94 protein-coding genes and 2 pseudogenes (1 of these 96 running past the window's edge) are annotated in these 115,343 nt (G+C 60.9%); 36 read left to right on the top strand and 60 right to left on the bottom strand.

The window, feature by feature from the left end; translation table 11 throughout:
* From CWE01_RS18275 to CWE01_RS18260, 4 genes are all read left to right on the top strand, one after another.
* Window positions 1-283, top strand: the final stretch of a protein-coding gene (locus CWE01_RS18275; RefSeq protein ID WP_100941940.1) for an anthranilate synthase family protein. It extends 1,661 nt beyond the left edge of the window; 283 of the gene's 1,944 nt are visible here — the last part of the coding sequence; the start codon falls outside the window, past its left edge; the stop codon is at window positions 281-283.
* Between the two features lie 58 nt (window positions 284-341).
* Window positions 342-1,808, top strand: a complete 1,467-nt coding sequence (locus CWE01_RS18270) for an MFS transporter (RefSeq protein ID WP_100941939.1) — start codon at window positions 342-344, stop codon at window positions 1,806-1,808.
* 63 nt (window positions 1,809-1,871) lie between these two features.
* Window positions 1,872-5,336 carry a carboxylic acid reductase gene (gene car, locus CWE01_RS18265; protein ID WP_177410493.1) on the top strand — a complete coding sequence of 1,155 codons (3,465 nt, stop codon included), beginning with the start codon at window positions 1,872-1,874 and terminating at the stop codon, window positions 5,334-5,336.
* Between the two features lie 150 nt (window positions 5,337-5,486).
* On the top strand, window positions 5,487-6,569 hold the full coding sequence (locus tag CWE01_RS18260) for a 3-deoxy-7-phosphoheptulonate synthase (protein WP_100941938.1): 1,083 nt from the start codon (window positions 5,487-5,489) through the stop codon (window positions 6,567-6,569).
* 40 nt (window positions 6,570-6,609) lie between these two features.
* Here CWE01_RS18260 and CWE01_RS18255 read toward each other — a convergent pair whose 3' ends face one another.
* The 6 genes from CWE01_RS18255 to CWE01_RS18230 all read right to left on the bottom strand — a co-directional run bounded on the left by CWE01_RS18255 (window position 6,610) and on the right by CWE01_RS18230 (window position 12,680).
* A complete protein-coding gene (locus CWE01_RS18255; protein WP_100941937.1) occupies window positions 6,610-7,485 on the bottom strand; it encodes a DNA/RNA non-specific endonuclease in 876 nt (291 codons plus the stop codon).
* A gap of 73 nt (window positions 7,486-7,558) precedes the next feature.
* The gene (locus tag CWE01_RS18250; RefSeq protein WP_100941936.1) at window positions 7,559-8,401 is read right to left on the bottom strand and encodes an ABC transporter permease; all 843 of its coding nucleotides are present in this window, start codon (window positions 8,399-8,401) and stop codon (window positions 7,559-7,561) included.
* Window positions 8,402-8,408: 7 nt separating this feature from the next.
* The gene (locus CWE01_RS18245) at window positions 8,409-9,281 is read right to left on the bottom strand and encodes an ABC transporter permease (protein ID WP_100941935.1); all 873 of its coding nucleotides are present in this window, start codon (window positions 9,279-9,281) and stop codon (window positions 8,409-8,411) included.
* Between the two features lie 10 nt (window positions 9,282-9,291).
* Entirely contained in the window at window positions 9,292-10,404 is a 1,113-nt protein-coding gene (locus CWE01_RS18240) for an ABC transporter substrate-binding protein (protein ID WP_100941934.1), read from the bottom strand.
* A 92-nt stretch (window positions 10,405-10,496) separates the two neighbouring features.
* A complete protein-coding gene (locus CWE01_RS18235; RefSeq protein ID WP_100941933.1) occupies window positions 10,497-11,588 on the bottom strand; it encodes an ABC transporter ATP-binding protein in 1,092 nt (363 codons plus the stop codon).
* Window positions 11,589-11,774: 186 nt separating this feature from the next.
* Window positions 11,775-12,680 (bottom strand): LysR substrate-binding domain-containing protein, encoded by a 906-nt coding sequence (locus tag CWE01_RS18230; protein ID WP_100941932.1) that lies wholly within the window; start codon window positions 12,678-12,680, stop codon window positions 11,775-11,777.
* A gap of 191 nt (window positions 12,681-12,871) precedes the next feature.
* On the opposite strand from CWE01_RS18230, the gene CWE01_RS18225 reads away from it, so the two are divergent.
* The 4 genes from CWE01_RS18225 to CWE01_RS18210 all read left to right on the top strand — a co-directional run bounded on the left by CWE01_RS18225 (window position 12,872) and on the right by CWE01_RS18210 (window position 18,025).
* Window positions 12,872-14,476, top strand: a complete 1,605-nt coding sequence (locus CWE01_RS18225) for a 5-guanidino-2-oxopentanoate decarboxylase (RefSeq protein WP_100941931.1) — start codon at window positions 12,872-12,874, stop codon at window positions 14,474-14,476.
* A gap of 102 nt (window positions 14,477-14,578) precedes the next feature.
* A complete protein-coding gene (locus CWE01_RS18220; protein ID WP_100941930.1) occupies window positions 14,579-16,324 on the top strand; it encodes an amidohydrolase in 1,746 nt (581 codons plus the stop codon).
* The gene (locus CWE01_RS18215) at window positions 16,324-17,268 is read left to right on the top strand and encodes a GTP-binding protein (protein ID WP_100941929.1); all 945 of its coding nucleotides are present in this window, start codon (window positions 16,324-16,326) and stop codon (window positions 17,266-17,268) included. The genes CWE01_RS18220 and CWE01_RS18215 overlap by 1 nt, the downstream gene beginning before the upstream one ends.
* 1 nt (window position 17,269) lies before the next feature.
* Window positions 17,270-18,025, top strand: a complete 756-nt coding sequence (locus tag CWE01_RS18210) for a class II aldolase/adducin family protein (RefSeq protein WP_100941928.1) — start codon at window positions 17,270-17,272, stop codon at window positions 18,023-18,025.
* A gap of 10 nt (window positions 18,026-18,035) precedes the next feature.
* Here the strand turns inward: CWE01_RS18210 and CWE01_RS18205 are convergent, their stop codons facing one another.
* Complete coding sequence (locus CWE01_RS18205) at window positions 18,036-18,581, bottom strand: DUF4123 domain-containing protein (RefSeq protein ID WP_100941927.1); 546 nt, start codon at window positions 18,579-18,581, stop codon at window positions 18,036-18,038.
* A complete protein-coding gene (locus tag CWE01_RS18200; protein ID WP_100941926.1) occupies window positions 18,578-19,180 on the bottom strand; it encodes a hypothetical protein in 603 nt (200 codons plus the stop codon). Before CWE01_RS18200 ends, CWE01_RS18205 begins: the two co-directional genes overlap by 4 nt.
* A gap of 397 nt (window positions 19,181-19,577) precedes the next feature.
* On the opposite strand from CWE01_RS18200, the gene CWE01_RS18195 reads away from it, so the two are divergent.
* The 4 genes from CWE01_RS18195 (at window position 19,578) to poxB (ending at window position 26,722) form a co-directional block, all read left to right on the top strand.
* Window positions 19,578-21,503, top strand: coding sequence for an IucA/IucC family siderophore biosynthesis protein (locus CWE01_RS18195; RefSeq protein WP_100941925.1), 1,926 nt, complete (start codon window positions 19,578-19,580; stop codon window positions 21,501-21,503).
* Window positions 21,493-22,722, top strand: coding sequence for an MFS transporter (locus CWE01_RS18190; RefSeq protein ID WP_100941924.1), 1,230 nt, complete (start codon window positions 21,493-21,495; stop codon window positions 22,720-22,722). The genes CWE01_RS18195 and CWE01_RS18190 overlap by 11 nt, the downstream gene beginning before the upstream one ends.
* Window positions 22,719-24,839, top strand: a complete 2,121-nt coding sequence (locus tag CWE01_RS18185; RefSeq protein WP_100941923.1) for a TonB-dependent receptor — start codon at window positions 22,719-22,721, stop codon at window positions 24,837-24,839. Before CWE01_RS18190 ends, CWE01_RS18185 begins: the two co-directional genes overlap by 4 nt.
* A gap of 158 nt (window positions 24,840-24,997) precedes the next feature.
* Window positions 24,998-26,722, top strand: a complete 1,725-nt coding sequence (poxB, locus tag CWE01_RS18180) for a ubiquinone-dependent pyruvate dehydrogenase (RefSeq protein ID WP_100941922.1) — start codon at window positions 24,998-25,000, stop codon at window positions 26,720-26,722.
* 9 nt (window positions 26,723-26,731) lie between these two features.
* Here the strand turns inward: poxB and CWE01_RS18175 are convergent, their stop codons facing one another.
* The gene (locus tag CWE01_RS18175; protein ID WP_100941921.1) at window positions 26,732-27,574 is read right to left on the bottom strand and encodes a LysR family transcriptional regulator; all 843 of its coding nucleotides are present in this window, start codon (window positions 27,572-27,574) and stop codon (window positions 26,732-26,734) included.
* 101 nt (window positions 27,575-27,675) lie between these two features.
* Here CWE01_RS18175 and CWE01_RS18170 point away from each other — a divergent pair, with 101 nt between their 5' ends.
* The 3 genes from CWE01_RS18170 (at window position 27,676) to CWE01_RS18160 (ending at window position 31,862) form a co-directional block, all read left to right on the top strand.
* Window positions 27,676-28,305, top strand: coding sequence for an FMN-dependent NADH-azoreductase (locus tag CWE01_RS18170; RefSeq protein WP_100941920.1), 630 nt, complete (start codon window positions 27,676-27,678; stop codon window positions 28,303-28,305).
* 343 nt (window positions 28,306-28,648) lie between these two features.
* Window positions 28,649-30,070: an amino acid permease gene (locus CWE01_RS18165; protein ID WP_100941919.1), complete on the top strand. Its 1,422-nt coding sequence runs from the start codon at window positions 28,649-28,651 to the stop codon at window positions 30,068-30,070.
* A 172-nt stretch (window positions 30,071-30,242) separates the two neighbouring features.
* Window positions 30,243-31,862, top strand: a complete 1,620-nt coding sequence (locus CWE01_RS18160) for a methyl-accepting chemotaxis protein (RefSeq protein WP_100941918.1) — start codon at window positions 30,243-30,245, stop codon at window positions 31,860-31,862.
* A 71-nt stretch (window positions 31,863-31,933) separates the two neighbouring features.
* Here the strand turns inward: CWE01_RS18160 and CWE01_RS18155 are convergent, their stop codons facing one another.
* The 10 genes from CWE01_RS18155 to CWE01_RS18110 all read right to left on the bottom strand — a co-directional run bounded on the left by CWE01_RS18155 (window position 31,934) and on the right by CWE01_RS18110 (window position 42,180).
* A complete protein-coding gene (locus CWE01_RS18155) occupies window positions 31,934-32,737 on the bottom strand; it encodes an IclR family transcriptional regulator (RefSeq protein WP_100941917.1) in 804 nt (267 codons plus the stop codon).
* Between the two features lie 87 nt (window positions 32,738-32,824).
* Window positions 32,825-33,922, bottom strand: a complete 1,098-nt coding sequence (locus CWE01_RS18150) for an aldose epimerase family protein (protein WP_100941916.1) — start codon at window positions 33,920-33,922, stop codon at window positions 32,825-32,827.
* Window positions 33,923-33,932: 10 nt separating this feature from the next.
* Window positions 33,933-34,898 carry an L-arabinose ABC transporter permease AraH gene (araH, locus tag CWE01_RS18145; RefSeq protein WP_100941915.1) on the bottom strand — a complete coding sequence of 322 codons (966 nt, stop codon included), beginning with the start codon at window positions 34,896-34,898 and terminating at the stop codon, window positions 33,933-33,935.
* 18 nt (window positions 34,899-34,916) lie between these two features.
* Complete coding sequence (araG, locus tag CWE01_RS18140; protein ID WP_100941914.1) at window positions 34,917-36,431, bottom strand: L-arabinose ABC transporter ATP-binding protein AraG; 1,515 nt, start codon at window positions 36,429-36,431, stop codon at window positions 34,917-34,919.
* A gap of 86 nt (window positions 36,432-36,517) precedes the next feature.
* The gene (locus CWE01_RS18135) at window positions 36,518-37,519 is read right to left on the bottom strand and encodes a substrate-binding domain-containing protein (protein WP_100941913.1); all 1,002 of its coding nucleotides are present in this window, start codon (window positions 37,517-37,519) and stop codon (window positions 36,518-36,520) included.
* Window positions 37,520-37,589: 70 nt separating this feature from the next.
* Window positions 37,590-38,408, bottom strand: coding sequence for an SDR family oxidoreductase (locus CWE01_RS18130; protein WP_100941912.1), 819 nt, complete (start codon window positions 38,406-38,408; stop codon window positions 37,590-37,592).
* A 26-nt stretch (window positions 38,409-38,434) separates the two neighbouring features.
* On the bottom strand, window positions 38,435-39,325 hold the full coding sequence (locus CWE01_RS18125) for an SMP-30/gluconolactonase/LRE family protein (protein ID WP_100941911.1): 891 nt from the start codon (window positions 39,323-39,325) through the stop codon (window positions 38,435-38,437).
* Window positions 39,326-39,353: 28 nt separating this feature from the next.
* Window positions 39,354-40,502, bottom strand: coding sequence for a galactonate dehydratase (gene dgoD / locus CWE01_RS18120; RefSeq protein WP_100941910.1), 1,149 nt, complete (start codon window positions 40,500-40,502; stop codon window positions 39,354-39,356).
* Window positions 40,503-40,550: 48 nt separating this feature from the next.
* The gene (locus CWE01_RS18115) at window positions 40,551-41,171 is read right to left on the bottom strand and encodes a 2-dehydro-3-deoxy-6-phosphogalactonate aldolase (RefSeq protein ID WP_100941909.1); all 621 of its coding nucleotides are present in this window, start codon (window positions 41,169-41,171) and stop codon (window positions 40,551-40,553) included.
* A 31-nt stretch (window positions 41,172-41,202) separates the two neighbouring features.
* Window positions 41,203-42,180 carry a 2-dehydro-3-deoxygalactonokinase gene (locus CWE01_RS18110; RefSeq protein ID WP_100941908.1) on the bottom strand — a complete coding sequence of 326 codons (978 nt, stop codon included), beginning with the start codon at window positions 42,178-42,180 and terminating at the stop codon, window positions 41,203-41,205.
* 219 nt (window positions 42,181-42,399) lie between these two features.
* Here CWE01_RS18110 and CWE01_RS18105 point away from each other — a divergent pair, with 219 nt between their 5' ends.
* The gene (locus tag CWE01_RS18105; RefSeq protein ID WP_100941907.1) at window positions 42,400-42,903 is read left to right on the top strand and encodes a DUF2878 domain-containing protein; all 504 of its coding nucleotides are present in this window, start codon (window positions 42,400-42,402) and stop codon (window positions 42,901-42,903) included.
* 1 nt (window position 42,904) lies between these two features.
* On the opposite strand, the pseudogene CWE01_RS18100 reads toward CWE01_RS18105, so the two are convergent.
* From CWE01_RS18100 to CWE01_RS18085, 4 genes and pseudogenes are all read right to left on the bottom strand, one after another.
* Window positions 42,905-43,087 (bottom strand): annotated as a pseudogene (locus tag CWE01_RS18100) (DUF3833 family protein); the annotation flags it as partial.
* A gap of 231 nt (window positions 43,088-43,318) precedes the next feature.
* Entirely contained in the window at window positions 43,319-44,317 is a 999-nt protein-coding gene (locus CWE01_RS18095) for a LacI family DNA-binding transcriptional regulator (RefSeq protein ID WP_100941906.1), read from the bottom strand.
* Window positions 44,318-44,422: 105 nt separating this feature from the next.
* Window positions 44,423-45,898 carry a glycoside hydrolase family 32 protein gene (locus CWE01_RS18090; protein ID WP_100941905.1) on the bottom strand — a complete coding sequence of 492 codons (1,476 nt, stop codon included), beginning with the start codon at window positions 45,896-45,898 and terminating at the stop codon, window positions 44,423-44,425.
* 13 nt (window positions 45,899-45,911) lie between these two features.
* Entirely contained in the window at window positions 45,912-47,204 is a 1,293-nt protein-coding gene (locus tag CWE01_RS18085; protein WP_100941904.1) for an MFS transporter, read from the bottom strand.
* Between the two features lie 247 nt (window positions 47,205-47,451).
* Between CWE01_RS18085 and CWE01_RS18080 the strand changes: the two genes are divergently transcribed.
* Together CWE01_RS18080 and CWE01_RS18075 are read left to right on the top strand one after the other, a co-directional pair.
* Window positions 47,452-49,044 carry a carbohydrate porin gene (locus CWE01_RS18080; protein ID WP_100941903.1) on the top strand — a complete coding sequence of 531 codons (1,593 nt, stop codon included), beginning with the start codon at window positions 47,452-47,454 and terminating at the stop codon, window positions 49,042-49,044.
* Window positions 49,045-49,300: 256 nt separating this feature from the next.
* Window positions 49,301-50,221, top strand: a complete 921-nt coding sequence (locus CWE01_RS18075; protein ID WP_256346759.1) for an aldo/keto reductase family oxidoreductase — start codon at window positions 49,301-49,303, stop codon at window positions 50,219-50,221.
* A gap of 10 nt (window positions 50,222-50,231) precedes the next feature.
* Here CWE01_RS18075 and CWE01_RS18070 read toward each other — a convergent pair whose 3' ends face one another.
* Entirely contained in the window at window positions 50,232-51,662 is a 1,431-nt protein-coding gene (locus tag CWE01_RS18070) for a CoA transferase (protein ID WP_100941901.1), read from the bottom strand.
* 103 nt (window positions 51,663-51,765) lie between these two features.
* Between CWE01_RS18070 and CWE01_RS18065 the strand changes: the two genes are divergently transcribed.
* The gene (locus tag CWE01_RS18065) at window positions 51,766-52,962 is read left to right on the top strand and encodes a citrate synthase family protein (RefSeq protein WP_100941900.1); all 1,197 of its coding nucleotides are present in this window, start codon (window positions 51,766-51,768) and stop codon (window positions 52,960-52,962) included.
* A 33-nt stretch (window positions 52,963-52,995) separates the two neighbouring features.
* Here CWE01_RS18065 and fhuB read toward each other — a convergent pair whose 3' ends face one another.
* From fhuB to CWE01_RS18040, 5 genes are read right to left on the bottom strand one after another with little or no spacing between them, the layout of a single operon-like run.
* Entirely contained in the window at window positions 52,996-54,999 is a 2,004-nt protein-coding gene (fhuB, locus tag CWE01_RS18060; RefSeq protein ID WP_256579378.1) for a Fe(3+)-hydroxamate ABC transporter permease FhuB, read from the bottom strand.
* A complete protein-coding gene (locus CWE01_RS18055; RefSeq protein ID WP_100941899.1) occupies window positions 54,992-55,933 on the bottom strand; it encodes an ABC transporter substrate-binding protein in 942 nt (313 codons plus the stop codon). The genes fhuB and CWE01_RS18055 overlap by 8 nt, the downstream gene beginning before the upstream one ends.
* Window positions 55,930-56,697 carry an ATP-binding cassette domain-containing protein gene (locus tag CWE01_RS18050; RefSeq protein ID WP_371917148.1) on the bottom strand — a complete coding sequence of 256 codons (768 nt, stop codon included), beginning with the start codon at window positions 56,695-56,697 and terminating at the stop codon, window positions 55,930-55,932. The genes CWE01_RS18055 and CWE01_RS18050 overlap by 4 nt, the downstream gene beginning before the upstream one ends.
* Window positions 56,698-56,753: 56 nt before the next feature.
* Window positions 56,754-58,466, bottom strand: a complete 1,713-nt coding sequence (locus tag CWE01_RS18045) for a cyclic peptide export ABC transporter (RefSeq protein ID WP_100941897.1) — start codon at window positions 58,464-58,466, stop codon at window positions 56,754-56,756.
* A 6-nt stretch (window positions 58,467-58,472) separates the two neighbouring features.
* Complete coding sequence (locus CWE01_RS18040; protein WP_256579377.1) at window positions 58,473-60,554, bottom strand: TonB-dependent siderophore receptor; 2,082 nt, start codon at window positions 60,552-60,554, stop codon at window positions 58,473-58,475.
* A 239-nt stretch (window positions 60,555-60,793) separates the two neighbouring features.
* Here CWE01_RS18040 and CWE01_RS18035 point away from each other — a divergent pair, with 239 nt between their 5' ends.
* The 3 genes from CWE01_RS18035 (at window position 60,794) to CWE01_RS18025 (ending at window position 63,198) form a co-directional block, all read left to right on the top strand.
* Window positions 60,794-61,600 (top strand): helix-turn-helix domain-containing protein, encoded by an 807-nt coding sequence (locus tag CWE01_RS18035; protein WP_100941895.1) that lies wholly within the window; start codon window positions 60,794-60,796, stop codon window positions 61,598-61,600.
* 294 nt (window positions 61,601-61,894) lie between these two features.
* On the top strand, window positions 61,895-62,335 hold the full coding sequence (gene aroQ / locus CWE01_RS18030; RefSeq protein ID WP_100941894.1) for a type II 3-dehydroquinate dehydratase: 441 nt from the start codon (window positions 61,895-61,897) through the stop codon (window positions 62,333-62,335).
* 5 nt (window positions 62,336-62,340) lie between these two features.
* Entirely contained in the window at window positions 62,341-63,198 is an 858-nt protein-coding gene (locus tag CWE01_RS18025) for a shikimate dehydrogenase (protein ID WP_100941893.1), read from the top strand.
* A gap of 66 nt (window positions 63,199-63,264) precedes the next feature.
* Here CWE01_RS18025 and CWE01_RS18020 read toward each other — a convergent pair whose 3' ends face one another.
* Both CWE01_RS18020 and quiC read right to left on the bottom strand, forming a co-directional pair.
* Window positions 63,265-63,942, bottom strand: a complete 678-nt coding sequence (locus CWE01_RS18020; protein WP_100941892.1) for a TetR family transcriptional regulator — start codon at window positions 63,940-63,942, stop codon at window positions 63,265-63,267.
* Window positions 63,943-64,009: 67 nt separating this feature from the next.
* Complete coding sequence (gene quiC, locus CWE01_RS18015; RefSeq protein ID WP_100941891.1) at window positions 64,010-65,917, bottom strand: 3-dehydroshikimate dehydratase QuiC; 1,908 nt, start codon at window positions 65,915-65,917, stop codon at window positions 64,010-64,012.
* A 333-nt stretch (window positions 65,918-66,250) separates the two neighbouring features.
* On the opposite strand from quiC, the gene CWE01_RS18010 reads away from it, so the two are divergent.
* Both CWE01_RS18010 and CWE01_RS18005 read left to right on the top strand, forming a co-directional pair.
* Entirely contained in the window at window positions 66,251-67,579 is a 1,329-nt protein-coding gene (locus CWE01_RS18010) for an MFS transporter (protein ID WP_100941890.1), read from the top strand.
* Between the two features lie 134 nt (window positions 67,580-67,713).
* On the top strand, window positions 67,714-68,964 hold the full coding sequence (locus tag CWE01_RS18005) for an OprD family porin (RefSeq protein WP_100941889.1): 1,251 nt from the start codon (window positions 67,714-67,716) through the stop codon (window positions 68,962-68,964).
* 172 nt (window positions 68,965-69,136) lie between these two features.
* Here the strand turns inward: CWE01_RS18005 and CWE01_RS18000 are convergent, their stop codons facing one another.
* Window positions 69,137-70,006, bottom strand: a complete 870-nt coding sequence (locus CWE01_RS18000; protein WP_100941888.1) for a helix-turn-helix domain-containing protein — start codon at window positions 70,004-70,006, stop codon at window positions 69,137-69,139.
* Window positions 70,007-70,160: 154 nt separating this feature from the next.
* Between CWE01_RS18000 and pobA the strand changes: the two genes are divergently transcribed.
* Together pobA and CWE01_RS33895 are read left to right on the top strand one after the other, a co-directional pair.
* Complete coding sequence (pobA, locus tag CWE01_RS17995) at window positions 70,161-71,345, top strand: 4-hydroxybenzoate 3-monooxygenase (protein ID WP_100941887.1); 1,185 nt, start codon at window positions 70,161-70,163, stop codon at window positions 71,343-71,345.
* 62 nt (window positions 71,346-71,407) lie between these two features.
* Window positions 71,408-71,500: pseudogene (locus CWE01_RS33895) on the top strand (SMP-30/gluconolactonase/LRE family protein); the annotation flags it as partial.
* 80 nt (window positions 71,501-71,580) lie between these two features.
* Here the strand turns inward: CWE01_RS33895 and CWE01_RS17985 are convergent.
* Complete coding sequence (locus tag CWE01_RS17985; protein ID WP_100942005.1) at window positions 71,581-72,516, bottom strand: LysR family transcriptional regulator; 936 nt, start codon at window positions 72,514-72,516, stop codon at window positions 71,581-71,583.
* A 117-nt stretch (window positions 72,517-72,633) separates the two neighbouring features.
* On the opposite strand from CWE01_RS17985, the gene CWE01_RS17980 reads away from it, so the two are divergent.
* Window positions 72,634-73,233 carry an NADPH-dependent F420 reductase gene (locus CWE01_RS17980; protein WP_100942004.1) on the top strand — a complete coding sequence of 200 codons (600 nt, stop codon included), beginning with the start codon at window positions 72,634-72,636 and terminating at the stop codon, window positions 73,231-73,233.
* Between the two features lie 126 nt (window positions 73,234-73,359).
* On the opposite strand, the gene CWE01_RS17975 is transcribed toward CWE01_RS17980, so the two are convergent.
* The 6 genes from CWE01_RS17975 to CWE01_RS17950 form a co-directional block, all read right to left on the bottom strand.
* Entirely contained in the window at window positions 73,360-75,768 is a 2,409-nt protein-coding gene (locus tag CWE01_RS17975; protein WP_100941886.1) for an RND family transporter, read from the bottom strand.
* Between the two features lie 52 nt (window positions 75,769-75,820).
* Window positions 75,821-76,924, bottom strand: coding sequence for a YCF48-related protein (locus CWE01_RS17970; RefSeq protein ID WP_100941885.1), 1,104 nt, complete (start codon window positions 76,922-76,924; stop codon window positions 75,821-75,823).
* 69 nt (window positions 76,925-76,993) lie between these two features.
* The gene (locus tag CWE01_RS17965; RefSeq protein ID WP_100941884.1) at window positions 76,994-78,355 is read right to left on the bottom strand and encodes a DUF1329 domain-containing protein; all 1,362 of its coding nucleotides are present in this window, start codon (window positions 78,353-78,355) and stop codon (window positions 76,994-76,996) included.
* Between the two features lie 15 nt (window positions 78,356-78,370).
* Window positions 78,371-80,020, bottom strand: coding sequence for a DUF1302 domain-containing protein (locus CWE01_RS17960; RefSeq protein WP_100941883.1), 1,650 nt, complete (start codon window positions 80,018-80,020; stop codon window positions 78,371-78,373).
* A gap of 101 nt (window positions 80,021-80,121) precedes the next feature.
* Window positions 80,122-80,889: a coniferyl-alcohol dehydrogenase gene (locus CWE01_RS17955; RefSeq protein WP_100941882.1), complete on the bottom strand. Its 768-nt coding sequence runs from the start codon at window positions 80,887-80,889 to the stop codon at window positions 80,122-80,124.
* Between the two features lie 63 nt (window positions 80,890-80,952).
* Window positions 80,953-82,428 (bottom strand): benzaldehyde dehydrogenase, encoded by a 1,476-nt coding sequence (locus tag CWE01_RS17950; protein WP_100941881.1) that lies wholly within the window; start codon window positions 82,426-82,428, stop codon window positions 80,953-80,955.
* Window positions 82,429-82,720: 292 nt separating this feature from the next.
* Here CWE01_RS17950 and CWE01_RS17945 point away from each other — a divergent pair, with 292 nt between their 5' ends.
* On the top strand, window positions 82,721-84,493 hold the full coding sequence (locus CWE01_RS17945; protein ID WP_100941880.1) for a sigma-54-dependent Fis family transcriptional regulator: 1,773 nt from the start codon (window positions 82,721-82,723) through the stop codon (window positions 84,491-84,493).
* A gap of 188 nt (window positions 84,494-84,681) precedes the next feature.
* Window positions 84,682-85,293, top strand: a complete 612-nt coding sequence (locus CWE01_RS17940) for a TetR/AcrR family transcriptional regulator (RefSeq protein WP_100941879.1) — start codon at window positions 84,682-84,684, stop codon at window positions 85,291-85,293.
* 25 nt (window positions 85,294-85,318) lie between these two features.
* On the opposite strand, the gene CWE01_RS17935 is transcribed toward CWE01_RS17940, so the two are convergent.
* From CWE01_RS17935 to CWE01_RS17925, 3 genes are all read right to left on the bottom strand, one after another.
* On the bottom strand, window positions 85,319-86,422 hold the full coding sequence (locus CWE01_RS17935; RefSeq protein ID WP_100941878.1) for a polyamine ABC transporter substrate-binding protein: 1,104 nt from the start codon (window positions 86,420-86,422) through the stop codon (window positions 85,319-85,321).
* Window positions 86,423-86,461: 39 nt separating this feature from the next.
* Window positions 86,462-87,799 (bottom strand): alginate export family protein, encoded by a 1,338-nt coding sequence (locus CWE01_RS17930; protein ID WP_100941877.1) that lies wholly within the window; start codon window positions 87,797-87,799, stop codon window positions 86,462-86,464.
* A gap of 120 nt (window positions 87,800-87,919) precedes the next feature.
* Entirely contained in the window at window positions 87,920-89,182 is a 1,263-nt protein-coding gene (locus CWE01_RS17925; RefSeq protein ID WP_100941876.1) for a serine hydrolase, read from the bottom strand.
* 244 nt (window positions 89,183-89,426) lie between these two features.
* Here CWE01_RS17925 and CWE01_RS17920 point away from each other — a divergent pair, with 244 nt between their 5' ends.
* Both CWE01_RS17920 and CWE01_RS17915 read left to right on the top strand, forming a co-directional pair.
* Window positions 89,427-90,470: an aromatic ring-hydroxylating dioxygenase subunit alpha gene (locus CWE01_RS17920; protein ID WP_100941875.1), complete on the top strand. Its 1,044-nt coding sequence runs from the start codon at window positions 89,427-89,429 to the stop codon at window positions 90,468-90,470.
* Window positions 90,467-91,417, top strand: coding sequence for a PDR/VanB family oxidoreductase (locus tag CWE01_RS17915; protein WP_100941874.1), 951 nt, complete (start codon window positions 90,467-90,469; stop codon window positions 91,415-91,417). The genes CWE01_RS17920 and CWE01_RS17915 overlap by 4 nt, the downstream gene beginning before the upstream one ends.
* Here the strand turns inward: CWE01_RS17915 and CWE01_RS17910 are convergent, their stop codons facing one another.
* The 11 genes from CWE01_RS17910 to CWE01_RS17860 form a co-directional block, all read right to left on the bottom strand.
* Window positions 91,418-92,251 carry a phosphodiesterase gene (locus CWE01_RS17910; RefSeq protein WP_100941873.1) on the bottom strand — a complete coding sequence of 278 codons (834 nt, stop codon included), beginning with the start codon at window positions 92,249-92,251 and terminating at the stop codon, window positions 91,418-91,420.
* Between the two features lie 15 nt (window positions 92,252-92,266).
* The gene (locus CWE01_RS17905) at window positions 92,267-93,298 is read right to left on the bottom strand and encodes an ABC transporter ATP-binding protein (RefSeq protein WP_100941872.1); all 1,032 of its coding nucleotides are present in this window, start codon (window positions 93,296-93,298) and stop codon (window positions 92,267-92,269) included.
* On the bottom strand, window positions 93,295-94,089 hold the full coding sequence (locus CWE01_RS17900; protein ID WP_100941871.1) for an ABC transporter permease: 795 nt from the start codon (window positions 94,087-94,089) through the stop codon (window positions 93,295-93,297). The genes CWE01_RS17905 and CWE01_RS17900 overlap by 4 nt, the downstream gene beginning before the upstream one ends.
* The gene (locus CWE01_RS17895; RefSeq protein ID WP_100942003.1) at window positions 94,086-94,952 is read right to left on the bottom strand and encodes an iron ABC transporter permease; all 867 of its coding nucleotides are present in this window, start codon (window positions 94,950-94,952) and stop codon (window positions 94,086-94,088) included. Before CWE01_RS17895 ends, CWE01_RS17900 begins: the two co-directional genes overlap by 4 nt.
* Before the next feature lie 3 nt (window positions 94,953-94,955).
* Window positions 94,956-95,960 (bottom strand): ABC transporter substrate-binding protein, encoded by a 1,005-nt coding sequence (locus CWE01_RS17890; RefSeq protein ID WP_100941870.1) that lies wholly within the window; start codon window positions 95,958-95,960, stop codon window positions 94,956-94,958.
* The gene (locus CWE01_RS17885; protein ID WP_100941869.1) at window positions 95,944-96,963 is read right to left on the bottom strand and encodes a LacI family DNA-binding transcriptional regulator; all 1,020 of its coding nucleotides are present in this window, start codon (window positions 96,961-96,963) and stop codon (window positions 95,944-95,946) included. Before CWE01_RS17885 ends, CWE01_RS17890 begins: the two co-directional genes overlap by 17 nt.
* A gap of 164 nt (window positions 96,964-97,127) precedes the next feature.
* Window positions 97,128-97,838, bottom strand: a complete 711-nt coding sequence (locus tag CWE01_RS17880) for a GntR family transcriptional regulator (RefSeq protein WP_100941868.1) — start codon at window positions 97,836-97,838, stop codon at window positions 97,128-97,130.
* A 111-nt stretch (window positions 97,839-97,949) separates the two neighbouring features.
* Complete coding sequence (locus CWE01_RS17875) at window positions 97,950-99,191, bottom strand: thiolase family protein (protein WP_100941867.1); 1,242 nt, start codon at window positions 99,189-99,191, stop codon at window positions 97,950-97,952.
* Entirely contained in the window at window positions 99,188-101,071 is a 1,884-nt protein-coding gene (locus CWE01_RS17870; protein WP_100941866.1) for a feruloyl-CoA synthase, read from the bottom strand. Before CWE01_RS17870 ends, CWE01_RS17875 begins: the two co-directional genes overlap by 4 nt.
* Window positions 101,072-101,084: 13 nt before the next feature.
* Window positions 101,085-102,533, bottom strand: a complete 1,449-nt coding sequence (locus CWE01_RS17865) for an aldehyde dehydrogenase (RefSeq protein WP_100941865.1) — start codon at window positions 102,531-102,533, stop codon at window positions 101,085-101,087.
* Window positions 102,534-102,624: 91 nt separating this feature from the next.
* A complete protein-coding gene (locus CWE01_RS17860; protein WP_100941864.1) occupies window positions 102,625-103,455 on the bottom strand; it encodes a p-hydroxycinnamoyl CoA hydratase/lyase in 831 nt (276 codons plus the stop codon).
* 211 nt (window positions 103,456-103,666) lie between these two features.
* On the opposite strand from CWE01_RS17860, the gene CWE01_RS17855 reads away from it, so the two are divergent.
* Window positions 103,667-104,155, top strand: a complete 489-nt coding sequence (locus CWE01_RS17855) for a MarR family winged helix-turn-helix transcriptional regulator (protein WP_100941863.1) — start codon at window positions 103,667-103,669, stop codon at window positions 104,153-104,155.
* 69 nt (window positions 104,156-104,224) lie between these two features.
* Here the strand turns inward: CWE01_RS17855 and pcaC are convergent, their stop codons facing one another.
* The 6 genes from pcaC to pcaQ all read right to left on the bottom strand — a co-directional run bounded on the left by pcaC (window position 104,225) and on the right by pcaQ (window position 109,834).
* On the bottom strand, window positions 104,225-104,611 hold the full coding sequence (pcaC, locus tag CWE01_RS17850) for a 4-carboxymuconolactone decarboxylase (RefSeq protein WP_100941862.1): 387 nt from the start codon (window positions 104,609-104,611) through the stop codon (window positions 104,225-104,227).
* 14 nt (window positions 104,612-104,625) lie between these two features.
* Window positions 104,626-105,987 carry a 3-carboxy-cis,cis-muconate cycloisomerase gene (locus CWE01_RS17845; protein WP_100941861.1) on the bottom strand — a complete coding sequence of 454 codons (1,362 nt, stop codon included), beginning with the start codon at window positions 105,985-105,987 and terminating at the stop codon, window positions 104,626-104,628.
* A 39-nt stretch (window positions 105,988-106,026) separates the two neighbouring features.
* Window positions 106,027-107,376 carry an MFS transporter gene (locus CWE01_RS17840; RefSeq protein WP_100941860.1) on the bottom strand — a complete coding sequence of 450 codons (1,350 nt, stop codon included), beginning with the start codon at window positions 107,374-107,376 and terminating at the stop codon, window positions 106,027-106,029.
* Between the two features lie 78 nt (window positions 107,377-107,454).
* Complete coding sequence (pcaG, locus tag CWE01_RS17835) at window positions 107,455-108,057, bottom strand: protocatechuate 3,4-dioxygenase subunit alpha (protein WP_100941859.1); 603 nt, start codon at window positions 108,055-108,057, stop codon at window positions 107,455-107,457.
* Between the two features lie 12 nt (window positions 108,058-108,069).
* Window positions 108,070-108,789, bottom strand: a complete 720-nt coding sequence (gene pcaH, locus CWE01_RS17830) for a protocatechuate 3,4-dioxygenase subunit beta (RefSeq protein ID WP_100941858.1) — start codon at window positions 108,787-108,789, stop codon at window positions 108,070-108,072.
* Window positions 108,790-108,904: 115 nt separating this feature from the next.
* Window positions 108,905-109,834 (bottom strand): pca operon transcription factor PcaQ, encoded by a 930-nt coding sequence (gene pcaQ / locus CWE01_RS17825; RefSeq protein ID WP_100941857.1) that lies wholly within the window; start codon window positions 109,832-109,834, stop codon window positions 108,905-108,907.
* 158 nt (window positions 109,835-109,992) lie between these two features.
* Between pcaQ and CWE01_RS17820 the strand changes: the two genes are divergently transcribed.
* From CWE01_RS17820 to radC, 4 genes are all read left to right on the top strand, one after another.
* Window positions 109,993-111,294 (top strand): NRAMP family divalent metal transporter, encoded by a 1,302-nt coding sequence (locus CWE01_RS17820; protein WP_100941856.1) that lies wholly within the window; start codon window positions 109,993-109,995, stop codon window positions 111,292-111,294.
* A 79-nt stretch (window positions 111,295-111,373) separates the two neighbouring features.
* A complete protein-coding gene (locus tag CWE01_RS17815) occupies window positions 111,374-111,961 on the top strand; it encodes a LysR family transcriptional regulator (protein ID WP_218274288.1) in 588 nt (195 codons plus the stop codon).
* A gap of 551 nt (window positions 111,962-112,512) precedes the next feature.
* On the top strand, window positions 112,513-113,076 hold the full coding sequence (locus CWE01_RS17810) for a DUF3577 domain-containing protein (protein WP_157815243.1): 564 nt from the start codon (window positions 112,513-112,515) through the stop codon (window positions 113,074-113,076).
* Window positions 113,077-113,179: 103 nt separating this feature from the next.
* Entirely contained in the window at window positions 113,180-113,674 is a 495-nt protein-coding gene (gene radC, locus CWE01_RS17805; RefSeq protein WP_100941854.1) for a DNA repair protein RadC, read from the top strand.
* Window positions 113,675-114,321: 647 nt separating this feature from the next.
* Here the strand turns inward: radC and CWE01_RS17795 are convergent.
* Entirely contained in the window at window positions 114,322-114,516 is a 195-nt protein-coding gene (locus CWE01_RS17795; RefSeq protein WP_100942002.1) for a hypothetical protein, read from the bottom strand.
* Window positions 114,517-115,343 lie beyond the last annotated feature (827 nt).

Raw genomic sequence — 115,343 nt, 5'->3', positions numbered from 1 at the left:
GGTACAACGCAAGGACATGCCCAACCAGGGGACTCAAAAAGAAATCGACCTGTTTGGGCAACCTGAACGGGTGGGATTTTACAACACCTTTGCCGCCATGATGAATGACTCGACATTACGATACGACGGCGTGACCCTGGAAGTCAGTCGCGATCCCCACTCCGGCGAAGTGCATGCACTGCGCGGGCCTTTATTTGCATCGTTTCAATTCCACCCTGAATCCATACTCACCCAAAACGGAGCACAACTACTCGGCACGGTGATTGGCAACCTGCTGAAATAACAAACACCCGCAGCATTTAACTTCTCTTTTCAAGCACACAACTAAAGGTCATTTCATTATGCACCAAGCTACTATCGCTCAGCCTGCGAACAGGCAAGCATGGTTAGGATTACTGACTGTTCTGGGACTGGTTGCACTCGTCGCCATGGACGGTTCAGTGCTGTATCTGGCCATGCCAAGAATCACTTCCTCCCTGGTGCCCAGTGCCGACCAGGCGCTATGGATTCTGGATATCTATGGGTTCGTCGTGGGCTCCCTGCTCGTGGCGTTCGGCAATATTGGCGATCGTTACGGAAGATTGAAACTTGTCATGGTGGGGGCCATGATTTTCGGTGGAGCCTCCATTGGTGCTGCCTTCTCGACAACACCCGAAAGTCTGATCGCGTTCAGGGCGCTCATGGGATTGGGTGGGGCAACACTGCTGCCTTCAGGGCTGGCCATCGTCAGCAATCTCTTCCCCGATCCCAAGCAACGGGCACAAGCCATTGGCATATTTGCAGCCACTTTTGCCGGTGGGTTTGCGGTCGGACCACTAATCGGCGGTGTTCTGCTCAATAACTACACGTGGGGATCCGTCTTTCTTATCAACGTGCCAGTGGTCGTCATTTTCATGCTGTTCGCGCCACATTTGTTGCGTGAAGTGCATGCTCCGACCAGCGGAAAAATCGACGGACTGAGTCTGGGACTGTCATTTATCGGCATCCTGCTTTTCACTTACTCACTGAAAACCGCCGCGGCTTATGGTATTTCCCCGAGTCAAATGGCAATCGGTGCGGTTGGGATCATTGGGCTCTTTTGGTTCGTCAATAGACAGCGTCACCTCAAACATCCCCTGCTGGATGTCAGCCTCTTCAAAGACCGAATTTTTACCATTGCGATTCTGACAGGCCTGTTGTCGCTGGTGGTTTGGTCGGCCGCCGGGTACCTCGCCGGGGTCTACATTCAGTCAGTACTGGGTTTTGACGTTTTCACCACCGCCTTGTTAATGATACCTGGGGCTCTCGTCCTCACGGCAACCTGCATCTGGACGAGCAAAATTGTCGAGCGCATCGGAAGAAAGTGGGCACTGGTCGCTACACACTTCCTGATCAGCGCCGGGATGCTGTTGCTGTTCATGACAACCACCAGTCAAGGTGCGGGATATTTCGTTGCATCGACCATCGTCGCCGGAGTTGGCTATGGCCTGTCCTTCAGCCTGGTCGCGGAAATCGCCGTCTCCGCAGTCCCCCCTGAACGAGCGGGTGCAGCGGCCTCTATTGCAGAGACCAGTAACGAAATCGGCAATGCCCTGGGTATTTCCATCCTCGGCTCGCTCGCGGCCTTGTGGTTCCGCCTGTCGGGCCCCGATGTGGCCGGCACGCTGAACGAAACACTCGATCAGTCGGGTCTTGCCGCGGAAACGATCGCTCAGGCTCAACAAGCCTTCTTGTCTGGAATGCACCTGGCGGTGGCGGTGGCAGGCCTGCTGACATTGGCCGTAGGACTTCTCGCGGTCTACTGGTTGCCGAAGACACTTCCCGAATAACTCCAGGGCCGGATTATTCAATTATCAAAGTACTACCTGCCAATTTTAATCAAGGAACGTATTATGGGCTTGGCAAAAATCGTCGCTGATACAATGAGCAAGTATGCTGATCGTCCGGCTATCGGGGAGCGTGACCGAAAACTTCGGACTGATGAATCCGGCAAGACAGTCTCGGTCCAATGGCTACCTCAGTACAGCACGATTACTTATCAGGAGCTTTGGGCCCGAACGGGGCACCTGGCGTCAGCACTGCACCATCATACGGCTGCGCCTTTAGAGGCAGGTAGTACCGTTGCATTTCTGGCCTTTACCAGTGGCGACTATGCGCTGCTGGACCTTGCCTGTATTCGCCTGGGGGTCATCGCCGTCCCGCTTCAAACAGGATCGTCGGCTGCCCAGATAGACTCGATTCTTCAAGAGACCCAGCCGTTGATATTGGCGGTGAGCGTTGATTATCTCGACATTGCGCTCAAGGCATCTCTGAAGACCCCCTCTATTCAACGGATCTTGCTGCTGGACTATATACCCGAAGTCTCCGAGCACGCCGCGAAGCGTGAGCATGCACTGACGGCCCTGGCCGCTCACTCAAGTGCGGTCTTGATCGAGGATTTGAAACATCTTTTGCAAGTAGGCGCTTCATTGCCCGAAGTCCCCTTGTATGAGAGCGCGTCTGCCGACGATGAACTGTCCATGCTGATTTACACTTCTGGCAGTACCGGCGCCCCCAAAGGTGCCATGTACACTCAGAAACTGGCATCTGGCATGTGGGGCGGCTCTTGGTCGACGATTTTTTCCGAAGAGCGAGCTATCACCTTCCACTACATGCCGATGAGCCATGTGGCCGGTCACTCGTCGCTTAAAAGCACGCTTGCCAGAGGTGGAACCTGTTACTTCACCGCCATGAGCAACCTTTCAACCCTGCTCGAAGACATCTCGTTGGTTCGCCCCACGGAATTATCCCTGGTGCCGCGGATATGCGAGATGATCTATCAAAAATACCAGGGCGCACTCGTTAGAAACAAAGCCGTCCAGGGTGATGCTGTGGCCTTGGCGATTCTCGAGACGATGCGTACTCACGACCTAGGCGGCCAGGTCAGTTGGGCAAGTTGCAGCTCTGCACCGTTGTCCAATGAGCTGAAGGTCTTCACCGAGGCCTTGCTGAATATTCCGCTGCACAATGTCTACGGTTCGACAGAAGCGGGAGCCATCTGGATCGACAACGAACTGCTCTCCCCGCCGGTCGAAGACTATAAGATCATTGATGTCCCGGAACTGGGTTATTACAGAACCGACTCGCCCTTCCCCCGTGGCGAGCTGCTTCTGAAAACTCAATCGATTATCCCGGGCTATTACAAACGACCCGAGCTGGCCGCTGAGCTATTCGATGAACACGGATACTACAAAACCGGGGACATCGTGGCGGAAACGGGCCACAAACGACTGGTTTATGTAGACCGTCGCAAGAACGTCATAAAGCTTTCCCAAGGGGAATTCGTTGCAACCGCTCAATTGGAGACCCTGTTCTCAGCAATAGCGGATATCCAGAATATTTTCGTACATGGACGTAGCGAGTGGTCGCACCTCCTCGCCGTCGTCGTTCCCTCAGATCGCCTTATAAAACGCTTCGAAGGCAAACCCGAACAGATCAAATCGTTTCTCGGCGAAGCCATACGAGGCCTGGCAAAAGAATCACAGCTGCGCAGCTATGAGATTCCCAGGGACTTCCTGATCGACAGCGAGCCCTTTACTCAAGCCAATGGCCTGCTCTCTGACCATGGAAAACCGTTGTGGCCGCGGTTACGAGAAAAGTACGCACAGCCGCTTGAAGAATTGAATGATCAACTCATGGCCAATGAGCGGGATAAACTCCATGATCTCCATGATCGGGTAAACCAACAGCCCGTGATTGAAACACTCAAGCAAGCTGTGCGCAGCCTGGTCGGCGCCTCCGCTGAGGAAATAAATCCCCAGGCTCAATTCAGAGATATGGGGGGAGACTCGCTATCGGCGGTCAGTCTCTCCTCGATTCTTTCCCAAGCTTACGGGATCAGCGTTCCGGTCGATCTGTTGATCAGTCCGGCCTACGACCTTCAGCACGTCGCGGACTATATTGAACGTACGCTGCAATCGGGCCTCGTGCGCCCATCGGCGGCCTCCATTCACGGCGCCGAGACGAAGACCTTCCACGCGAAAGATCTGTCACTGGAAAAATTCATCAGCTCGGATGTCCTGCAAAATGCCCATGGACTGCAAGCCTCTGTAAGATCGCCCAAGACGATCTTGTTGACGGGATCGACCGGATACCTGGGCAAGTTCCTGGCCCTTCAGTTGCTGGAAGCGTTCGGCGAAACGGATGGCAAGCTCATCTGCATCGTACGAGGAAAGGATACGACTGCTGCGGCCAAACGACTGCATGAGTCGTTTGGTAGCCTGAGCTCGCCGATTTTCCGAAAGGTACAGTCGCTCTCCACACTCCATCTGGAAGTTTTGGCCGGAGACATCGGAGAACCTGCGCTAGGCCTGGACCAGGAAGCCTGGGAGCGGTTGGGTCGGGAAGTCGATCTTATCGTCCATGCCGGGGCATTGGTGAACCACGTTCTTCCCTATAGCAGCTTGTTCGACGCCAATGTCACCGGCACAGGGGAAATCATCAGCCTGGCGCTCACCCACCATCTGAAACCGGTGGTGTTTCTATCCAGCATCGCAGTCGCCTCCTTGTTGAGTGATCCCGCTACCCTGGACGAGGACTCTGACATCCGTGTATCAGCCGCCTCGCTTGAGGTGGAAGACACTTATGCGGCTGGCTACGGCCTGAGTAAATGGGCGAGCGAGGTCATGCTCAGAGAAGCTCATACGCGCTACGGATTACCCGTCACCACGTTCCGCTCAAGCATGATTCTGGCGCATAGCCAATACCCCGGACAGCTCAATATCCCCGATATGTTCACTCGCCTGCTGCTGAGTATCGGACTTACGGGCATTGCTCCCTTGTCTTTTTATCAGCCGCCAGGCCAGGAGGGTGGGCAACCCCATTACGATGGTTTGCCTGTCGACTTCACCGCCTCGGCGATTCTGAAAATCGGGGTTCGACAGTCTTTTGCAGACTATAGATCCTTTAATCTGGTGAATCCGCATGACGACGGTATTTCACTGGATAGTTTTATCGACTGGATGATTGAGCAAGGTATCAAAATAAAGAAAATTGATAACTATTCGGATTGGTTCAGCCGATTTGAAACAGCGTTGAGAGGTCTACCTGAACGGCTGAAACAACACTCCTCACTCACGCTGATTCATGGTGTCAGCCAGCCCGCCGAGATCGTCAGTGGCTCAAATATTGTGTCCACGCGTTTTCAAGAAGCCGTCAAAGCCGTGGGCTCCGATAATGAAACATTCGAAATCCCTCATCTTTCGGAATCTCTTATTCGTAAATACATTGCTGACTTGCAGATACACGGTCTTCTGGAAAAAAAACAGCGCCCTTCCCTTCATCGCCGGTCCACAGCCGCACTGGAACTGCAGCCATGAATATTCCGGGGGTTATAAAGCAACCTTAACGGACTAAACCTGTAAGTCTTACTCACCGCGTATTGAAACACTCCCCACTCTCGACATTATCCGACAGCCGTCCTGGAAAAACCTGGGCGGCACCACTTCGCTCAGGATCAGGCAACCGATATGAACTCTCATTCCGTCGTTTCACCCGTATCCCTATCTGTACAGCCATCTCTCCAAGGGCAACTTCCCAGTTCGCTGACACTTAAGCAAAAACTTCCGCTCAGCGCTGCTGTCATGCGTCAGGTTCAGGAAAACCGAAAAGCGATACGAGCCATCTTGAATGGCGAAGACCAGAGGTTGCTGGTGATCGTCGGCCCCTGCTCACTTCACCATGCCGATTCCGCACTTGAGTTTGCTGAAAAGCTTTCGGTATTGGCTCAGTCCGTTAGCGATGAAATATGTTTGGTCATGCGAACCTATGTGGAAAAACCACGTACTACGGTTGGCTGGAAAGGCTTGGCCTATGACCCTTGGCTCAACGGTAGCAACGATGTGCATACCGGCCTGGACGTTTCAAGGAGCCTGCTGCGTGAGATCGTGGCCAGGGGCTTGCCGATTGCCAACGAACTCCTGCAACCCATCGCAGCGGGTTACTTTGATGATTTGCTGAGCTGGGCTGCGATCGGAGCACGCACCACCGAATCGCAAATCCATCGCGAACTGGTAAGTGGGCTGGACTTGCCGGTTGGATTCAAAAACAGCACTGATGGCAGCATCTCAATCGCCTGTGACGCCATGCGGGCTTCAGCCCACCCACATACCCATTTTGGCGTGAACGGCAACGGGCACTCGGCCGTACTTCGAACGGATGGCAATCCTGACACCCATCTGGTTCTGAGAGGCGGTGCTTCAGGTCCCAACTTTGATCGACTGAGTATCGCCGACGCCAAGTCGGCCATGAACAAAGCCTCCCTTCCCTCGCGAATTTTGGTCGACTGCAGCCACGCCAACAGCAATAAAAGCCACAGTCGCCAGCCCGAAGTTTTTACCAACGTCCTGGAGCAACGCCTTGAGGGTGAATATGCGCTCAAGGGTATGATGCTGGAGAGCCATCTTTACGAGGGCTCACAAACACTAGGTGAATCCATGCGTTACGGAGTTTCAGTGACTGACTCATGCCTGGGATGGGACGATACCGAAGCCCTTTTGACCCGTGCGGCAACGGCGTTGGCGAGGGCCAAACCGTTGATGAAAGTCGGCTAACCCCGGCTTCAAAGCACTCCGAAAAACAGACGCCCGCCCCTCAAGAACGAACCACCGAGCCCGAAACCGGCAGATTGTCCAGCAGCTTGAGCCCGGTGGTTTTCACGAACGTCTCATAGTCCATCGGCTTCTCGATGCGGGTTTCCGCATTTGGTAGCACATAGGCCCAGGCTCGCCTGGACGACACGTCATAGACCAGCTTGAACAGGCGCGTGGGCACCCAGACCTGGTCATCACCAATGGTCCCATGGCCCTCGTCGAAGATCGGACCGGTAAAGACAAACACATTGCCCTCGGCCCGCGCCGCGAACTTTCTGACATCGGCCTCGACCTTGCTCCAGATCTTGCGGTTATTGGTCGGGTCCTGCGGGACCATGTTCGACAGCGCAAAGGACTGCGCCATGGCATTCGGATTCGGCGCATCGGCCGCCGGCGCCTGGTGGCCACGATCCACGGCCGGATGTTGGGCCCGGTAGTCGCTCAGTTCGGCTCGCGCACCTTTGGGAATGCGCGGATCCGGGTAGAACTGATTGGTACGCTCCTCCCCTTTCGCATTCTGTAGCTGGGCCGCGCTCAGGCGCTCCACCACCACGAGCGGGGTCTTGCTGGTTTGCGAGTACAGCACCGCAAAGCTGTCGGAACACAGGGCCATGGGTTTCATCGTCGCCGGCACACTGGCGGTGCTGATCGGCCTGGCGCCCGGGAACAGGTCGGCACAGCTGTCGAATGAAGCCTGCTGCTGTTGGTTCGAATACAGGTCAATCGCCGCGCCCTGGCTGATGGAGCCTGAGCGGTGCCCTTGTCTCTCGTGCTGGCTGGGTGGATCGATAAGGTCCAGCAGGTTGCGCGCTTGTGCGGCGTCGGCAGAAAACAACACAAGGGCGGACAGCCCCACTGCGATATGGCGTAGGTTCATGCTTGGATTCTTTGAATTGGAGTGCGGGGATACAGATGACAAAGCCCTCTGGACGAGGGCTTGGAGGGGCGTTTTACGCGTTATGAGCGGAAATTGCCAGCCGCGCGCGCTGACGCTTGTCAGCCAGGTGCTGAACCACCAGCCGGCCAATCAACACCAGCAGTGTCAGGGTAATCAGCAGGACCGAAATGGCCGCGACACTCGGGTCGACGTTATCGCGCAAGCCGCTCCAGATCCTTTTCGGCAGCGTGTCGACATTGACGCTGGTGATAAACAGCGTCACCGCCACCTCCTCCCACGACAAGGCAAAGCCCAGCAGCGCGGTGGAAGCCAACCCCAGTTTCAGGTTCGGCAGGATCACCATGAAGGTGGTCTGCATCAGGCTGGCACCGAGGTTGCGCGACGCCAGTTCGATGCGCCGATCAATCTGGCTGAGGGCAACCAGCATGGTCACCACCCCGTAGGGCACCACCATGATCACATGGGCAATCACCACACCGGTCAGGGTGTCGTAGCCGATACCCGGTGCGTAGCGACCGAGCTTGGTTTCCATGAAGTACAACACCAGGGCTGAAATCACCGGTGGAATGGCCATCGGCAACAGCACCAGGCCCATCAACGCCGTGGCCAGGCGTGAACGCATATACCAGATGCCGAGGCTGAAACTGGCCGCCAGCAACGTGGCGATCACGCTGGTGGCCAAGGCGATGATCAGGCTCTGGCTGATGGCATTGAACCAGTCCGGATTGCTGACCAGGGCTTCATAGTGCCGCAGGGACCAGTTGCCCTCCGGCATCGACAGGAAGCGTTTGCTGGTGAAGGAGACGGGAATCACCGTCAGCAGCGGGAACAACATGAAGGCCATGGCGACCACGGCCAGCAACCGGGTACTCAGGCTTGTGCGATGGGTATTCATAGTGATCTCAGCCTACCAGTCGGTTCACACGGGTCATTTTCAGCAGCACCCAGATCAACGCGCTGACCAGGATCAGCAGCACCACGCTGAGGGCCGCGCCCAGGCCCCAGTTGCTGGTCTGGAACATCTGCAGGAACACGTACTCGGCGATCATCACCGTTTGCCCGCCACCCAGCAGCACCGGGGTGATGAAGAACCCCAGGCAGAACACGAAGACCATGATGAAGGCACCCAGCATGCCCGGCAGGGTCTGCGGCAGCAGCACTTGCCAGAAGGTGCGCAAGGCACCCGCCCCCAGGCCCCGCGAAGCCATGAGGATGCGCGCGTCCAGCTGGCGCATGCTCGACAGCAACGGGAACACCGCGTACGGAATCATCACGTGGAGCATGCCGATCACCACGCCGATTTCATTGCGGCTCAACTGCAACGGGTGATCGATCAGGCCCAGGGCCAACAGGCTTTCATTGAGCACACCGTTGCTGCGCAGGGCGATCAACCAGCCGAAGGCCCGGACCAGCACGGAAATCCAGAACGGGATGAAGATGCAGATCTCCACCACCCGCTGCCAGAACGGCGGGCTGAACACCCAGCAATACGCCAGCAGGTAGCCGATCAACAAGGCCAGGCAACTGACGGTCAGGCACAGGCGCAAGGTGCGCCAGAGCATGTCGTGGATCGCCGGGTCAGTGGCAATGCGCTGATACTGCTCGATACCCGGCGTCGGCAGGGAGAAGCTCCAACCGACTACGCCGAGAAACGGCAGCACGTAGAAAATCAGCAGCAACACCGGCAGCGGAAACAGCAGCAAGCCGCGCTCCAGGCCCGGCGAACTGAACCGGGCCTTTGGCTTGCTCAGGGTTGAGGTGAGGGTCGTCGTCATGGTCGATGGCTCACTTGGACAACCGCGTCAGGTACTCTTCCAAGGCTTTCGAGTAGTGGTCGGCATACCACTGGGCGTTGAGGGCGATCTGTTTTTTCAGGTTCGCCACGGAACCACAGTTGGCTTCCAGTTGCTGGGCCGACATCAGTTTTTCGGTAGCGCTGTTCGACGGCCCGTTACCCAGCAATTCAAAGAGCTTGAGCTGGCCTTCAGGCTGCAACGCGTGCTGGATGAATTGCATGGCCGGTTGCGTGCCGCCCGGGTTGCCCTGCAAGACCGCCCAACTGCTGGAGTTGATAAAGCCGTTATCGAAGCTCCAGCGCACGCGGTTATCGGTGTCCTCGGCCAGCAGCTTGGCGCGGGTATGCCAGATCGCCCCCACCGAGACTTCGCCATCGACCATCAGTTGCTGGCTCTCGGCGCCCGAACTCCAGAACGACAGCACATGGGGTTTGATCTCGTCGATCTTGGCCAGCGCCCGGGCGACGTCCAATGGGTAGAGTTGATCAGCCGGTACGCCATCCGCCAGCAACGCCGCTTCGAGCATGCCGTTCATCCATTTGTACAGCGTGCGCTTGCCGGGGAATTTCTTGACGTCCCAGAAATCGGCCCAGGTCTTCGGCCCGTTATCGCCGAATTTTGCGCTGTCCCAGGCCATCACATAACTGAACTGGTAGCTGGCAATGCCGAAATCGGAAGACAGTGCCGGGGCCACCTGGTCGCGCTGGATCACCTTGTAATCCAGCGGTTGCAGGATCTTTTCGCGGCCCAGGACAATGGCGCTGTAGCTCTCGACATCGACCACGTCCCAGCTCGGTTGGCCGCTGGCCAGTTGCGAACGAATGGCTCCCTCGGTCGGGCCGGCGCCGTCGATACGCACTTGAATGCCGGTGTTCTTGGTAAAGGTATCGGTCCAGGCCGAGCGGAAGGCGTTCAGCGCATCGCCGCCCCAGTTGACCACCACCAGCGGCTTGCCGGCCGACCAGCTGATACCGCTGCGCAGTGCCAGCGGCACCGCCGCCAGCAGGCCCATGGCCTGGACGAAGGTGCGACGGTTGATCTGGCCGCCACGGGCTTTTTCGATAAGCACTTCAATACAGTCGCGTTGATGATCCTGGCTCATGGGCAAGTCCTCTATCGGCGGATGTCGCGGCGGACACCGGCCTGTTTTTGTTGTCATTGGGAGAGAGCTTTGTGACGCGTTGTCTTGCGGGGTCAGGCCTGTAGCAGAAAGCTTTGCTGCACCGGCCAGCTCAACCAGACCGGCGCCCCGCTGGGCATCAGTGCGCCAGGGTGGTTACCGGGTACGGACAGGTTGATCGGCAAGGTGTCGCCGCCGACCTTGAGCGCCAGGTGGGTGCTGGAGCCCTGGTAGACCTTGTCGGTGAGTTGCGCAGGCATCACGTTGTAGCCTTCCCGGGTCGGGCATTCGCTGTGCAACTCCATGTGCTCCGGACGCACGGCCAGGACGATGGGGTCCTTGCTCAACGCCGACGGGGCCTGGGCGTGCAACACGCTATTGCCGCAGCGGCCGCTGGCGGTCAGGCCGTTGCGGCTCATGTCGGCCAGCGGGAACAGGTTCATCTTGCCGAGGAACTCGGCGACGAAGCGGCTCTCGGGGTGGTTGTAGATGTTTTCCGGGGTATCGACCTGGGTCAGGCGACCATGGTTGAAAATCGCGATACGCGATGACAGGGCCAAGGCTTCGTTCTGGTCGTGGGTGACGAAGACGAAACTGGTACCGACCTGGCGATGGATGCGCTGCAACTCGGTTTGCAGCTGTTCGCGCAGGTTCTTGTCGAGGGCCGACAGCGGCTCATCAAGCAACAGCAGTTCCGGCTCGAAGACCAGCGCCCGGGCAATCGCCACCCGCTGTTGCTGACCACCGGACAACTCGGACGGCTTCTTGTGCATGTGCGCGCCGAGGCCGACCACTTCAAGAATATGCTTGACCCGGCGCTGGCGCTCCTCGGCGGCGACTTTGCGGATACGCAACGGATAGGCCACGTTGTCCGCGACACTCATGTGCGGGAACAGCGCATAGCCCTGGAACACCATGCCGTAGTTTCGCTTCTCGGCAGAGCGCTTGATGATGTCGACGCCTTGTTCCATCAGCTTGCCCGAAGTCGGGCTGAGAAAACCGGCGAGGATCATCAGCAAGGTGGTCTTGCCGGAGCCGGAGGGACCCAGGAGGGTGAGGAATTCGCCTTGGCGAACATCAAGATCGACGTTATCCAACGCAGCGAAACGACCGTAATACTGGCTGATACCTTGTGCGCTGAGCTGAACCGCTGAACGGCTGGACACTATGGAGTTCCTCTTTTTATTAGCCCATATGCGTACGAGGACGGATGTGAATCCGACATGGGCCTTGGGCTTATTATTGTTAAAAGTTTCGCTACATCAATAGAATTATTTTGCCCGCATTGGTTACTTTTATTGAACAGTTCCCTGGGGTTTTCCATCATCCTCCCCGTCCCGCGCCCTGCCCTTCTAGAGCGTGTCCTGCCAGGCCTGGTGGGATGACTGAAGCTGGGTCTTGACCCAGTTGCTGAAGGCCTGGACCACCAGGCGCTCGGCCTTTTGCGGGTCGGCGGCCAGGTAATAACCACGGTGCAGGTCGATGGTGATATCGAACGGACGCACCAGCAAACCCTTGGACAAGGCATCGCCGCTGATCAGGTTATCGCCAATCGCGATGCCCTGGCCGGCGATGCAGGCGGACTGCGCACAGTGCGCATCGGAGAACAGGATGCCGCTCAGGGCGTTGACGCCCGAGGCACCGGCGGCCGTCAGCCAGACACGCCAATCCGAATAGTCGGTCATGTGCAGCAACGGGTAAGCGCTGAGTTCCTGCGGGTGTTTCAGGCCGCTCAGGGCGTTGATCAGGCGCGGGCTGCAGACCGGGAAAAAGCGCAACGCAACGATTTCCTCGACCACCATTTCCGGCCAGTCGCCAATGCCATAGGCAATGAACAGATCGGCGCCGGGATTGCTGATGTCATCCGGTGTGCGGGGGGAAATCAGCTGCAATTGCACCTGCGGGTATTGGCGCAGGAACGCCCCGATGTGGTGACACAGCCAGTAGGTGGCGAACCCCGGCGCGCAGCTGACACACAAACGCCCGGAGATCTCCTGGTCGTCGACCAACTGACCGGCATCCAGCAGGTTCAACAGAATCCCGTGCACTTCACGGGCATAACGTTCGCCCTGGTAGGTCAGGCCGATGCCCCGGCCAATCCGCTCCGTCAGCGCGAAGCCCACGCACTCCTCCAGCTTGCTGATCTGGTGGCTGATGGCGCTGCGGGTCAGGTTCAGTTCCCTGGCCGCGACCGACACGCTGCCCAGGCGGGCCACCGCGTCCAGGGCACGAAGAGCTGTCATCGAGGGAAAGCGCATAAATCATTCCACTGCAGTCCGAAGTGACGCCTATGGTGACTTAAATCGAACAGTCAGGCCAAAAAAATTCGATTGTTGTATCGGTTGATTCACCAATACTAGGTAAACAAGTCGTCCGGCAGGATGGGCCGGTGAACAGATTCCGTTTGCCTGGCTCACCAAGGCTGGCTCCATTATCAAAGAGGTGCTGCATGACCAGTTGTGCCCAGGCGCTCGTTCAGTTGCTTGAAGGCTATGGGGTTGAAACCGTCTTCGGCATTCCCGGCGTCCACACCGTCGAGCTGTATCGGGGCTTGCACGGCAGCCGCCTGAAGCACGTCAGCCCACGCCATGAACAGGGTGCCGGATTCATGGCCGACGGTTATGCCCGCGCCAGCGGCAAGCCCGGGGTCTGCTTCATCATCACCGGCCCAGGGATGACCAATATCCTCACCGCCATGGCCCAGGCCTATGCGGACTCGGTGCCGATGCTGGTCATCTCCACCTGCAACCGCCGTGAACATCTGCGCCTGGGCCATGGTCACCTGCATGAGCTGCCCGACCAACGCGCGCTGGTCGCGGGGGTCTGTGGGTTCAGCCATACGTTGCAGCACCCGGGCCAATTGCCGGAAGTGCTGGCGCGGGCCTTTGGCCTGTTTGGTTGTAGCCGGCCGCGGCCCGTGCATATCGAGATTCCCCTGGATGTGCTGGAAATGCCCGCTACCGGTCTCGACTTGCGTCCGCGCGCCTTGCCCGCCGCCGCTGCTCCGGCCAACGTGGCCATAGAAGCCGCCGTGGCCTTGCTCGACAAGGCCCGCCGCCCACTGATCCTGGCCGGTGGCGGCGCCCGGCGAGCCAGCCAGGCCCTGACCTTGCTCGCCGAACATTTGCAGGCACCGGTGGCACTGACCACCAATGCCCGAGGTTTGCTGGCGCCCGAACATCCCTTGCTGCTCGATGGCGTGCAGTCCTCCGGCCACGGTCGCGAGCTGATCGCCGAGGCCGATGTGGTACTGGCCGTCGGCACCGAACTGGGAGAAACCGATTATGACTTTTTCGGCTTGGGGCCTTTGGCGTTCAAGGCACCGCTGATTCGCCTGGACATCGATCCGCTGCAGATACTCGGGGTACAACCGGCTGAGGTTGGCCTGCTGGGGGACGCCGAGCAAGGCCTCCGTGCCCTGCTCTCGCACCTGCCACAACGCCAGGCCGATCAGACCTGGGCGAGTGAACGGGTGGCGCGGGTCAATGCGCTCGAGCGTAACGGCTGGAACCAGAAACAGTGTCGCTTGCAGCAGGTGCTCGACACCGTGCGTGATGCCTTGCCACAGCCGCTGATCGTCGGTGACTCGACCCAACCGGTGTATCAGGGCGCCCTGGGTTATCGGGCCCCCACGCCCAACAGCTGGTTCAACGCCGGCAGCGGCTACGGCACCCTCGGCTACGCATTGCCGGCCGCCATCGGCGCCAAGCTCGCACAACCGTTGCGTCCGGTGGTGGCCCTGGTCGGGGATGGCGGCCTGCAGTTCTCCAGCGCCGAACTGATCGCCGCCAGGGAGGCTGGCGCAGGCATCATCCTGCTGCTCTGGAACAACCACAGTTATGCCGAAATTCGCGACTACATGGAGGCGCGAACGGTGCCGTTGGTGGGTGTCGACATTCTCACCCCGGACTTCGCCGCCCTGGCCCGCAGTTGCCATGTTGCCCATCACCTGGTGCGCAATCTGGACAGTTTGCGCGAGCTGCTTGGCCAACGGGATGACCCTCACGAACCGCTGATGATCGAACTGGACGCCGCGGCTTTTCTGGCGACTTGAACGGCGCGGCATCGCACCGCCCACACAATAAAAATTTCAAATTCCCGGGGTGCCGCACGCCCGGTAGACCTTTCTATCTCCCTGAACTCAAAGGTGGCTTACATGGCCGAGTCCGACAACTTCACCTCTACCCATTCCGCGCAAGGGACCTACGCTGATCTGATCCTCGGTAATGGCCGCATCTATACCCAGGATCCGACGAACCCCTGGGCCGAGGCCGTGGCGATTCGCGACGGCAAGTTGATCGGAGTCGCCAGCCTCGACGAGCTCCAGGCCTTCAAGGGCCCGAACACCGTGGTGCATGACCTGCAAGGCGCGTTCTGCATGCCGGGCCTGCACGATATGCACACCCACCCCGACCTGGCGTTGGCCCCGCGCTACAGCGACGACCTGGATGTCGGCATCGAAGACCCGACGCCCGAACAACTGCGCGAAAGCATTCTCGCCTATGCCGACACCCACCCCGGCGACGGCTGGATCTACGGGCAATACTGGGTCCGCTACACCTTCCGCGAAGCCGGGTTGACCCCGGGCCGGGCCTGGCTCGACAGCGTGATGCCGGACCGCCCCGTGGCGCTGCTCGACCGCATGTGGGGCACCATGATGGTCAACTCCAAGGCCCTGGAGCTGGCGGGCATCGATCGTCATACCGCCGACCCGCGCAACGGCTACCTGGAGCGCGATGAACTGACCGGCGAACCCAACGGCCTGATGATCGACGGCGCCTACGCCATGATCCACGCCGCCATGCCGCCGACCCCGGTCAGCGTGTTGCGTCGCGCCTATCGCGATGGCGTGCATTTCCAGAGCTCCCGTGGCGTGACCGCGAGCAAATATGTGCACGTCTGCGAGCAACGCCTGCAAGCCTTGAAAGAGCTGGATGACAGAGGTGAATTGACGGTTCGCATCGAAGCGGCGATCAGTTGGCAGGACGATATTTTCCCGGTACGTCGGCGCTGGGAATTGCTCAGCGGTGAACGGCACTACTACCGCAGCGCACGCCTGAGTGCGAACTCGGTCAAGTTCCACTTCGACGGCACGGTCGAGCCCAAATCCTCGTACCTGCTGACGCCCTGGGGGCAAGAATCGAACTGGCGCGGCAAGCTCAACCTGACCCCGGAACACATCACCGAGATGGTGGTGGACATGGACAGCAAGGGGATCCGGGTGATCGCCCACTGCACCGGCGACGGCGCTTCCGATGTGTTCCTCGATGCCGTGGCCGAGGCCCGCCGGCGCAACGGTTTCAGTGGTGTGCGTCACCAGTGCGCCCATAGCACCCTGCTCCACCCCGGCAACCTGCCGCGCTTCAAGGCACTGGAGGTCATCGCCGAATTCTCGCCGGCGGCCTGGTACCCGACCCCCTTCGCCAGCGGCGCCCGCTCCGGCTACGGCCAGGAGCGACTCAAACGCATCTACGACTTCAAGGGCGTACTCGAAGCCGGCGGCACCGCGGTGATGGGGACTGACTGGCCGGTGGCCTCGATTGATCCGTGGCTGGCGCTGGAAACCATGGTCACCCGGCAGAATCCCTGGAATGACGATCCGACCTGCTTCGGTGAGCCGATCAGCCTTGAACAGGCGTTGAGCGTGATCACGCTCAACGGCGCCATCGCCATGGGCCTGGAGCACAGCACCGGCAGCCTGGAGGTCGGCAAATCGGCGGACCTGATCGTTATCGACCGCGACCTGTTCGCCGAACCCGCGCGCAACTACATCCATCGCACCCACGTGCTGCTGACCTTTGTCCAGGGCCAGTTGGTCTACGACCGCCACTCCACCCTGGCGGCGGCGGGACTCAAAGCCGTCTGGCAAGGCGAACCACCGGTACTGGAGGGCAAGGCGTAATGGACAGCTCACGAATCGCCGTCACCGTCGTTTCAGGCTTCCTGGGAGCGGGGAAAACCACCTTGCTCAATCGCATGGTGCTCCGGGCGCAAGGCGTCCGGCTGGCGGCAATCGTCAATGATTTCGGGGAACTGAACATCGATGCCGCCATCGTTTCCGAAGTCACCGACACGGTGGTCAGCCTGCAGAACGGCTGCATCTGCTGCACCGTACAGGAAGACCTGCTGGCGCAACTGACGAGCCTGGCGCACATGCAGCCCAGGCTTGAACGCATCGTCATCGAGTGCAGTGGCGTGTCCGATCCGCAGCGCATCGTGCAAACCCTGGCCTACCCGCAACTGCGCAGCCAGATGCAACTGGACATGGTGATCACCGTGGTCGACGCCACCCGTCACCTGCAACTGGAGGGTGAGTACGCGCGGCTGGCCAGGGCCCAGATCGCCGCAGCCGACTTGCTGCTGCTGAACAAGACCGACCTGGTCGATGAACAGCAATTGCAGGCGCTGCACGGCACCCTGGGGGCCAGGACCCGGGTGCATGCCAGTGTGCACGCGCAGTTGCCCGATGCGCTGTGGCTGGATTCGCAACCGGACCTGTCATCACGGGCGTTGAAACCGCTGACGCCGGTCTCGACGGATGATCACAGCGAGATGTTCAGCAGTTGGTTATGGCAAAGCACGGCGGCACTGGATATCGAACGTCTGCGGAGTTGGTTGCGGGCACTGCCCAGCGAGATCTTCCGGGTCAAGGGGCTGGTGGTACTGGAGGGCATACGCAAGGCGCACTGGTTGCAGCATGTCGGTACCCGCAGTCAATTGATGCCCTCCGCGGAGGAGGCTGAAACCGCTGCCACACGGCTGGTGCTGATCGCGGGCCGTGGTTTCGACGGCTGGGATGAACTGGGGAAAGGCTTGCAAGCCTGCACAGTGAAAGAGGAAGCCTGAGATGAATGCAACGGAACACGCCTTGCGCGAAGAACTGGCGGCCTGTTATCGCCTGGTTGCGCACTTTCGCATGACCGATCTGATCTTTACCCATATTTCGGTGCGCCTGCCCGGACCGAAGCATCACTTCCTGATCAACCCCTACGGGCTGATGTTCGAGGAAATAACCGCGTCCAATCTGGTCAAGATCGACCTCGATGGCCGCGCCGTGGAGCCGTCGCCGTATCCGGTCAATCCCGCCGGCTTCGTGATTCACAGCGCCATTCACGGCGCCCGTGAAGACGCCCGCTGCGTGCTGCACACCCACACCCGATCCGGTTGCGCGGTCGCGGCGTTGAAGTGTGGCTTGTTGCCGGTGAATCAGATTTCCATGGAGTTCTACGGACGGGTCGCCTACCACGATTATGAAGGCGTGGCCCTGGACCTGAGCGAACAGCAACGCCTGGTCCAGGACCTGGGCGACAAGCCGGTGCTGATGCTGCGCAACCATGGTTTGCTGACGGTCGGCGAGACCGTGAGCCAGGCGTTCCTGCGCATGTACTACCTGGAAAAAGCCTGCGAAATCCAATTGGCCGCGCAGGCCGCCGGTGAGCTGGTATTACCGCCGGCTGCGGTCTGTGAACACACCGAGCGCCAGTTCAACGACCCCGAACGAGCGCTGGATGAAGGCCAACTGAACGATCCGGACGCCCTGCAATTGGCTTGGGCCGCGCTGTTGCGGATGCTTGAACGTGTGGCACCGGGTTATCGGGATTGATGCACGGACTTTATTGCGCACCAGGCACGATCCGCAGGGTTCGATCCTCCAGATCGAACAGGTTCCAGCGCGCGCCTTCATCCGATTCGACCAGCAGACGGTTCAATGGCCCGAGAAATTTCATGAACTCTTCATCGGTGCAAGTGGGCAGGAAGACCGACAAAACCCGTGGATCGTAATACCGAAACATCAGCAGTTTTTTATCTTCGGTTCGCACGCGAAGGAATTTCTTCAGATGTAAACGTATGGCGAGCATCGGCAATGCCGCCGGGGCAAAGATGAATATCCCCCAAGCACGGCCCCACCCTCGCGCCAGCAATTCCCGGGTTGAAGGCGACGTGGGCGTCAGTTGGACAAGGTAAGGAGCCGCCGCCTCAAGACTCGCTGTCAGCGGGCCCGAATACAGGCACGAGAACTGGAGCCCGCTGAGTCGAAGCCATTTCAATATCTCGGGATCACGTGCCCCGTCGAGTACGCAATAGACAGCATCACCTGGCGAGTCTTCTGCGTTTGGCCATAGCAGCGTCATCAGCGAGTCGAGCGCGGTTGAATTCATTCTGTCCCCCCCGCGGCCAGACGCGCAGCTTTATTGCGTTCACATATTTCACAGAAAGGCGTTGCGCTCTTGGCGGCTGCCACCAGTGTCGCCGCCTGGTCATTTTGCACAGCCTGGGTGTTTTTTTGTTGTTCGGATTGAGCGGGAGGTGGCGAGACAGGTACCGGGGTATCCGTTTCTACACTGGGCTTTTTCGCTGGACGACGAACCGCGGGGCTTGCGGCTGGAGTAGCCATCCGCGCCACCGCTTCCGACTCCGGTACCCGGGTACGCGCCATGGGGACGTAGGGATAAACGTAGGCGCACAAATGCCCGCTCTGGAGGTTGCGGGAAAACTGTCTCAGAACTTCCGCGTCGGGTAAGCGGTGGTTATGCGCCAGCTGGCCGGAAAGCAGGGAGCGCACACGATGCATCTCTCCAGCCCCCTGGAAATATCGACGAACAAAACGCTCCACCTGCCACGCCTCACCCAGGTCCATTTTCACCGCGCGCTGGTCGTAGGTCCGGTTGCCCGTCCTCGAATCGAACGGGTCAGGAGCAAACCCGGCCCTGTCGCCAATCTCGACGCGGTCCAGCCCATCGAAAAAACATAACCGCATAGGCTGCTGGCCCTTAAACGGGATAAAGCGTCATTTGTAGCATAAGTGGCCAGGTGTGCGACCCGGTAAACCATTTGTCTGCGCCGACGCCTGGGCAGCCTGCTGGACATCCAGGAAGCCGAACGTCAGCACAAAACCCACCGTAAGAACAGTCCTTGTTTTGTGTAGGAGATCTTTACATTCCTCCCAATGAGCGGGTTCGAGATGCCACCAAAAAACCCTTCAGCGCCTTAAAATACAAGGGCTAGAGCGGTTTCAAGACCTCCTGGAAATGGCCGTATTTCCTGGGGCAATGTAAATTCAAAGATACAAATAGCAATGATTATCATTGGTTTTAGTGTTTTAACTCGTTATCCTCCGCGTGCTTTCAATCAAGGCCAAGTACAAGGAGTCAGACTTGAAAAATGGATACAGCAAGAAACCGCAGGCCCTGCTGAGTCGCTGGAGCGAAGCGCTCGGCACCCCTCTTTTCCAAGCCAACCACATCACTCTCGACGCTCTGGTCAACACCCTCGCACCCGCCGCCGAACGCAGTTTCCAGCGTTTGATCCAGGCGTTGTTCCGCGAAGGTCTGCTGGATGCCGGCGCGCTCGAATACGACGAGCACCCTCGATGCTGGCTGACACTGGCCGACCAAACCCGCCTGTGCTTCGACCATCTGCTGCCCGGGCGCATGAGCAGTTGGGACCTGCGGGGCGATATCACCGCCTACGGCGATGATCATCCACCGCACAAGATCCAGTTCCCCTCGGAACTGCTGGCCCTGCTCAACCATGGCCTCGAGTCGCCTGCCGACGCCGAGGTGCTGCGCCGCCTCAACGAAGAACTCGACGACAGTTTCGCCAACGACACCCTGTGCCTGGCCTTCCACGAGCGCTGGACACTCCAGTTGCATGAGTCCATGGACCCGGTGCATGACGACAATCTGCTGGGTTGGCTCAAGGATGAGCCGAGCGTTGCCAACCCCACCTCCCTGCTTGAACAGTGGGGCACGCTGGGCCATCCATGGCACCCCAACTACAAGACCAAACTGGGCCTGAGCACGGATCAGGTCATCGATTTCTCACCGGAATTCGAAGCCCGTTTCCCGGTGATGCTCTGCGCCTTGCACCACCAGTTTGCCCATGTCGAATCATTGGCCGGCACAGTGGATTACTGGCAGTGGTGGCAAGCCCACTTCCCCCAGGCCGCACAGCAGTTGACCGCGGAATTGACCCGTCAGGGCCTTGAAGCCAGCGACTACCTGCCGCTGCCCGCCCATCCCTGGCAGGCACGCCAGGAGTTGCCGCAGACCTTCGCCAACGAAATCGGCGACCGCCTGCTGGTCCTGACCGATATCGTCGCCTTCACCGCCCTCCCGACCATGTCGTTCCGCACCGTATTGCCCGAAGGCCGCCGTGACGCGCCGATGGTCAAGCTGCCGGTGTCACTGCGCCTGACCAGCGTGCAGCGCACCGTCTCGCCACGTTCGGCGCGCATGGGCCCGCGCATCAGCCATTTGATGCAAACCATCCTGGCCCGCGAACCCGGGATCCGGAACATTCTTGGCATCGTTCCCGAACGTCTCGGCGTGCATTTCAAGCCGCAACCGGCAGACGACGAACGTTCCCGCCACCTGGCCGTGCTGTACCGGGACAACCCGCTGAGCCAGTTGCAGCCGGGCGAAATGGCCATTCCGGTCGGCAGTCTGTTTGCCATCGACCAGCACGGCCAACCGCTGTTGAGGCAGTGGGTACGCCTGGCCAAGGGCACGGACGATAGCGCCGCCATGCAATCGTTCTTCCACGACTACGCGTCGATTGCGGTCCCTGCCCTGCTTGGCATGTACCTGCGCTACGGCGTCGCGTTCGAGGCTCACCAGCAGAACAGCTTCATGATCATGGCCGCGGACGGACAGTTGAGCCGCCTGTTGCTGCGTGACTTCGGCGATATCCGCATCGACCGCAAGACCTTGCACGCACAGGGCCTGGACATCGAACTGCATGATCCGAAGATGACCCTGTATGACGACGCCGGCTTCGTGCGCGACAAGCTGCTGCATACGGTCTTCATGTGTCATCTGGGCGAACTGGTGTTGCTCAGCGCCCGCCACTTCGACATTCCCCAGGCCCTGCTCTGGAATGACCTGGCCACCCAGGTCAGCCAGTGCTTCGACGACTTGCGCGAGCAGGTCGAACCGCAGCGCTGGGCGACCGAGCGCCAGGCCCTGCTGGAACAGGACTGGCCCGCCAAGTCGTTCATGCGCATGCGCCTGCTTGAAAGTCACGCCGATATCGTCGGACGTCTGCGCAACCCGCTGAGCGTCAACGCCGATGGCAGCTAACGACACGGCACTGCGGTTGCTGGTCGGGATTCAGCTGGTGTCCATGGGGGCCATGGAAATGAGCGGTCCCTTCTGGCCCTTGCAGATCCAGAAACTGCTCGGCACCGCCAATGCCCAGTACACCGGCCTGCTCTCTTCGCTGGTGTACGCCGGGCCGATGATGGCGGCGATGATCCTGACGCCCCTGTGGGGGCGGCTGGGCGACCGGACCGGGCACAAGCCGATGATCATTCGCGCGTTGCTGGCGCTGGCGGTCTGCCAGGCGCTGGCCGCGATCACCTTCGATCCTTGGCTGCTGGTGGGCATCCGGGTGGTGCAAGGTGCGCTGGCCGGCTTCATTGCCGCAGCCCAGGCCTACGCACTGGCCTGCTGCGGAGACGGCGGACGCGGGCAGATTCTCGCCCGTTTGCAATCGGCCACCGCGGTCGGCTCGCTGGCAGGGCCGGTGCTGGGCGGCTGGCTGATGGATGTCTCGGGGTTTGCATTGCTGTGCTACAGCGCCACCGCGATTTGCCTGTTGTGTGCGGCGATCAGTCTGTTTTTGCCCAGCGACACCCAACGGGTGCCGGCCAAGCAAAAACCGGCGCACGCGGCGCTGCCCAAGGGTTGGCTGGGGGCCATGCTCGGGGTCATCGTGCTGATCCAGGCCGCCAAGATGATGCCGCAACCTTTTTATGCCTTGTACGTGGCAGACGTCCTGCATGCGCCCGGATGGCTGATCGGCGCCAGTTATGCCGCCAGCGCCGCCACTCTTGCCTTGTCCGCACCGCTGTGGGGTCGACTGTTCGACCGCCATCAGCCCGCGCACACCTTGCGTGTCATCGAATGGGTCGCCTGGGCCTGTGCCTTGACCCTGGCCTTTACCGCCGTGGCCAGCGAATGGATGGGTTTCCTGGCCAGCCGACTGCTGTGGGGCGTGTGGCAAGGCGCGCTGCTGCCCGTCGCCTACACCTTGATCGCCAACACCGTTGCTCCCAGCCAGCAAGGCTTTGCCCTGGGCCTGGGCAACAGCGCCGCCAAAGCCGGCGCGTTGTGCGGAGTTTTGATGGGGGGCATCGGCATGGGGATCGTCGGGGTGGCCCACAGCTTCTGGCTGGTCGCCCTCACCTACGCCGTTGCCGCGCTGGGTATCCGCGCCATCCGATCATTTTCACGAACGCCGGAAACCAGCGTTTTATCGACCCACACTTCTGCGAATCAAACAAAGAAAGAGCCATGAAAAAAATACAACTTTCCATCCTGCTGCCCCTTATCGGCTCGCTGAGCGCGCCGGCCTGGGCCGATCAGAGCGAGTCCGCCCAGGCAGCGCCCGGCACCCTGCAACTGCAGGAAATGGTGGTGTCCGCCACCCGTAGCGAAACCAGCATCGCCTCGATTCCAGGTTCCGTGCAGGTGATCAACGAAGAGCAGATCCGCCAGCAGACCGGCGCCGGACGGCGGGTCGCGGATATCCTCGGCCAACTGGTGCCGGGCATTTCTCCTCCCACCGGCGGCATGAGCAACTTTGGCCAGACCTTGCGTGGGCGCAACACGCTGATCCTGATCGACGGGGTGTCCCAGAACGCAACGCGGGACAACTTTCGCCAGCTCAACAGCATCGCCCCGGAAAGCATCGAGCGCATCGAGGTGGTCTCCGGCGCCAGCAGCGTCTACGGCGCCGGCGCGTCGGGCGGCATCATCAACATCATCACCAAGCGCAACAAGGGTGAAGAGCTGGCGTTCAGCAGCAAGATCGGCATGACCACCGGCAACAACCTCAATAACAAGGGCTTCTCCTACGACGCCTTCCAGAGCGCAACCGGGCGCAAGGACGCGCTGGACTGGTACGTGTCGGCCAACACCGTGCAGCGCAACGACCAGTTCGACGGCAACGGCAACCGCATTCCCCAGGACACGTCCCAGGGCAGCAATATGGACACCAGCACCTACGACCTGCAAGGTCGTTTCGGCTACGCGCTGGATGCCGACAAGAAGATCAGCCTGTCGCTGCAGGACTACAAGGACCAGCAGGACACCGACTACACCAAGGACCCGCGCATCACCAGCCAAGCCGTCGCGGTAAAAGGCCTGAGGCTGGATGACCAGCCGTACACCCATAACCAGGCGGTCAACCTCAACTACACCGACAAGGATTTCTACGGTCAGGGTCTGCAGGTCGAAAGCTACTGGCGGCGCGCCGATGCACTGTTTTTCCCGGACTTGTCACGGGGCCTGGCCGGAATTTCCGACAACAACAGCATCCAGGATGTCTACGGCCTGCGGGCAGCGATCGAAAGCAAGATGCCGGATATCGGCCCGGCCACCGGCACACTGGTCTGGGGCGCCGACTACGATCACGAAACCTCGCGCCAGCGCGGCGATCAGTACACCGTCAATGGGCTGACCTACACCAAGACCGGCACCACCTTTGAAATGGGCCCGGACACCGTGACCGCCACCAAGGCCATTTTCGGCCAGCTGTCCTACGACGTCGGCGACTGGACCCTGCGTGGCGGCGTGCGTCGCGAATGGATCGAAAGCGAGATCGCCGACAGCATCGCCTATGGCGAAATCGTCCAGACCGGCAATCGTGCGACGCTGCCCGGCGGCACCCTGAATTACAACGACACCCTGTACAACCTCGGCGCGGTCTATCACCTGAACGAAAACCAGGACGTGTTCGTCAACTTCAGCCAGGGCTTTTCCCTGCCGGATATCCAGCGTTTCCTGCGTGACGTCAGCAGTACCTACAACATCCATGACCTCAACGCCCAGGCCATCAAGGTCAACAGCTATGAACTGGGCTGGCGTGGCAACTGGGACAAATGGCAGGCCAGCGTCACGGCGTACGAAAACACCTCGGATGTCACCCAGTTCTATGACGCCAACAACCGCGTACTGCGCCTGATCAACCAGAAGGAACGCGTGCGCGGCGTGGAAACCAGCCTGAGCTACAACGTCACGGATCAATGGTCGGTGGGCGGCACCTACGCTTACGCCAAGGGCGAGACCGATCAGAACGGCAAATGGATCGACCTGCCGGCCACACGCATTTCCCCGGCCAAGACCACCGCCTTCGTCGGTTATGAGCACGGCGACTACAACCTGCGTCTGCAAGGCATGCGCCTGTCGGACTATGACGCGGCCTTCAACGACAACAACGGTCGCGACATCAAGGGCTACACGCTGTTCGACCTGCTGGGCTCGGTGGCGTTGCCGGTGGGTCGCCTGGAGGGCGGCGTCTACAACCTGGCCAACCGCAACTACCAGAACATGTTCGCCCAGGCCAACGCCCGTGCGCCTTATCCGAATGCCGAAGGCCGGACCTTGAGCGTGAGTTACGCGGTCGATTGGTAAAACCCGCCCGTGAAGGCGTCAGTCCCTGGCCTTCGCTGGGACTGACGCAGCGCCTTCCCATAAGTAATTCTTCACATTCAGGGGGGAGCATTCCCCGCCATGGAACTGTCCTCTAGTGATCGGCAACTTTTTACCCTCACTGACGACTGGAGTTCTTCATGGCGAAAATCACCCTGGCCCAGCAATTGGCGACCACCCTTGAGCAGGCGGGCATCAAACGCATCTGGGGCCTGACCGGCGACAGTCTCAACGGCCTGACCGACGCCCTGCGTACCATGGACAGTATCGAGTGGATGCATGTGCGCCACGAAGAGGTCGCGGCCTTCGCCGCCGGCGCCGAAGCCGCGGCCACCGGCGAACTGACGGTGTGTGCCGGCAGCTGCGGACCGGGCAACCTGCACTTGATCAATGGCCTGTTCGACTGCCATCGCAACCATGTGCCGGTCCTGGCCATCGCCGCCCAGATCCCCTCCTCCGAAATTGGCCTGAACTACTTCCAGGAAACCCATCCCCAGGAACTGTTCAAGGAATGCAGCCACTTTATCGAGCTGGTGACCAATCCCGCGCAGATGCCCCAGGTGCTGCACCGCGCCATGCGTTCGGCGATCCTCAACCGTGGCGTCGCGGTGGTGGTGATTCCGGGGGATGTGTCACTGCTGGAAGTGGAAGACAGCTTCAAGCCATGGCCGGCGCTGCTGGCGCCGCGCACCTTGCCGGCGGAACAGGACCTGCAACGCCTGACCGATATCCTCGAACACAGTAAATCCGTGACCCTGCTGTGCGGCAGCGGCTGTGCCGGCGCCCACGACGACGTCCTGGCCCTGGCCGACGCCCTCGGTGCGCCCGTGGTCCACGCCCTGCGGGGCAAGGAGCATGTGGAGTGGGACAACCCCTTCGATGTCGGCATGACCGGCCTGATCGGCTTCAGTTCCGGTTACCACGCAATGCTCAACTGCGACACGCTGATCATGCTCGGCACCGACTTCCCGTATCGGCAGTTCTACCCCACCGACGCGAAGATCATCCAGGTCGACCGTAATCCGCAGGCGTTGGGCCGGCGTGTCACACTGGACCTGGGGATCGCCGCTGACGTCAGCGAAACCATCCAGGCCCTGTTGCCACGCCTGACCCGCAAGACCGACCGCAGCTTTCTCGAAACCTCCCTCAAGCATTACGAGAAAGCACGCCAGGGCCTCGACGACCTGGCACAACCCTCGAAGGCTGGCCGGCCGATTCACCCGCAATACGTCACCCGCCTGCTCAGTGAACTGGCCGACGACGATGCGATCTTCACCGCCGACGTCGGCTCGCCCACCGTCTGGGCCGCGCGCTACCTGAAGATGAATGGCAAACGCCGACTGATCGGTTCGTTCAATCACGGCTCCATGGCCAACGCCATGCCCCAGGCCATCGGTGCGCAGGCGGCCTTTCCCGGGCGCCAGGTGATTTCCCTGTCCGGCGATGGCGGTTTCAGCATGCTGATGGGCGACTTCATTTCCCTGGCGCAGTTGAAGCTGCCGGTGAAAGTCATCGTCTACGACAACGCCTCCCTGGGCTTCGTTGCCATGGAGATGAAAGCCTCCGGCTACCTGGACACCGGCACCGAGCTGAAAAACCCGGACTTCGCCGCCATGTCCAACGCCATGGGCATCCTCGGTATTCGTGTCGAGCAATCCGAAGACCTGGAACCGGCCCTGCGCCGTGCCCTGGCCCATGACGGCCCGGTGCTGGTGGACGTGGTCACCGCCACCCAGGAACTGGTCATGCCGCCGAGCATCAAGCTGGAACAGGCCAAGGGTTTCAGCCTGTATATGCTCAAGGCGGTAATGAGCGGACGCGGTGATGAGGTGATCGAATTGGCGCGGACCAACTGGTTGCGCTGATCCGGTCATTCAGTGACGACGGGTGGCACCGTAGCGGACGATCACCCGGGTAATGGCCTCGATAATCAGCGGATCCGCCTCCGGGGCGCTGAATAAACGGAACTCGGCATCGGGCAGCGGCGGCAAGCCATGTTCGGCGCCGAGGACCGTCAACCCCTGGGACACCTGGCTGCGGGTCATCGGCGCGATGGCAAAGCCGGCCAGGGCCGCGGCCTGCAACGCGGCATAGCTGGTACACAGCATGGCCGTGCGCTGGGGGATTCCGGCCTGGGCCAGCGCCTCCCGGTAAGGACAAGGTTCCGGGAACAGCGCCAGGGGCAAGGGTGTCGGCAAGATGCCGAGGGGTTGTGCCGACCAGGCCCAGACCAAGGGTTCCTGCCATAGCGCCAGGCCGGGCTCGCTGGACTCACACAACGAACCGACCACCACATCCAGTTCGCCCTGCTTCATCAGGGTCAGCAACGAGCCGGGAATGCTGACCTGCACGTTGAGCTGCATGCCCGGATAGTCGGCGGCGAAGGCCTGCAACTCACGCAGCAGACGGGCCTCGGCAAACTCTTCCGAGACACCGATACGCAAACTCCCTTGAAACGCCGAACGGGTCAACTCGGCCCAGGCATCCCGATTGAGCGCCAGAATGCCCCGGGCATAGGCCATCAGCCGTTCGCCATCGGCCGTCAGTTGTTGGGAGCGGGTGGTGCGGGTAAGCAGCGGTTTGCCCACCTGCTCTTCCAGGCGCCGCAAATGGCCGCTGACGGCCGACTGGGTCAGGTGCAGACGGGCCGCGGCGCGACTGAAGCCGCCTTCATCCACCACTGCAACGAAGGTCTTGAGCAACAAGGCATCGAACATATGCTGATACGTGATCAATCAGGCCATAAAACACGATTTATATTTCAAGCAGCGCTATGTTGCAATGCTTGGGTCTTCTTTCCCCTTTCCTGAGGCCCGCCATGACCGTCCTTCTGCACATCGAATGCTCCCCACGCAAACAGCGCTCCGCCTCCCTGGAAATCGCCCGCCAGTTCATTGCCCGCTATCAGCGCAACGCACCAGAGACCGAGGTCGTCACCCTGGACCTGTGGAACCTGGACCTGCCGGAATTTGACGGGCCAGTGATGGACGCCAAATACGCCGGCCTGAGCGGCACCCCATTGACCGGGGAACAGGAGGCCGCCTGGACAGTCCTGAAAGATCTTGCGGCTCACTTGCATCAGGCTGATGTACTGGTGTTCTCCGTTCCGCTGTGGAACTTCGCCGTGCCCTACAAGCTCAAGCACTTTATCGACGTGGTCTCGCAGAAAGACGTGCTGTTTGAATTCAGCCCGGAACACGGCCTGCGGGGTTTGCTGCACAACAAGACCGCCGTGAACGTGTACGCACGAGGCATGGACTTTTCCGAACCGGCCACGCAACCGATGGACTTCCAGAAACCTTATATGGAAGCCTGGTTGGGCTTTATTGGTGTGACCGACGTGCATTCGCTCTATGTAGAGAAAACCATTCTCGGGCCTGACGTCGATTTGGCCTCTCGCCAGACCACCACCGGAGAGGCCCTGGCGCTGGCTGACCGACTGGCCTGATCGCACGTAAAAACAGACCCAGCCGAAACGGCTGGGATCGTGACGCAGCAGAATCATCCCGCAATAATCGGCATCACGTCTTACTTGATAAAGCGTATAACACCCGCTAAAGCATCTCCATCCAAGTACAACTTTCCGATACTTATCTCTTAAATCAACCACTTATACAGTGAAAAAGCCTGTAGTCCGCTTTTTATACTGCGCGTCCCGCTGATCTCGCAGGCTTTGCCCTGCAAGACCGGTCGCCCCACAAGGTCGACCCGGTTGAGCGAGTACGGGCTATCCGTCGGTACTTCCAACGCTCGGTGGCTCATATCCAATAACAAGATGAGGTTGTATTTCTATGCGCGCAGACAACCATCTGCCCAACGGGGGGACTGCCCAAGGCGGACCGCTCAAACGTGAACTGGGCGAACGACATATTCGTTTGATGGCCCTTGGCGCCTGTATCGGTGTCGGACTGTTCCTCGGTTCGGCCAAGGCCATTCAAATGGCCGGTCCGGCCATCATGCTGTCCTACATCATCGGCGGTCTGGCGATTCTGGTGATCATGCGCGCCCTGGGCGAAATGGCGGTGCACAACCCCGTCGCCGGCTCGTTCAGCCGTTATGCACAAGATTACCTGGGCCCGCTGGCGGGATTTCTGACCGGCTGGAACTACTGGTTCCTGTGGCTGGTGACCTGCGTGGCGGAAATCACCGCGGTGGCGGTGTACATGGGCGTCTGGTTCCCCGATGTGCCGCGCTGGACCTGGGCCCTCGCCGCCCTGGTCAGCATGGGCACGGTCAACCTGATCGCGGTGAAAGCCTTCGGTGAATTCGAGTTCTGGTTCGCCCTGATCAAGATCGTCACCATCATCGCGATGGTGGTGGGCGGGATCGGTGTGATCGCTTTTGGTTTCGGTAACAATGGCGTGGCGCTGGGCATTTCCAACCTGTGGAACCATGGCGGCTTCATGCCGAATGGCATCACCGGCGTGCTGATGTCGCTGCAAATGGTGATGTTCGCCTACCTGGGCGTGGAAATGATCGGCCTGACCGCCGGAGAAGCACGCAACCCGGAGAAAACCATTCCCCAGGCGATCGGCTCGGTGTTCTGGCGCATCCTGCTGTTCTACGTCGGGGCCTTGTTTGTCATCCTGTCGATCTACCCCTGGGGCGAGATCGGTACCCAGGGCAGCCCCTTTGTCATGACCTTCGAACGGCTTGGCATCAAGACCGCCGCCGGCGTCATCAACTTCGTGGTGATCACCGCCGCGTTGTCGTCCTGCAACGGCGGTATCTTCAGCACCGGGCGCATGCTCTACAGCCTGGCACAGAACGGCCAGGCGCCGAAGGTTTTCGCCAGGACCGCCAGCAACGGTGTGCCGCGCAATGCACTGCTGTTGTCCATCGCCGCGTTGTTGCTGGGCGTGCTGCTGAACTACCTGGTGCCGGAAAAGGTGTTTGTCTGGGTCACCTCGATTGCCACCTTTGGTGCGATCTGGACCTGGGTCATGATCCTGCTGGCCCAGCTCAGGTTTCGCAAAGGCCTGAGCGCAGCGGAACGTGCCGGCCTGAAATACCGCATGTGGTTGTACCCGGTCAGTTCCTATCTGGCGTTGGCGTTCCTGGTGCTGGTGGTCGGGCTGATGGCCTACTTCCCGGATACCCGCGTAGCGCTTTACATCGGACCCGCGTTCCTGGTGCTGCTGACGGTGCTGTTCCATGTCTTCAAGCTGCAACCGGTCAATACCGCCCAAGGTGCGGTGCGTTTGACCTCTTGATTGTGATGATCGCACTGCTGCTGACCCACGCGCGGCAGCAGTGCGCACTGGCGACTGCCCATTGAGCACTGACGCATACCTCGGTTATTTCCGACTTCCTCGCCCCAGCAGCCCCCACCTGGACTAGCCTCTTGGACAGGTCAAGCATTTTCCTGGAAACGAGGAAGCCCGTATGCACCTTAGAAATCTCAATGTAGCCCCGCGCTCGGCGCTGTTTTTCGCCTTGATCATCGCCTTGGTTTTTATCCTCGGCGCAGTCGCGGTGGTGCAGATGGGCGGTCTGCGGGACTCGGAAAAAGATGTCGAAGCCAATTGGATGCCCAGCGTCCGACAAACGGCATTGATGAGTCTAGGGGTGATGCGCCTGAGACTTGAAGTCCAGCGCAGCATTGCTGACCCCGAAGCTCTTCAAAAGACCGCTGAAGCCTTCCCGGGCTTCCGAAAGGCTTTCATGGAGGCGGTGGCCAATTATGAGCCTCTCGTTGCGAGCGACCAGGAGCGCGCGCTTTATCTGAAGGTAAAGGCATCCGCCGAGGCGTACTCCAGGCAGTTGGATAGTCTCGAACCGCTCATGAAACGCGCTGACTTGCCCGCGATAGCCAGCCTGAATGTGACAAGCATCCGGCCTATCACCACCTTGATGGAGGGGCAGATCAAAGACCTGACCGACATCAATAACGAGGGCGCGGCACTGGCGGGGAGAAATGCAGCCAATCTCTACTCCACAGGGCTTTGGCTCGTTGTCGGTCTGATTGCAGGTGTAGTGATTCTGACCGTTGGGTTGGCCATAGTCCTGACCCGAAGCATCACGTCGCCTATCAGCGATGCCTTGTCCGTCGCCGAGCGTATCGCCGGTAGTGACCTCTCAAAGGAAGTACGGGTGAGCGGAACCGATGAAGCCGGACGGCTGTTAAAAGCCCTTGCTCAGATGCAGGAAAACCTTCGCAACACCATCGTGCAGATCTCCGAGTCATCCACGCAACTGGCCTCGGCCGCCGAGGAGATGACAGCGGTCACCGAGGAGTCCAGTCGAGGCCTGGTTTCACAGAACGACGAAGTCAATCAAGCCGCTACGGCCGTCACCGAGATGAGTGCCGCGGTTGATGAGGTCGCGCGTAACGCAGAGTCCGCTTCCGAAGAGTCCAGGCGCACCCAGGGCTTTACCGAGGTTGGCCTGAAGCGAGTGGCGCAGACATTGAAATCCATTCAGAAGCTGAGCGGCAATGTTGAAAACACCAGTGAGCAGATTCAAGGTCTGTCGAATCAGGCCCAGGGCATCAATAAAGTCGTCGAAGTGATTCGGGCAATCGCCGAACAGACCAACCTCCTGGCGTTGAACGCCGCTATTGAAGCAGCACGAGCCGGTGAACAGGGACGTGGTTTTGCGGTGGTTGCCGACGAGGTCAGGGCTTTGGCCCACCGAACCCAGCAATCGACCCAGGAGATCGAGCAGATGATCGCGGCGATCCAGAGCGATTCGGAGCACGCCGTGGAAGCCATGAATACCAGCAAGGAATTGGCGAGCGAATCCCTTGGCGTGGCTCAGGAAGCGAGCAGCTCCCTGGATCAGATCGCCAGCGCCATGGTTCAGATCAATGAACGTAACCTGTTGATCGCGACCGCTTCTGAAGAGCAGGCCCACGTTGCCCGCGAGGTCGATCGTAACCTGGTCAGTATCCGCGAGCTTGCCGCACAGAGTTCCGCAGGCGCCAGCCAAACGGCCAGTGCCTGCAATGAGATGTCAAAACTGGCGGTCAATCTCAATCAGTTGGTGAATCGCTTCGTGGTGTGAAAGCTTTTATCGTACTGAAGATCCGCTTGAGGCCCGTCATAGGCGACTTCTGCAAGACGGGCACGGACGACTCAGGACTTGGCGCCCAACTCCGCGGAAATCCGTGCGGCAGCGCTTTTGATCTGCGGAATCAACTCGGCCATTTTCTCCAGCGGCATATAGGGCACCGTACTGGCGATACTGATGCCGGCAATGATTTTCCGGCTGGCATCGCGTATGGGCGCGGCCACGCAACGGATCGACGGTTCATTGTCTTCCAGGTCGAAGGCATACCCCCCTGCCACATACTCCTGCATGCGCGCGCGGAACTGCTCCCAGGTCTGTTCCACATGCTGGGGCCACAGGGCGTTCTTGCCGCCCACCGGCAGGCTGACCTGATACAGGCGCTGCCATTCCTGCGGAGAACAATCGAGCATCAGCGCCTTGCCGATCCCGGTTCGCGCCAGCGGCATGCGATGGCCGACCCGCGAACGCATTTCCGGACCATTGCGCCCCGGATTCTTGTGCAGGTACAGCACGTCATCGTCTTCACGGATGGCCAGGTGGATGGTGTCGCCGGTCAGCGCCGACAACTCATCCAGGAACGGCGTGGCCAGGGTCACCAGTGGCAGGGCTTCGCGGGCCTGGAAACCCAGTTCGATCAGCTTCGGCCCCAACAGATAGCCAACTTGCGGCACCACCCGCAGATAACGCTCGTCCACCAGGCAACTGGCCAGGCGATGGGTGGTGCTGCGCGTGGTCCCAATCAGCCGGGCAATCTCCTTGAGATCGCGGGCGCCGTTGGCCACCGCCTGCACCACGCCCAAGCCCCGGAGCAGCGTCTGGGTGCCGGTGGGTGCGGAGTCCTTGGCGTTTTTCAGGGTGTCGTCCAGCATATGCGGCCTTATGAAAGGGTCTACGAAAACGAAGGCCATTATGGCCGTTCACTTGCCCGCCTGCATGTCACTTTTCAGGCCTTCAGCTCACTGCGCCGAGAAGCGGATCAAGGTGGTCTGCCGATAGACCTCCCCCGCCTCGATCCAGGCCCGCGGAAAACCGGGTTGGTTGATGCCATCGGGACAGTTCTGGGCCTCCAGGGCAAAACCGGCCCAACGCGGATAAGGCTTGCCCGCCTTGCCCTGAGCGCTGCCGTCGAAGGCATTGCTGGTATAGAACTGCACCCCCGGCTCGGTGGTGTGCAACTGCAATCTGCGACCGCTTTTCGGATCGTGGATCTCGACGGCCAATCGGCTCAAATCACCCTCGGCATCCAGCATCCAGTGATGATTGAAGCCCTGCTGCGCGGCACCGCTGATGCGCAATTGCGGATGCTCATCGGTGATGTGCCGGCCAATCGGCGTGGCCTGGCGAAAGTCCATCGGCGTACCGGCCACAGGTGCTATCTCACCGCTGGGTATCAGTTGCTCCGTCACCGGCAGGTAATGGCTGGCGTGCAGCGTCGCCACCTGCGAAAGGATATCGCCGTTACCCGCACCGGCCAGGTTGAAGTAGGCATGCTGGGTCAGGTTGACCGCCGTCGGTGCATCGCTGACCGCCTGATACTCGACACGCAACTGGTTGTCATTGTCGAGGCTGTAGATGACCTCGGTCCGCAGGTTACCGGGAAAACCCATCTCGCCGTCGGCGGACAGGCAACTGAGCCTCACCCCGACCCAATCGCTGCCCTGGACGGGCTGCGCCTCCCAGACCTTCTTGTCGAAACCGTCAGGACCGCCATGCAAGGCATTGGCGCCGTCATTGAGCGGTACCTGATAAAGCCGCCCCGACAACTCGAACCGGCCTCCCGCCAGCCGATTGGCATAACGCCCGATCAACGCGCCCAGGTACAACCGGTGATGCCGCTGGTAGCCCGCGAGATCGTCGAAGCCCAGCACCACATCCTCGTAATGCCCGTTTCTGTCCGCCACCAGCAGCGCCTGGAGAATACCGCCGTAGGTCAGCACACTGGCCTGCATGCCGTGACGGTTGCCCAGCACATACTTGTGCACCGGCGTACCGTCATCCAGATGACCGAAGAGACTTTCCCGGCAGGTCAACTCCAGCACTGGCGTACTGTTCATCGGCGCGCCCTCAGCGTTGCTTGAGACGGTCGATGATCACCGCCCCGAGAAGAATCGAACCGCGAATGACATATTGGTAAAAGGTGTCGATATTCTTCAGGTTCATCGCGTTCTCGATGATCGCCAGAATCAGCACGCCAGCAATCACATGGCGGATCAGCCCGATCCCGCCGCTCAGGGAAACCCCGCCGAGCACACAGGCGGAAATCACTGTCAGCTCGAAACCCTGGCCGATCATCGGCTGGCCCGAGGTCATGCGCGAAGCCAGGATCACCCCGGCCAGCGCGCCGATCAGCCCATGCACGGCGAAGATGATGATCTTGGTCCGGTCCACATTCACCCCGGCCAGCAGCGCCGCTTCCGGGTTGCCGCCGATGGCCATGGTGTTGCGGCCATAGGTGGTGTAGTTGAGCAGCCAGCCGAAGAACACGAAGCACAGCACGGTGATCAGGATCGGCACCGGCACGCCGAACAGCTGGCCGTTGCCGAAGACGAAGAAGCCTTCGTTCATCACCCCGACGGCCTTGCCGTTGGAGAAGATATAGGCCAGCCCGCGCACGATCTGCATGGTTGCCAGGGTGGTGATCAGCGCGTTGACCCGCAGCTTGGCGATCACGATACCGTTGATCAGGCCCACGCACAGCCCCATGGCCAGTGCCGCCGAGACCCCGAAAAACACGCTGTCGGTATCACGAATGACAATACCGGCCACCACTCCCGCACAGGCGATCACCGAGCCGACCGAGAGGTCGAAGTGCCCCGAGGCCAGGCAGAACAACATGGTGCAGGCGGCAATCCCCGTGGTGGAAATCGCCAGGCCCAGGCCGCGCATGTTCAGGGAGGACATGAAGTTATCGATAAACAGCGCGCAGAGCACAAAGATCCCGATGGCCGCGAGCAGCATGACCCAATCGTCGAAGAACTTGCGCTGATTGAAGCCGAGCCAGAATGCGTGTGTATTTTTGACCTGTGACATAGACACCTCAATAGGTTTTCAGTCCCGCGAACGCGGGAGCGCCAGTTGCAACAAACTGGCTTCGTCGGCTTCGCTGCGTAACCGTTCACCGGTAATCGCGCCTTCGCTCATGACCAGGATGCGATCGGAAATGCCCATGACCTCCATCAGGTCGCTGGACACCACGATCACCGCGATCCCCTGCTCGGCGAGGTTGTAGATGATCTTGTAGATCTCGGCCTTGGCACCGATGTCGATGCCGCGAGTCGGCTCATCGAGCAGCAGCACTTTCATCGGCATCGACAGCCAGCGGCCCAGAATCGCCTTCTGCTGGTTACCGCCGGACAGGTAGAGGATCGGTTGGCTGGCCGAAGGCGTACGGATGTTCAGCGCGGCGATTTGCGCTTGGGCATTGTCCCGCTCCCAGGCACCGCGGATCAGCCAGCCGAAGCCTGCGTGATGAGTGCGGGCGCTGATATTGATGTTCTCCGCGACACTGGCACGGGGCACGATGCCTTCCTTCTTGCGATCCTCCGGACACAGCAGCACACCCGCCGCGATGGCATCGCGTGGCGATTTGAACGCCACCGCCTGCTCATGCAGCACCAGGCGCCCGGCCTTGCTGCGGGACAGGCCGGCCAACAACCGCAACAGTTCGGTGCGCCCGGCACCGACCAGGCCGAACAGCCCGAGGATCTCGCCCTTGTTCACACTGAAGCTCGCCGGCTCCAGCACACCGGGCCCGAGCAGGCCCTCGACCCGCAAGGCCTGGCCGCCTTGCGGGCGAGGACGGTAGTCGTAGATATCCTTGATGTCGCGCCCGACCATGCTGCTTACCAGCCGGTCAATGCTCAGCTGCTGCATGTCCTCGAAGGTGCAGACAAAACGTCCGTCCTTGAACACCGTCACCGCATCGCAGATGCGGAACACCTCTTCCATGCGATGGGAGACATACAGAATCACCCGCCCCTCATCCCGCAGCCGGGCAATGATCACCATCAGCCGCTCGATCTCCCGCGCCGACAGGCTGCTGGTGGGCTCATCGAAGGCAATCACATGGGCATTACGCGACATGGCCTTGGCGATCTCGATCATTTGCCGCTGGCCCAGGGACAGGCTGCCCAACCGCGCATTGGGATCAATCTCGTCGGCCAGCCCCTTGAGCAGCTCGCGGGCGCGCCGCACCATCGCCCGGCGATTGACGATGCCCAGGCGCGAAGGCATGTGCCCCAGCAGCAGGTTTTCGGCCACGGTCATTTCCGGCACCAGATGCAGCTCCTGGTGGATCACCGCGACGCCATGGGCAATGCTGTCGGCCGCCGACTTGAAGCTCATGACCTGCTCGCCAATCTGCAGGTTGCCGCTGTTGGGCGTATAGAACCCGCCGAGGATCTTCAACAGGGTCGACTTGCCGGCGCCGTTCTCGCCCATCAGCGCATGCACGCTGCCGGGCCGGGCCTCGAAGCTGATCTGCGCCAGCGCCCGTACCCCGGGGAATTCCTTGCCGATACCGTTGAAGCGCAGGCTAGCGGCCGCCTTCGATTGTTCCAACATAGCCTATCTCCCGCACCGGGCCGCGCGCTGCGCAACCCACAGGGTGGACGTCAGGCGCAAGGTCCATCCCTTGCACCGGCGGAGTGTCATTTCCACAGCCCGATCTTGGTCAGCTCTTGCTGGAAGTTGGCGCGGGTAATCAAGGTCACGTTGTCCAGGGCGGTGTACTTGGCCGGCTCCTTGCCGGTGCTGACCCAGGTAAACATCTGGCTGGCGGTTTCATAACCCGAGGTATCGGGGCTCAGCAGCATCGAACCGTAGAAGCCGCTGTCGGTCTTTTTCAGCTCGCCGATGGCGTCGGTGCCGTTGATGCCGACACCGATCACATTCGCCGCCTTGAAGCCGGCGCTTTCGGTGGCTCGCACACCGCCCAGCACGGCACTGTCGTTCATGCCGCCAACGATCAGGTTCTTCGCCGCACTCGGCAGCTTGACCAGCGCCGAATTGGTGGAGTCCATGCTGCCAGGGACGTCGAGGGTTTTCTGCGCCGTGAAGAGGATATGGTCCGCCGGCAAGCCCGCGGCCTTGAGTGCGTCCACCGAGCCGTCGGTGCGCTTCTTGCCGGTGTCCAGTTCGTCGAAGGTGTTGATCACCGCGTAAGTGGCGTTCCAATCCCAGCCGCGCTTCTTGGCTTCATCGGCCATCGCCAAGCCTTGCTTCTGACCGATCTTGAACGCCGCCAGGCCGACATAAGGCACGTCTTCCATAGGCTTGCCGTGGGCATCGACAAAGCGGTCATCGACGGCCAGGACCTTGAGGTCGTTGAGCTTGGCCTTGGCCATGATCGCCGGGCCCAGCGAGGTGTCCGGCGGGCAGATGACAAAACCCTTGGCGCCGCTGGCGGCCAGGGTATCGATGGCCGCCAGGGTCTTCTCGCCATCGGGCACGGCGATCTTGATCACCGTGAAGCCCTTGTCCTTGCCGGCCTTTTCGGCAAAGGCCCACTCGGTCTGGAACCAGGGTTCCTCGGCCTGCTTGACCAGAAAGCCGATCTTCACTTCTTCGGCCGAGACCCAACCGCTGAAACTGCTGGCGGCAACCAGCGCCGCGGCGCAGGTCAGAGAGCGGATGTTGCGCTGAATAAACATAAGTAACCCTCTTGTTGTTATTGGTTCGTTACGTACGGAAAAACTGTCCGGCCCGGCGGCCGGCTGGGTATTACTCGTGGTAAAGCACCGAACGGCCGCCATCGATCATCAGGCAGGTGGCGTTGATGAACGGCGCTTCGTCGGTCGCCAGGAACAGCGCCGTCATCGCCACCTCGACCGGCTGGCCGATACGGCGTGGCGGGTGCAGGTCGAAGGCCCGTTGCCGTTCGGCGTGGGGGTCGTCGAAGCCGTTCCAGTAGTCGACATTGAGCTGGGTTTCGATATAGCCCGGGGCAATGGCGTTGACCCGAATCCCCTTGGGCGCGTACTCGATACCCAGCGCCCGCGTCAGCCCGAGCAGGCCATGCTTGGCCACCGGGTAGGGAAAGCAGCCCGGAATGATGTGGCTGGAATGGGTGGAGGCGATGTTGATGATGTTGCCGATGCCCTGCTCGATCATGTGCGGCAACACGGTGCGGCAACCGAACCAGGCGCCGTCCAGGTCGATGGCGAAGCAACGGCGCCAATCCTCGTCGCTCATCTCCAGCGGGTCGCGAAACACATTCACGCCGGCACAGTTGACCAGTACATCGACGCGCCCGAACTTCTCGATGGCCAGGTCCACCAGGGAGCGACATTGCTCCTTGGAGGTAATGTCCACGGCCTGGGCATGAACCTCGGCGCCACGTTCACGCCAGCGAGCCGCCACACGTTCGACTTTCTCACCCTGGATATCGCCGATCACCAGCCGTGCCTGTTGGGCCTGGAAGCAGGCGACAATCGCCTCGCCGATCCCCTGGGCCGCGCCGGTCACCACCACCACTTTGTCTTTCAGCCGGTCGCCGTAGGTGGGCTCCGGAACCGCGGGTAAAGACAGCGCTTCAGCCATTTCAAATGCTCCTGCAAGTAAGATGTTCAGCCCGAAAAACGTTGGCAGGCCAAGCCTTTCACGCCAACGTCGGCCATCAATAACGCGCCGTCCATGGCCCCCTCTGTCCCTTCCCCGCTGCTCGCCGGTCGGGCGCTGGTGACGTAAAGCGTGGCCAGATCGACCCCGCCAAACACACAGCTGGTGGGGTACTCGACGGGTAATTCGATCACCCGGTCGAGCGTGCCGTCGGGGGCATAGCGGATCAGGCAATGACCGCCCCAGCGGGCGTTCCAGACGTAGCCCTGGCTGTCCATGGCCGAACCGTCCGGCACACCGCGGCTGGACGCTTGCGCCCAGGTGCTGCGCGCGCCCAGGGAACCATCGGCCTCTATGGCATAACGATAGAGTTGGCCATCAAGGCTGTCGGCGCAGTAGAGCTGGCTGCCCGTGGCGTCCCAGAGCAAGGTGTTGACGATGCCCTGCCCCTCCAGCAACGGGGTGACGCGAGCATCCGGGTCAACCCGGAACAAACCGCCCGAACGCCGGGTGATCGGCAGGTCGCTGCCATCGGCGGCCAGATTGTTTTGCATGCTGCCCAGCCACAGTCGCCCCTGCGCATCGCAACGGGCCTCGTTCGCGCGGTTGCCGCTCACCGGGTCGGCCACGCAGAACAGGGCCAGGGCCGGATGCTGCGACGGCGAGTCGAGGTCAAGGCGATAGACGCCACTGGCCAGGGTCACCAAGGCATCACCACGCTCGCACGGAATAAAGGCCGACACGGCTTCGGGCAACTGCCACTGCTGGTACCGCCCGCCACTCAGGCGGCAGGCCAGCCGAGCGGCGATATCCACCCAGTACAAGGTCTGGGTCGGGCCGTCCCAGAACGGGCCTTCCGCCAACATGAAGCGCTGTTCGCTTACCGGCTTCCATTGCATGATTGATCCTCCTGTCTGATCCATGGCCTTACCACTCGGCAAAGCTGCCGTCGGCATGACGCCAGATCGGGTTGCGCCAGCGGTGACCGATGGCCGCGCGTTCGATGACGTACTCCTCGTTGATCTCGATACCCAGGCCCGGACCGTTGGGGATCTTCACAAAGCCCTTGTCGTAGTCGAACACCCGCGGATCCTTGACGTAATCCAGCAGGTCGTTGCTTTCGTTGTAATGGATGCCCAGGCTCTGTTCCTGGATAAACGCGTTGTAGCAAACCGCGTCCAGTTGCAGGCACGCCGCCAACGCGATCGGCCCCAACGGGCAATGCAGCGCCAAAGCCACGTCATAGGCTTCGGCCATGTTGGCGATCTTGCGGGTTTCGGTGATGCCACCGGCATGGGAGGCATCCGGCTGGATGATGTCGACATAACCCTCGCTGAGTACCCGTTTGAAATCCCAGCGGGAAAACAGACGCTCGCCCAGGGCAATCGGCGTACTGGTCAACGGCGCCAGTTCTTTAAGGGCTTCGTAGTTTTCGCTGAGCACCGGCTCTTCGATAAACATCAATTTGTAGGCATCGAGTTCCTTCATCAGCACCTTGGCCATGGGTTTGTGGACCCGGCCATGGAAGTCCACGCCGATCCCCACATTCGGCCCTACCGCATCGCGTACGGCAGCGACGTTGGCCAACGCCAGGTCGACTTTCTCGAAGCTGTCGACGAACTGCAGTTCTTCAGTGCCGTTCATTTTGACGGCGGTGAAACCTCGCTCGACGGCTTCCCGGGCAGCCCGGGCGGTGTCGGCCGGACGGTCGCCGCCGATCCACGAGTAGACCCGGATCTTGTCGCGAACCTGCCCGCCCAGCAGATCGCTGACCGAGACGCCGAGCGCCTTGCCCTTGATGTCCCAGAGCGCCTGGTCGATCCCGGCCAGGGCGCTCATGTGCACCGCGCCGCCACGGTAGAAACCGCCGCGATAGAGCACGGTCCAGATGTCTTCGATATTGCGCGGGTCCTTGCCGATCAGATAGTCCGACAGCTCATCCACGGCCGCCGCAACGGTGTGGGCCCGGCCTTCGACCACGGGCTCGCCCCAGCCGGTCACGCCCTCGTCGGTTTCGACCTTGAGGAACAACCAGCGCGGTGGAACGATAAAGGTCGTCAGTTTGGTAATTTTCATCGTGTTGTCTCTCTTGTTCAGAGGCAGCGCCCACGGCGCCGGAAAGTCTTAACGCAATGCGTTCCAGGCCTGCACATAAGCCTTGGCACGGACCGCCACTTCGTCAGGTGTCAGGCCCGGTTTGAACAGTCCGGACCCGAGGCCGAAACCGCTGACGCCCGCCTCGACAAACACCCGCATGTTGTCCGGTGTGATCCCGCCGACCGGGATCAGCAAGGTTCCTGCCGGCAGCACCGCCAACCAGGCCTTGACCACCGCCGGTCCCATTTGCTCCGCCGGGAACATCTTCAGGACATCGGCGCCTTCGGCCAGGGCGGCAAAGGCTTCGGTCGGCGTGGCGACACCCGGCGACAGGTACAGGCCTGCCGCCTTGGCGGCGCGCAAGACCTTGGGGTCACTGTGGGGCATGACGATCACCTGCCCGCCGGCCGCCTTCACGTGCCCGACCTGTTCCGCGGTCAGCACCGTACCGGCGCCGATCAGGCAATCGGCAGGCAACAGGCTGCGCAGGATGCGAATGCTTTCGTAGGGTTCAGGCGAATTGAGGGGCACTTCCATGACGCGAAAACCAGCCTGGTACAACACCTCGCCGATGGCGGCCGCCTCTTGTGGGCGCAGGCCGCGAAGGATCGCGATCAGCCCGTTTTTCGCCAGTGCTTGCTTGAGCATGTCAGACCTCCTGGTAGTTGAACGCAGACGCTCAGCCGAGCAGCCCGGCCGCTTCGGCCAGGTGCCATAAACCGCGCTCGGTGGCCTGTTCGGCCAGGCTCACCGGAGCAAAGCCGCAGGCATCGAGCGCCCGGCTGTAGCGGGCACAGAGTTGGGAGTTGCCGATAAGAATGATCGAAGGCAAGTCGCTGCTGTTGCGTCGACGGCGCTGCACGTCGGCGAGGGCCGCGAGTTCATGACCGATCAACAGGCCCGACAGATAGTCGACTTGTTCGGTGGCACTCAGTTCGCCGGTCAGGCCAAGGCTGCGGGCACTGAACAAGGTCGAAAGCGGGCCGATCTCGCCGTCAGTGGACAACGCCACCTGCACGCCGCGATCAAACGCCTGGCCATCAAAAGCCGCGCCGCGTTGTTGAGTACGGCCCAGGATGCTGTGTTCGCTGAGGATGGCGAACAGTTCGCCGGTCATGAAGGTATCGAAATGCACGATGCAGCCATCGGCCACTTCGACCCATTTCGAATGGCTGCCCGGCAAGCCGATCAGCAGATTGTCGCCCGCATCCGCTGGCAGGCTTTGCAGGACGCCGAGGACCTGGGTCTCTTCGCCGCGCATCACATTCGGCAACGGTGAACGCTGGATCACCCCGGGCACGATATGCACCTCGACGCCGCGCAGGCTGCGCAAGACTTTCAAGGAGGTGCCGAGGTTGGCGACATTCGCCGGGGTGTCGCAGTAGGCGGCTTCGCGCCAGCCCTGGGCGCTGCCGACCATGCCACAGGCAATCACTGGCAGCTCGGGCTGCGCCTCGAGCCAGTCACCGCAGGCATCGTCGAACGCCAGTTCGAAACCATCGGTGCACATCTGGCCGGCGATCATCCGCGGCCCACTGGGCAACTGCATGATCCCCGACGACAGCGAACGCTGTTCGAGCACCTGGCCGCCAGCAGCAAGTTTGTAAGCCCGAAGAGAGGTGGTTCCCCAATCGAGCGCGATCAATTGCGCCTGCATCGCTTCACCTGAATTTATTTTTGGACAGTGAGTGCGTAGAGCTGATGGGGCGACTATAGACCCTGGCCTTAGGAAATCTCAATATATATTTATACATCCCATATATAGGGATTAGACAATCAATTAAACGAACTCGCCTTGCGTCGGCTAGGGGGGTTTAATAAATCGTGCTATTCAATTGTTATTTTATTTAATCGAGGGCAAACCCTTGGTATCGGCGTGAACAGGCGGGGCCGACCGTTGCTGAACGCCGGGCTGTTCCAGCTCGGCTGGTTCGCGTGCGTGCTGAGTGCGCAACGTCCGTGGCTGCTTTTGATTGCAATCGCCTGCCTGGCCGTACACCTGCTGTGGATCGCCGATAACCGCAACGAGTGGCGCACGCTGTTGCGAGTGGCGGCCTGTGGCTGGGCCCTGGACAGCGCCCTGCTGCACCTGGGGCTGTTTGAGTTCCCCGGCACCAAGGTGCTGCTGCCTCTGTGGCTGGCAGTGCTTTGGCTCCTGTTCGCCAGCACCTTGCATTACAGTCTGAACTGGACGGCGCGCCCCTGGTGGCTGGCCAGCCTGCTGGGGGCGTGTGGCGGCCCCCTGTCCTATCTGGGTGGCGCCAAACTGGCAGACATTGGCCTGCCACTGGGTCTATGGCCCAGCCTGGTGCTACTCGCCTTGATATGGGCGCCGCTGCTGCCGGCACTGCACCGGCTGGCCGGACGACGCCCCGACTGACTCACGGCTGCTTGCGGAAGAACAACGTCACCTGCCCCACCTCCAGGCCGAACTTGCTCATCAACGATCGGTTGGCCATGGTGTGTTCGTCCAGCAGGTACATCCAGTCATCCAGGTGAACCTCATAAACCTTGCCGTCCACCGGCAGGTTCAGTAAATAACGCCAGTGCAGGGTATTAGAGCTACACCAAGCTTTACGAGGCCGACAAAAAGTTCGCCTGAGGCTTTCTGACGGATTGATAGCCCAGGTCCAATAACCACTCTAGCCTGACAGAGGCCCTCGCTTGCGAGGGCCTTTTTTCATTGCAACGATCAAGCCTTGCCCAGCAGGTTGTAACTCTGGTCGGCACTGGCGGTGGACTGCAGGAGCCATGACGCAAGCGCGTGAAACATGCCCGCGCCATGATGAGTGTCATCACCAGGACTCACGCTCGACGAGCGGGCACGCAACCCTGTGAGTGGCTGGGTCGTCCCGGCCTTGAATCACATGCTCGGCGGCACGACGCCCCATCTCGTAGTACGGCAGTTGCACGGTACTCAGCGGCGGATAGAACAACTCGGCCACCCCGATCATGTTGTCGTAGCCAAGGACCGCCACATCCTCCGGAATACGCAGGCCACGGCTGAGCAGGTATTGATAGGCGACCAGCGCAATGCGGTCGTTGCCACAGATAAGCAGGTCAAACGCCGGCTTGCCCTCCGGGCCGCGCAATTGCTGCTCCAGCGCGACCATGGTTTCCTGATAGGCATCGTCGGTCGACAGGTTGTATTGGGGAATATCGTCCACCGACAGGCGGACCTCGGCGAGGGCGCGAACCAACCCGCGCTGACGCCACTCCCAGGCCAGGCTGCTTTGCGGCAGGCTGATGCACAGCGGACGCCGGTAGCCGCGTTTCAAGGCGTTTTTTACCGCCTGATACTGACCCTCTTCATCGTCCGGTATGTAGCATGCAACGCCGGCTTGCGAACTGATGCAGTTGCTCAGCACCAGAGGCAGGCTGCGCAGTACCCGGGGGATTTCGACCGTGCGTAACTGCATGGCGCTGAAGATGATTCCGTCGGGTTGATGCGACAGCATCAGATCGATGGTTTGCTGGTTCGGCGGCGCTTCGAAGACGTTGAGGATGAAAACGTTCCAGCCGTTTTCCCGTGCCGTGCGCTCCATTGAAAGGAGCATTTCCACGGCGAAGGGGGTTGTCGCGGTATCCAGCGCGAAGACGCCAATGGTCTTGCCACTGGAGTGACCGCCACGGATCTTGCGCGCTGAAAGGCTGGGGACATAACCCAGGGTCTCAATCGCTTGACGAACCTTCGCCAGGGTTTCCTGGTTCAGTTTTTCCGGGGTGTTGAGTGCCCTGGAAACGGTCATGAAGGAAACCCCCGCCAGCCGTGCGACATCTTTAACTGAAGCCATTCGCGGGTGCCATCGATTGTCTGGCCGGGCATCATGTCATGCCTGGCAAATGCATAACAACACCATGACCGGAGGCCGACGGCACGAATGGCGCATCCGCTGTCATCAGAGCTGCAGATCGGCGAGACTCCAGACAGCCGTCTCCCCGAACCGCCCCGTCCCATTGACCGCGAATGCACTGACGGCGAGGCTGTCGGGCCGTGGATAAATCCGGCTGGTAAGGCTATAGGTGCCGTCGTCGACGAACACCTCGATGGACGAACGATCAAGAAAGACCCGCAGGGCGATCTGCTGCTGCCCTGGCGCCACCGGTACGCTACGAACACCGCTTACGCCGGCGCCCGAGCATTGCCTGTCGAGCACCAAACGTCGGGCCATGGCATCGAAGTACAGCAAGGTGCGTTCTTGCTGGTCTTCACTGCAGCGCAGCGCCAGGCCAAAGCGCTCGGCGGTGCTACCCGCAAGGTCCAGTTCGAGTTCGAACTCCAGCAGTGCACCACGCACATCGAGTGGGCAACTGCGTGATTCGATCACGCCGATCCGCAGCGTTCGTCTGTCTTGCCGTAGCGCCTTCAGCTCTCGGGCCGGACGCATGCGCAACCGCTCACCGTCGCGGCTCAACTCACGCGGCAACGAAAGCGCGCCACACCAGTGTTGCGCCTGGCTCGGCATCGGGCTGTCCCACATATCCATCCACGCCCAAAGCAAACGTCGCCCGTCTGGCGCCAGCAGTGTCTGCGCCGCATAAAAATCGTGGCCGTGGTCGAGCTCGTACAGCTTGCCGCACTCGCTCAAATGCCCGCGGTCATCCAATTGGCCCAGCCGGTAGCTGTTCTGGAACTTGTTCCAGTTATCGTAGCCGCTGGGTTTCAAACCTTGCGGCGAATAGAGAAAGACGTCGCATCCCCCGAGCTCGAACAGGTCCGGACATTCCCACATGTAGCCGTCCGACTCGCGAGCACCTTTCAGGGCGCAGCCCAGGTATTGCCAGTGGCGCAGGTCTTCGGAGCGATAGAGCAGCAGTTGCGGGTCGTCTCCCTGGCGCGCCCCCAGAGCCATCCACCATTGCTCGCCTTGCCGCCAGACCTTGGGGTCGCGGAAATGCATGATGTCCGGATCCGGTGCCGTCTCGATCACTGGCCCGTGTTTCGTGAACACGAGGCCATCTGAGCTGCTGGCCAGGCATTGGACCTGGCGGATGTGCTGGTCATCACCCGGAGCACCCAACCAGGTGTGCCCGGTGTAGATCAGATAAAGCCTGTCATCCATGACCACCGCCGACCCTGAAAAACACCCGTCCCGATCGTAGCTATCACTGGGCGCCAAGGCGATGGGCAAATGCTCCCAATGCACCAGGTCGCTGCTCTTGGAATGCCCCCAGTACATCGGGCCCCAGTGCGCAGAGTATGGGTGATGCTGGTAAAACACATGGTATTCACCGCGAAAATGGACCAGCCCGTTCGGATCGTTCATCCATCCCGCCCGAGGCGACAGGTGATAGCCGAGGCGATAGTCATCGCCGCGTTCGGGTATTGTTCTTTCGATGGCGCGATGCGCTTCATCCAGCAGTGCAGCGTGCATGGCTTGATCCTTACTAGGGTTCGTAACGAGTGGCGGATTGAACAATGGCCGGAAGCTCCAGCGGTTCGGCAACCTTGGCGGGAGAAGAGGTGCCGGCAGGATCGGTGCGCAACAAGGTCCATGACAGCAGCAGGCAACCGCCGACCAGGCCAGCCATCAGCACGTAAACGCTCGAGAAACCGACATGGTCGTAGCCGTAGCCCACCAGCGGCGAAAGCAGCATCGCGGTCAATTGCTGGGCGAACTGGAATCCCACCAGGTAGATCGAGGCGGACAGGCGCGAATCGAAATTGAGCGATATGTACTTGAATACCGAAACCAGGAGGATGGGCACTTCCAACGCGTGCAACATCTTGCAGGCGGCGATGCTCCAGGCCTGCGTTGCCAGCCCGGAGCCCAGAATCCGGACGAACATGATGCTGCCCGCCAGAATCAGTCCGTACTTGGCGCCTGTACGGCTGACCACCCATGGCGCGAACAACATCAATACCGCCTCAAGCAGCACCTGCGATGAATTCAGGTAGCCATAAGCACGGGTCCCCTCCTCCGGGGTTGGGAAGAAAGAGGAGAAATACACCGGAAACTGTTGTTCGTAGATCATGTAGATCCCGCACACACCGGTCAGGTACAAGCTGAATGCCCAAAAACGCGGCAGTCTCAGTAACTTCCAGAGATCGTGCACGCGCACGGGCTTCGCTGCCCCTTCACCGAATTGCACGCCGGGTTGACTGAAGCGGCTCAAATCCAGCCTGGAGAGGATCAACAGGAACGCCACGCCGGCAGCGCTGCTCAGGTAAAACGCGATGTCCGGGTCAATGTTGAAGACCACGCCAACCACACCCGTCGCGCTCGCCCAGCCCAGCGAACCCCACATTCTGGTAGTCCCGAATTCAAGGTCCGCATGGCGCGACAACCGCTCCGTGTAGGACTCGATCACGCCCACGCCCGCGAGCATGGCCAAGGCCAGAAAAGCCGCGCCGACCACAGCCCCCAGCACCACGTTCTGAGCCAGCAGATGGGCATATACGTAAATCGCAAACGGGGCCGCCGCGCAGAGCTGGATGCCAATCCACACCAGCAGTTTTTTCGACAGGCCAAGCCGATCCTGCAGCGCGCCATAGAACGGTTGAATCAGCAGCGCCGCAATGGCATTGGCCGCGAAAACAAAACCGATTTCCGTGCCATCCAGGCCGATGACTCGATGCAGCCAGATCGAGAACAGCGAGTAGCTGGATGACCATGAGAAGAAGAAAAAATACAGCAAACCACTGATGAGCCAGTACTCGCGTTTCACTGGAATTGGCATGGAACAGTCCTCTTGTTTTTATTTTAGTTAACGTTAACATCGCAACACATTACGCGTCCTGGACGGGTTCATTGTCAAGTGGGTTGAGTGCAACTGCCGGTGATATCCCGTTGAGCAAGCGGGGCAGAAGTTGCGCTGCCGGTAGTTCCAGCGGGCCCTTGCGATCACGCAGCAATGCCCGTTCGACCAGGGCAGGAACTCGTTTGAAAGGTGTGTAGTGCCCCAATACAAAAACAAGAGGGTTAACATGCGTCATACGCCGCTTCTGGGTATCTTTGCCCTGCTTTTTTCAACCACCAACCTGCTGGCCGAACCGGCCTTCACCGTCGAGGAACGTCTCGCCCAGCTGGAGGCCAGGACCGCCACCGCCGAGAAGCGGGCAGCGGCGGCTGAAACCGATGTTGTCCAGTTGCACAGGGAGGTCGAGCGCCTCAAGAGTCAGCTCGCCGTCAATGCCTCGGCGCCCACGGCAGTCCAATTGCCTCTGGGCGAGAGAGTCGCCCAGATTGAAACACGCCAGCAGTCCATGGAGCAGCGCACCTCCACCCTCGCCTCTTCGGTGAATTCGATCCAGGACGTCACGCAAGGCTTCTCCTTCAGCGCGTATGCGCGTTCCGGAATGATGACCGATGGCGGCGGCGCCGGTCGGGGCGGTCCCAACATCACCCCCGCCGGATCGATTGGCGGGTCGGTTGGGCGGCTCGGCAATGAGGTGGATACCTACGCAGAGGCGAAATTCTCGAAGCAAAGCCAAGCCGACAACGGCACGCGCGCCAAGTACCTGTTCGAGATCGCGGACGGCGTGGAAACCCCCAACGATTGGACCGCGGCGCAAAGCTCGCTCAATGTGCGCCAGTCCTATGCCGAACTCAGCCACCTGGTGTCATTCCAGAACACGCCCATGCTGCGCGACGCGACCTTATGGGCCGGCAAGCGCTTTGACCGAGACAATTACGACATCCATTGGCTTGACCGGGGCATCGTGTTCCTGGCCGGGACCGGTGGCGGGATCTACGACGTACGCCTTGCCAATGACTGGCGCATCAATGCCTCCCTGATGAGCCGCTCCTACGGTGATTTCGGGACAGAGGAAAACAAGGACATCAGGAGCTATGTCGCGACCCTCAACCAATTTTTCGATGATGGCCGCTGGCAGCTCATGCTCAATGGCATTGCATCAAGCCAGAACGACGCCAGGCTGACGGCCGGCGGCACTCGGCTGAACGCGTCGGGGTTCAGCCCTGCCGAAAGCGGCTCCCATGGTCTGTTCGCCTACCATCGACCAGATTTTTTCGGTCGTGAAGGCTATTTCAAAGCCGCGTTGCTGTACGGCAAAGGACTGGGAGCGGAGGTCAGCAACATTGGCGCCGATGGCGACTTGCTTGAGCAGGCTCAGACGTTGCGGCTGGCACTCTATGGCCATACTCGCCTGAATGACGATTGGCGTATCGCACCGACCCTGATTGCCGAACATAGCCAGGATCGCTATGTCCCCGGCGACGACTATCGCTACTTGACCCTCAACGTGCGATTGGCCAATGAACTGAGCCGCAACTTCGAAATGCAATATGAACTGAGCTGGCAGACGATGGACCTGGATGCACGTGGCTATGCCGGCCGCCATACAGCCGACGGCGACTATTGGAAATTCACCTTGGCGCCCACCTTCAAGCTGCAAACCGGCGACTTCTTCACGCGCCCTGAATTGCGCCTGTTCGCCACCTATATGAACTGGTCCAGGAACCTCGATAACTTCAGCTCAACCGATGATTTCGGCCAGAAGGGCTTCAGGTCTGGAGGCGTCTGGCAACTGGGGGTGCAAATGGAAACCTGGTTCTAGCGCCGGCACAGAGACACCGCGGATACATTGGTCATCGAGGCGGGACCACAGACCGTTGACACCCAAGAGAGGCAAATCGCCGTACCACGCTACGCCGAGGACTGCCCTGCAACCCTCGACAAGGGCATGTCCTTCGACGGCGAAATCGGCGCTTGCTCCAACGAGGCATTTCATTCACGGTACTGCGCCATGCTGCCAAACGATGAGCTGTCAGTTGCAGTTCTCACCGTGTGCCCCAAAGAACAAGGACCTATGAATGAACATCTCATCACGAGTATCCCTCACCCCCCAAGGGCCGGAGTTTTCACGCATCGTCTTTGGCATGTGGCGTTTGAGCGAATGGTCCCTGTCGGTCCATGAACGCCAGCAACTGATTGAAGCCGCGCTCGAACTCGGGGTGACGAGCTTCGATCACGCGGACATCTACGGCAACTACCAGTCCGAAGCCTTGTTTGGTGAAGCGCTCGCCGCCGCACCGCATTTGCGCGAACACCTGCAACTGGTCAGCAAGTGTGGAATCAAGTTGGTGTCGGCCCGGCGGCCGGAGCACCGACTCAAGACCTATGACAACAGTTTCGAGCACATTGTCGCCTCGGCCGAGAACTCACTGCGTGCCCTGCATACCGACTACCTGGATGGGCTGCTGATCCACCGTCCTGATCCGTTGATGGATGCGGATGAAGTGGCACGCGCCTTCAAGGCGTTGCACCAGGAGGGGAAAGTCAGAAACTTCGGTGTCTCGAACTTTACCCCCTCCCAGTTCTCCCTGCTCCAGGACCGGATGGTCGCCAATGGTCTTTCACTGGTGACCAATCAGGTCGAGTGTTCACTGCTGCAACTGGCCCCTCTCTATGACGGGACCTTCGACCAGGCTCAACAGCTCAAGTGCGCCCCCATGCTCTGGTCGCCGCTCGGTGGCGGGCGTATTTTTACCGATTCAGACCCTGTGGCCAGGCGAGTCAGGGAAACCCTGGCACACATAGGAGAGCAACTGGGAGCGTCTGCCACCACGGTCCTGATGGCCTGGTTGTTGGCACTGCCCAGCCGGCCGTTGCTGATCTCGGGATCGAGGCGCATCGAGGTGCTGCGTGAATCGGTAGACGCCTGCCAACTGAAGCTGACGAAAGATCACTGGTTCGAACTTCTGAGCTCGGCACAGGGCCACGAGGTTCCATAGAGACCGGATATCAACGCTTACCTGTCGACTGCCACTCTGCGTCAACCGACCCCAGCTCGCCCGCTGGGTGGTCCCAATACATGGGCGTCCCGTCGACCGACGCTGGCGCCTTGATGCGTTGCGCGGGGCCCCACGACGTGTGCTCGATCTGCGCGGCCAGGTCGTCCGGGTGTTCCGGTTGCATTGGGACACCCCCCTCTTGCACACCGGCATGGGCAATCAACAACTGCGCCGTCCTCGCCAGCGATGCCCGGGCGACGCAACCCGCCCCCGTCGTAAGCCGCTCGGTCAATCCGCGGATCACGGCGGCGGCCATCAGGTAGCCGGTTCCGTGATCGATCCCCTGCCCCGGCAACGGCACCGGACGATCGCTGCGTGCCATGCGCATGCCGGCGTCGGCAATGCCGCTGCTCATCTGCACCAGGCTGTCGAAGCCGCGTCGCTCACACCACGGCCCGCTCCAGCCATAGGCATCGAGCGATACATCGACCAGCGCCGGGTTCAACTGGCGACGGCGTTCAACGCCCAAGCCGAGACGGGCCAAGGCATCGGGCCGGTAACCGTGAACCAGCACATCGGCTTCGCCCAGCAGACGCTCGAACGTAGCGCGGTCGAAGGCATTGCGCAGATCGAGGCGCGCGCAGCGCTTGCCCAGGACAACTTCCGGCACCAGACCCGGCTCCTCCCAGCCGTACGGATCGATGCGCAGCACCTCGGCGCCAAATCCGGCCAGGAAGCGGGTGGCAACGGGGCCCGCCAGAACCCGCGTGAGATCGAGCACACGTACGCCTCGCAACGGCCGGTCTGCCGGAACCGGCCATTTCGCTCTCGCAACCCTGGCGCTCAGCGCGTGGTGCAGCAGCGGCTCGTCCCGGACCGCTTGTCCCTGGGGATGATCGGCCCACTCCTGCAAGGTATGCATGGCCGCCACGCAGCCATTGCGTTCGACGATGGCCATCTCAAGCGCACTGGCACTCCAGCCCGAGACGGCGCGCGCAACGGTATCCCGCTCGCCAGCCACACCGAGCACCGCCAGCGCTGCGTTCCGGTGATGAGGGGCGTTGGTGTGCAGCCGGATCCAGCCGTCAGCCGCCCGGTAATCTCCTGCGACCGGGTCCCATGGAGAAGGCAGCGCCCAGCCTTGCGGGCGAAGCGAAGTGCCGAACCAGAAGGACGCGAGGCGCCGGTCGACCGTGACGGACGGCAGCTTGCCCGAAGTGACGGAGAGCAGTTCAGCGATGGCCAGGCTTGCCGCACCGATGGCCGCCGCCGCGAAGTCCGTGTAGGCAAAGGCACAGGGCAGCGAGCCGTTTCCGGTCACGGCAAGATGAGCCAGATGCTCCGGGTTCCCGCCGACCGCCTGCCAGAACGCCTGCAGATAACCCGCGAAAGGACTCGACGCCGTCGAATCTGGCGCCTGAGTTGAGTCGTCGTTGAACATGATGAGGCTCCGCTGTGGGTTCGATTTGCGAAATATCTGCCGCTCCTTTTTAATCGTCAATATTGATTAAATTAATCAACCAATCACCGCCGGAGACGCGTTGATGCCGAACTATCTTTCCTCCGCCGAAGCCGCCCAGCGGCTCGGGGTCTCGCGACAGACGCTCTATGCCTACGTGAGCCGTGGCCTGCTGCACGCGGAAACCGGGGACAGTCATCGTGAGAGCCGCTATCTCGCCACGGATGTCGAACGCCTGGCGGAGCAGCGCACTCGGGGCCGCAAGCCGAAAGAGCTGGCGAAAGCCACGCTCAACTGGGGCCTGCCCGTACTCGAATCGGCCATTACGCTGATCGATGATGGCCAACTGTTCTATCGCGGCGAGAACGCCCTGGAGCTCGCGGCGTCGGCCTCCGTGGAAGAGGTGGCCGCGCTCCTTTGGCAATGCGATGCGAAAACGGCGTTCGGAGCGCCTGCACCAGGACTTGCGCAAACGCTGCCAGCGCTGATGGCCCACTATCGTGGCCGCCGCGCCGAAGAGGTATTGCTGCCCCTTTTCACCGTCGCCAGCGACGATGCCGCCACCGCGCTCTGGCAGACATCCGCCGAACGCCGCGCAGAAGGTTGCGGCGCCATCGTCCGATTGCTGACGGCCTGCCTGCTGGACTCGACACCGGACAGCTCGCCGATCCACGAACAATGCGCCCGGGCCTGGGGCGTCGACGAAGACGGCGCGGACCTGATCAGGATGGCGCTGGTGCTGTGCGCGGACCATGAGCTGAACGCCTCGAGTTTTACCGCCCGTTGTATCGCGTCAACGGGGGCCAGCCTGCGCGCCGGTGTGGTCGGTGGCCTTGCCGCCTTGACGGGCGGCCGCCATGGCGCCACCACCGCGAGAGGCGAGGCGCTGTGGGATGAGCTTGGCGATGACGATATCGCCAAAAAGATGCGTGAGCGGCTGGCAAGAGGCGACGATCTTCCCGGCTTTGGACATCACCTCTACCCCAATGGGGATGTGCGCGCGGCAGCGCTGCTCGCCCGGATCCTGCCGCACCACCCTCAGTGGCAGGCCATCATTGACCTGGCGTTTACACTGGTGGGCCAGCGCCCTTCTGTCGATTTCGCGCTGGTGGCCGTCCGCCGACACCTGAAGCTTCCTATTGGCGCCGCGTTCGGTCTCTTTGCGCTGGGCCGGTCGATTGGCTGGATCGCCCACGGCCTGGAACAACGCGGCAGCGAGAACCTGATCAGGCCAAGGGCGGCCTACACCGGCCCTCGCCCCCACAATCCCGGACGGAGCTGATTCGCCGCAGCAGATAGCCGCTGACCTGACGCCTCAGGACTTGCGCCGATACAGCATCAACAGCACCAGATAAGGCCCACCAAGCAAGGTCGCCACCAAGCCGGCCGGCATCTGCTCGGGAAATACCCACTGCCGCCCCAGCCATTCCGAGACGACCATCAGCACCGCGCCGAACGCCGATGCCACCCAGAGCTGTTGCAGCGGCTGGCGGGCACCGGCAAAACGGGCGATATGGGGGGCCAGTAAGCCAACGAAGGACAGCGGCCCCACCAGCAGGGTCGCCATGGTCGTGAGCACCCCGGCGAACAACAGGATCAGCAGTCGCGCACGGGCAACCGGTACGCCGACACTCGCCGCCGAGCCCTCCCCCAATGAGAACGCTTCAAGCCAGCGCGTGAACAAGGGCGCCAGGCAAAGGCCCAGCATCATCACCGCCGCGCTCACCCAGGCCAGTGCCGGGGGAAGGTAGTAGATCGAGCCGGTGACCAGCTGGAGCATCAGCTCCGCACGGGGATCGCCGCTGGCCAGGGTCGCGCTGACCATCGCCTGGAACCAGGCACTGACCGCCACGCCCACCAGCAGCAGGCGTTGCGGATTGAAAGCGCCACGGCCCAACCACAGCAGCGCCCCGAGCGCCGCCAGCGACCCCGCCAGACAGGCGCCGAACAGCACGGTCGGCGATGGCTGGCTCATGGCGAAGACCACCACGACAATGCCCAAGGCCCCTCCCGAACTGACCCCGAGCAAATCCGGGCTGGCCATCGGGTTGGCGGTCGCCCGTTGCAGCAAGGTGCCGGCCAGCGCGAGCAGGCCGCCGGCGGTGGCGGCGATCACCGTATGGGGCAGTTGCCAGAACAGCAAGGCGCTGACCTGGGCCGCCGTGGCAATCCGCCAACCGTCCAGGCTGCGCGAGACCATGAAGGACAGGAACAGACCGAGGAGCAACAGCGCAGCCAGCCCCCAACGGCGGCTAGGCGCGAAACCCGTACTGTTCGGCCAGTTCGGTTTCCATTGAGTGGCAAGACCGTTGCGCAGGCGTGGCAGCATCAGGATCAACAGCGGCACGCCGAGCAACGAGGTGACGGTGCCGGTCGGAATCAGATGGGCCGAGAGCGGCGCCGTATTCGACAACACCAGGACAATCTGGTCGGTCGCCGACAACATGGCCGCGCCGATGCACGTCGACCCGACCAGTCGCTGGTACAAGGTTCGCGCCCCAAGCAGACGCGCCAACGCCGGGGCGGCGAGACCAAGAAAGCCGATCACGCCGACCTGTGCCACCACCAACGCCGTCAATACGACCGCCACCAGCAAGGCGATCAAGCGTGTCCGCTCGACCTTCGCCCCCAGGCTGCGCGCGGTACTTTCACCACTGTCGAGCAGCACCAGCGGTCGCCGCACCAGCCATACCGTCAGCATGCAGGCCGCCAACCCGGCGGCCAGATGGCTGCTGGGTTGCCAGCCCGCCTGCTCCAGCGAGCCACCACCCCAGATCTGCAACCCCAGCAACAGGTCGTAGTGAATCAAGGCCATCGCCAGGCTGATCGCACCGCAGTAGAGATTGACCACCATGCCCGAGAGGATCACCGCCATCGGCGACAGCTTCTGCGGCCAGGCCAGGGTCAGCACCACCAGCACTGCCAGGGCGCCACCGCCCAGGGCCACCAGTTCACGACCGCCCGGCAAGCCACTGGGCACATAAAGCGTGTAGAACGCCAAGGCCAGATAAGCCCCGGGAAAAATCCCCAGGGTCATGGGCTCGGCCAACGGGTTGCGCAGCACCTGTTGCACCAGCGTGCCGGCCAGGCCCAGCGCCGCGCCACAGAGCAGTGCCATGGCGACACGCGGCAGCAGCGACTCATGCACCAGCACCTGACGCACATCATCACGATCCGGGGCCAATAGCGCGGACAGCCAGGAGCTGCCCGCCAACAGTGCATTCACCTGGAACAGCGCCAACACGGCCGCCAGGGCAAACAGCCCGACCACCAGCAACAGGCCGCCACGCGGGGCAAAAGACAGACGAAAACTAGACAATACCGGGCTCCCGCTGGGCCGTTTGAAACAACGCCGTCTCCACCGCACGGGCAAAGCGTTGCATGGAGGACAATCCGCCATAGGGGGCGATCACTGGCAGCAGCGCCACTCGCCGTTCGCGCACGCAAGGCATGGCCTGCCACACCGGACTGCGCTGCAAGGCCGCCCGTACACTCGGGGCCACCGACCCCATCAGCAGCAGGTTGGCCCCGGGCACCTGGGCGATGCGCTGCAGCGGTACCAGGGCGGAGCCCGCCGAGTTGGTCACCCACTGCCCCGCCGCGCCGTCGACCGGATGCGTCGCATTGTTCACCCCGATTTTCTGCAACACCGCATCGAACAGGCTGCCGGCGCCATAGACCCGCAAGTGATGTTCATCGATCGCATCGGCAACGAAGGTCGGTGCCGTGGCAAGCCCCGGCTGCGCCGACAGATGCTCGCGCACCGCCGCGAAGCACTGCTCGGTCGCCGTGATCAAGGCCTGCGCGCGTTCCGGGCAGTCGAGCACCCGAGCCATCTGCCGCGTGTCCTCCTGCAAGGCCGGATAAGGCTGTTCGGCGCCCATGTAAGCCCCGAGCGTGACCGTCGGCGCCAGGCGCGCCAACAAGGGTTGCAGGCTGGCGTGCCCGGGCGTCAGGATCAGCAGGTCGGGCGCCAGTTGCTGGAGCACCTCGAAGTTGGGCTGGTACAGCAGCCCGATATCGATCACCCCCTCGGGCAGCGGCGGCTCGACAATGGTTTTCGTGTACCACTCCGGCAGAGACATGGCGACGGGCGAGTGCCCCAGTGCCAGCAGCGTTTCGGTCAGTTCCCAACTCATGGAAACAATCCTTGACGGCGCGGCGGGCGAAGCCCACGAAGCGGCCATCCAGAATGCCGGCGGCGCACTGGCCATCAGTTGCAGGATGCGCCGGCGACTGAACAGCCTACTCATCGTGGAAAACCTATCAGGCGCCCGCTGGCCGGGTCGGTCACCACGCCCATCGGCACGCCATAGACGTGTTCGAGGTGGTTCTCCTGGAGCATGTCGCCGGCCTTGATCTGCAACTGCAAACGGCCCTCACGCAGGGCGATGACCTCGTCGCAGAAGCGCGCCGCCATGTTCACGTCGTGCAGGATGATCACCGCGCCCATGCCACGCTGTTCGCACAGATTGCGAACCAGTTCGAGCACCGCGAGCTGGTGCCCGATATCCAGGGCCGAGGTCGGTTCGTCAAGCAGCATGCAACGGCAGTTCTGCGCCACCAGCATGGCAATCCAGGCCCGCTGGCGTTCGCCACCGGAGAGGCTGTCCACCGGGCGTTCGGCATACTGCAGTACATCGGTGGCGAGCATTGCCTGCTCGACCCACTCGCGGTCCTGCGCGCCAAAACGGCCGAGGGCACCGTGCCAGGGATGTCGCCCCAGGGCCACCAGCTCGCGCACCAACAGGCCGTCGACTTCGGGCGGCTGTTGCGGCAGATAGGCGATCTGCCGCGCAAAGGCCCGCGACGACCAGCCATGCAGGGGCTCGTTGCCTAACTTCAGCGAGCCGGCCGTGGCCGACTGTTGGCGGGCCAGCAGCTTGAGCAGGGTCGACTTGCCCGAGCCGTTATGGCCGATCAGGCCGTAGAGACGCCCTTCCTTGAGACGCAGATCCATGGGGTGCAACAAGGTCCGGGCGCCGATCTTCACACTGGCGCCGTCAAGGCGAAACAGGTCCTGGCCGTCAGGCAACGCAACGGCGCCGACGGTGGGACACGGCTCAATCATGTTCATCGAACGGATAGCTCCTCTACGCTGACGCTGTCGGACAGCTCTGCCACGATCTGGCCCATCTCCAACTTGATGCGCCGGTCGGCCAGGGCGAAATAACGATCATCGTGGGTGATCACCAACACCGCCTTGCCACGCGCCTTCAGGTCGGGCAGCAGGCTTCTGTAGAACACTTCCTTGAAGGCCGGGTCCTGATCCGCCGCCCACTCGTCGAAGACGTAGAAGGCCCGGTCTTCGAGCAGTGCGACCAGCAAGGCCAGGCGCTTGCGTTGCCCTTGCGACAGATTGAGGGTGGTGAAGGCGCCGTTCTCGATACTCACCTTGTGTTCCAGTTGCAGCGCCTTCAACAGGCTCCGGGCCTGTGGTTCCAGATGCGCGGGCATCACGCCCAGCAAGGTGTCGAACAGGAAGAAGTCGCTGAACACCGTGGAAAAGCGCTGGCGATAAGCATCACGGGTCGCCGCTTCGACGGGCTGGCCGTCCAGCAGCACGCTGCCGCTCTCACCTTCGTACAAGCCCACCAACAGTTTGGCCAGGGTGGTCTTGCCGCTGCCATTGCCACCGATCAGGTAAGTGATTTCGCCCGGTGTAAACACCAGGTCGACGGGGCCGAGCATGAAATAGCTGTTTTCCTTTTCGCGAAAGTAGCGGTGCGTCAGGGCCCGCAACTCGATGCGTTGAAAGCCCGTGTCAGCGCCCTGTTCGCCCATGATCTCGGCGGGCAACTGCGTCTCCAGGCGGGCAATCCGCTCCAGGGCAATGCGCGCCGAGCCGAGGGTCGGCAACGCCGCCAGCAGGCCCTCGATCGGCAGGATCATGTAGAGGAAGATCATGGCGTAACCGGACATCACCTGGTGGTCGACACCGTAGCTGCGCGCCAGCACGAACAGTGTCAGGCCGACAAAGGAGAACAGCACCAGGTTGCCCCAGCTCGACGCCGCGCTGAACAGCACATAACCCAAGGTGCGCTGCACCCGTACCGATTCGATATGCGGCGCCAGGGTGTCGTCGATAAAGGCCTCACGCCGGGAGCGATGCAGCTTGAGTTCCTTGGCCCCGTCGAAGAGTGCGCGAAACTGCTGGATCAGGTCGTCCTCGCGCTGGCGGGAACCGCGCAGATGCTCCAGCGCCCGGCTGTTGACCAGCAGGAAACCCACCGCGCCGATACCGATGGCCAGCAGCGCGAACAGCAGGATCTGCCAGGACAGCCAGCCCAGGTAAGCCAGGCAACCGATGATCACCGTGCTCTGCATCATGATGGTCGGCAGGTTGATGAACAGCACCACCAGCGTATCCAGGTCGCCGGTCAGGATCGCCAACGGACGCCCGCCACCGAAACGCTCGAGGTGCGCGTAGGAGGCATTGGCAATGTGGCGGATGGTGCGCAGGCGCACGCTGGCCTTGGCCCGCTGCCCGAGGTACATGAACAGGGTCTGCGAGAGCAGGCGCAACAGCAGCACCGCGACCCCGAGCAGCATGAAACGCAGGCCCAGCGCGCCCAGTTCATCGCCCTGCGCGGACAGCGCCTGGTTGATCAATGCGACCATCGCGGCGCTGCCAAAGCCGCTGACCAGACTGGCGGCGGCGGCAAGCAGAAGCAACCCGCGCGCGCCCTGGAGCATGCTCAGCAACAAGGCGAACGGTGTGGTGGAGTCCCCTGGCCAGGAATCCTGGCCAGCCGTGTGGTGGTTGGTTTTTTTAGTCGAAGTCATGGGGGATCAGTACTTCACCCGCAAGGTCAACGTCGTATTGCGCGGCTCGCCATACAACCCGTAGTAGCTGGAAGGCACCCGCGCATAGTAGGTACGGTCGAGCACGTTGTTCATGTTCAGGGCCAGGTCGAGATGGCTGTTGACCTTGTAACCGATCAACCCGTCCACCACCGCGTAACCGCCCTGGTAGCTGACCTCGTTGCGGGTGGTGCGGCTCTGGGCACGGACGCCGCCGCCGACCCGCCAGTTGTTCAGGGTGTCACCCTCGAAGTGATAGGTGTTCCAGAGCTTGATCAGGTGCTTGGGCTCTTCCGGATCCTGGACCGTGCCATTGCCATCGCCCGCCGCCGCCCCCAGCAGCTTGGTCTGCAAATAGGTGTAACCGGCCTGCACATCCCAGTTCGGCAGCACCTTGCCGGTGACTTCCGCTTCGAAGCCGCTGCTGCGCGCCTTGCCCTGGGCCAGCCAGTGACCGGGGTTGGCGTCATCGGCGATCGGACGGTTCTGGTCATCGATCTGGAACACCGCCACCGAGGCGCCGAGCCGACCGTCGAGGAAGTCACCCTTGAGGCCGACTTCGGATTGATTGCCGGTACGCGGCTTGAGCACATCACCGCTGGCGGTGGTCTGGAAGGCCTGGGAAGGGGTGAAGATGTCCGAGTAACTGGCATAGGCCGAGAGCCAGGCGTTCAGGCCGTAGACGACACCGGCATAGGGCGTGAACTTGTTCTGCTCGGGGTCGTTGACCGTGGGCTGGGTCGACGGCAGGAAGTCCTGGCGCGAGCTTTCGTAATGGTTCTGGCGACCGCCGAGGATCAGCGACAGCGCATCCGTGGGTTTGAAGGTGACCTGTCCGTACACGCCATATTGCGAGGTATTGGAGGTAGTGCCGGAGTCGTAGGGGATATAGGGGTTGGCGACATTGATGCTGTCGATATTGACCGTGCCGCCATCGGTGCCGCCCGACAGGCTGCGCTGGTGGCTCTCGGCGTAGTTGACCCCGAGCATCAGCTCATGGGTGCGCCCGAACAGCTGGAAAGGCCCGTTGATATAGGAGTCGACGCCGATCCAGCGGTAATTGTCCTGCTGGCGCTGCAACCAATAGTCGTCCGTGCGATCCGGATTGACCGGACCTGCGACGTAACCATACTTGGCGCCCACGGCCGAAGTGCGGTAGTTGATCGCCGTGCGGCTCTGCCAATCGTTGCCGAAGTGGTGCAGCAGATCGGCATAGACTTCGGTCATGTTGGTGTCGGCGTAGCTCCAGTCGGAGCCGTAGAAACCCGAGCGCTTGCCATTGATGAAGCTGCCATCGGTGAAGGTCGACAGACCGTAGTCCACGCCATTGAGGGCGATCTGCTGGTGTGCGGCACCGACCGTCAGTTGGGTGTCCGCATCCAGGTCAAAGGCCAGCGAGCCATAGATCAGGCCCTGCCCATTCTGCCCCGCATCTTCGAAGCTCTTGCCGTTCTGGCCGCTGAAACCCAGGCGCCCCTTGATATTGCCGCTGTCCGTCAGCGGGCCGGTGACATCCCATTCGGTGCGGTAGGTGTTCCAGGAGCCGGCCGAGACCGCGCCGGTCAGCCCGAAGACATCCTGAGGGCTCTTGCGCACCAGGTTGACCGTACCGCCCGGGTTGCCGAAACCTTGCAGCAGCCCGGCCGGCCCGCGCAGGACCTCGACCCGGTCGTACAGCGCCAGGTCGAACTGCGGCAGGTACTGCAGCCCGCTATTGGCGGGCAAGCCATCGAACTGCACCTCGGCCGGGTAACCGCGGGACTGGAAATAACTGGTGCCATCGCCATAGGTCACCGCAGTGATCCCCGGGGTATTGCGCAAGGCGTCATCGACGCTGGTCATGGCCTGGTCGTCCATGCGCTGGCGGGTGATCACCGAGACCGAGGCCGGCAGGTCCTTGGGGGCCACCGGCACCTTGCCGACGGTCACCAGGGAAGGTTTGTAGCTGTCTGAACCTTCGGTCGCCGCCGCATCCTGTAGAGTCTGGTCACCGACGATCCGGGTTTGCGGCAATACGGTCTCTTGAGCAGACTGGGCCTGCGAGCAGGTGGCGACCAGTATCAGGGGCACGAGCAAAAGCGGGTTACACGTCAGAGAACGGCTATACCGGTACGGGCTCAACGGCGCGGACACAAAGCGTTCAATCTTACTTCTGCTCATGAGAATCATTGGCTCCAGTGCTTGAAAATGCGATTCATTTGCATTAATTTTGCCAGTCTGTTTACTTGGCTTCAGGACAACTTGTATCGATGAAAGGACAGAATTGGCGCTTTTCTGCCGCTCATGACCATCCCGCCCAAAAAGCAGCCATGACCCCGCACAAGGAATTCGCTGACGACGCCGCGCCGCTGGTCGTCAGGGCCTATGACTACGCCTCGGGCGCCCGGCAGCAGCCCCACTGCCATGAGCGCATTCAACTGATGTATTCGCCGCGCGGCTTGATGCGCGTCTCCACCGAAACCGGAGCCTGGACCCTGGCGCCCATGCGCGCCTTGTGGATACCGGCCGGCGTGACCCATGAAGTACGGATGGTCGGGGATATCTCGATGCGTTCCGTCTATCTCGACCAGCGCGCCGTGCCGTGGCACTGGGATGAATGCTGCGTGCTGACGGTGACGCCGCTGATGCGCGAACTGATCCTGATGCTCAATGACCAGCCGACCCTGGGCGAGCAGCCACGACAGCAGGCCTCGGGATTGCTGATCCACCTGCTGGCCCAGGCTTCGCGGCAAAACAACAACCTGCCGATGCCGATGGATCGTCGGCTGCGTCGGGTCTGCGATGCGATCCTGCAAAGCCCGGACAACAACGACACCCTGGAAGAATGGGGCGAACGCATCGGCGCCAGCTCACGCACGCTGGCGCGGCGGATGAAAGAAGAAACCGGCGTGACCTTTCACCACTGGCGCTTGCAGGTGCGGGTCGACGAGGCGATGTGTCGATTGGTCGAGGGGATGTCGATCAGCGACGTTGCCCAGGGCCTGGGCTATCGAAGTTCGAGTGCGTTTATCTATATGTTCCGCAGTTTGCTGGGCAGCACGCCGTCGCAGTATCTGGAGAGGATATTGTCCGGGGGCCAGACCCCCACGGAAAACGTGCCCCCCTCGGCTGCATAGTGATAAAGCGTTAACGTGCCTGGGGCAAAACCGGCGCTACTGTCCGGAAATGGGCGATAACCGCACAGGTTTTCTCTGACTCAAACGGCTCTCCCAGACCCGGCACCAGAGCCGAACCTCCCTGCCCGTAACGCTTTGCGGCCAACGTGCGCCCTCTCTTTGACTTTTCGGCTTTTGATCAGGCGCAACATCGACGTGCCCCCCCGTTGACGAAATTAACCATTTGGTACATTTTCACGGCGCCTGCTTGGCTGCCTCTGCCGATGCGTGAAAAAAACAATGGAGGTCATTGCAATGACTCATGTAATCCTGGTGCTCAATGGCCCGAACCTGAACATGCTGGGCACTCGTGAGCCGGCCACGTACGGCTACGAAACACTGGCTGATGTCGCCGATCTGTGTGAACGCACTGCCGCCTCTCACGGTCTGCAAATCGAATTTCGCCAAACCAATCATGAAGGTGAACTCATCGACTGGATTCATCAGTCCCGAGGTCGCTGTGGAGGCATCGTGATCAACCCGGCCGCCTGGACCCATACTTCCGTGGCAATCCGCGACGCCTTGATCGCTGCAGAGTTACCGGTGATCGAAGTGCACCTGTCCAACGTGTACAAACGTGAAGAGTTCCGCCATCACTCATTTGTCTCGGCCGTTGCTGTCGGCGTGATTTGCGGGATGGGTACCCACGGCTACCGCCTCGCCCTTGAACATTTCGCCCACTTATTGAAAGCCTGACCACCATGAACCCGAACAAGAAATCCGTACTGGCCGGCCTGATTGGCGCTGGTATCCAAGCCTCGCGTACACCGGCCATGCACGAACAGGAAGGTGATGCCCAAGGCATTCGCTATGTGTATCGGCTGATCGATCTCGATGCCTTGAAGCTGGATGTCAACGCATTGCCCGAACTGCTCAAGGGCGCTGAACAGATGGGTTACACCGGACTCAATATCACCTATCCCTGCAAGCAGGCCATCCTCCCCTTGCTCGATGAGCTTTCTGACGAGGCTCGCGGTATTGGCGCGGTCAACACGGTGGTGTTCAGGGATGGCAAGCGCATCGGCCACAACACCGATTGCCTTGGGTTTGCCGAGGGATTTCGCCGTGGTCTTGCCCAGGCCGCACGTCACCGTGTGATTCAGATGGGGGCCGGCGGCGCCGGTGCGGCGGTCGCACATGCGTTGCTGTCCGAAGGGGTCGAGCAACTGGCGATATTTGAAGTCGACCCGAGTCGCGCCCAGGCTCTGGTTGATAACCTGAACGCCCACTTCGGACCTGGACGGGCGATTGTCGGGCGGGATCTGCCTGTTGCCGTTGCGGCGGCTGATGGCTTGGTCAATACCACCCCGGTGGGCATGGCAAAACTGCCTGGCACGCCGCTGCCGGTGACACTTCTGCACGCCGGGTTATGGGTGGCCGAGATCGTCTATTTCCCACTCGAAACCGAGCTGCTCAAGCAGGCTCGCGCCTTGGGTTGCCGTACGCTGGATGGCGGCACTATGGCAGTGTTCCAGGCCGTCAAGGCCTTCGAGCTGTTCAGTGAGTGCCCTGCCGACGCCGAGCGCATGCAGGCGCACTTTAACAGCATGAACAGCTGAGCCCGGAAACCGAGGCGGTGCGTCTATCAATCGCGCCGCTGCGGGTCTTCGCGCGGAGCGTGAATATCAGATGCCGGCCTGCAAGTAGTGCAGCACCGACTCGCAAATCATCGCCTTGTGCCGATGCTTGATCTGTTCCTCGGAGAGATCGATCTGGAATATCTCACCGAAGGTATGCCGGTTGGAGACTCGATAAAAACAGAAGGAACTGATCAGCATATGCAAATCGATAGCCTCTACGCCCCGACGAAAAACCCCTTGGGCTTCACCGCGCAGTAACGTTTCCTTGATTGTCTCCAGGACGTGATGGCTCATCGAGCGAATCACCGGGGACTGCTTGACGTTGGCACCGTTGTGGATGTTTTCGATGCCGACGATGCGTACGAAATCGACATTGCGGTCATGGTGGTCGAACGTGAACTCCACAAGGCGCTGGATGGCTTGCAGTGGTTCCAGCTCGGCCAGTTGCAGCTGACTTTCTGTACGCCTGATATCGCCGTAGAGTTTCTCGAGGACTTCAACGTAGAGCTGTTCCTTGCTACCGAAATAGTAATAGATCATGCGCTTCGATGTTTTCGTGCGCTCGGCGATGGCGTCGACCCGCGCACCAGACAAACCCAGGCTGACAAACTCGACAATGGCTGCCTGGAGGATGTCCTTGCGGGTTTGTTCCGGGTTGTTTTTTCGGCCCTGGTGCCGTGCTTCGAGGGGTTGAGGTGCACCGGCATCGGCGAAATTCGTCATTCTGGGCTCACGACCGCGTTGGAGTCGCCCGATTATGGGCTGAGCGTCTCCCGGAAGGAAGTCTCATTCAGAGCCTGGATTGGCGCGCAGCACCTCTACGGGACTTGGCCATCGCTGCCAACCGTACCGCTACGTTGGCCGCGCCATAGCCGGCATAACCATTCTTGCGTTGCAGTATCTCGAAGAAAAAGCGCTCGCCGAACGGCTCCGTGTAGACGTGGAAGAGCTCGCCACCCTGGGCATCGCGGTCATAGAGCACGTTGAAGTAGGCCAGCTCGCTGAGGAACTCATCATCGAAGTCAAAGCGCGCCGCCAAGTCGTCATAGTAATTGAGCGGGATATCCAACAACGGCACCTGAGCCGCCTTGGCACGGCTGACTTCAGCAAAGATATCCTCGCAGGAAAATGCGATGTGGTGCACCCCTGAGCCCTGATAACTGGACAGTGCATGGGAGATCGCCGTATTACGATTTTCCGAGATGTTCAGCGGCAAACGCACGGTGCTGCATCGGCTGCGCAACGCCCGGCTTTTGACCAGGCCGTAGGGATCGGGCAGCACCACTTCGTCGTCGGCCTCGAAATCCAGCAAGCTTTTATAGAACAGTACCCAACTGTCGAGACTGTCCGCAGGCAACGCCATTGCCATGTGATCGATGCGCTGCAAGCCTCCTCCCGGCATCGCTTGCGGGTCCAACTTGAAATCGCTGTCGTAGATCGACTTGCCCGCCTCGGTCGGCTCAACCAGATAGATCAGACTGCCATCCGGCGCACGCACGGAAGGAATCTCGCGTTCGTTGGGACCGACCAGGCCACGGTATGGCTGCCCCTTGTACATCTGCGCGCGCTCCAACGCCGCACTGCCGTTCTCGACCCGTAACGCCATGGCACATAGCGAAGGGCCGTGCGCCTCGAAAAAGTTATGGGCGAACGAATAGGGTTCGGCGTTGAGCACGATCTTGATATCACCTTGACCCAGCAGGCTGACCGCTTTCGAGCGATGCTGACCGAGACGGGCAAAGCCGAGGCTCTCCAGCCAGGTGGACAGCCGGGCGCCCTGGGCTTCATCTACCGCGAACTCGAGAAACTCAACGCCGTCATAGCGGCTTGCGGAAGGTGGGTTGAACAGCATGTCGGTGTTGATGGGCTCGGCGTCTTTTTCCAACAGCTTGCGGGTTTTCTCTTCCAGATACAGCAGCGAGCGCAGGCCATCCGCCGCATTGGCTCGCGGCGGCGCGGCGCGGAAGCCATCGTTGAAGATTTCCAGCGACAGCGGCCCGCTGTAACCGCTGCGCAGGATTGGCGCGAGGAATCCGGCCAGATCAAACTCACCCTGGCCGGGAAAGCAGCGAAAATGTCGGCTCCACTCCAGCACATCCATGGCCAACAGCGGTGCATCAGCCATCTGCACGAAGAAAATCTTGTCTCCGGGAATCTGCGCAATGGCGCTGGGATCGCCCTTGAGTGACAAGGTGTGGAAGCTGTCGAGCAGCACGCCAAGCGCCGGATGATCGACCTGGCGAACCAGGTTCCATACCTGCTGCCAGGTATTGACATGACGCCCCCACGCCAGCGCTTCGTAGCCAATGCGCAGGTTTCGAGCGCCAGCGCGTTCGGCGAGCAGGCTCAGGTCATCCAGGAGAATACGTTCATCGCCCAGCGAATCCGTCGCGGTGTTACTGCACACCAGGACAAGGTCAGTGCCCAGTTCCTGCATCAAGTCGAACTTTCGTTCGACGCGGTCGATGTTGCGCTGCAGGCGATCACGACGGCAGCCTTCGAAGTCGCGAAACGGTTGAAACAACGTGATGGCGAGACCCAGATCAGCACACATCTGCCGGATGCTGCGCGGACTGCCATCATCGTAAAGGAGATCATTTTCGAAGATTTCCACACCGTCAAAACCCGCGGCCGCAATGGCTTCGAGTTTCTCCGACAGGGTACCGCTCAAGGAAACGGTGGCAATCGAACGCTGCATGCTGCGGGCTCCTGGATGAATGCGGCCGCTGCGGGCCGCCCTGTTAAAGCACCGGATTGATCAGCCTGTTCCGGGCCATTACGGGTGCTGCGGAGAATTATTCGCTTGTGAAATTAGCACGACAATCATAAATGTACTAACCAGTTAGTTTTGTGTTCGATTATCGAACAAAAGCCGCCATTGCCAATTGACGCTGTTTCGCTCGCTGCTCAAAACTAGCTGCACATTCATAGGACGAACCCGAAAAAGCGTTAGCCAGTGGCTTGGGAATCCAGTCGTCCTCGGTCGTGTCACCCGACAGCTCATAACAATTTCAAAAATAGGGCCTTACCCATGTTTCATACCGAAGTAACTTCCCGCATGACTGCGGCGCACCCGGGTATCGGTGGAAAAATCCGCGATGCCATGGCCGTCGGTAAAACCCGCTGGGGCATGCTCGCCCTGGTATTTTTCGCCACCACACTGAACTACATCGACCGCGCCGCCCTTGGCATCATGCAGCCGCTCCTCGCCAAGGAAATGAGCTGGACGGCGATGGATTACGCCAACATCAACTTCTGGTTCCAGGTCGGTTATGCCATCGGCTTTGTGCTGCAAGGCCGCTTCATCGATCGGGTCGGCGTCAAGCGTGCATTCTTCCTGGCCGTGTTGCTGTGGAGTTTCACCACGGGCGCCCATGGCCTGGCGACCTCTGCCGTCGGCTTCATGGTGTGCCGTTTCATTCTCGGCCTGACCGAAGCCGCCAACTACCCGTCCTGCATGAAGACCACGCGACTGTGGTTCCCCGCCGGTGAACGCGCCGTCGCGACCGGCATATTCAATGCCGGGACCAACGTTGGCGCGATGATGACCCCTGCCCTGCTGCCCTTGATCCTGTCCATATGGGGCTGGCAAGCGGCGTTCATCTGCATGGGCCTGCTGGGCTTGATCTGGGTGGTGTGGTGGAACTTGAAGTACCACAACCCTGAAGATCACCCCACCGTGCGCCAGAGTGAGCTGGATTACATCAACAAGGACGTCGAGCCGGCATCGGTCAAAGTCCCCTTCTCACGCATCCTGCGTATGCGCGGCACCTGGGCGTTTGCCTTGGCCTATGCGCTCACGGCCCCCGTGTTCTGGTTCTACCTGTACTGGCTGCCGCCGTTCCTCAATCAGCAATACAACCTGGGTATCAGCGTTACCCAGATGGGTATTCCACTCATGCTGATCTGGTTGACGGCCGACTTCGGCAGTATCGGCGGCGGGATTCTTTCTTCCTGGCTGATCGGTCGCGGAATGCGCGCTACCACGTCGCGACTGCTATCGATGTTGATATTCGCGATCACCATCATCGGCGTGATTTTCGCCGCCAATGCCAGCGGCTTGTGGATTGCGGTATTGGCCATCGCCCTGGCCGTCGGTGCACACCAGGCCTGGACTGCGAATATCTGGAGCCTGGTGATGGATTACACGCCCAAGGACCTGATCAGTACCGTGTTCGGTTTCGGTGGCATGTGCGCAGCGATTGGCGGCATGTTCATGACCCAGATCGTCGGCGCGGTACTGACCGCGACGAACAACAACTACAGCGTGCTGCTCATGATGATCCCGGCGATGTACTTCATCGCCCTGATCTGGATGTACTTCATGTCTCCGCGCAATGTTGAAGTCATCAAGGACTGATCACCCTTGATTGTTGGTAAAAGAGGTCGCCCTCCAGGCCTCTTTTCTTGAAGCATTCCCCGCCAGAAATTTTCAATAGCTCTAACCAGCCCCGAATTCGATGCCCTCATATAACTATAAGAAGGTCCGTTACCATGCCCGAAATTCGTCATGTCATCCGCGCACTTCCAGCCGCTATCGCCGCCAGCGTCCTCGTTCCATTCACTACCCAGGCAGCCGGATTTATCGATGATGCCAACGTCAATCTGAATATTCGGAACTTCTTCATCAATCGTGATTTCGTCAACCCCGCCAACGCGCAACGCACTGCCCAGGAGTGGACCCAGAGTTTCATCCTCGACGCCCGCTCCGGCTTCACCCAAGGCACGGTCGGCTTTGGCGTCGATGTGCTGGGGCTGTACTCAATGAAGCTGGATGGCAGCAAGGGCACAGGGGGCACGCAGTTGCTGCCCATCCACAGTGACGGCTCTCCGGCAGATGATTTCGGGCGTACTGGAGTGGCCGTCAAGGCGCGCTTTTCCAAGACGGAGTTGAAGGTCGGGGAATGGATGCCCCTACTACCCATCCTGCGCTCCGATGACGGTCGCTCGCTGCCGCAAACCTTTCGCGGGGGACAGATCACGTCCAGGGAAATCGATGGCCTGACGCTTTATGGTGGCCAGTTCCGTGGCAACAGCCCACGCAACGATGGCCTCATGGAGGACATGTCGCTGTTCAACCTGCCGAAGGTGACGTCCGACCGCTTCAACTTTGGTGGTGCCGAGTACACCTTCAACGACAATCGCACCCAAGTCGGCGTGTGGTATGCCCAATTGGAAGATATCTACCAGCAACAGTATTTCAACCTGACTCACCGTCAGCCGATGGGCGATTGGATACTGGGCGCCAACCTCGGTTTCTTCACCGGAAAGGACGATGGCAGCCATCTGGCAGGTCATCTTGATAACAAAACCTGGTCAGGGATGTTTTCGGCAAGGTACGCAGCCAACACCTTTTACCTCGGCCTGCAAACGGTCAACGGCGACAACTGGATGCGGGTCAATGGCACCAGCGGCGGCACACTGGCCAACGACAGCTATAACTCCAGCTTCGACAACGCCGGCGAGCACTCCTGGCAACTCCGTCATGACTACGACTTCGCCGCCCTCGGCATCCCCGGCCTGACGATAATGAACCGCTACATCCGTGGCGACAACGTGCACACCACCAGCACCAGCAACGGCCGGGAGTGGGTGCGGGAGTCAGAGCTGGCTTACGTCATACAGTCAGGCACCCTCAAGAACCTGTCGCTGAGGCTACGTAACTCAAACATGCGTCGAGACTACAGCGTCAACGAGTTCGACGAGAATCGGTTAATTATCAGCTACCCTCTGTCGCTGCTGTAACAAGCCGAAAAAAAGCAGGGCGCCGGTCAACTGCGCAGAGACTTGCGGTTCGGCGCCCAGCATCTGGCGCACGGGGTTGCCCTGGCGCGCCACTTCGAGAAAACACACCAGATGACGGAATTTCAGGTATCGATATTCATCGCCGTTCGCTGCCTTCGAGGTCTGGCATCCGCTAACGCTGGATACGGAATTGTTTCGGTGACTGCCCTGTACCGCGCTTGAAAAAGCGCGAGAAGTAGGCCGGTTCGGAAAAACCCAGGCTGTCCGACACCTGGTTGATGGTCATGGCGGTGTAGACCAGATCGCGCTTGGCTTCCAGCAGCAGCCGCTGGTTGATCATCTGCAAGGCCGATTGCCCGCAGAGGCGTCGGCACAGGGCATTGAGGTGAGCCGTGCTGATCCCTAGCGTCGCCGCATAGTGCTCGATGGGCAGGTGCTCGCGAAAGCGCAGTTCCAGTGTCCGGGTGAACATCTGCAAATGCTCGCGGCCCCGTTCAAGCGGCAAGGCGTCTGGCGGCGTGCGCTCCAGACTGCGGCGACTGAGCCAGATGGACAGCACCGTGATCAACGATTGCAGCATGGGATCACGACCGGGCTGGTGTTCGCTGTATTCCCGAGTGATGGCCGAAAACAGTGTGTCCAGATACGGATGCGCAGAACCGATCGGGTAACAGGCCGCCACGGTCAACACCGGACTGTTGAGCGAAGCGCCGAGCTGTTCGGCCAGGGGCTGCGCCAGGCTGAGTACGTGGCCCTGAATATCCTCGGAGAACTTGAAGGTATGCACGCTCAGCGCCGGAACGACTTGCAGCGAAGGTGAATCGATGTAGTGGATCTCGTCCTCGACTTTCAGCGTCGCCTGCCCTGCCTGCACGTAGAGAAGCTGCACCAGGTCGCTGTGCCGGTGGGGTTTGATTTCCCAACCATGCAGCTTGCTGCGCTCGGGGATCGACTCGCAATGGATCAAGTCAGGGGTCGGCCAGGCGCCGGTCTCGCCGTAGAGCTTGAACACCGGAACAGGTGCCGCGAATGATTTCGACATTTTCCTCCCCTTGCGACGATCCACGAAAAGTCCATGGAATGCTTCGGATATTGCCTTCATATCCACGCTTGAGCCACTAAAAATACAGGAGACAAAAACAACAGTGCCCCGCAAGGCCTCATGCCTTCAGCGGTACCAGACAGGACTACCCTCCATGAAAACCCAAGTCGCTATCATCGGCTGCGGCCCGTCCGGACTTTTGCTCGGTCAACTGCTGCACCGCGCCGGCATCGACAACGTCATCGTCGAACGCAAGAATCCCGAATACATCCTCTCGCGCATTCGCGCCGGTGTGCTGGAACAAGGCATGGTCGATCTGTTGCGCGAAGCCGATGTCAGCGCGCGCATGGATGCCGAAGGCCTGGTGCATGACGGCTTCGAACTGGCTTTCGACGGACGCTGTGAGCGCATCGACCTCAAGGCACTGACCGAGGGCAGAACGGTCATGGTCTACGGTCAGACCGAAGTCACCCGTGACTTGATGGACGCACGTGCCGCCGTGGGCGCAATGACTCTTTACGAGGCCGAGAATGTGCAGCCCCACGGCATGCAGAGCGACAATCCTTACGTGACCTTCGAACATCACGGCGAGACTGTGCGCCTGGACTGCGATTACATTGCCGGCTGCGACGGCTTTCACGGTGTATCCCGACAATCGATACCGCCAGAGACGCTGAAGATTTTTGAACGGGTCTACCCCTTTGGCTGGTTGGGAATCCTGGCCGACACCCCGCCGGTCAGCCATGAACTGATCTACTCCAACCATGAGCGAGGCTTCGCCTTGTGCAGCATGCGCTCGCCGACACGTACCCGTTATTACGTGCAAGTGGGCGCCGAGGAAAAGGTCGAGGACTGGTCGGACGAACGCTTCTGGGAAGAGCTCAAACGCCGCTTGCCGACCGCTATCGCCGAGCAATTGGTCACCGGCCCCTCGATTGAAAAGAGCATCGCGCCCTTGCGCAGCTTTGTCGTCGAACCCATGCAATATGGTCGACTGTTCCTGCTCGGCGATGCGGCCCATATCGTTCCGCCCACCGGCGCCAAAGGCTTGAACCTGGCGGCGAGCGATGTCAGCACGCTGTACCGGATCCTGCTCAAGGTTTATCGCGAGGGTCGCACCGACTTGCTGCAGAAGTATTCGTCAATCTGCCTGCGTCGGGTCTGGAAAGCCGAACGTTTTTCCTGGTGGATGACCTCGATCCTCCACCGTTTCCCCGAGACTGACGTTTTCGGCCAGCGTCTCCAGAAGAGCGAACTCGATTACTTCACAGGCTCGGCCGCCGGACGCAAGACGATTGCCGAAAACTATGTCGGGCTGCCCTATGAAGCCATTGAGTAGCGCCAGCGCCTGGGCACCAGGATCAACAGCCCGCTGCAGATTGAGCCACTCCAGGTGCTGCTGACTCGGGTTATGTCACCTCGATTCGCCCTGGTGGAGATCTGAGCGACCAACCGCTGGCGGGCGCTGTTTTCGCTATCAATCCGGGGATCAGCGCGAACAGGCTGACGCATATGGCCACCAACAGATACCAGGCAGGTGCCATCGGAGCCGACACTGGTGTCTTCGCCAAAATTTATGGCGCCCGCAATTTGCCAGAAAAAACTTCTGCAAGTTTCTGCGTACGAAATGCTTGCGTGACGAAATCGACAAAAGCGCGGGTCTTGGCGGGTAGCAGTTTCTGGCTGGCGAAGTAGAGTGAAATCGGACCGAAATCACAATGCCAATCAGGTAGCAGCCATTCCAAAGCACCACTTTTCAAATGTGGCAGCGCGTGGGGCATGGCAATCAGACAGACGCCAAGGCCCAGCAGTGCGGCGCGACACACAGCGTCCGGATCATTCATAAACATAATCGGCTTTTGCACCGCAGTCATCTCGTCTCCAGCCCCGTTTCGCATGACATGCGTACGCACGCGGTTATTGAGTGCCGAGCGCATTGCCAGCCCGGCGAGCGCTGAAAGCTCAGTGGGATCCTTAGGGCGATTTTTACCTTGCATAAACGCCGGTGACGCCACCGCAATGACATGAATCCTTGCCAGTTCGCGCGCAACCATTCCAAGCGGCAAGTCGAATCCGCCACCGATCGCAGCGTCGAAGCCTCCAGCGATAAGATCCAGCGGACGGTTATCGAAGGTCCAGTCCGGTATCACTGCCGGATAGCGTTCGAGGAACTCGGGCATCAGTGGTAGCAAGTATTCCATCCCCAACCCTGGCGCGGCATTCAGCTTCAGCACCCCGGAAGGTTGTCCGGCATTGACCGTGATGTCGGCAATCGCGCCTTGAATACTGTCGAGCCCCCCTTGTACCGATACCAGGAAGCGTTCACCGGCCTCGGTCAACATCAAACCGCGTGTGCTGCGCTGGAACAGCCGCACGCCGAGATTGCGCTCCAGGTGCGCGACGTTGCGGCTGACCGCCGCAGGCGTCAATGCCAATCGACGCCCGGCCGCCGAAAAGCTTCCTGTCTCGGCACTGCGCACAAAAGACTCCAGGTTTGCGAGCGTCTCCATCATTTCACCTTCAAGCAATGCTTGAAACAGATACTACCGGACGACAACTAACACTGACACCTGAAAGCGCCTAAATTGAACTCAGCAAACATTGCTCCCCCATCATCTAAAGGAACCATCATGAGCATCTCAATTATCGGCGCAGGCGCAATCGGCTCGGCTATCGCTCGCAAACTCGCCCGCCATGGCATCGACGCGACTATTGCCAACAGCCGCGGCCCGCAGTCATTGCAGGATCTGGTCAAAGAGCTCGGCCCGCACATCAAAGCCGTGAGCCTTCAAGAAGCATCCCAGGCCGACCTGGTATTTGTCGCGGTCAATTGGGATCGCTTGGAAGGCGCGCTAAAAGATCTCGGACCTTGGAATGGTCGCATCTTGGTCGATGCCAACAATGCCGTCGAAGTACCGTCCTACCAGGCCGTTGACCTTGGCGGTCGCGCATCCAGCCGAGCCGTGGCCGAGTGGGCACCCGGTGCTCGCGTCGTCAAAGCCTTCAACCATTTGGTAGCACCTTTACTGGATGCCGATCCCGAAGCCGAGGGCGGCCGCCGCGTGCTATTTGTCTCGGGAGAAGATGCCGCTGCGAAGAAGACCGTCAGCGATCTCGCCGAACGCTTGGGCTTTGCCACCGTGGACCTGGGAGGCGAATCTGAAGGTCGTCTCGTGCAGTTCCCGGGCGGCCCGCTGGCAATTTTGAACCTGGTGAAGTTCGGCTAGAGCGCAGACGCGCAGTACGCTGAAGCAATCCTTTATCGAGGATTACACCGAGCTCACGTCAGTGATGATTCGCTAGTGATTGCAGTTGGACTGCGGCCCGTGCCTCGGGCCGCAGGTGCACTTGAGTCACTGCGCCAGCAGACTTGCTTCAGGCTTTTTTGCGAAGACCTTGCGCGGCAGCAACAACCAGGCCAGTGCCGGCAGCAGGATCAAGGCGCCGAGCATATTCACCAGGAACATGAAGGCCAAAAGGATCCCCATGTCGGCCTGGAACTTGATCGGCGAGAAAGCCCAGGTCGACACCGCCACCGCGAGTGTCATACCGGTCAGCAGCACCACCTTGCCGGTGAACAGCAGCGCCTGGTAATAGGCCTGGGCCAGGCTGTCACCGGCCCGCATCCGTGCCAGGATCACGCTCAGGACGTAGAGCGCATAGTCGATGCCGATGCCCACGCCGAGCGCGATCACCGGCAGTGTCGCCACCTTCACCCCCATCCCCAGGGCGACCATCAGCGCCTCGCAAAGAATCGAGGTGAGCATCAGCGGCAGCATCGCGCAGAGGGTGGCACGCCAACTGCGGAAGGTCAGCAGGCATAACAGGCTGACCGCGCCATAAACCCAGAACAGCATCTCATGCATGGATTTTTTCACCACGATATTGGTCGCGGCTTCGATCCCGGCGCTGCCGGCGGCGAGCATGAACTTGACCTCCGGCACCGGATGCCCGGCGATAAATTGCTCGCTGGCCTCCACCACCCGGCTCAGGGTATCGGCCTTGTGATCGGCCAGGTAAACGTACAGCGACAACATCGAGCAGCCCTGATTGAACAGCTCCCGTGGTGCCCGGGTCTGCACCGCGCCCAGTGCGCCGTCATTGGGGATCAGCTCATACCATTTGAAATTGCCTTCGTTGTAACCGACCGTGGCGATCTTGCTCAACGCCGCCATCGAGGTGGTCGACTCCACGCCGGGCAGTTGCTCCAGCCGCCAGGCCAGCGCATCTAAGGCGGACAGGCTGGCATAGCGGGTGCACTGATCTTCCGGCGTCTTGATCATGACCACGAAAATATCCGAGCTGGCCGCATAGTTGCCGGTCATGAACTGCGCATCACGGTTGTAGCGCGAGTCGACGCGCAACTCCGGGGCACCGGGATCGAGATCGCCGATCTTCAGGTGCAGACTCACGGCAAAACCGGACGCCGCCAGCAGCAGGCCACCGAGCATGGCACTAATGGCCCAGCGCCGTCCGGTAAACCGATCGAGAAAACGCCACAACGGATGCTTGATCCGGGCCTGTAGCTCGGCGGTTTCCGAACTCAGGCTGCGTTGCGCCGCTGCCGGGCTGACACCGATATAGCTGAGCAGGATCGGCAGCAGAATCAGGTTGGTGAAGATCAGCACGGCCACGCCGAGGCTGGCGGTGATCGCCAGGTCCTGGATCACCCGGATATTGATCAGTAGCAACACCGCGAACCCCACCGCATCGCAGAGCAATGCGGTCATACCGGCGGCAAACAGTCGGCGGAAGGTGTAACGCGCGGCCACCACCCGGTGGGTACCGCGCCCGACATCCTGCATGATGCCGTTCATCTTCTGCGCGCCATGGCTCATGCCGATGGCGAACACCAGAAACGGCACCAACGCCGAGTAAGGGTCCAGCTCATAACCGAGGGTCGCGAGCAGACCCAGTTGCCAGAGCACCGCCACCAGCGAACAGGTCACCACCACCAGGGTGCTGCGCGCGCAACGGGTGTAGCCATAGAGCACCACCACGGTCACCAATACCGCCACCACGAAGAACAGCAGGACCTGGGTCAGCCCCTCGATCAGATCGCCGGCGATTTTGGTGAAGCCGGTGATGTGAATCCGCAGGTCATCGCTCTGGTACTTGCTGCGCAGGGCTTCCAGTTGCCGGGAAAACTCACCGTAGTCCAGGGCTTTGCCGGTCTGCGGATTGATTTCGAGCAAGGGCACGAAAATCACGCTGGACTTGAAGTTGTCGGCCACCAACTGACCGACCTCACCGGAGCGGGCGACGTTGGTTCGCACCTGCTCGATGCTGGCGACAGACCCGTCGTAGTCGTCAGGGATCACCGTGCCGCCATCGAGTCCCTCTTCGGTCACCGCGGTCCAGCGCGTGGTCGGGGTCCATAACGACTTCATGTAAGGCCGGTCGACGCCCGGCAGCAGGTAAAGCTCGTCGTTGAGCCTGGCCAGTGTGTCGAGGTAGTCCTTGGTGAAGATACTACCCTGCCTGACCTCCACGGCGATCCGCAACGAGTTGCCCAGGCCGCTCAGTTCACTGCGATTCTCCAGGAAGTGGGCGACATAGGGGTGGCCGGTAGGAATGGTTTTCTCATAACTGGCGTTGATGCCGATGCGCGTGGCTTGCCAGCCGAGCACCAGGGTCACCAGCAGACACAGCAGGATCACCCAGGGCCGGTGGTTGAAGATCGCCCGCTCGGCGAAATTACCCGAAGCCTGGTCGAAGTCCTCCAGGCGGCCAATCACGGTTTGAGTTTTGTCGTCTTTCAAGTCTGACTCCTGTTGCACGGGCCATGGCCCGATAGTGCTACACCGTGAAGTTTCAAGGTTTACCGGAGGCCTGCGGATCCTGGTCGGCGGCCACGCCACTCAAGCCGACACTGGCCAGACTGCCGTCGGCCACCTGTTGCACGGCGGCGACCGTCGCGCCGCTGCGGCTCTGACGTTTGTCAAAACTGCGACCCTGGTCATGGCTGAGCAGGAGTTCCCCGCCCTGGCTGGCCAGCAGCAGGCTGCCGTCCTGCAGTTCGATGGCACTCGCCAGCGTTGACTCGACACCGGTGTCAAGGCGTCGCCAGCTGGTGCCACGGTCATCCGACCACCAGGCGTTGCCGCGCAAACCATAGGCAATCAACGCGCCCCCACGGGTGCCGAGCAGACCGAAAAAGCTGCCGTCATAAGGCGATTTCAAGGCCTGGAACGAATGCCCGGCATCGCTGGAACGCAACAATAGGCCGCGTTCCCCCACCAGCAGCAGATCGTTGCCCGATGCACGAATGCCGTAGAGGTTCAGGCCTTGTGGATTGTCCACATGCGACATCCAAGGCAGCCAGCTTCGTCCACCATCGTCGGTGCGATAGATCTGGTTGTAGGCACCGACGATGTAGCCATGCAGCCGATCGCTGAAGTACAGGTCAAGAAACGGTTTGTCCGGTCCGTCGCCCAGTAAATGCCGCGCCTGCTCCAGATTGCCGGCACCGCCCGCCTGATCGATATCGTGCTGTGCGCTCTGCACTGCCAACGCGGCGGCAGCCTCTCCATCGAGCTGCTTGTGCCAGGTTTCGCCCCTATCCTCGCTGTGCAGTACCACCCCCAGATGCCCTACCGCCCAACCCTGCTCGACATCGACGAATTGCACCGCCGTCAGGCTGACGCTGACCGGCACCTTGGCCTGACGCCAACTTTTCCCCGAGTCGTCCGAGAGCAGCACGATGCCGCGCTCACCGACCGCCACCAGACGATCCCCGGCCCGGGCCAAACCGAGCAATACCGCGCGGGGGGCCTTGGCGGTGGGCAGTGCCGGCTGCTGCAGTGCCGCGAACGTCGCTGCCTGCACCGCAAGAGGCGTGCTCGCCAACAGGTACAACGCCAGGACGCAGGTCCCCCAGCGCCAGCCAAAGCGCGCAAAGTTTTTTTCAACGTTCATGTCTTTATCTCGCCTGGAAAGTCACTGGCGACCGCGACGAGCCTATTGCCCACCGCGGCCGTCCAGGGTTCAACGCATGTTTTCGTTGGCCATGGCATCCGGTGTGAAGAAGGACGCCGAAGGTTTCGCAACTTTCTGGTACTGAACCGCCAGGTCATTGCTCGAGGAGTTGAGGAAGTAGGCACCGGTGTCGAGGTTGTAGCTGCCCCACATGACCTGCGCGGTGAGCGCCGGCAGGTCCGGCGCCAGCAGCGTCAGCGAATACATCTGGCGACCCAGCTTGCCCTGGGCGTCATAACCGTCGGCCATCAGGATCTGCCAGGAATCCTCATCGATGTAGTAGGTCCGACGCGGCACCACATGGCGCTTGCCGGATTTGAGCGTGGCCTCGACCACCCAGACCCGATGCTTCTCCCAACGCACCAGGTCGGGATTGAGGAAGTTCGGTTTGACCAGATCATCGCTCTTGGCCAGACCGGCACGGTTATTGTTGTAAGCGACGATCAGTTCTTTCTTGCCCATCAGCTTGAGGTCATAACGATCAGTTGGCCCAAACAGCATGAAGGCTTCGTCGAACAGGCCGACACCGGAGGTGACGAAGTCCGGGGTGTCATAGGCAATATTCGGCGCCCGACGCACCCGGCGCTGACCGACCAGGTATTGCCAGGCCGCACGGTTGGCCGGGTCCAGGTCCCAGTGAGTCATCAGGCCTTCGCCGGCCTTGGACGACGGCAGCTCGGTGAACAGTTTGCCGATCAGGTATTTGCCGGAGAAATTTTCCGGGCTGCCGTTTTCGATGTAATAGGGAAACTGGTAGGTGTACAGCGCCCGGGTGGCCTGGACCTTCTTGCCCCCCGCGGTCATCAGCCAGGTGTCGAACGGTGAACTGATGGTGTCCCCGCCCTGCCAGGACAATCGGTAGTTCCACAGGACTTGCGCGCCGTTGTCCGGAATCGGGAATGGGATACCGCCATAGGCGCCGCTGACTTTCTCGCTCTCGACGTCCAGCGTGGCGCGGGTGGCATTCCTCGCGGTGTTGTCATAGACCCATTGCGGAGCGGCTGCCGAACGGTGGGTCGGGTACACATCCAGACGATAGTCCGGGTACTTTTTCAATAGAATCTTGGTGCCTTCGGCCAGCTCACCGGCGTACTGCTGCATATTCGCGGCTTTGATCGTGTACAGCGGTTTCTCCCCGGCGAAGGGGTCGGGACGTTTTTCACCGGCTTTGTAGCCCGGCGCGACCTTGGTGTAACCACCTTCCCAGGCCGGGATGCTGCCATCGGCATTGCCGGCACGTTCGCCGCCCAGGGGCGTCAGTTCCGACTTCAAGCGTGCAGCCTGTTCGGGCGACACCGCCGCCTGCGCCAGGCTCATGCCGACAAGGGCCAGGGTCAGGACGCAGGTGTTGAAAAAAGCTTGGTTGCGCATGGCAAATCCACCTTATTAGAATGAGGTTTTCACGTAGAGCGAAATGAAGTCGCGGTCGGCCAGGGATTGTCCGTAGCTGAAGTTGCCGTCCTCGCGCAGCCCGGCTTTCGGGGCGCCGAAGAAGTTCACGTAGTTCAGGCCGACATCCCAGCGCTGCAGATAGGTCGCCTTGAGCCCGACACTCCAGTCGCCGGAGTGGGTGTTGCCGAAGCCCGACTTGTTCACCGCCGAAGAGCGCCCGTCGAGCACCACGCCCATGCCGATCGGCACAGTCAGGTCGATCCCGTCGATAATCTGGAAATACGCCGGCTCCACCAGCACCCGTAGCGCCGTGGCGTCACGGGTCGTATTGGCGTCCAGGGCCGCGGCGTTCTCGGTGATGCTCAGGGTGCGGTTCCAGGCCAGCTCGGCCAGTGCCGAACCGCCGTCCCAGAAGGCCGTCGGCGACAACAGATAGATCGCTGAGAGGTTGGCGTGGGCGGTTTTGCCTCGGGCAAACAGCGAGTGGTCACCGCCGTCCGCCAACATGCCTGGGGTCACCACTTGCAGATTGCTCACCAGCGGCGCATTCCAGCGAATCGAGGTTTCACCGGCGAAGTTGAACGGGCCCTGGGCGGTGGAGAAGCTCATGCCGGCAGTGCGAATATCTTCGGCATAGACCTGACGATAAGTGCTCAGGATCGGCAACCCGGTGGCCGCCGCGGCCGGGCCGTCGAGGTAGGCGTACAGGCCGATCGGGGTTTTGTCGTGATATTGCGCGGCGTAAAAACCCAGCTCCAGCTCGGTCCCGGCCGGTTTGAAGCGGATCTGCATACCACCCTGCCCCGAGTTTTTCGGTTTCAGATCGCCCGCGTTCACCGTGTCATTGCCGAACACTTCATGCAGCGAACCGCTGCCGTAGCCGATGGCGTCGGTATCGCTCAGGTAGCTGCCGGCACCAGGCAGGTTGGAGCGTTCCCACTCGAACTGGTAGTAAGCCCCCACCGACAGTTGCGGGTTGATCTGTAACTGCCCGGAGATCTGGTTGACCGGACGCAGGATCTCCTTGAACTGGGTCCCCGGCACGCTGAGCAACTTGACCACATCGGTCGGCCCCTGGGCGTTGGCGATACCGTTGCCACCGTAGAACAGGCTTTCACCATAGACCAGACTGTGCCGCCCCAGGCGCACCACTCCCTGGGAGTCTTCACCGAGATCACCGCGCAGGAACACAAAGGCGTCGAGGATTTCGGCGTCACGGCCATTGAGCTTGCGGGTATCGCTGAGGAAATGCGGTTGCTCGCTGCTGTCGGTTTCCTTGTTGTAGACATCGTCGTACCAGGCCGCGCCGCTCACACGCAGCCCGTAGTTCTTCCGGCTGAGGTCCATTTCGGAAAACAGGTCCAGGCGATTGGAGACCAGGCCGGTGCCGAAGTTTTTATCGCCCTGGCCCTGGATCGAGGGATACAGACCGTTGGCGGTCGGTGCATTCGTCAGGCGGCTGTCCTGCCCCTGCAGGCGCCAGGCCTGGCTGTACTTGATGGTGTTGTCCCAGCGCAGTTTCCAGTCGGAATCACCGAGGTCCAATTGCATGGCCTCCGCCCTTTCAACCATCGCGCCTGTGCTGCATAACGCCAGAAACAGGGCGCAATGTTTAAAACGAAAGCCACCTATTACGTTGTCCATGGACGCTCCTCATTATTTTTATTTTCGGCATGGCTTTGCACGCATGGCGCCAGCCAACACGCTCGGGTAGCGGCCTGCGCCGCTGCTTACAGGTTTGCGTTTCAGATATAGGTGGAGGCCAATCCGCCATCGACCGCCAGGTTGACGCCGTTGATCCAGCGCGACTCGTCGGCACACAGGAAGGCGATCACCGCCGCCACCTCATCGGCATAACCAGGACGCTTCATGCGATGGGCATCGGCCTGGGTCCTGGCCTCGCCGAGCATGCTCACGAAGTCGCCGAGGATGGGGGTGAACACCGGGCCCGGCGCCACGCTGTTCATGCGCACCGAATGTTCGAGAAACCAGGGCTGGGCCTGCAGATAGTTCCAGACGATCAAGGCTTCCTTGAAATACTGGTAGCAGGTCTGGTCCGGTACCGGGTGCCCGGCCAGCCAGGCTTGCGCGGCGGCAAAACCCTCGATGCGCGCCAGCTCCTTGTGCAGTTCCAGGCGCAGCGGCCACTCGGCGCCAAGGATCGAGGCGATATTGACGATGCTGCCCCCCGCCGTGATGCGCGGCAGCAGCACGCGGCTGAGGTGGCGCAGGCCGAGGTAGTTGACCCGCGCCAGCAGTTGCGGGTCGGCGGTACCCGGGACTCCGGCGATATTGCACAGGCTATCTATCCGTGCGGGTAGCTGCGGCAACAGCCGGTCGATGCTCTCGGCGCTGCCCAGGTCGCCCTGGACAAAGCCGTCCAGGGTCATGTGCGGAGCCTTCAGATCCACGCCGATCACCTGGGCGCCGTGGCTGCGCAGCAGGCTTGCGGTGGCGGCGCCGATACCCGAGGAGACCCCGGTCACCAGCACAATCTTGTTGTCGAGCTTCATGTTGTGTCCTCTTATTGTTTTTGTGTATTCATCTGGCCGACCGCTCGCGTCGACCTGTCTTGCTCAGAACGGGTAGCGCGGCGCGGTGTCCTTGACCGTCACCCATTGCCATTGGGTGTATTCGTCCCAGTCGGCCGGACCACCAACGCTGCCGGCATTTCCCGAACTGCCACGCCCGCCGAATGGATTGATGCACTCATCAGCCACCGTCTGGTCGTTGATATGCAGCAGGCCGCAATTGAGTCGCTCGCCCATCGCCATCGCACGCCCGAGCGAAGGCGAGATGATTCCCGCGGACAAGCCGTACTCGGTGCGATTGGCCAATTCGATGGCCTCCTCGTCGTCGGCGAAACTCACCACCGTGGCCACCGGTCCGAAGATCTCCTCGTCGAACGCACGCATGCCCGGACGCACGCCGGAAAGTACCGTGGGTTGGTAGAAGAGTTGGTCAAACTCGCCGCCCGCCTCCAGACTTGCCCCCACCCTCAAACTGTCCGTGACGATTTCATGCACGCGTTGCAACTGGCGCTTGTTGATCAAAGGCCCCAGCACCGCCTCGCCACGAGCAGCATTGCCGACCGTGATCGTCCGGGCTTTCTCGGCCAATCGACGGACCAGTTCTTCAGCGATCGATTCATGAGCCAGGATGCGTCCGGTGGCCATGCAGATTTGCCCCTGATGCAACCAGGCGCCCCAGGCGGCATTGCTGGCCGCCAGGTCGAGATCGGCGTCTTCGAGCACGATCAGCGAGTTCTTGCCGCCCAACTCCAGGGCGACTTTCTTCAGATGACGCCCCGCCACCTCCGCGACCTTGCGGCCCGCGGCGGTGGAACCGGTGAACGCGATCATCCGCACATGCGGGTCGCGGCACAGCGCCTCACCGGCAACGGCTGTGCCCGGCAACACCTGCAACAGGCCTTTGGGCAGACCAGCTGCCTCGAACAGCCGGGCAATGATGAAGCCACCACTGACCGGGGTCTGCGGATCGGGCTTGAGCACCACGGCGTTGCCGGCCGCCAACGCTGGCGCCACCGAGCGCAGTGAGAGCACCAGCGGGAAGTTGAACGGGGAAATCACCCCGACCACACCGTGGGGCAAGCGGCGGGCATAGGACAAGCGCCCCGCCTCGCTGGGAAGAACCAGGCCATGGGGTTGAGACAGCAGACCCGCCGCCTGATGCAGCAAGACGATCGCCTCCCTGACCTCATGTTCCCCCTTGAACAGACTGCCGCCGCTTTCCCGGGCGATATACAGCGCCAACTCGGCAAAATGTTGCTGGGCCAGTGCGGCGGCCTTACGAAAGATCTCCGCACGTTCCCGTGGCCCCAATGCCGCCCAGGCCGGCTGCACGCGGGCAGCGCTGAGGCTGGCAAAGGCGATGTCCGCCGCATCCGCAAGCCCGGTCACCGTCAGCACCTCACCGGTGGCCGGCTCATATACGCTATTGCTGCCGCCCAACGGGCGTATCCAGTCGCCGGTGAAAATACGTTCACACCACAACTCGTCCTGCAGCAAATCAGAGGGTTCACTTACCGCCATTTCGGCCTCCCGGCTCTTGTGTTTGTCATCGCCCGACACCGCCTTGCTGAGGCGCTGAAGTCGTCTGCGTGGTGAAAGCACTAGAGCAAGGGCCATGCCGATTTCCGCCAGCGCGCCGTTCTTCAAGCCGCGAAGGCTCTGGCTTGCAGGTTCGCGCGCAATACCTGCGGACAGAGCGATAGACCCGGCGAGCGCCCGATTTTGCGGCACTTGTCCAAATGATAAAGTTATGTTTAATAACTATTATTGCAGTTGATCATTTCGATCAGTCGACTCGCCCAGGGGCATAACAATGAAAAATCCCCATTCGCTGTTCCCGGATCTCGCGGTATCGGAGGAACATTTCTCGCCAAGGGGCGACAGTACCCAACTGGCGGAGGGCAACTCACCGACCCTGGCCGAGCTGACCGAGTGCCTGTTCTTCTCCCCGGTCGACGGACGCATCTGGCTCAATGATCAGCGCATGCTGCTCTTGCACAGCTCATCCTTCGGCGCACTGCGTCGGGAGATCATCGATCGCCAGGGACTGGAACAGACCCGTGGCCTGTTTACCCGCACCGGCTACCTGTCCGGCGCACGGGATGCCCGACTGATCCGCGAGCGCTGGCCGGACGCCGATGCCGCGGCGATCTTCTCCGCTGGCACACGCCTGCATACCCTTGAAGGCATGACCAAGGTCGAACCCCTGCACTTCAAGTTCGATGCCGACTCTGGTTTCTACGAAGGCGAGTTCCTCTGGCATCACTCCTGCGAAGCCGACGAACATATCGCCGCCTACGGGATCGGCCAGGACCCGGTGTGCTGGACCGAACTGGGCTATGCCATCGGTTATGTCAGTGGGCTATTCGGGCGCCTGGTGATCTTCCGGGAAGTCGAATGCCGGGGCATGGGCCACGAGACCTGCCGCGTGGTCGGCAAGACCGCCGAGCAATGGGGCGATGTCGAACAGGACCTGAGTTATCTCACGGCATCACCGACCCACGCCCCCTTCAGGCAGCACCAAGCCCCGGCACCCGCGCCCCAGGATGACAACGAGCTGTCCAGCGGCCCCAAACCCATTGGCGCCAGTGCGGCCTTCAATGCCGCCACCCTCGCCCTGCAACGCGTAGCGCCAACACCCGCAACGGTGCTGTTCAGCGGTGAGTCAGGGGTTGGCAAGGAGCTGTTTGCCCGTCAGTTGCATCAGTACAGCCCACGCCATCAGGCAGCTTTCGTAGCCCTGAACTGCGCCGCGATCCCGGACAATCTGATCGAGGCGGAGCTGTTCGGCGTCGAACGCGGCGCCTATACCGGCGCGACCCATTCGCGTCCCGGACGCTTCGAACGGGCCCACGGCGGCACCCTGTTTCTCGATGAAATCGCCAGCCTCAGCCTGCCTGGGCAAGGCAAGCTGTTGCGTGCCTTGCAGGAGCGCGAGATCGAACGCGTCGGTGGCGGTCAGCCGATCAAGGTCGATGTGCGAGTGGTGGCGGCGACCAACGTCGACCTGCGCAAAGCGGTAGCGGCTGGCGACTTTCGCGAGGACCTGTTCTACCGTCTGAACGTCTTCCCCATCACCCTGCCGCCGCTGCGCGAGCGACGCGACGATATCCCGTTGCTGATCAATGCGTTCCTGCGACGCTTCTGCCAGGACTACGGGCGCAAGCCCGCCGGGCTGACCATGCGCGCGCTCAAGGCGCTGCTGCGCTACGACTTCCCCGGCAACGTGCGGGAACTGCAGAACCTGGTGGAGCGCGGCCTGATCGCCAGCGAAGATGGCCAAGCCATTGACCTGGTCCACCTGTTTCGCAACGAACCCATCCCCCAGGAGCTGTATTCCCTGGACAACAACGGCAGCCTGGCGGCCATCAACCAGAATCCCTCCGGCACACAGCCGCGTGCGGCCTTGCTGGAAACCTTGAGCCGGCTGGAGCAGGGTTTCTCCATCGAAGGACTGGAGTCACGCCTGATCGACGAAGCGCTGCAACACAGCGCGGGCAATCTGGCGGCGGCGGCGCGCTTGCTGGGATTGAGTCGGGCGCAGTTTGCCTATCGCCTGAAAAAGTACCAACAGGCATCGGCCTGACTCAGGCCGCGCCTCTACATTCCACCACCCGAAGTGGCCTCGGTTCGCGCCGGAACCGGCCAATTGAAAGCCCCGTGCCGGGCCTGGAGGGCATGTGCGGATAAGCTTTATTTAATAAAGTATTTTTGCGACAAAGATAATCGATTATCCTGCTGGCTTTTGTACCCGCCCATCTAGAAGGACCTCCCGTGACTGGACTGCGTGAACGCCAGAAAGTCCTGCGCCGCCAGGCCATCAGCAAGGCCGCAGTGGAGCTGTTCGAGCACCAGGGCTTCCAGAACACCACCATCGAACAGATCGCCAACCAGGCCGGGGTCTCGGCGCCCACGGTGTTCAAGTACTTCGGCAACAAGCAGGAAATCATCCTGGAAATCCTGCACGCCGCCGACCAGCGTGCCCTCAAGGACACCCGCAGCCAGATCCCCGAAATGGACGATCCGGTCGACACCTTGTGCTACCTGGAACAGCTCTTGACCCGCTACGCCCTGGAAGTGATGCACCCCAGTCTCTGGCGCGAACTGCTGCCGCTGATTCTGTTTGGTGGCGACAATGAACTGCCCGAAGGCTACCGTGCCATGAACGATGCGTTGCGCTCGGAAATCAGTGGCCTGCTCAGGGACCTGCAGCAGGCCGGCAAGCTGCGCGGCGACCTCAACGTCGAGACCGCCGCCTTCCTGCTCAATGACTATGCGCACCTTCAACTGCTGCGGCTGGTCAATCAGGAGCCGCCAGACATGGACTCTCATTCCAACCAGGTCCGACGCATCACCGCCCTGCTCTTCCAGGGCATGCACGCCTGAGCCGAGACTCGGCAGCCAGGCTTGATCAGCGATTGGTCTTGATGCTCGTCCAGGTGCGGGTGCGGATCCGCTCCATGGCTGCCGGCATGGGTTGCAGGGCGAACAGCGTTTTACGCGCCTCGTCCGGCACATACATATTGGGGTTGTTACGGATATCGGCATTCACCAATGCGGTGGCGTCCTTGTTCGGGTTGGGGTAACCGATCTTGTTGCTGATCCGGGCGATCACATCCGGTCGCAGAATGTAGTTGATGAACGCATGGGCCTCCTTGGCATCCGGCGCGTTGACCGGCACCACCATCACATCCGACCACATTGGCGCACCTTCCTTGGGCAATGCCATCTCGACCTTGACCCCCTTGCCAGCGGCATCGGCCAGTTGCTTGGCCAGCGCTACGCCGCCTGACCAGCCCACTGCGACGCAAATATCACCATTGGCCAGATCCATGCCGTAGCGCGAGGAATTGAAGTAGGTGATGTAAGGGCGAATTTTCATCATCGCGGCCTGGGCCTGCGGGTAGTCCTCACGCTTCTGGCTGTTGGGATCGAGGCCCTTGTAGTGCAAGGCGATGGGCACGATCTCGTTGGCTGCATCGAGAAAACCGACGCCGCAACTGGCCAGTTTGGCGAGGTTCTCTTCCTTGAAGATCATGTCCCAGCTGTTCATCTGCACATTGGCGCCCAGGACCTGCCGCACCTTGTCGACGTTATAGCCGATCAGCGTGGTGCCCCACAGGTAAGGAACCGCGTAGCGATTGCCCGAGTCTCCCACGGCCTCCAGGGATTTCATGAACTCCGGGTCCAGGTGCTGCCAGTTCGGCAACTGGTTGCGCTCCAGGGGTTCGATGGCACCCGCGGCGATCAAGTGACTCAGGTTGGAACTACTCGGGAATACCACGTCGTACCCGGAGTTGCCGGTCAGTAGCTTGGACTCCAGGGTCTCGACACTGTCGAACACATCGTAAATCGGGCGGATGCCCGTTTCCTCCTGAAAACTCTTCAGGATCTCGGGCGGCAGGTACTCGATCCAGTTGTAGATCCGGACAGTCCGCTCTTCAGCCAGGCACAAACCACTGGCCAACAGCGAAACGACAGCGCTCAGCAAGGTGTTACGCAAAAGACGGTTCATGATGAAACACTCCAGCGCGGCCGCAAAGGCTCGCGGCACTTAGTAGCGGTAGGTGAAATACAGTTCCAGCGCGCTGAACTTCTGATCGTCGCCGAACACCTGCCTGGCTGCCGCCAGCGGCTTGACCCAGTTATAGGACAGCGAGGTGGACAGCGATTTCGACGCGGTCCAATCGAGGAAGACGACGCTCTCGTCGGCAAAGCGTCGATCGCTGACCGCCGCGCCCAGGTAGTTTTTTTCATCCAGCCAGAACTGGTAGTGGATCGCGCCAAGGGTCAGGGCTTCGTTGAGGTGGGTCTTGAGCGAGAACTGTTGAACGTTTTCATTACTGTTGAACAGCAGGTAGTTGCCGACCACGTCGCCAATCAGCCAGGTGCTCCAATCGACAAAGCCCTTGCTCAAAGGGTCCCAGGCTTTCTGGCGGTTATCGGAAAGGTTGTTGTCGCCGGAAAAGCTCGCATAGCGATAGCCGATCACCGGGGTCAGTGGCAAGGTGTTGAAGGCATAATCCGCCTGGCCATACCAGGCATTGGCATCGTAATCCACGCCTTCGCCACTGCCCCGCTCCAGGGCGTATTCGCCATTCAGGGTCAGGTTCGCCACACCCGGGACTTTCGCATTGAGCGCTCTGAGGTTATACACCAGCATCCCGTCACGGCGTTGCGGCAGAGTACTGCCCCTGGGCCCCAGCGCATTGACCCTCATCGCCATGGCCCCCAACGTCACCTGATCGTCGAGGTTGTAATCCAGGTTGGCGCCCGTCATGCGGAAGTCCCCCAGATCGTCATCGGTGCGCAAGGTGAAGGCCTGGGATTTCAGGGAGGCATGGTCCCAGGCCAGGATCGCCGAATCCCTGAAGGCCGTCCTGGGACCCAGCCAATAGGCACCGTCCTTTTTCTGGTCGAGGTTACCGTCCATGACGATGAAGCCGGTGCCGATCAGGTAATTCTGGCGACCGGCAGTGAACGTCCACTCGCCACGGCGAAAACCGCCGTAGAGTTCTTCTGTCGCCGCCTTACCGTCGGAACTACGGGTGAAACCACCAGCGTCACCATCGCCCAAGGTCTTCGCCGCCACCAGCGACCCACCGCCCAGCAGACTGAAATCCGGCTGCACCGCATACTCGAGCTTGACCCCGGGTTTCACGTAGAACTCCTGCCAGTCAATGCTGCTACCGCCGTTCCGGCCGTTACGCATATCAATCCGGCCGCTACCGAAGTTGACATTGCGAGTGAAAAGCGTCGCTGCGCCGGCTGTGAGATTGACCTCCCCCTTGAGGTCGCCATCCTCGAAGGTGTAGCCCGCCATCGCCGCCTGGGTAGCCAGGGGTAGCCCGACCGCCAATAGCGCGCGTGAAAAACGCATCATGGGAAACATAGTGAAGCTCCTGTGTGATTTATTGTTGTTACAGGGCAGTTGAGCGGCGGCGCAGTACGCCGCCAAGACCCCTTCGGGTCGAGTGAATCGATTCGCAACGTTGTTGTTTTAAGGCGGAGCTCAACGACTCAGATGGCCGGCGATGGCGCGCAGCATGCGCACGCTGTCGGCATCGAATGGGCCGACGGCATCGGGCAGTGATGACTGCTTGACGATCACCACGCCGGATGGCTTGTCGATGAACAGGTATTGGCCATGAATGCCACCGGCCATGAGCGCCTGACTGTGGTCGTTGAAGACGTACCACTGGCTGCGATAGGACGCGCCGGGTGTCCATTTGGAGAACTCGGGGTTCGCGGCGTAGATCGCCGGATCGGAACCGCTGACGATGCACGCGATGGCCTCGCTCGAGAGCAACTGCCGGCCGTCCTGCCTCCCCTCATTGGCCAAAAGGCGGCCGAAACGTGCCATGTCCCGCAGAGTGGCGCTGAAACCGGCTCCCGCCACGCCACGGCCCCAGGGATCGGCCATGAAGTAGCCGTCGCGCTCACAACCCAACTGGCTCCAGATGCCTTGCAGCAACTGGTCGCAGGACTTGCCCGAGGCGCGCTCCATCACCCAGGCCAGGGCTTCGGTGGTGGCGGTCACATAGTGGAAAAAACCACCATGTTCACCGCGCTTTCGCAGGGACGGCAGGTACTGGTAAAGCGACTCGAACTGAGCGTACTGCGGCGGGGCCGGCTGGAAACCGCAGGCGTAGCCATACTGTGAACTCTCGGAATTGGGGTCGTCATAGACCTCGCTGTATTCGATGCCCACGGCCATGTCGAACAGTTGCCGCACGCTGGCATCGGCAAACGCGCCGCCCAGCAACTCCGGCACGTAATGCACCGCGGGCAATGCCGGGTCGAGGGTGCCCTCGCAGACCAGTTGCTCCCCCAGGGTGCCGATCAGCGACTTGGTGACCGAGAACATGGCGTGCCGATCCCGGCGCTGCTGGCCGTTGAAGTACCGCTCGAAGAGCACCGTGTCGCCTTGCATCACCAGGAATGCGTCGGTGTGACTGGCCACCAGGTGATCGATGACGCTGATGCCCAGGCCGCATTCACTGACGAAATTCAGCTCATCCAGCGCCAGCGGCGCCTCCTTCAAGACACCGGTCGTACCAGGGTTGGCCTGCACGTCGATGGACGGACGCAGGCGTGCCAGGTTGCGAAACCCCCACTGGTTGAATGGCGGGCTCATCCAGTTGGACCAGGTGACGCGATGTTCCGGTTCGGCCGGAAAACCTTGCATGAGTGACGGCGCGACAGGTCCGTCGACTGAAGACTCATTGGCCTCGACATAAAGACTGGCCAGCAAAGGCAGGTGGTTCTGACTCATGGGGTTGCCCCTGGAAATGACTCTGCGTGAGAGCAGATGCAGGGAAATGATTGATCAAGCACATTTACTTAGTCAATAAAATATTTTACTCAATAAACAAATAGCTTTCCCGCTACGCCTGTCAGGCATTCGCGCGATCCATCAATGGATCCATTAAATTGAATAAATGATTTTTTTGTTTGACTAATCCAAAGTAAAACAACCTAATGGATCCACTAAATACAAAAAAGCTGGGAGAATCGCCATGTATCTCAAAAACACCTGGTACGTCGCCTGTACGCCTGATGAACTCGACAAGCCCCTGGGCCGTCAGATCTGTGGTGAAAAGATGGTTTTTTACCGTGGGCATGAAGGCCAGGTGTCGGCCGTCGAGGACTTCTGCCCCCATCGCGGCGCTCCGCTGTCACTGGGATACGTCGAAAACGGCCAGCTGGTGTGCGGTTATCACGGCCTGGTGATGGGTTGCGATGGCAAGACCGTGGAAATGCCAGGGCAGCGGGTCCGGGGATTCCCCTGCAACAAGACCTTTGCCGTGGTCGAGCGCTACGGATTTGTCTGGGTCTGGCCCGGCGATCAGGAGCAGGCCGACGCGGCGCTGATCCCTCATCTGGAATGGGCGATCAGCGATCAGTGGGCCTATGGCGGAGGTCTATTTCATATCCAGTGCGACTATCGCCTGATGATCGACAACCTGATGGACCTGACCCACGAAACCTACGTGCATGCGTCCAGCATCGGCCAGAAGGAAATCGATGAGGTCGCGCCGATCACCACGGTCGAGGGCGACGAGGTGATCACTGCCCGCCACATGGAAAACATCATGGCACCACCCTTTTGGCGCATGGCCCTGCGCGGCAACAACCTGGCCGATGATGTGCCGGTTGACCGCTGGCAGATCTGCCGCTTCAGCCCCCCCAGTCATGTGCTGATCGAAGTCGGCGTGGCCCACGCCGGCAAAGGCGGTTATCACGCCGATCCGCAGTTCAAGGCGTCGAGCATCGTCGTCGACTTCATCACCCCGCAAACCGAGACCTCGATCTGGTACTTCTGGGGTATGACGCGCAATTTCAACCCGCAGGACGAAGCCCTGACCGCGAGCATCCGCGAGGGTCAGGGCAAGATTTTCAGCGAAGACCTGGAGATGCTCGAACGCCAGCAACAGAACCTGCTCGACCATCCCCTGCGCAACCTGCTCAAGCTCAATATCGACGCCGGCGGCGTGCAGTCGCGCCGAGTCCTGGAGCGTCTGATCGCCCGGGAACGAGCCCCACAGGAGTCACTGACATGATCGAAGTGCGAGTGGTTTCGCGCCACGACGAAGCCCGGGACATCTGCAGCTACGAGTTGGCCAGTGTCGACGACCAACCACTACCGGCTTTCAGCGCCGGCGCCCATATCGATGTGCATCTGCCTGGCGGCCTGATCCGACAATACTCCCTGTGCAACCACCCCGAAGAGCGCCATCGTTACCTGATCGGCGTACTCAAGGACCCGGGTTCCCGGGGCGGTTCACGGGCCATGCACGAGCAGATCCGGCCTGGTACGCGTCTGTCGATCAGCGAGCCGCGCAATCTGTTTCCACTGGTCCATGAGGCCAGGCGCAGCCTGCTGTTCGCCGGCGGAATCGGCATTACCCCGATCCTCTGCATGGCCGAACGCCTGGCACACAGCGGCGCGGATTTCGAACTGCACTACTGCGCCCGTGCGCGGGACCGCGCGGCCTTTGTCGAACGCCTGCAACACTCGCCGTTTGCCCACCGGGTGTTCCTGCATTTCGATCAGGAACCCGAGACGGCGCTGGACGCCGCCAAGGTCCTGGCCGCGCCCGAAAGCGACGTTCATGTGTATGTATGTGGCCCCGGCGGCTTTATGCAGCACGTGTTGGACACGGCCAAGGCTGCGGGTTGGCAGGAGCCCTGCCTGCATCGCGAGTACTTCGCCGCCGCGCCCATCGACACTGGCGCCGACGGCAGCTTCTCGATCAGGATCGCCAGCAGCGGCCAAACCTTCGAGGTGCCAGCCGAAAAAAGCGTGGTGCAGGTGTTGCAAGACCAGGGCATCGAGATCGCGATTTCCTGCGAGCAAGGCATTTGTGGCACCTGCCTGACTCGGGTTCTGGAGGGCGTGCCGGAACATCGCGATCTGTTCCTCACCGAAGATGAACAAGCCGCCAACGACCAGTTCACCCCTTGCTGCTCGCGCTCGAAAACGCCACTGCTGGTGCTCGACCTCTAATTAACAGTCAATCAATCCATTTGCGTCATAAAACGGATACGGCCCGGGATACTCACCAAACACGCCGTTGTGAGTCACCAACGCCTGCTCATGCCAGTGATGCAACAGATACCCCGGCGGTTCCAGATTGAAATGCGCCGGGGCGGTTGGCTGCAGATCCAGCACAATTTGATGTGAGGTGCCGGGGCACACACAAATCAGGCTGCCGCCGAAACGCCGCTGCATCGGCCGATGCAGGTGTCCGCACAACAACCGCTCGACCTGCGGGTGACGGGCAATGAGCCGCTCCAGGGCCATCGCGTTGATAAACGGCTCGCGGTCCATATGGCCAATGCCACTGATAAACGGCGGATGATGCAGGATCAATAGCGTCGGCGCATCGGGACGACAGGCCAGTTGTTCGTCGAGCCAGCGCAACTGGCTGTCCAACAACTGGCCGCCATGGGCACCGGGCATGCTCGTATCCAGACCGACAAGGCGCACTGGATGCTCCTCGACCACCCAATCCAGTGGTTCACCGGCCGACCTCGGCAAATAGGTGTGATCGGCGAATGCCGCCAACAAATGTTCGCGATTGTCGTGGTTACCAGGCACCAGGTAGCAAGGCATGTGCAGGCGCGCGAGCTCAGGGTGCAGCACGGCATATTCGTCGGGGCGACCGAAGTCCACCAGGTCGCCACTGATCACCACAATATCCGGGCGCGGCCGACTGGCGTTCAGATGATCGACAGCGCGACGCAATGCACCGAGGGTATCGACGACGCCATAGGTCAGTTTCTGACCGGCTTTAAGATGCAGATCGCTGATCTGCGCAACGAGAAATGGACGGTTCAAAATACTGATCTCTGATCACTGATGCAGGGTGAACAACACTTGTGGTTCGATGGCCAAGGCAAGCATGGCGCCGACCCCGTAAATCACGCCATCGGTGCTGTCCACCAACAACGGCTGGGGGGCGCCGACATCCACCAGCAGACGGCTTTGCGCCCCCTGGAAAAACTGGCCGACAAGACGTCCACGTAAATGCCCCCGGCAATCCATCACCCGCAGATGTTCGGGGCGGCAATACACGGTGGCGGGCAGATGGGTGTCGCTCCATGGCAATTCACCGCCACTGACTCTCAAGCCATCAGTCGTGCGCTCGATCACTGAAAAAGCATTGAGATTGCCCACGAAGCTGGCGACGAAAGCATTGGCTGGCCGCTGGTAGATTTCCCGCGGACTGGCCAATTGTGCGATGCGGCCCTGCTCCATCACCAAAATGCGATTCCCCAACGCCATGGCTTCGCCCTGGTCGTGGGTGACGAACACGGCGGTGATTCCCAGGCTGCGCAACAACTGATCCAACTCGCTGCGCAAGCGCTCACGCAACTGCGCATCCAGCGCCGCCAAGGGTTCGTCGAGCAGCAATACCCGAGGCCTCGGTGCCAGGGCACGGGCCAGTGCGACCCGCTGGCGCTGACCGCCGGACAACTCGTGAATACTGCGTTTGCCATGCTCATCCAGGCCGACCAGTTCCAGCAGTTCCGCACAACGCTTGTTGCGTTCGGCAGGCGACATGCCGCGAATTTTCAGGCCGTAGCTGATGTTGCCGGCCACATCCAAATTCGGAAACAAGGCGTAGTTCTGGAACACCATGCCCACGTTACGGCGCTCGATGGGCAGGTGCGTGACATCGTTGTCGCCAAAAAATATCTGCCCCACATCCGGACGCTCCAGACCGGCGATCAGCCGCAGGGTGGTAGTTTTACCGCAGCCGGACGGGCCGAGAACCGCCAGGGTTTCCCCCGCCTCGATGCTCAGGTCCAGGTCATGCACGGCGACTGTGCCGTCAGCGAACGCCTTGCGGCACCCCTGCAGGCGAATGGTGGTTCCACTCATCGATTTTCTCCACGGGAAAGGCGCGCGCTGATGGCCTGCAACGCAATAAGCAGCGGTACGATCATCAGTAGGAATATGAGGGTGTAGGCGCTGGCGACTTCCAGCCTGGCCGAGGCATAACTGTCGGCCAGCCCCACCGGCAATGTCTTGGTCATCGGCGTGTGGAGCATCCAGGTCAGGTTGAACTCACCCAACGACAGGGTGACCACCATCAACACCCCGGCGAGAATCCCCGCCCGGCAGTTGGGTAACACCACATTGAAGAAACGCCGGATCGGCCCGGCGCCCAGGCTCGCCGCCGCCTCTTCCAGGACCGGCAGATGCTGGCGTTGCATCACCGCCATCACCGGGCGCACCAGAAATGGCAGGGTGAACAGTACATGGCCGACCAGAATGAACAGCCAACTGCTGCGAAACTCGCCAAACTGGCCATAAGTCAGCAACAACGCCAGCGCGCTGGCCAGGCCGGGCATGGCGACCGGCAGCACCATCAGTTCCTCGAACGCGCGGCTGAAGCGATTGTTCATCCGTACCAACCCATAGGCCGCCGGCACGCCAACCACACAGACACATAGCGCACAGGCTGCGGCCAGTTGCAGGGAGAGCCAGACCGTCGGAGCGTAGGCCTGCCAGACTTGCACCAGCCATTCGAACGTCAGACCGCTGGATATCCCCTGGAAATAATTACGCGTCAATCCGGCCAGCAGCGACATCAACACGGGGACCAACATGAACGCGCAAACCAGCAGGGTAAACACCAGTTGCCCGACAAACAGTGTTGAACGCTTCACAAGACCGTCCTCGATGGTTTGACCAACGTGCGGGCCAGCAACAGCACCAGCCAGGTCAGCCCGCCCAAGACCACCGACAGCGCGGCGGCCAGCGCAAAATTGGCGTAGTTGGTGAACACGTTATAAATCGCTACCGGGGTTACGTTCAGCCGCGTACCCAGGGTGAAGGCGGTACCAAAGGCCCCCATGGACGTGGCAAAGCAGATCGCTCCGCATGACACCAACGCCGGCGCCAAGCCAGGCACGATGACATCGCAGACCACTCGCCAGTGGCCCGCGCCCAGTGAATGGGCGGCTTCTTCCAGGCTGCGATCCAGGCTTTCACACGCCGCCATCACGGTGAGAATCACCCGCGGAATCGAGAAGTACAGGTAGCCGACAAACAGCCCTGTCAGCGAGTAGGCAAAAATCCAGCGCTCACCCGCCAGCTCAAGACCAAGGCTGGCGAACAGCCCTTGGCGGCCGGCCAGCAGGATGACCAGAAAGCCGACCACCACGCCGGGAAACGCCAGTGGGAAGGTCAACAAGGCGACCAGCGCCGAACGGCCGAAGAAGCGCTGGCGCGAGAGAAACACCCCGCTGACGCCGCCCACCAGCAGCGCCGCGAGGGTCACCACCAGGGCCAACATGCAGGTCTGCGCCAGACTGCCCAGGTATTGCGCGCTGCTCAGCACCTGCCAATAGCCACTGTCACTGCCCTCGCGACTTTGCCCACCCAACACAATCAGGTGCGCCAGTGGCAGTAACCAGAACGCGAACAGCACGGCGGCCGCCGGCGCCAGCGCCCAGGCCGCGGTCGGCCGCAAGCGTGGCACTAAGGTCCAGGCCGAGCGGCCTTCCCGGGCTTTGACTTGCGAAGCCATCACTTACTTGACCTCACTCAGATAACGTGCGGAAAAGACTTCCTGCACCGCCGCCATATGTTCGTAATCGACCACGCCAGCCCGGGCATAATCGCTGTCCGGCAGGAACTGCGCGGCGACGTCCGCAGGCATCTTTATCGCTCGCACGGGCCGCAGGTAGGCCTTGGCCCACAACGCCTGGCCTTGATCAGACAGGACGAAATCCAAGACCTTCTCGGCATTGGCCCGATGCGGGGCATTGCCGACCATGCTCATGACGTAAGGCACGCTGATGCTGCCTTCCTTGGGAATCACAAACGCCACGTTGGCATTGTCCTTGTAACGCGCCCGATAAGCGTTGAAGTCGTAATCGACCAGAATCGGCAACTCACCGGACAACACCCGGGCGTAGGCCGTCTGCTTGGGCACGATGGGTGCGTTTTTCGCCAGTTTCTGGAAGTAATCGATGGCTGGAGCGAAGTTGTCCAGGCTGCCACCCATGGCTTGGTTGATCGCCACCGCCGTCACGTAACCGACGAACGCACTGGATGGATCGAGGTAGCCCACCATGCCTTTGTATTCCGGTTTGAGCAGGTCGTTCCAGCTTTGTGGCACGGGCAAGCCACCCAGTGCATCGACGTTGACCATAATGCCCAACGTGCCGGAATGAATCGCAAACCAGTGGCCCTCAGGGTCTTTCAGTCCGGTGGGAATCTGCTCCCACCCCTCGGGTTTATAGGTACCAACCACGCCGGCCTTTTGCGCCTGCAAGCCGAAGGTGACGCCGTAATACACGACGTCAGCCACCGGCGCGGCTTGTTCAGCGACCAACTGCGCCAATGACTGACCGGAGTTTTTGTTGTCTTGCGGAACCTGCACGCCAGTCGTATCGGCAATCGCCTTCAGCTGGGTGCCCCAGTCCGCCCACTCCGGCGGGCAGTTGTAGCAGATAGCCGTTTGCGCGGCTTGCGCCAGGTTGACCACGCCGCACAGCAGTAAAGCGGCCAGGGTTTTACTGATGCGGATCATCAAATGTCTCCTCGTAGGGCTGAGTACTTTCGCCTGGCCGGATATGACAAGGCAGGCAATGGGACGCCGGTGCGGCGCCGGCGATCTGCGCCAGCAACTGATCGATCACGGTATAAGCCAGCGTCGCGATGGGTTGAACGACGCTGCACAGTGTCGGGTGTATCTGGGTGCCCAGGGCGATGCCGTCAAAGCCGATGACCGAGAGCTGCCGAGGTACGTTCCAGCCGTTACGTCGCAGTTGCGCAATCAGGCTGATTGCCAGCAAATCGTTGGAACAGACCAGTGCACTGAGCGCTTGCGGGCCGTGTAGAAACGGCTCGATAGCGGCAAAGTCAGCCTGGGTGTGGGCGGGCATTTCGATCACTGGCAAGCGGTCGAGACCGGCCTCACGCATCGCATCGCAATAACCGGCGTAACGCAGGCGAGCGCGGTCGGACTGCAAGGCGGGCCCCGCGACCATGCCGATCCGCCAATGCCCCGCTTCCAGCAGATAACGGGTGGCCAGCGCCATGCCCGCGCGGTTATCCACGAACACGCTGCTGTAGTCAGGATGGCCGGGTTGGTGGTAGGCCAGTACAAAGGGGGTGTCTTCCCTGGCAAGGCTTTGCAGTACCCGACTCCGATCGGCATCCGTGACCGTCAGGACCAGACCATCGACGCGCTGACGCAACAATTCCTCGACCACCGCGCTTTCACGTTCGCTGCTGTAGTCGGTCGTTGCCAGCAACAGGTTGTAACCGCGTAAGCGCGCAGCGCGCTCCATCGCCTGGAATTGCTCGGCGAACACCGGGTTGAGCAGATTAGGAACCACAACGCCAATCAGCTTGGTGGTTTGCAGACGGAGTTGGCGACCGAGACGATTGGGCCGAAAACCCAGTTCACGCGCTGCGGCGAATACTTGTTCTCGAGTCGCTGGACGCACCACTTCAGGAGAGGCAAAGGCTCGCGCCGCGGTCGCCCGCGAAACACCGGCCAGTTGTGCAACCTCTTTCAAATCAGTCATTTTTGCTCGCTTGAGATCGATCTCATTGAGAGCGACATTACTCAAGGGACATGGCGTTTTCGCGATCAAAAAATGACAATTGGATGTCAGGCTCCCCTCGCCCACCTCGACTCCGTCCGAGGTCAGTGCTCAGGTGTCCATCAGTGCAGCCGGCAAGGCTGGAATTACGAGCGGAGAATAACCTTCATCCGCTCTTCGGCCGCCGCCGAGCCGAAGATCTCCGCATAGCGCAACGTGGCGTTGGCGTGCTCGCGCATGATGGCTTCGGCACGCGCGCCCTGGCGGTTGACCAGCGCATCGAACACCGAATGATGCTGCATGTGCGCATAGTTGAAACGCCGGTACTCGCGAACCATGTCGTCACGGTCCACCGCCAGGGCGGTCACCGAAGCGAAAGGCAAATGGTCGTTGCGCGCCAGGGCGTCGGCGATGGCCGGGTTATGGCTGCCTTCGACGATCACCTGGTGAAAACGCATGTTGAGATCGTGATAGACCTCAAGGTCCTCGATGGTCACATAACCCTTGTCGAACAGTTGATCACCTTGCGACAGGCACTGTTCAAGGCTCGCCCGTGCTTCGTCCGAAAGCCCCCGCTCGGCAGTCTGGCGCGCCGCCAGGCCTTCGAGCACGCCCCGCACTTCGACCGCACCGGCAATATCATCGGGGTTGACGGAGCGCACCTGAAACCCGCGCCCGCCAAAACGCACCAACAGGCCTTCCTGCTCCAGCGTGCGGAACGCCATGCGCACCGGCATCCGCGAAACACCGAAAAGCTCCGCCGTGGGGTTTTCCATCAGCCGTTCGCCAGCCGCCAATTCGCCGGAGGCGATCATCTTGCGCAGCGCGACCAGCACCGTTTGACCGGGCTTACTCATCCAGGCAACTTCCAGAAAGGTGGGTTGCCATAGTAACGCAAGCTCTGGGCTGACTGCAGGACGCTGTTTACGGATCGGGCAGCGTACCGGCAAAGGCAGCGATGCCTTGCTTCAGCCTGGATACTCGGGATTTTCGATCAGCAAAGCCATGCCCTGCCCGCCGCCGACACACGCCGCCGCGATGCCATAACGCAGATTACCCTCGCGCAACTGCCTGGCCAGGCTCAGCACCAGACGCAAACCACTGGCGGCCAAGGGGTGGCCCAAGGCGATCGAACCACCCCGTCGGTTGAGTCGGTCGCCATCCAGCCCCAGCGCCTGGGCCACGGCCAGCACCTGGGCCGCCTGCGCCTCGTTGATTTCCAGCAAGTCGATATCGGCCAGGGCCAGCCCGCTGCGCTGCAGCAGCAACTGGATCGCCGGCGCGGGTCCTATGCCCATGAATTCCGGCGCCACGCCCACCACGGTACTGGCCAGCAAATGGGCCAGCACCGGACGACAAGCCGAAGACGCTCGCCCCACCAGTGCCGCCGCCGCGCCATCGACCAGCGCGCAACTGTTGCCGGCCGTTTGCACACCGCCATCATGCACCGAGCGCAACCGGCTCAAGTCCGTCAGATCGGTAGGCCGCGGATGACTATCCCGAGTCACCCGGTCCACGCCTCGTGGCAACTGGATACTCCGAGCCTGATAGCCGGCCAGCTCAAAGCGTTCATTGCCCAGCGCCACCAGCTCCGGTGTAAACCAGCCGTCCGCCTGAGCCTGTAGCGCCAGTTGATGACTATCCAGCGCATAACGATCCACCACCTCACGACTCAGTCCATAACGCTGGGCCAGGTTGTCGGCAGTGGAAATCATGTCCAGACCTGGCGCCGGGTCGTAGAGCGCTTCCCAGAGAAAGTCCTTGAACTCCACGGCGGCACCGGGCCGGAAGCCGTTGCGGTGGGCATAGGCGGCAATCGGATTGCGCGACATGGATTCAGCCGCCACGCACAGGGCCAACTGCACACCATCGTCCAACTGCCTGGCGGCCTGCCGCAAGAGCTCGAAGCCGGTGGCGCAGATGCGCTGCACCGCCAGCGCCGGGATCCCTTGCGGCACGCCACTGTAAAGGCCGATATGGCGGGGCAGCAGGTAGGCATCGAAACTGGCCTGGGCCATGGAACCGGCAAGCACGCTGTCCACCGCTGTCGGATCGATAGCGGCGCGGGCCAGCACCTCGCGCCCGACCTTGATCCCCAGGTCGATCGGCGAGACCTGGGCCAAGTCCCCGCCGAGATCGACCCAGGGCGTGCGCAGGGCTTCGAAAATCGCCACATCGCGAAAGCTCGAATACTGCCCCACGCTGTTCACGGTTGAGACCCGGCACGCAGGATGGAAGGCTCTTCGCCGCGATACAGCGCTTCGACCTTGTCGGCGCGCCACTGCAACACCGCACGCTGATTGATCGAGCCCTTGTCGGTGATTTCACCGCGGTCGATGGAAGCGGGCTCTTCGAGCAACGCGATCCATTCCAGGCGGCTGGCATTACCGGTGGCATCGCGGTTGAGCCGTTGCAGCCAGTCGCTGAACCACAGGCGCACAGGCACGCTGGCCAGGACCTCGACATCGCTGGCCTGCGGACTCAAAGCGGCCAGACGTCGACACTCATACAAGCGGGGAAAGACCAGCGCCCCCAGGCACTCGCGATCCGGCGCGGCCACCACCAGGTCCTGTACATAGGGCGAACCTTCGAGCACCGCGCGATTGCGCAAGGGGCCGACACTGACAAAGACCCCGGAGGACAACTTGAAATCCTCGGCAATCCGCCCGTCGAACATCAGGCCCAGTTGTGGGTCTCGCGGATCCGCGAGCTTGAGGGCATCGCCGGAACAGTAGAAGCCCTGCTCATCGAAGACTTCGGCGGTCTGCTGCGGCGCGCGCCAGTAACCCGGCATGATGTGCGGCCCGCGAAAACGCCCCTCCAGCTTGCCATCCACCGGCACCAGGCGCACCTCACAACCAGGCGCCGGCAAGCCGATGTACCCGGCCATGGACAACGGCCCGGTGGTGAAGGTGCAGGACGGCGCCGCCTCGGTCATGCCAAGCCCGGCCATCATGCGAATACGTTCACCACAATGCGCTTCGGCAACCCGGTCCAGGCGGTCCCAGATCCGCTGGGACAATCCGGCGGCGGCGAAAAAGAACAGCTTCATGCGCGAGAAGAAACATTCGCGCAACTCAGCGTCCTGCTCTAGGGCGCTGACCAGTTCCTCCCAGCCCTTGGGCACGGTCAGGTAAGCGGTGGGCGACACGTCCTTGAGGTTGCGCAGTGTTTCGGCAATCCCCTGGACGGTGGGCTTGCCGTCGTCCAGGTAAAAGGTCCCGCCGTTGTACAGCACGATACCGACATTGTGGCTACCGCCAAAGGTGTGATTCCACGGCAGCCAGTCCACCAGCACCGGCGGTTCTTCGCCGAACACCGGAAAAGTCTGCAACAGCATCTGCTGGTTGGCGCAGAGCATGCGCTGGGTGGTAACCACCGCCTTGGGCAGCTTGGTGGAACCCGAGGTAAACAGAAACTTGGCGATGCTGTCGGGCCCGGTGGCGGCAAACGCCGCTTCGGCCTCGGCCCCGCCGGGTTGTTGCAGCAAGCTGGCAAACCAGCTCTGCCGGCGCCCCGGCATCTCGCCACGAACACTGATCAGTGGCGTCTCGACCGGTAACACGGCGTCGATCGCGCGCTGGAAGGCGGCGACATCACTGACGAACACCAACCCCGGCTGCAACAGATCGCAGACATGCCGCAGCTTGGCGAAATCCTGCGACAACAACGAATAGGCTGGAGAGATCGGGCAATAGGGAATACCGGCGTACATGGCCCCCAGCGCAAGCTGCAGATGCTCGATATCGTTGCCCGAGAGGATCGCCAGCGGTCGCTCGGCCGAAAGACCATAAGGCAACAAACCCTGGGCGATGGCACGGACACTGGCCAGCATCTCGGCGTAACTCACCCGCCGCCAGCCACCGCCATCCTGACGCGCCGCGATAAAGGTCTGTTGCGGACGTACCTCGGCCCAATGCACCAGGCGATCGAGCAAACGCCTGGGCAACTCGGCCAGGGGCTCAAGGGAGCGCATGGACAGGATGCCCTGCTCTTCGCTGACCTCGATCGCTGGATGGCCGATGGACACTTGGCGATAACGCGGCGTACTGGCCTCGGTCCGGGGCGCTGATCTGAATTCTGAACTCATGTGTTTGTCCTCCTCAGATCGGGTAGTGCCGAGGTCCGTTCTGCAACGTCACCCAGCGCAATTGGGTGAAATGCTCGATCGCCGCCCTGCCGCCAAAACTGCCGTAGCCGCTGGACTTGACCCCGCCGAAGGGCATCTGCGCCTCATCGTGAACGGTCGGACCGTTGATATGACAGATGCCCGATTCGACCCGCTGGGCCAAAGCCAGGGCGCGACCGGTATCACGGCTGAAGATCGCCGCCGACAGGCCGAACTCGGAATCGTTGGCCAGGCGCAGCAGTTCTTCATCGCCATCACCCCGCAGCACCACGGCCACCGGACCAAAGGACTCTTCGCGGTACAGGCGCATGGCATCGGTGACACCGTCAAGCAAGGTCGGCTGCAAGATGCTGCCCTCCAATTGACCGCCAGCGAGCAGAGTGGCGCCCTTGTCGAGGGCATCGTCGATCAACAACTTGATGCGCTCGCCAGCACTGGCGTCCACCAGGGAGCCGAGTACGCAATCCCCGGCGTCGGGGTTGCCCGCCGGCAAGGTGGCGATCTTCGCCACCAACCGGGCGACAAAGGCATCGGCGACTTTGACATCGACGACCAGACGCTCGGTGGACATGCAGATCTGCCCCTGGTTGAAGAAGGCGCCGAAGGCCGCGGCCTCCACCGCCGCGTCCAGGTCGGCATCCGCCAGCACCAGAAATGGAGCCTTGCCACCCAGCTCCAGCAACGCCGGCTTGAGATGACGCGCCGACAGTTCGCCGACGATGCGCCCGACATGGGTCGATCCGGTGAAATTGACTCGCCGTACCGCCGGGTTGGCGATCAGCCGCTCGACAATCGCGGCAGCATCCCGCGGCGCGTTGCTGATGACGTTGACCACCCCATCACCGAGGCCGGCGTCCTGTAACACCTGGCCAATCAACCGATGCACCGCCGGGCTCAGTTCCGACGCCTTGAGCACCACCGTATTGCCACAGGCCAACGGCATGGCAATGGCCCGGGTGGCGAGGATCACCGGGGCATTCCAGGGGGCGATGCCCAATACCACGCCGCACGGTTGGCGCAGGGCCATGGCGAAGCTGCCGGGGACATCGGAGGGAATGACTTCGCCATTGATCTGGGTGGTCATGGACGCGGCTTCACGCAGCATATTGGCCGCCAGATGCACATTGAAGCCATACCAGTTGGCCATGGCGCCGGTCTCGCCGGCCGCCGCGATGAATTCCGCGCTGCGGGCCTGCAACTGCTCCGCCGCACGCAACAGGCGGGTGCGTCGTTCATTGGGAGCCAGGGCCGCCCAGGTCGGGAAGGCCTCCTTGGCCGCAGCCACGGCAGCGTCGGCATCTTCCAGGGCGGCGGCGGCAACCCGCGACACCACCTCACCGGTCACCGGATGACGCCGTTCGAAGGTTCGACCGTCTCGGGCGGGGCACGACTGGCCGCCGATCAGCAGGGGCACGTCCAGCATGGTGATTCCTCTTTATTGTCATTATCGGGAATACGTTCAAGCGGTATGAGCGCGGCGCACAACCGGATGCGCCGGCTGTGCGTCACGTGTTTCAGCGCTTATACGCCTGCAAGCCGGGCTTGATGCTCTTGTCGTCGAGAAACTGCTTCATGCCCTGCTCGCGGCCGCCCTCGGTATCCAGCAGGCGCGACTGATCGAGCTTGGCGTACAGGTAATCCTCGTTCTGCTCCCAGGTCAGTTCGCGGCAGCGCTTGAATCCGTGCTTGGCGGCTCTCAGGACCACCGGGTTTTTCTCCAGCAGGTTGCGCGCCAGTGCCACGGTGACTTCACGCAGCTGCGCCAGCGGCACACTTTCGTTGACCAGGCCCATCTCGGCGGCTTTCTGCCCGCCAAAGGTCTTGCCGGTCATGATGTAGTACAGCGACTGGCGATGCCCCACCGTATCAGCCATGGCTTTACTCACCAGGTTGCCCGGCGGGATGCCCCAGTTGATTTCCGAGAGACCGAAGGTCGCCTCGTCGGCGCAGATCGCCAGGTCGCAGGCCACCAACGGGCTGAAGCCGCCACCGAAGCACCAGCCATTGACCATTGCGATGGTCGGCTTGGTGTACATGCGCAGCAGCTTCCATTGCCATTGCGAGGCTTCGCGACGGATTTTTTCCTGAAGGATCTCCGGGCCGGCGTCCACTTCGCGAAAGTATTCCTTGAGATCCATACCCGCGGTCCAGGCTTCACCGGCACCGGTCAGCACCAGCACCCCGGCAGTAGGATCCTGCTCCAGGGTCTCCAGCACATCGACCATTTCCCGGTTCAGGGTCGGGCTCATGGCATTGCGTTTTTCCGGACGATTGAGAATCACCCAGGCAATGCCTTCCTCGATTTCGACCTTGACGGTTGTCCAGCGACCTTCGTAATTACTCATGGCGGGCTCTCTTGTTCTGGGCTTGAAGATGAGTAAAAACTAAACCTGAAAATTAGTTATGTCAATTAACCATTAATAAAATTAACTTGATTCGTTTTAACCCTGAACTGGTTGTGGCGCCTGGACATCCGCAAGAGATCATGGCTATCCCCGAGCAACCACGGCAAACTAGATAGTCTTCTTAACCGCCAGCCTGAGGATCCATCCCGCAATGGCCAAGTCTTCCAAGATTGCCGCCGCCCCCGAGCCCCTTGCCGAGAACGCCGAAACCCAAACGCCACTGGACTCCGCCCTGGACGACCTGATCGGTTATGCCATGCGTCGGGCGCAGTTGAAGCTGTTCCAGAACCTGATCGAGCGACTCTCAACCCACGATTTGCGGCCGGCGCAGTTCTCGGCCCTGGCGATCATCGACCAGACGCCCGGGCTGATGCAGGCCGACCTGGCCAAGGCACTGGCCATCGAACCGCCCCAGGTGGTGCCGCTGCTGAACAAACTGGAAAGCCGGGCGCTGGCAGTGCGGGTGCGCTGCAAGCCGGACAAGCGTTCCTACGGGATTTTTCTCAGCAAGGCCGGCGAGACCCTGCTCAAAGAGCTGAAACAGATCGCCGCCGAGAGCGACCTGGACTCCACCTCCGCACTCGACAGCCAGGAACGAGCAGAGCTGCTCAGGCTGCTGAAGAAGGTCTATCAGGCATAAACACCGGCGCCGCGGCTGGCGCCGGGACTGGGCCGGCTCCAGTCGCGCCGGAGATACACGACCACGAGCTTACGCCTGGGTATCCATCTCCGCCCAAACCGCCTCAGCCAGATGGAAGGTAGCGTTGGCAGCGGGAATGCCGCAATAGATCGCGCTCTGCATCAACACCTCCTTGATCTCGTCGCGGCTCACACCGTTGTTTTTCGCAGCGCGCAAGTGCAGGCACAGCTCCCCTTCGCGGTTCATGCCGATCAGCATGGCGATGGTGATCAGGCTGCGGGTGTGCCGTGGCAAACCGGGGCGGGTCCAGATATCGCCCCAGGCATGCCGGGTAATCATCTCCTGGAACTCGCCATTGAACGGCGTCAGATGTTCCAGACTACGATCCACGTGGGCATCGCCGAGTACTTCGCGGCGTACTTTCATACCGACTTCATAACGTTGTTGTTCGTCCATTGCAGGATCCTTTTCTAAGGTTTGAAGGCATGATGCTCGGCCAGCGCGCGCTGGACCCAGCGCTGTGACTGCCCCAGGTAATGGGCCGGGTCCAGCAGGCGATCCAGTGTCTCGGCAGACAATTGCACGGCCACTTGCGGTTCGGCAGCGAGCACCTGGCGCAGGTGTTCGCCCTGCTCCACCGCACGGCGGCAGCATTGTTCGATCAGATGATGCGCCGCATCGCGGCCGATACGCTGGGACAAGGCAATGCTCACGGCTTCCGCCAACACCAGGCCTTTGGTCAGTTCCAGATTTTGCAACATGCGCCCAGCGTCGACTTCCAGTCCTGGTACCACCTGCAAGGCCTGTTGCAGCGAGCCGGACACCAGGCAACAAAGCTCCGGCAAGGTTTCCCATTCGGCGTGCCACAGGCCAAGGCTGCGCTCATGCTCCTGCGGCATTGCGGCGAACATCGTCGCCACCAGCCCGGGCGCCCGGGTTGCCGCGCCGATCATGACCGCCGCGCCGACCGGATTGCGCTTGTGCGGCATGGTCGAAGAGCCGCCCTTGCCCGGCGCGGCCGGCTCGAAGACCTCGCCCGCCTCAGTCTGCATCAGCAAACTGAGATCGCGTCCGACTTTGCCCAGGCTGCCGGCGATCAGCCCCAGCAGGCTGGCGAACTCCACCAGGCGATCACGCTGGGTGTGCCAAGGCTGGTCAGGCAGGTGCAGCTTCAACTCATCGGCCAGGGCTTCGGCCACCGCAAAAGCCTGATCGCCCAAGGCCGCCAGGCTGCCGGAAGCCCCGCCGAATTGCAGGCACAGCAAACGCGGTTTGATTTCAGCGAGACGCTGGCGATGGCGAGTGATAGCGTCCAGCCAACCAGCGATCTTCATGCCCAGCGTCACGGGTGTCGCCTGTTGCAGCCAGGTACGTCCGGCCAGGGGCGTGTTCGCGTAGCACGTGGCCTGCTCGGCGAGCGCATCGGCCAAACGTGCCAGATCACGTTCCAACAGCTCTATAGCTGAACGCAGCTGCAGCACCAGGCCGCTGTCCATCACATCTTGACTGGTGGCCCCCAAATGCACATAGCGCTCAGCGGTTGGGTTACTCGCGGAAATCTTCTTGCCCAGCGCCTTGACCAGCGGGATCGCCGAATTACCGGCATTGCCGATGGCGATGGCCAATTCGTCGACATCAAACAGCTGTGCGCGACAGGCCGCTTCGATATCGGCAACCACTTCTTGGGGAATCAGCCCGGCGCTGGCTTCGGCGCGCGCGAGGGCCGCTTCGAAATCCAGCATGCCCTGCAACCGGCCCTGGTCGGAAAAAATCGCCCGCATCGCCGGCTGGGTGAAATAGGCATCGAAAAGTTGATTTGTCGATCTGTTCAAACCACGGCTCCAGGATTCATGAAAATCAATGAGGTACTCTCAGGTCGCGTCCGCATGGCTGACCAGTCCCTTGATCACGACCGCGAGGGTCGCCAATGCCGCCGGAACCACCAGGGCCGTCAGCACCTGCTCGAAGTTCCAGCCCAGACCCAATAACGTCGCCCCGGCCCAGGCTCCAAGGATCGCGCCGAAACGACCGATGCCGAGCATCCACGACACGCCAGTGGCGCGGCCCTGGGTGGGATAGAAGCGCGCGGCCAGCGATGGCATCGCCGATTGCGCACCGTTGATGCACATGCCGGCCAACAGCACCAAGACGGCCAATACGCTGACATGGCCCAGGCTCTGCCCCACCAGCCAGGCGAAGACGCCGGCCAACAAGTAAGCAATGCCAATGACCTTGTGTGGATTGAATTTATCCATCGCCCAGCCCACACCCACCGCACTGAGCACACCGCCGAACTGGAACAGCGCGCCGATAAAGGCCGATTGCTCCATGCTCGCGCCGCTGTCACGCATCAGGGTCGGCAACCAACTGGTCAACAGGTAGACGATCACCAAGCCCATGAAATAGGTCAGCCACAGCAGCAAGGTACCGGTGCTATAAGCTCCGGAGAAAATCACCTTCAGCACGTTGCGGCTCTGCACCACCCTCTGTTCCGGCACGCTGAAGCCGGTGGCCGCCGCGACGTCCAGCGGCGCAATCGGTGCCAGCACCTGGCGAATCCGCTCCACGCCGCGATTGCGCACCACCAGGAAGCGTGCCGACTCCGGCAACCGGAACAACAGCACCACGGCCAGCACCAGGGGTAGGATCCCGCCGAGCATCAGCAGGCTGTGCCAACCCAGTAGCGGAATCAGCTTCGCCGAGACGACCCCACCGCAGGCCATGCCCAGATTGAAACCGCAGAACATGCTGGTCACCAGCAACGACTTGAGCCGCTCCGGGGTGTATTCGGAGAGCAGCGTGGTGGCATTGGGCATCGCCGCCCCCAGGCCCAGGCCGGTCAACAGACGCAGGGCCAGGAGTTGGTCGATATTGCTGCTGTAGGCCGACATCAGACTGAACACGCCAAACAGAAACACCGCCACCACCAGCACCACCTTGCGCCCGAAACGGTCGGCCAAGGGGCCAGAGCCCAGGGCACCGAAGACCATGCCGATCAGCGCGGCACTCATCACCGGTCCCAGGCTGGCGCGATCGATGCCCCAGTCCTGGCTCAAGGCCGGGGCGATAAAACCCATGGCCGCGGTGTCCAGGCCGTCGAGAAAGACGATCAGGAAACACAGGAGCACCACCCGCCATTGATAGCTGGACAGTGGCTTGGTGTTGATCAACAACTGAACATCAAGCGTGCCCATCACAGGCACAGGGGCTAATAACGACATACAGACATTTCCTTCTTCTTATTATTATCGGGTCGCCTGCATCGACAAGCGCCCTGCAACCGCACACAAGCCACAACCTTAGAAGTCGAAGAACACCGTTTCCGCTTCGCCTTGGACATGAATGTCGAAACGATAGGCCAGCTTGCCGTCGACCGTGCAGCGCCTGGCAACCAGGGTTTCACGGCGTTGCGGTTGTTCGATCAGATTCAATACCGGATCGAGTGCATTGGCTTGGGCCTCGTCGTCGAAGTACAGGCGAGTCTGCAAGTGAATGTTGATCCCACGGGCAAACAGAGAAACATTGATGTGCGCCGCCATGGGCACACCCGCGGCATTGTTCAATATGCCGGGCTTGATGGTTTTCAGCGTCCACTCGCCGACATCCGTGGTCGCGGTGCGGCCAAAGCTGTTGAAGGGCTTTTCCAGGTTGTAATCGCTGTCATAGATGCCTTCGTGGTTGGCCTGCCAGAACTCCAGGAACGAATCACGAATCAGATGGCCATTACCGTCGTAAACATGGCCCATCAACAGGATATGCTCGCCCGGCGCACCGGGTTTGGCCATCTCGTTCCAGATTTCCTGCTCGCGGGGCGGGTTGCCGGCAGCCTCCAGCGCCAGGCCGATATGCACATAAGGACCGGCGGTTTGCGAAGGGGTTTCAGGCAGAAGTTGAACGGGCATGTGCGTGCCTCCTCAGCGGTTTTCGAAGTGGGTCTTGCGCTGGCCGCGCAGAACGATATCAAAGCGATAAGCCAGGCAATCCATGGGATTGGCCAGGCTCATATCGAGCCTGGCAATCAGGCTCTGCACCGCTTCCGGATTGGCGATCGACTTGACGATCGGGCACATGGGGATAAGCGGATCGCCTTCGAAATACAGCTGGGTGATCAAGCGCGTGGCAATCGACGGGCCGCTGATGGAGAAGTGGATATGCGCCGGACGCCAGTCGTTGGGACCGTTGCGCCACGGGTACGGGCCGGGTTTGACCGTACGGAAACTGTAATGACCGTCACGGTCGGTCAGGGCCCGGCCAACGCCACCGAAATTCGGATCGATGGGCGCCAGGTAGCTGTCTTTCTTGTGCCGGTAGCGACCACCGGCATTGGCTTGCCACATCTCCACCAGGGTATGCGGGACCGGCTTGCCGTACTGGTCACAGACGCGACCGGCGACGATGATGCGTTCGCCGATCGGTAAGCCGCCATTGTTGAAATTCAGCAGCAGATCATTGTCGTGCTGTCCCATCTTCAGGTGGGAAAAGTCTGGGCCGCTGGTTTCCGACAGGGACTGGGGAATGCTCACCAGGGCCTGGCGCGGGGAACGAAGAATAGAGGTTTTGTAATCAGGCGTCAGGGCTTTGGGGTGCCAATTGCGGTCACGAATGACGAAGCGGGAGCTGTCCACATCAGACATATCTGTCTCCTTGTTTTTATGGGTAAAGGCTGCCGAGTCGCAGTCTATGGCCCAGTTTCCCCCGATATCACCTCACGCAACATTGAAAACAAACATCCCATCCATATCCAATTGGTTATGGATAACGTCCATCTCGATACTCCTGCCCAACCTCACGCAGCACATCCACACACCACTGGGCCGCCAATGGCATCGGCAGCGCCGGATTGCTGCATAGCCCCACCGAACCGCCGGGCTCGCGAATCCCCAGCTCAAGCTCCACCAACTCACCTCGACTCAGGTCTTGCCGTACAGCGTCGAATGGCGCCACCCAGATCGCCTGGCTGCACTGCACGTAACGTCGGCTCAAGGTTAATGACAGGGTTTCCAGTCTCTGGCTTGGCGGGCTGATGCCGTGCTGCACAAACAGACTGTCGGCGAACTTGCGAATCGTCGTCCCCGCCAACGGCAACACCAATGGGTAGTCTTCAAGATTTTTAGGCGCCCGCGAATCGGCCAGCAGCGGATGGCCATTACGCACCACCAGGGTCATGGACTCGCTGTACAGATGTTCGAATGCCAACCCAAGAATCTGCGGACTCTCGGTCATGCGGCCGACCACCAGGTCCAACTCACCGACCCGCAGTTGGGACAGCAGGTATGCGCTCGGCCCAGTGACCACACTGACGACCAGCGCAGGATGTCGAGCATGCAAACGGCAGACGACTTCCGGTACCAGCAGGCTTTCCACGGTGGAGAGTACGCCGAGCCTCGCGGTGACAGGTTCATGCTCGCCGGAACGCAGGCTGTTCACCCCCTCGCGTAGCGCTTGTACGCTCGGCCCCGCATAACGCAGAAAAGCCACCCCGGCTTCAGTCAACACCGCGCCGCTTTTACTGCGCAAGAACAGGGTTGTGGCCAGCAGGGTTTCCAGCTCTTTGAGGGTTTTGGAAAGCGCCGGCTGGCTGATCGCAAGTTTGTCCGAGGCACGTGTCAGACTGCCTTGGCGTGCCACTTCGAGAAAACACAGCAGATGGCGGAATTTGATGCGGGTATCGATGTTCACTGTAGTCCTCGCCTTCGGATGAGAGTCTCCTTATGCCAGATTGTTTCATAGTGGCAAGCAACCATGACGCCCAAGCTTGTCATAGTTGAATGGCATCCTCCTTCAACGGCATCACTCAATCCGCCCTCCGCCCGTCGCAACCCTATCGAGGTGTATGAATGGACGTCGAAAGCGCTCCCCGTGGCCATGGCTTTCGGGCGCTGTGGGGACGCCTGAAAGAGCATCCCCTGGCGAAACTGGGGCCAGGACTCATCACTGGCGCAGCCGACGATGACCCCAGCGGCATCGCCACCTATTCACAGGCGGGTGCTCAGTTCGGCCTGAACATGCTGTGGACGATGCCCCTGACCTTCCCGCTGATGGTCGCCGTTCAATCGATGTGCGCCAACCTCGGCAGGGTCACCGGCAAAGGGCTCGCCGCCAACATCAAAATGGCCTTTTCGCCGATTGTGCTGCAGAGCGTCGTCCTGCTACTGCTCATCGCCAATACCCTGAACATTGCCGCCGACGTGGCCGTCATGGGGGAAGTGGCGGAACTGGTCAGCGGCGCCAACCGACACTTCATGACCGCGGTCTTCGTGTTCGGGACGCTGGCACTGCAGCTGTTCGTGCCTTATCACCGTTACGTGTTTTTCCTGAAGTGGCTGACGCTTTCGCTGCTGGCTTACGCCGCCGTGCTGTTTACCGTGCATATCCCGTGGAAGCAGGTCGTCCTGCACACGGTCTGGCCCCGCTTCACCCCGGACGCCAGCGCCGCCGCGGTGGTGGTGGCGCTTTTCGGCACGACCATCAGCCCCTATCTGTTTTTCTGGCAGACCGCTGAAGAGGTCGAGGACATGCAAACCCTGCCCCTCAGTGCACCGCTCAATCAAGACCCGAGCAGCGCACGCAAGGAGCTGCGGCGCATCCGTTGGGACACCTGGAGCGGCATGTTCTATTCCAACATCACCGCCTACTTCATCATTCTCGCCACGGCCGTGACCCTGAATGTGGCCGGCGTGACCGACATCAACACCGCGGCGCAAGCCGCCAGCGCCCTGCGCCCCCTGGCGGGTGACTTCGCCTACCTGATCTTCGCCCTCGGCATACTCGGCGTCGGCATGATCGGCGTGCCGGTGCTGGCGGGATCTGGCGCCTATGCCCTTTCCGAGGCACTGGGCTGGAACGAAGGCCTCGAACGCAAAGTGCGCGACGCCCGGGGGTTCTACAGCATCATCACCATCAGCGTGCTCCTCGCCCTGGCCATCCAGTACTCGCCCATCAGCCCCATGAAGGCGCTGTTCTGGAGTGCCGTGATCAACGGGGTCGTAGCGGTGCCGCTGATGGTGGTCATCATCATGCTGGTGTCGAAGAAATCGGTGATGGGCGACTTCACCGCGAGTCGGCCGTTGATTGTCCTGGGCTGGGTGGCGACAGCCGTCATGGGGGCGGCAGCCGTGTCGATGTTTATTCCGGGGTAGGACTCGAGGGAGCAGTCCATTGACAGAATGCCTGCTCTACCACATGTTCAGTGACCTTTAAGCATGAGTCGACAATCAGATGAGTTTCGATGGCCGCCTGCTTTCCAACATCAGCGTCCTTGCCGCGATCGTTCACAGCGGCAGCTTTGCGCGGGCGGCGGAAGCGCTGGGCATGTCCCCTTCGGGTATCAGCCGCGCCGTCGGGCGGCTGGAATCAAGCATCGGCGTGCGCTTGTTTGACCGAACCACCCGATCCGTCACGCTGACGGACGAAGGACGGCGACTGTACGGAGAAATCAGCCCCTTGTTGTCCGGGATCGGTGATGCGGTCAACCTGGCCTCTGGAGCCTCCACCGCCGTCCGCGGTCGATTGCGCGTCAACGTCGACGCTTATTTTTCCCGACGAATGCTGGCGCCTCAACTGGCCACTTTTCTGGACCTTTATCCGGAGCTGTCGCTTGAACTCATCGTTCGCGATCAACTGGGTGACCTGGTTGCCGAGGGCTTCGATATTGCCGTGCGCTTCGGGCAGGTAATGGAGTTGTCTCGACGGTGGAAGGGGCACTGGCCTCGGGGCGACTCATGTCCATTGGGCTGTTCTCATCCAACAATCGAAACCATTCGGGAGGCTCGCCAGAACATTCAGCCTGCCATCCGTGTGGTTTGAGGGAGCCTTTTGGCTGTTCAGTGCACGGATGACCTTTTTCGGGTAAGCCCTTTGCCCTTCTGTTCTGCTTCCCTTAGTCCCTTCCGTTTCGCCTCTCCTTTTTATGCCCTTTTTGGTACGCAGGGTTCCAGAGGAAAACAGGATTACGTCCCACTGCATTTATTTCTCGAAGGTAGAGCTGAGGTGTATCAACCAGAGGAAGCATGGGAAGTGGCACGACACGGGATGCTTCGCCAAGCTGACGGCGCTCAAGTTGAAATATCCGACATACCCCGTCTGAAAGGGAGGACTAGACCAACTAGGGTTCTTTTTCTCATGCTGAAGGGGTGTCCTGCTGACGTTGTCGGCAACATGCCCAGGTAGCCCGGATCTAAAAGGCTACGACGCGATGATCGCGTTGATCACCACCGGACCGCTCTCGCATTCATCATCGCGGTCAGTCGTCAGTGCCTTTGACGGCCGAATGCCTACTGCACCACCACCCAATGGGGAATCACTTTCCCCCTGGGGATGAGTGTTTCCCCATTTTCCTATTGAAATTGGAGACACTCATGACGACTCAAACTCAACCCGTTGCTGAAGAAAAAAAGCATTTCAACATGTACCTTGACTGCATCGGCTATCTCAACAATGTCAGCACGATCACATATCATAAACAATCGTACCTGAAGGTTTCCGTTACCGTGCTCATGGGCCCTGCCGACAAAGTCGAATACAGGTACTTTAGTTGCACCGTGGTCGGTACCGAGGCCAAACAGCTCATCAGCCACTGCGCACAAGAGATCAACTCAGGTCAGACCGTCGTGGCATGCTTCAAACTCAGCGGCCTTTGGACCAGGTCTTTCACCCATCAGACAGGTGAGTTCAGAGGTCAGCCGGATACCAGACTGATAAGCAATTTACTTTCTCTGTCCTTGATCAAAATCGATGGTGAAGTGGTGTACCACGCGCCCAAGGAAGAGGAATCAGACGTCGATTCGGCGAATGCAGCGCAGACATCCAATCCGCTAGATACAACAAATGCACCAGAGACTGCCTATGGCTCTGCCTCCAGCGATATCGGTGATCTAACCGACATCACGGAAGCTGCAACGGTCGCGCACCACGCGGTCTGATCCATCACCCAGGCGCCCTGACCGGCGCCTTCTTTCACCTTCGGGGGCATACGCGTCCCTCGGGGATGGCGTGCCTCCATGATTGGAAACAGAGGTCGACGTCATGAGTTCTACCCACACCCCAAGCGACATGCAGGCTCTAGCTGCACTAAGCCCAGCCCAGGAAGATGTGTTGATCGAAAAGGCCATGCGGATTCTGGATCGGCGGCTATTTACTCGGGGCCCTAAGCTCGAGAACCCACCAGAGGTCGGCCGCTTCCTCAAGCTGAAACTGGCCGGGATGGACCGCGAGGTCTTTTCCATCCTTTTCCTGGACACCAAACACCAAGTCCTCGCGTTTGAAATACTGTTTCAAGGAGACATTGATCAAACCAGTGTTCATCCCAGGCAGGTGGTCAAGCGTGCAATTGCCCACAATGCCTCAGCGGTCATCGCAGCTCACAATCATCCTTCGGGGTGCACCACACCCAGTCAGGCTGATCGCATACTGACCCAACGACTACGTAAGGCCCTGGCGCTAATTGATGTGGTGTTGCTGGACCACATCATTGTTGGTGCCGGTGATCCATTGTCCATGACCCAACAGGGGCTGATGTAACCCTTATCAAGGCGCCCTCCCCGGGCGCCTTTCGGCCCCGTGGCTGGAGGCTGCCTGCGACCAGATGGACTCTTGCCCACGTCTTCATCTAAACGACAACCGTCGATAGAAACCTGATGCAACTCACCTAACGGGGAATCACCTCCCCTAGGGGACAGTGTTTTCTCCGCACCCTGTTCTGCGGGAGGAACACCATGTCCACACTCAGCTACAACATTGGCTTCACACTCGGCACTGTCACACGGGAATTCCTGAGTGCAGTGAAATCAACGAGTGTATTGCCTGTCACCCAACCCAAGGCTAGCCTTCCAATTCAGCTACCACCTCCCTGCGTCCCAGATTGTCTGGTTCGTCAAATGGATCGCCTGCCAGCAATGGTTCGCATCAAAGGCATCGACCTGAATCACTGGTATGCGGCAAACACTCGACTGGTCCAAAAGGCGCCTCCTGAGCGCCGTACCAGGCCCAAGAGTGTTGACCCTGCAAGACCAGATTTCGTCGGTCCGCTGATGCCTTCTGCTTGTTGAGTGGGTTCCACCTGCCCCTGCTGGGAATCCTCCCGCAGGGGGGCTTTGCTGAATTTCAGCCAATTAGGTCACGGTGATGTCATCTACTGAATCAGGAAAACGAATCAAGCGTTTCGCTGTTCAATCGTCGAGGTTTTCAGCTAGAAGGGCGATCAGTTCCATGGGGCTGCGGCTGTTGATCACGTTGTAGATCAGGTCGCGCTTAGACCGTGGCAACTTCTTCACGCAGCTCTTGGCTGATGCCCTCACCGCTTCATCCGTACCATGAATACGTGCGGCCAAGAGCAGCACTAGAACGACGTCAGAGAGATTCATAGCGGGGTCCAAAACAGAGAGCGGGAAGTGTAGCGACTCTTGGACGATCGTAAATCCCATACACCGCGTCCTACCAGTCTCAACATGCTGTTCGGGCATATTGGGGAATGAAGACTTCAGTATACTGATAGCCCCCATTCCGGTCCGTGGATTGCAATGCAGAGCTGCAAAGGTGGATACCTTGAGCAAAAACCTGACGATACGTCTCTTGTTGATCATAGGCGCCGCAGCCGGTGTATCTTCCGGCTTGGTCACTTCTGGACTCAAGTACCTGGCGTAACACCATCCGTTGTACCCACCCACGCGGGGAATCCTTCCCCGCCGGGCGAAGTGCTCTCCGCGTTCCCCTTCATGGACCAGGAGAATCACCATGCCCAATAGCTACTGCAAAGAGCCTCAACGGCTCGGTCTTTACTCCGTCAGCGCAGAAACTGACACGCTGATCGAACACCGGCTCGCTGCGATGCCCGCTGCTAATCGGCCTTCACTTCATGGGCGTGGTGCTTGTCGACCATGCCCACCCAACACCTTCTGTCAGGCCACTGATCTGTCGTCAGGTCGGCAAGACAGATACCTCACTCTGCGGCTCCGGCTACGAACAGGCCACATGCGTTCGTGCGGCTGATCGTCGTCACGCGGCTCCATTGATGTTGGGTGCCCTCCGCGGCTCCTGACCACGGTTTCAACCCCACATCCATCCATAGGGATTCTCGCCCTATGGGGCGAGCGTTGTCCCGCCCCAGGAGAGCATTATGGGAAAGCTACTGAATGTGCTGTGCCTACCGTTTCCGTTCATTCGGAACCCTTACGTCCCCGATTCGTTTCTG

Origin of the sequence: Pseudomonas sp. QS1027 (genome assembly GCF_002814235.1) — a bacterium.
In the GTDB taxonomy this organism is placed as follows: Bacteria; Pseudomonadota; Gammaproteobacteria; order Pseudomonadales; family Pseudomonadaceae; genus Aquipseudomonas.
This window is presented reverse-complemented; position numbering and strand designations above follow the sequence as displayed.

Bases quoted from the DNA above. Each gene is read 5' to 3' on its own strand.
- CWE01_RS18270 (WP_100941939.1), top strand. From the start codon at position 342: ATGCACCAAGCTACTATCGCTCAGCCTGCGAACAGGCAAGCATGGTTA.
- car (WP_177410493.1), top strand. From the start codon at position 1,872: ATGGGCTTGGCAAAAATCGTCGCTGATACAATGAGCAAGTATGCTGAT.
- CWE01_RS18260 (WP_100941938.1), top strand. From the start codon at position 5,487: ATGAACTCTCATTCCGTCGTTTCACCCGTATCCCTATCTGTACAGCCA.
- CWE01_RS18255 (WP_100941937.1), bottom strand. From the start codon at position 7,485: ATGAACCTACGCCATATCGCAGTGGGGCTGTCCGCCCTTGTGTTGTTT.
- CWE01_RS18250 (WP_100941936.1), bottom strand. From the start codon at position 8,401: ATGAATACCCATCGCACAAGCCTGAGTACCCGGTTGCTGGCCGTGGTC.
- CWE01_RS18245 (WP_100941935.1), bottom strand. From the start codon at position 9,281: ATGACGACGACCCTCACCTCAACCCTGAGCAAGCCAAAGGCCCGGTTC.
- CWE01_RS18240 (WP_100941934.1), bottom strand. From the start codon at position 10,404: ATGAGCCAGGATCATCAACGCGACTGTATTGAAGTGCTTATCGAAAAA.
- CWE01_RS18230 (WP_100941932.1), bottom strand. From the start codon at position 12,680: ATGCGCTTTCCCTCGATGACAGCTCTTCGTGCCCTGGACGCGGTGGCC.
- CWE01_RS18225 (WP_100941931.1), top strand. From the start codon at position 12,872: ATGACCAGTTGTGCCCAGGCGCTCGTTCAGTTGCTTGAAGGCTATGGG.
- CWE01_RS18220 (WP_100941930.1), top strand. From the start codon at position 14,579: ATGGCCGAGTCCGACAACTTCACCTCTACCCATTCCGCGCAAGGGACC.
- CWE01_RS18215 (WP_100941929.1), top strand. From the start codon at position 16,324: ATGGACAGCTCACGAATCGCCGTCACCGTCGTTTCAGGCTTCCTGGGA.
- CWE01_RS18210 (WP_100941928.1), top strand. From the start codon at position 17,270: ATGAATGCAACGGAACACGCCTTGCGCGAAGAACTGGCGGCCTGTTAT.
- CWE01_RS18205 (WP_100941927.1), bottom strand. From the start codon at position 18,581: ATGAATTCAACCGCGCTCGACTCGCTGATGACGCTGCTATGGCCAAAC.
- CWE01_RS18200 (WP_100941926.1), bottom strand. From the start codon at position 19,180: ATGCGGTTATGTTTTTTCGATGGGCTGGACCGCGTCGAGATTGGCGAC.
- CWE01_RS18190 (WP_100941924.1), top strand. From the start codon at position 21,493: ATGGCAGCTAACGACACGGCACTGCGGTTGCTGGTCGGGATTCAGCTG.
- CWE01_RS18185 (WP_100941923.1), top strand. From the start codon at position 22,719: ATGAAAAAAATACAACTTTCCATCCTGCTGCCCCTTATCGGCTCGCTG.
- poxB (WP_100941922.1), top strand. From the start codon at position 24,998: ATGGCGAAAATCACCCTGGCCCAGCAATTGGCGACCACCCTTGAGCAG.
- CWE01_RS18175 (WP_100941921.1), bottom strand. From the start codon at position 27,574: ATGTTCGATGCCTTGTTGCTCAAGACCTTCGTTGCAGTGGTGGATGAA.
- CWE01_RS18170 (WP_100941920.1), top strand. From the start codon at position 27,676: ATGACCGTCCTTCTGCACATCGAATGCTCCCCACGCAAACAGCGCTCC.
- CWE01_RS18165 (WP_100941919.1), top strand. From the start codon at position 28,649: ATGCGCGCAGACAACCATCTGCCCAACGGGGGGACTGCCCAAGGCGGA.
- CWE01_RS18160 (WP_100941918.1), top strand. From the start codon at position 30,243: ATGCACCTTAGAAATCTCAATGTAGCCCCGCGCTCGGCGCTGTTTTTC.
- CWE01_RS18155 (WP_100941917.1), bottom strand. From the start codon at position 32,737: ATGCTGGACGACACCCTGAAAAACGCCAAGGACTCCGCACCCACCGGC.
- CWE01_RS18150 (WP_100941916.1), bottom strand. From the start codon at position 33,922: ATGAACAGTACGCCAGTGCTGGAGTTGACCTGCCGGGAAAGTCTCTTC.
- araH (WP_100941915.1), bottom strand. From the start codon at position 34,898: ATGTCACAGGTCAAAAATACACACGCATTCTGGCTCGGCTTCAATCAG.
- araG (WP_100941914.1), bottom strand. From the start codon at position 36,431: ATGTTGGAACAATCGAAGGCGGCCGCTAGCCTGCGCTTCAACGGTATC.
- CWE01_RS18135 (WP_100941913.1), bottom strand. From the start codon at position 37,519: ATGTTTATTCAGCGCAACATCCGCTCTCTGACCTGCGCCGCGGCGCTG.
- CWE01_RS18130 (WP_100941912.1), bottom strand. From the start codon at position 38,408: ATGGCTGAAGCGCTGTCTTTACCCGCGGTTCCGGAGCCCACCTACGGC.
- CWE01_RS18125 (WP_100941911.1), bottom strand. From the start codon at position 39,325: ATGCAATGGAAGCCGGTAAGCGAACAGCGCTTCATGTTGGCGGAAGGC.
- dgoD (WP_100941910.1), bottom strand. From the start codon at position 40,502: ATGAAAATTACCAAACTGACGACCTTTATCGTTCCACCGCGCTGGTTG.
- CWE01_RS18115 (WP_100941909.1), bottom strand. From the start codon at position 41,171: ATGCTCAAGCAAGCACTGGCGAAAAACGGGCTGATCGCGATCCTTCGC.
- CWE01_RS18110 (WP_100941908.1), bottom strand. From the start codon at position 42,180: ATGCAGGCGCAATTGATCGCGCTCGATTGGGGAACCACCTCTCTTCGG.
- CWE01_RS18095 (WP_100941906.1), bottom strand. From the start codon at position 44,317: ATGGCTTCAGTTAAAGATGTCGCACGGCTGGCGGGGGTTTCCTTCATG.
- CWE01_RS18090 (WP_100941905.1), bottom strand. From the start codon at position 45,898: ATGCACGCTGCACTGCTGGATGAAGCGCATCGCGCCATCGAAAGAACA.
- CWE01_RS18085 (WP_100941904.1), bottom strand. From the start codon at position 47,204: ATGCCAATTCCAGTGAAACGCGAGTACTGGCTCATCAGTGGTTTGCTG.
- CWE01_RS18080 (WP_100941903.1), top strand. From the start codon at position 47,452: ATGCGTCATACGCCGCTTCTGGGTATCTTTGCCCTGCTTTTTTCAACC.
- CWE01_RS18075 (WP_256346759.1), top strand. From the start codon at position 49,301: ATGAACATCTCATCACGAGTATCCCTCACCCCCCAAGGGCCGGAGTTT.
- CWE01_RS18070 (WP_100941901.1), bottom strand. From the start codon at position 51,662: ATGTTCAACGACGACTCAACTCAGGCGCCAGATTCGACGGCGTCGAGT.
- CWE01_RS18065 (WP_100941900.1), top strand. From the start codon at position 51,766: ATGCCGAACTATCTTTCCTCCGCCGAAGCCGCCCAGCGGCTCGGGGTC.
- CWE01_RS18055 (WP_100941899.1), bottom strand. From the start codon at position 55,933: ATGAGTAGGCTGTTCAGTCGCCGGCGCATCCTGCAACTGATGGCCAGT.
- CWE01_RS18045 (WP_100941897.1), bottom strand. From the start codon at position 58,466: ATGACTTCGACTAAAAAAACCAACCACCACACGGCTGGCCAGGATTCC.
- CWE01_RS18035 (WP_100941895.1), top strand. From the start codon at position 60,794: ATGACCCCGCACAAGGAATTCGCTGACGACGCCGCGCCGCTGGTCGTC.
- aroQ (WP_100941894.1), top strand. From the start codon at position 61,895: ATGACTCATGTAATCCTGGTGCTCAATGGCCCGAACCTGAACATGCTG.
- CWE01_RS18025 (WP_100941893.1), top strand. From the start codon at position 62,341: ATGAACCCGAACAAGAAATCCGTACTGGCCGGCCTGATTGGCGCTGGT.
- CWE01_RS18020 (WP_100941892.1), bottom strand. From the start codon at position 63,942: ATGACGAATTTCGCCGATGCCGGTGCACCTCAACCCCTCGAAGCACGG.
- quiC (WP_100941891.1), bottom strand. From the start codon at position 65,917: ATGCAGCGTTCGATTGCCACCGTTTCCTTGAGCGGTACCCTGTCGGAG.
- CWE01_RS18010 (WP_100941890.1), top strand. From the start codon at position 66,251: ATGTTTCATACCGAAGTAACTTCCCGCATGACTGCGGCGCACCCGGGT.
- CWE01_RS18005 (WP_100941889.1), top strand. From the start codon at position 67,714: ATGCCCGAAATTCGTCATGTCATCCGCGCACTTCCAGCCGCTATCGCC.
- CWE01_RS18000 (WP_100941888.1), bottom strand. From the start codon at position 70,006: ATGTCGAAATCATTCGCGGCACCTGTTCCGGTGTTCAAGCTCTACGGC.
- pobA (WP_100941887.1), top strand. From the start codon at position 70,161: ATGAAAACCCAAGTCGCTATCATCGGCTGCGGCCCGTCCGGACTTTTG.
- CWE01_RS17985 (WP_100942005.1), bottom strand. From the start codon at position 72,516: ATGGAGACGCTCGCAAACCTGGAGTCTTTTGTGCGCAGTGCCGAGACA.
- CWE01_RS17970 (WP_100941885.1), bottom strand. From the start codon at position 76,924: ATGAACGTTGAAAAAAACTTTGCGCGCTTTGGCTGGCGCTGGGGGACC.
- CWE01_RS17965 (WP_100941884.1), bottom strand. From the start codon at position 78,355: ATGCGCAACCAAGCTTTTTTCAACACCTGCGTCCTGACCCTGGCCCTT.
- CWE01_RS17960 (WP_100941883.1), bottom strand. From the start codon at position 80,020: ATGGACAACGTAATAGGTGGCTTTCGTTTTAAACATTGCGCCCTGTTT.
- CWE01_RS17955 (WP_100941882.1), bottom strand. From the start codon at position 80,889: ATGAAGCTCGACAACAAGATTGTGCTGGTGACCGGGGTCTCCTCGGGT.
- CWE01_RS17950 (WP_100941881.1), bottom strand. From the start codon at position 82,428: ATGGCGGTAAGTGAACCCTCTGATTTGCTGCAGGACGAGTTGTGGTGT.
- CWE01_RS17945 (WP_100941880.1), top strand. From the start codon at position 82,721: ATGAAAAATCCCCATTCGCTGTTCCCGGATCTCGCGGTATCGGAGGAA.
- CWE01_RS17935 (WP_100941878.1), bottom strand. From the start codon at position 86,422: ATGAACCGTCTTTTGCGTAACACCTTGCTGAGCGCTGTCGTTTCGCTG.
- CWE01_RS17930 (WP_100941877.1), bottom strand. From the start codon at position 87,799: ATGTTTCCCATGATGCGTTTTTCACGCGCGCTATTGGCGGTCGGGCTA.
- CWE01_RS17925 (WP_100941876.1), bottom strand. From the start codon at position 89,182: ATGAGTCAGAACCACCTGCCTTTGCTGGCCAGTCTTTATGTCGAGGCC.
- CWE01_RS17920 (WP_100941875.1), top strand. From the start codon at position 89,427: ATGTATCTCAAAAACACCTGGTACGTCGCCTGTACGCCTGATGAACTC.
- CWE01_RS17915 (WP_100941874.1), top strand. From the start codon at position 90,467: ATGATCGAAGTGCGAGTGGTTTCGCGCCACGACGAAGCCCGGGACATC.
- CWE01_RS17905 (WP_100941872.1), bottom strand. From the start codon at position 93,298: ATGAGTGGAACCACCATTCGCCTGCAGGGGTGCCGCAAGGCGTTCGCT.
- CWE01_RS17895 (WP_100942003.1), bottom strand. From the start codon at position 94,952: ATGGCTTCGCAAGTCAAAGCCCGGGAAGGCCGCTCGGCCTGGACCTTA.
- CWE01_RS17890 (WP_100941870.1), bottom strand. From the start codon at position 95,960: ATGATCCGCATCAGTAAAACCCTGGCCGCTTTACTGCTGTGCGGCGTG.
- CWE01_RS17885 (WP_100941869.1), bottom strand. From the start codon at position 96,963: ATGACTGATTTGAAAGAGGTTGCACAACTGGCCGGTGTTTCGCGGGCG.
- CWE01_RS17880 (WP_100941868.1), bottom strand. From the start codon at position 97,838: ATGAGTAAGCCCGGTCAAACGGTGCTGGTCGCGCTGCGCAAGATGATC.
- CWE01_RS17870 (WP_100941866.1), bottom strand. From the start codon at position 101,071: ATGAGTTCAGAATTCAGATCAGCGCCCCGGACCGAGGCCAGTACGCCG.
- CWE01_RS17865 (WP_100941865.1), bottom strand. From the start codon at position 102,533: ATGCTGGACGTGCCCCTGCTGATCGGCGGCCAGTCGTGCCCCGCCCGA.
- CWE01_RS17860 (WP_100941864.1), bottom strand. From the start codon at position 103,455: ATGAGTAATTACGAAGGTCGCTGGACAACCGTCAAGGTCGAAATCGAG.
- CWE01_RS17855 (WP_100941863.1), top strand. From the start codon at position 103,667: ATGGCCAAGTCTTCCAAGATTGCCGCCGCCCCCGAGCCCCTTGCCGAG.
- pcaC (WP_100941862.1), bottom strand. From the start codon at position 104,611: ATGGACGAACAACAACGTTATGAAGTCGGTATGAAAGTACGCCGCGAA.
- CWE01_RS17840 (WP_100941860.1), bottom strand. From the start codon at position 107,376: ATGTCGTTATTAGCCCCTGTGCCTGTGATGGGCACGCTTGATGTTCAG.
- pcaG (WP_100941859.1), bottom strand. From the start codon at position 108,057: ATGCCCGTTCAACTTCTGCCTGAAACCCCTTCGCAAACCGCCGGTCCT.
- pcaH (WP_100941858.1), bottom strand. From the start codon at position 108,789: ATGTCTGATGTGGACAGCTCCCGCTTCGTCATTCGTGACCGCAATTGG.
- CWE01_RS17820 (WP_100941856.1), top strand. From the start codon at position 109,993: ATGGACGTCGAAAGCGCTCCCCGTGGCCATGGCTTTCGGGCGCTGTGG.
- CWE01_RS17815 (WP_218274288.1), top strand. From the start codon at position 111,374: ATGAGTTTCGATGGCCGCCTGCTTTCCAACATCAGCGTCCTTGCCGCG.
- CWE01_RS17810 (WP_157815243.1), top strand. From the start codon at position 112,513: ATGACGACTCAAACTCAACCCGTTGCTGAAGAAAAAAAGCATTTCAAC.
- radC (WP_100941854.1), top strand. From the start codon at position 113,180: ATGAGTTCTACCCACACCCCAAGCGACATGCAGGCTCTAGCTGCACTA.
- CWE01_RS17795 (WP_100942002.1), bottom strand. From the start codon at position 114,516: ATGAATCTCTCTGACGTCGTTCTAGTGCTGCTCTTGGCCGCACGTATT.